The following is a 115343-nucleotide window of genomic DNA, read 5'->3' on the forward strand; positions in this document are numbered from 1 at the left end:
CTCCTATTGCTAACATAACAATAAGACCAACCGCTGACCAAATTGAATGACGTCCCCCTACCCAATCCCAAAATTCAAAAATTCGCGAAGAATCTATGCCAAACTCTGTCACTTTATCAACTGCACTTGAAACAGCAACAAAGTGCTTCCCAACTGCTTTTTCCTTTATATGAGAACTAATCCATTGACGTGCGACACGAGCATTTTCCATTGTTTCAGTTGTAGTAAAAGTTTTAGAAACAATAATAAACAGTGTCGTTTCGGGATTCAAATCAGCAAGAATATCAGCAATATGAGCACTATCTACATTAGAAACAAAGTGACAATATGGACCATTGTGATAAGGTTTTAAAGCACTGGTAACCATTGCAGGTCCAAGATCAGAACCTCCAATACCAATGTTTACTACATCCGTTATACTCTTACCACTGCTTCCTTTATAGCTTCCATTACGAACCGTTTCAGAAAAATTCTCCATATGAGCAAAAACAGCTTGAATATCTTGAACGACATCGCGTTTATTCAAAATGAAAACTTCATGAGCAGGTAAGCGCAAAGCAGTGTGGAGAACGGAACGATTTTCAGTCGCATTAATGAGCTCACCAGAAAACATTGCTTCACGCCTACCTAATACATCTACCACAACAGCTAAATTGTCTAAGAGATCTAATGTATTAAGTGTTACACCACATTTTGAAAAATCAAAAAGGAGATCATCAAGTTTTAAGGAAAAGTTGGTAAAACGTTGTTCATCTTTTGCAAAATGTTGACGAATATCACAGACTTTATCTCTCACAGCATGTTCTTTTAAAGCTTTTAAAACGCCCTCAAAGATCTTCTCATCGCGAATCATGAAATTATATCTCCTATGGTCGTCTGGTCGTCACCAATAGAATTTAAATATTTTAGGCTAGAAAACTGCTCCTTTATTGCAACTAATTCTTTTTGTCCATACACGAGATAAATCAATATAAAAATGAAAAGACTAAGATACTAAAGACGTCCTCTGTTTAAAGGACGTCTTCTTAGTAAAAGTTTTTAAAATCTATCAGCCATTTTGCTCAAAAATATCATTCAGCTTGGCTTAATTCTCTCGTTAAACGCGCTGCTACTTCTGATTTTGGTTTTATAAAACGCCCCAAGAAGAGATAAACAACTGGTGTTACATAAAGAGTACAAATCGTTGCCAATCCCAAACCACCAACGATAACCCAACCTAAAGCTATACGCGCTTCTGCACCAGCTCCTTTTGCTAAAATCAAGGGAATTCCCCCTAAAATAGCACAAATCATTGTCATACAAACTGGACGAAGACGAATATTAGCTGCTTCCTCTATGGCGTCACGCACACTTTTACCTTGATCACGCAGCTGATCTGCAAACTCAACAATCAAAATTCCATTTTTTGCCATAACACCAATCAACAAAATCAAACCAATTTGACTATAAATATTGAGGCTTACACCACTCAAAAGCATAGCAATTACTGCACAACCAAGCCCCAATGGCACGGTAGACATTATAATAAATCCAGAAATAAAACTTTCAAACTGTGCAGCTAAAACCAATAAAATGATTACAAAAGCAATTCCAAAAACAATCACTAAATTGGAAGATGTCTCGCCTAGCGTTGCAGCTTCTCCCAAAGGAATAATATAATTTTCCTCTGGTAATAAAGAAGAAGCAATTTCTTGCATAATCCGATAACCATTTCCTAATGCAACACCTGGAGCAAGATTTGTACTTATAACAACAGCACTCATGCGCTCTTCTCGCTTCAACTGAGGTATAGTAGCTTTTTCATGCATATCCGCAATAACTGACAAAGGAACATATCGCTTATCTTTGGTCTTTAAAGCAATATTTTCTAGATCAGCCGGATTATTGATAGGATTTTCACGTGATGTAAGCTTTACATCGTAGGAATGATTATCCACGTAAATGGAACCGATTTTTTTTCCATCCAACATCGCCTGCAAAGTATTACCTACATTGGTAATATCAATTCCCAAATTAGAAGCCTTTTCCCGATCAATTTCAATAAAAAACTGCGATTGCGTTGCATCAACAGTAAGTCTAGGACGAACGAAATGTTTATCAGCTCGCAGAGCATTCACAAGCTTGTCAGCTGTCGACTGTAATTCTGCATAATTATCCCCAAGGATTGCAAATTGTAATCCTTGTCCAGTTCCTCGAACTCCTAAAGAATTTCCTTGTGCAACGAATGTAAACACTGAAGAAAATTTTTGAACTTTTGCATTAATCTCTTTCACAATTTCATGTTGGCTACGCAAACGTTTTTCCCAAGATGAAAGCAATAAAATAAGGAAAGCCCTATTAGGTGAGCCACCAATTCCCGCAATAGAATAACTGTTAATAATTTCACCAGCATCGCGCAATGGTTGCAAACTCGCTTCAATTTGCTCTACTTGTTCATTTATATATTGTGCTGAAACTCCTTGCGGTCCATTAATAACCAATAAGACAGCTGCCCGATCTTCTTCTGGTGTTAACTCATGTTGCAATTTCATATAGCCTCCAGCACAAAGGCCTAAAAAAGTAAATGACGCAAAGACAACAAGCCAAGGATGCTCTAGACACCGATGTAAATTACGAGCATAACTTTCACTGAAATAAGTCCCTAATTTATTTAAAAAGATAAAATAACGCGTATTCTCTTCCTTATCTTCAGTGGGTTCTTTAAGAAAACGCGAAGCAAGCATAGGACAAAGTGTCAAAGCAACAACTGAAGAAAGCAAAACAGAAATCGCTAATACAAACCCGAATTCTCTAAAAAGCCTTCCAATTTGTCCAGGAAGAAAAGAAATAGGTATAAAAACGGCAACTAAAGTCAATGTTGTGGCTATAACCGCAAAAAACACCTCCTGCGTTCCTAAAACTGACGATGATAAAGAACCAAGTCCCATATTGCGTCGTCGAACAATATTTTCAAGAACAACAATTGCATCATCTACAACAAGACCAGTTGCCAAAACTAATCCTAAAAATGTCAAAATATTCAAAGAAAACCCTGCAAGGTAAATTGCTGCAATCGTCCCAACGAGAGCTACTGGAATAGATAAAGCAGGAATAAGTGTTATGCGAATATCTCGAAGAAAAAGAAAAATAACAACAATCACACTGAGCACCGCAATAACCAATGCAGCTTCAACTTCGTGAAGAGCGCTCTTAATAAAGATAGCATCATCACTAATAATATTTACCTGCACAGAAGAAGGTAGGATAGTTTTTAAATGATCAACAACTCCTCGAACGTCTTTAGAAATATCAATAGTATTAGATTGCGCTTTACGCACAATACCTAATCCAATTCCTGTTTCTCCGTTAATACGAAGAATAACCTTCTCAGTATCAGGCGACAAAGTAATGTTCGCAACATCACCAATATGCACATTAGGCTTTAACACAACCTGTTCAAAAGCTTCTGATGTTGTCAATCGAGCAGTAGCACGCACAATTAATGCTTCTTTAGAATTGCGCAGCGATCCTACAGGCACATCTATAGACATATCAGAAAGGACGCGTGCAACATCTGCTATAGTTAGCCCATAACTAGCGAGCTTGGCTTGATCAATATCAATCTGAAAAATTTTTACGCGCGCATTATCAACTTGCACATCACCAACACCATCGATAGCAGAAATCGAATCAACAATTTGATCGTCTACAACCGTTGTCAAATCATCAATACTCATTGTCGGTGAAGTCACTACCAAATACATAATAGCAGCAGCATTGGAATCTGCCTTAATAATCTGAGGAGGATCTGCATCTTTAGGTAAAGTATGCATAATACGAGAGATAGCATCACGAATATCAGAAGCAGCAACATTCAGATCAACACCAACATTAAATTTAATTTCCACACGAGAACGACCAAAAGAAGATGTTGAAGAAATAGTTTTAACACCTGAGACACGAGAAACAGCATCTTCTATGGTTTTTGTAATTTCACGATCAATTGTTTCCGCTGATGCACCGCTAAAATTCGTGACAACCGTTGTTACCGGCATATCTACATCTGGCAATTCACGTATATCAACGCCCATCCATGCAGCAAATCCAGCTATCATGATCATGGCATTTAAAACAAAAGTAAAAACTGATCTACGAATAAAAAGCGCTACAATACCGCCCTGCTCCGGCTTTTCCAAAAGCTGCTTTATTTCAGACTCTTGACTCATTATACATCCTGTCCATCAGCTGTCGATAATTTTTGTTGATGAACCTTTTGGTCATCAATAATAACCTTTCTACCTGGATAAAGCATTTGTACTCCCTGAATGACAACTTGATCCCCCTCCTCTAGAGGAGCTTTTACAAATACTTGATCTTCTTTATGTTGAATAATCGATACAGGAACGTACCCTACCTTACCATCTTTTACACGCCAAACAAAAGATCCCTTACTGCTCCATTGAATTGCAAGAGGGTCAATGGCAGGAAAAAAACCTTCAGAGAATCGAAATTTAATAGAAAAAGACGTACCAGACATAAGCATATCATCTTTGTTTTCAATTTCAATTTGGACATGAAATGTACGACTTTCTTCATCAATCTTATTATCAAGTGCATAAATATGACCTACGAAGGTTTTGTCTGGCTGTGCTACTAAATTTGCGGATACTTCATCCCCTTTACGCATACGTGATACATATCGTTCAGGCACCCATACATCAACTAAAACACGTTCCCTATTTTCAATACTACCTATTACAGTATTAAGAGAAACGGCATTTCCTACATCAATAGGCAAAATACCGACAATCCCATTGATTGGCGCACGGATTGTTCGCCGTTCGAGTGCTAAATCAGCATCGCGCAAAGCTAAATTCGCGTTTTCTAAATCCAAGCGTGCAGCAATTTCCTGAACCTCTGTTACTGTATTAGTAGCGCGCAATTTAAGAGTTCGTGAAAGCGCTAATTCACTATTGTCACGTTGCACCTTTGCTCTTGCAACCGCAATTTCTTCCTTCTTAGAATCAAGCTTTGCAATCAAATCTCCTATTTGCACTTTTTCTCCTGCAGACACATAAAGTTTATCAATAATACCTGCAGACCAAGGAGTTAGCTCTGCAGCAGCAATAGCTCGCCCACTGCCAATGACATTAAGTTGTTTATAAAAATTTTGAATTTTAACAGAATTAACGACAACATGCGCAGGAGGCATTTCCTTCGGCGCCTTTTGTGTTGCATGTGATACATTTTTTATTTTACCCACTGTAAGAGTAGATTGTTCTGAACCGTGTTTTGACCAAAGATAAGTAGCCACCAGAACGATAATTAAACACACCACTGGAATGATTTTTTTTAACAATCCCATACGTCTACCCTTGCTTCGTAATTAATATGCAATTTTTCTGAAATGCCCCTCAAAAGTAATATCCAAATCTTACACAGAAATAGGAATAATGTAGGCAGTATACTTTAAACTAATCCAAAATGTATTTTATTCAATACTATACACCAATTTAATTATACTTATTCTAACTATAATTTCGTAAATTAGAGTGTCAAGTGCTGTTATGTTGAATCATCATACGCGTTAACATAACAAAGAAGAAACCATCATGCTGAATACAACTAAAACCGTGATATATTGTATCCTTTTTAAAATGTAGAATGAACGAATAGATAAAATTTTTATTTTTACCAAGTTTCACTTGCAATTCTGCAATTAAAAGATTAGGAGACTTTTTAAGTTCTATACGATATAGTGAAAATGTGAGCACCCGTAGCTCAGCTGGATAGAGCACCAGACTACGAATCTGGGGGTCAGGAGTTCGAATCTCTTCGGGTGCGCCACGTTTTTTTTAAATTTGAGTAAGAGCTCTTTATTGTAATCCTATTGAGACTATAAATAAAACATTTCGTGTAGAGTTTAAGTAGCCTCTATATTTTTTGCGTTTTTTAAATAGCTTTAAGTTTCTCGCAAATCGCCCATCTGTTTTCTTGATTAAAGAGCTACAACTATAAATTCCTCTTTCCTTACTTTAGCGCTTCCTCTTGCGCAACATATAATCAACCTTTATGGTACTTCACCATATTTTCATATGCTATAAGTTTCATTGCCTGATTATAATATTAACCTAAGTATTAACAGAAACCAAGTTTAAAGAATCTTCTTATGCCTCAAACAGATATTGAAATTGCTCGCGCTACTCAAAAGCAACATATAACAGAGATTGCAAAAAAAATTGATATAGCAGATGAAAATCTCATTCCTTATGGACATGACAAAGCTAAAATTTCTTCTACGTACATAAAATCGCTCAGTAAAAATCCAAATGGTAAACTTATCCTCGTCACTGCTATCAACCCAACACCTGCTGGAGAAGGAAAAACAACAACAACAGTTGGACTGAATGATGCACTCAATCTTATTGGGAAAAAAACAATAGCCGCCTTAAGAGAACCATCTTTAGGACCTTGTTTTGGTATAAAAGGCGGTGCTGCAGGTGGTGGCTATGCTCAAGTCGTGCCAATGGATGATCTTAATTTGCATTTTACTGGCGATTTTCATGCTATTACAGCTGCTCATAATCTTCTTGCTGCAATGATAGATAATCATATTTATTGGGGAAACACTCTGAATATTGATCCACGCCGCATTGTTTGGAAGCGAGTCCTTGACATGAATGACCGCGTGCTACGTGATATCATCATTTCATTAGGTGGAATAACTAATGGTTTTCCACGTCAAACAGGTTTTGATATTACTGTTGCATCAGAAATTATGGCTATTTTTTGTCTTGCTGAAAATTTAGAAAATTTAACGCAAAGGCTAAAAAAAATTATTGTCGCCTATCGCTATGATAAAACACCCGTAACAGCTGCTGACCTTAAAGCAGAAGGTGCAATGACAGTGCTTCTCAAAGATGCAATGCAACCTAATCTTGTACAAACAATTGAAAACAACCCTGTTCTCGTCCACGGCGGGCCTTTTGCTAATATTGCCCATGGCTGCAATTCCGTTATCGCGACAAAGACTGCCTTAAAACTTGCAGATTATGTTGTTACAGAAGCAGGATTTGGAGCAGATCTTGGAGCAGAAAAATTTTTTAACATTAAATGTCGACAAGCAAACATTATACCAAATGCTACAGTAATTGTCGCAACAATTCGCGCACTAAAAATGAATGGTGGTGTGGACAAAAATAATCTGGAAGTAGAAAATATTACTGCTTTACAAAAGGGTGCAGCCAATCTTTTGCGGCATATCAAAAATATGAAACACTTTGGCATCCCTTGTATTGTTGCTATCAATCATTTTGATACCGATAGTGATTCTGAAATAAGCACATTGCAAGAAATAGTTGCAACGACTGGACACAAAGCCGTTCTTTGCAAACATTGGAAACAAGGAGGAAAAGGCGCTATAGAACTTGCACAGGAACTTATTACCCTAATTGAAGAAAAAGAAGATCATTTCAGAGTTCTGTACTCCAATGACCTTCCGCTTGTTCAAAAAATTAATTCTATTATAAAAAATTTATATGGTGGACGTGGAGCCATAATCGCAAATCATATTCTCAAGCAGCTTGAATGTTGGGAAAAAGAGGGGTACGGAACATATCCAATTTGTATGGCAAAAACACCCTATTCCTTTTCTTCTGATCCTAAAGAATATGGCGCTCCTGTTGACTTTGAAATTCCTGTACGAGAAGTCCGCCTCTTGGCTGGCGCAGGTTTTATTGTCGTCATTTGTGGAGATATCATGACCATGCCTGGCTTACCACACTATCCCATTGCTGAAAAAATTTACCTCGACAAAGATAATGAAATTCAAGGACTTTCATGAGATTATATCTGTAAACTCGATGATCAATTATAAAAATATAAAAAGCTATTTATGGCAAAAAAATAGAGTTTTTCAAAAGCAATATAGACAAGCACCTTATTTATGTGGTATGGGTTCTGAAGTGCGTGTCCTTTTGAACGTCTATTGAAAGGGGGCACATTTTCGTATATTATTTATGATACTGGAATAAAGCAGGATAAGCCGTGCAAGTACTCGTTCGTGATAACAATGTTGATCAAGCGCTGCGTGCGCTAAAGAAAAAGATGCAACGTGAAGGCATCTTCCGTGAAATGAAAATGCGCGGATATTATGAAAAGCCATCAGAGAAGCGTGCACGTGAAAAGGCTGAAGCTATTCGTCGTACACGTAAGCTTGCTCGTAAGCGTGCGCAGAGAGAGGGTCTTGTCAGCAACGGCAAGACTGCTGCTATAAGATAATGTGATTTTTGTGTTATCGTGCTTAAAGTAGAATGACAATAAGATTAAGCAAAGCATAAAAAATTTATCGGTATTGTGTATGGAGAGGTTTTTCTAGTGTACCTTTTTTCTTTTTAAGAGAGAAGGAGATAAGCCTCAAACAGATGTTTTGCTTTTTATTTTGCTAAACTCAACAGCAATATTTAGGAATAGTTTTGTTAAGAGTTGCTTACTTAATAAAAGTAAAAAAACTAACCAAAAAAATTTTAGCAACCGTTTCAAAAGTACCAGCAAAGTGGTTTGATTCAGAAATCAGCTCATATATTAAGAAGATTTGTGGAGGTATATTCTGCAGATTTAATTGTAATGATAGTAGTAGCAAGCTTAATATATTTTGAGGACAGTGAAAAGATGAAATAGCATATCTTTAAAGAGAGATTGCTGACTACGAGAATTGCAGAATCTCAAATTGATACGAAAATAAAAAGAGGTTTAAAAAGCTTTTAAAATAGGTATTTAAAAATTTTCTCGCACTTTCTATTAATGTCATCAATTCCAATCTGTACCTTGTAACGATTCATCTAAATAGGATGATTAACTTTTAATCTATAATGAAAAATTTGGCTCTAGATAATTTCAAATATGGTAAAGGTAAGAAGTTACTAGTGACACATACCACCATGCCCAATATACATTTTGGAATCAAAATTACACGATATTTCTTCTTTATATGATTGAAGCCTTTAGTTTTGTTAATACAAATTTCAATTTAAACACTTATCTTTGCATTACACATAAATAGATCTTGTAAGATCATTCTCGTTTATACTTCGCTTATTTAAAAATTTTTATCATGAAATTTGAGTAATACCATAAGCTATATTCTTTTCTATATCAGCTCCTGCTTCATAAAAATCTTAATAGGCACATTCTAAAAACACTGATTCTACAGATTCCCCCCAAACAGAATGGTAACGAGACAAAAGTTTATCAGCATCTGTTTGTCCCACTGCAATCATCTCTTCCAAGGGACTCAAAAAATTTGTTTCATCAAAACCATTCACATCACGCTGCCCGCGATTTTTTAAGCCTTTGCATGAGATAGCAACAGCCTGACGTGCTAATTCTAAAAGTATGGTCTGACGAAACGGTGTTCTTAATCCTTCTTTTGGAACACGTAGACACATATCCAAAACCTCTTCAAAACTCCAATCTTTTACAAAAGCCTCTGCCTCATTCAATGCTTCACTATCATAAAGAATTCCCACCCAAAAAGCCGGCAATGCACAGATGTGCTTCCAAGAACCGCCATCAGCACCTCTCATTTCTAAAAACTGCTTTAAACGTACTTCAGGAAACAACGTTGACAAATGATTAACCCAGTCTCCTATATTGGGCATTGAATTTGTAACTTTTCCTTTTAACGCTCCGTTCATAAATTGTCGAAAAGTGATATCTGTACAATCATAGTAACGACCGTCGCGCACAACGAAATACATTGGTACATCAAGTGCCCACTCAACGTAATCCAAAAAACCAAAATTCTCAGAAAATACAAAAGGAAGGATCCCAGTTCTCTGATTATCAGTATCGCGCCAAATTTGAGAACGCCAAGACAACAAGCCATTTGGGCGCTCCTCAGTAAAAGGAGAATTAGCAAATAAGGCTGTCGCAATGGCCTGCAACTTCATTGATACCTGCATCTTTCGCCGCATATCAGTTTCAGATGAAAAATCAAGATTAACCTGAATAGTTGATGTTCTATACATCATATTAAGGCCATTGCGACCAACTTTAGGCATATAGTTTGTCATGATTTGGTAACGTGATTTTGGCATTCGCGGAGTTTCCGCCAATGTCCACTTTGGACTAGCACCAATGCCAAGAAAACCAATTCCTAATGGCGCTGAAATTTTCTTCAGAAGAGCTAAATGTTCCATCAGCTCACAATAAGTATGCCCAACTGTTTTCAGTGGTGCACCAGACAATTCAAATTGTCCACCAGGTTCCAAAGAAATAGCACCTTGATCAGCTGTCCCTACAAGGCCAATAATATTTCCTTCATCTAAAATAGGCTTCCATCCTAAAGCTTCTTGCATTCCTTCTAAAAGTGCACGAATTCCCTTTGTGCCTTCATAGGGAACGGGACAAAAACCATCTATATAGAACGGAAATTTTTCATGTTCTGTACCAATGCGCCAATCATTTTCTGCTTTACAGCCTCCTTGAAAATAGCTAACCAAGGAATCTAAGTCATAAATTTCACTTTCATCAATTATATCAAGCGCCATAACCTATTTTATCCTATCCCTATTTCCATTATTTAAAGTGAATAATTTTACAAACTTCTCAATCAATTGACCAATTCCCCACGGTAACATTAAGAAGAGCCAAAGCAGTAACAGCTGCAGTATCAGCGCGTAAAATACGCGGACCTAATGATATCGGAATTACAAAAGGATGCTTTTTTAAAAAACTTCTCTCTTCTTCACTAAAACCACCTTCTGGTCCAATAAGAACACCTAGTACAGTAGCTTCATGTTTTTTAAAAAGAGGTAATGGATTATGCAATTTTTGCGCTTCATCACAAAAAAACAAAGGTTGCGTCTCATCCCAATATGCTAAAAACTCTGTTAAAGATACAGCAGGAGCGCACTTAGGTACAGACAAAATACCACACTGTTCAGAAGCTTCAACAACATTTGCTTCTATACGCGTCATATTAACACGAGTAACCTGCGTATGATGCGTTATAACAGGCTGCAAAACCGATACCCCCATTTCTACAGCTTTTTGCACCATGTAATCCAAACGTGCATTTTTAAGAGGGGCAAAACCGTAAATAAGATTTGAATGCGTCGTTTGCAACCTTTCTTGATGGATAAGTTGAGCCACAATAAATCTCTTCTTAACAGTGATAAGTCTAGCAAGCCATTCACCATCCTGTCCATTAAAAACTAAAATTTCGTCCCCTTCTTGCATGCGTAAAACGCGGATAAGATAGAAAACTTGAGAACCCTCTATCTTTATTTTTTCATTCAAAGCAAGTGGTTGTCGAATAAATAATCTTTTAAGCTTATAATTTATGCGCATAAAAATTGTGCCATAGTTAACTATAATTATCAAAAAAAATGAAAAACTACATATCTAGAGCTATAATGCGTAAAGAACTATAGAGTTTCTTTAGCTTTATGAAATAATAAGGAACAAATACAACACTGAATGATTCTACTTTCAGAGAATTTATAATAACATACCATTCGCTATTACGTTTAATAATTTACCGCATGATTTGAGGAAAATATGTCTGCGAAAAAAGCTACTGTTATTACTATCATTACTATACTAGCCTTTATTTTAATTACTGTAGGAATTGGTTTAGTTGGAGCAGATGGAACACGTACAGCTGCAGAAGATGGATATGGAATCTCCTCTCAAATTAATAAGTAAACACATGGTAGAATATCCTTAATATTTCTGCACAAGTACAACATTTTTCAGTAGTATTTGCAAATTTTATTAATAATAAAAACAAATATCAATCTGTATAAACATCTTTTTACCCGAAAATTTCCACGATCTTGCCTTGCTGAATTAAGAGAAAAGACAAAAGGTAAAGCAAGACTACTAACAAGACATTGAATATCTTTACATCAAGTTTTTGAACTGTTACTTTTTCGTAATTGTACCTGCAGTATAAGTTCATTCTTCTGACCTCGAGCAATAGCAGCTGCAATTTTCCCTGAATGGACAAATTTCAGTCCCCCTGTGCACATCAATGATTACAGGCTGTAGATAGAGCATTACCGTTTGTTTAAAAGAAATTGTTCATCCTTTATAAGCTTTGTATGCAGATTATTTAAATCATACCCTAATAGCTACCTGACGACATATTTAATACAAATTCGCCTTACATTTTTACAAAAATTTTCGACTAATAACGGGTAAGAATCCCTATTGTCATGCTCAAGTCAGCTTTTGTTTGTACAAAAGGAAAAATTTACAGAACCTCTGAAGTAGCTTGCGTATCAATAGAATCATCTGAAGCAGCGCATCCTTAATACGCACATTCTTACCATCTAGTGCAATTTGAGTGTTGCTTTGAATAGATCCACCAAAAATATTAACATGTCTAAGAGCAAAAATACCAGTCTATCTCTTATTTGTATCGCAGCAACTAAATTAATGAATGCAACATTACCAACTTTTGCTTGTGGCGCAAAAAACCGTACATCTTCCCCAATGCAATCAAAAATTGTCATATCAAAGAGTTCTACTTTCTCTTTAACTGAAGAAAGCACCAGTTCCAAAAGGTTAAAATCCAGATTATCAAATGCTAAAGATTCAAACGATTGGGACATGATCCTGAAAATCAAGCTCTAAAACTCCACACGCATTTGCTGTACTTATTATAAATATAAAATAATATTACTCATTTGAATACGCATTGGCTGCGCTAAAAAGAAACTCCCATACAATAGCATTTTTAATTGATAACCCAAAAACTGACCGCCCTCAATCCAAGTCAATGTTTTATGCAAACTTGAAGAACGCATTAATACCTTACCGTCAAAAAATAATATTCAGATAATTGTGCTTGTCCTGTAAAGGGTTATACTACCACGCACAGAATTGACGCTTGCCTTAATCCGGCTTTTTCCCCCTGCTAAAAGTAGCAACGCTTGATCTGCATCAATCGACCATTTTGTCAACTCTCCACGCCAATAAGCATCTGCACGAAATCGCGCTTCCTGCGTTAATTTTGGCCAATCTAAAGTCGCATTTAATTCTGTTATTTTCAGCTACACTGGAAATACTATAGTGATACACAAGTACGCCATTTTCAATAACAATCCGCCCAAAGGGTTGATTCAAAAAACATTCTATATCTGGATATTCAAGGTTATGTTTCATTATTTCACGAGCATTACGTATTGCTAGTCCTAGTGCACCTTGATGACTGCAAAAATTTATCAAAAAAATCAACTGCTGTTTTAATGGGCTTTTCTATAACAAATTGTGGACATACAATCCGTGTCTCTAAAAAAGAAATATGCCCTAAAAAAAGATCTTAAAAGAAAGATCAACTTCTATTGATTCAGCTTTTAACAGTGGTACAGTATGATTAATTCTTACTGTTAAAGTAACGCCGGAAAGAAACACTTTAGTATAAGGAAAAAGTTTCAACCATAGTGGATCACGCAATTGCACATTATAACCTGTCCACGCACTTAAATCCTGTGCTAAACGAAAACAAATCGTATCTGTCGATATGAATAAGGTAGAATAAAAATACAAACCCCAAACAAAAAAACAATTGTAACAAAAATCCCACTCAAAAATTTTACTATTCTAGCGTATACAATCTCTCTCTACACTATTTCGCACTTATAACAGAATAAAAGAAAATTTAAATTGTCATTAAACAATCCCTATAACACCAGAATATATATATCGAAATTTAATAACTTCATTATTCTTGTTCTTATCCAAAGTTTATTATAACAGCAATATTGCTGCTTCTTAAGAAAACAATTATCTTAAAATACTTCGAAAACTAATATACAAAACTATCAAACTACCCTTACCATTCTCATATTAATGTTGCTACATAGCTCTATTGTATTGTCAGCAAATGCTTTACAAAAACGGATAGCTCTACCGAAAGGATCTCTCTCATGAACAATATTATAGATGGAACAAAGCTTGCTGAAGAGGTCATTGTAAAGGTTAAGGCTGAAACAAAAAAGCTTTACGACCGCTACAATATACAACCTGGCATAGCTGTTATCATTGTCGGAGACGATCCCGCAAGCCAAATATATGTCGCATCAAAAAGTAAGAAAGCTGAAGAATGTGGTTTTTTTTCAATAAAGCATGCGATGCCCAAAGAAATACGAGAAGAAGAACTCCTTCAACTCATTGAAACATTAAATGCAGATCCAAAAATCCATGGTATTTTGGTGCAGCTTCCTCTACCTGCCCATATTAATACAAATCGCATAACACAAGCTATTGCTTTCCAAAAAGATGTTGATGGTTTTCATTATATCAATGTCGGAAAACTTGCAGCAAACGCTCTTGAAGACGCTATCATTCCCTGCACACCAGCTGGTGCTATGATGATGATTGAACAACAATGCGGACGAGATTTATCGAATCTTGATGCTGTCGTCGTCGGACGCTCTAATATTGTAGGAAAACCTATGGCAGCCCTTCTAACAGCCGCCAATGCTACCGTGACAATTGCTCATAGTCGTACTCGCGATCTCGATGATGTGTGTCGTAGCGCCGATATTTTAATAGTAGCAGTAGGTCATCCACAAATGATTAAAAAAGAGTGGGTTAAAAATGGTGCCATTGTTATTGATATTGGCATTAACCGCATTGCAGCACCAGAAAAAGGTATAGGAAAAACACGTCTTGTAGGTGATGTTGATTTTGAAAAAATAAAAGACAAAACCGCCGCTATTACTCCTGTTCCAGGAGGAGTTGGACCTATGACAATTGCCATGCTCATGGTTAATACACTAAAAGCCGCTGCTCGATCGCATAATCTGTCCATACCAAAATTCTAAAAACTTTATGCATTTTCATTGCACTCGCATCACTTTTAATTTTTTCACTTTATTCATAATTCATATTATAATAGCAAACGTTCTTTTATCTGCACGATGAACTGACTGACAAAAAACATGAAAGCTTTTGCGCTTAACGTTACCTTCATTATTTGAAAGGCTAATAATATGCTTATCTGCATGTTTAAATCTTATTACCTCTTTCAGAGGTATTAACTTCTCCACATGAACACTAAAACGATTTTTTTCACTCTTAATAATTCTATAATTATTATTTTTAGTAAAAATAGGATAATTCTCACATTGTTATCAATGCAAAGTTTTACTTGAATTGCATAAATATTAAAATTTTTACAAAAAATTATAACAACATCTTCGTGAAATAAACTCTTCCTGATCACCTCATGAATGATAAAATTCCATACCATCAATCATATGAAAATGATTTAATTAAAGAGTAAGCCGTTAGGATAAATCCGTGCTAAAGAGAACTTTCAACATGTGTAACATCATCATGTACTTCAATCATCTGATTTACATCGACTGTTCCATAAAATATACATGTCCCCTGCACATAGTAATGTAATTAGAAAAACGCTTTTAATTATAGCAAAATCTGCCGATCTATCTTATTTTTACGTAAGGATAATATAGTTCAGCTTGATTATTGGCTTTGTCCACCAATATGAGATACGCAAAAAAACCTTGAGAAACAATCCAATATTAGCTCATAATCTAAAAATCAAATAATTTTATTACAATCTATGAGATAGAATGCTGCATCAAACTATCATATGCTAAACTAACAAACTGTTATCACTGCAACCACTTCACACGAAAAAAGAATAGCTCTCTCTCCATTACACTGTCGTATTAACTGTGTAAGTAGTACAACGCTCCTTACTACAGAAGTAGCTTTTTCATTAACAAAAGAACGCTCTCAAAAGATTTATATGCCAGAAGCATATTATTAAAGAGTAATGCTATGTTTATCCTCACTCATTTTATGTCCGCGTTTCATCGCCCAAAGTAAGTTGGATATCCATTGCATCCGTGTCATGCTCTGCTTCATTTATTTCATTTTCTGCCGGCGACCAATAAATCTGAACAAGATGATGAGCATTGCGCAAAACCGCTCGGACAGGCATTGCCATTTCAGCTCCATCCTGACAAACCACTTCAAAACAATCGCGTTTCTGAAAACCTTCAAAATGAAGAACAATGAAACGAGATTGCACTATAACTGGCAAAGTTAACGTAAGCCTCGGTTCAAGAGCGCTCTTTGCGTAAATAGGCAAAACAAGTGCTTGTGTTTGAAGATCAAGTGCTTGTTTTAAACGATCAGAATTAGGAAAAAAGGAAGCGGTGCGTCCATCAATATCCATTCCCAAGACAATAACATCAAATGGTCTAGGCAAAGTACTTATACGATTAGCTGCTGAAAAAGCGGCAAGCTCAGCAGTAATTGCCTTATGATAAAGTCCTACAAAACGTGCTTTAGCCGCAAAATTTTGCAACAAATAGCGCCGCACGACATATTCATTTGAACGCTCATGATCAACAGGAACAAAGCGTTCATCAACCAAAGTGATAATGATATTTTTCCAATCAATATCCGCTTTTGATAAATAATGAAAAAACAGTTCTGATGTTTTACCACCAGAAACAGCTAAAACTGCTCGTTTATGCTCAAGAACAGATACACTAAGTTCTGCTGCGACTCGATCAGCCAATGCCAAAGCTAAGGCAGTAGGTGTTTCAAAATTTAAACGGTCTATATTCATTCCATGCATTATTATTGCTCTAAACTCAATTATTTCACATACGCTTGTCACATTTCATAAAAACAGTCGAAGCAGATGACTCCATCAATCAACGCTATGCCCATAAACGGAATGAGCCGCTTTATTGCTTTCCATCTTTTTAGAATTGGATCAATAAAACGCCAAATGATTTCAGCTTCGTCACAATGCATAAACAGTGTTTGATCTCCACAAATAAGGCTCATCAATAAGCATTCATAAGTATTCAGATACGCCTCTAAAACATAAACATAAGATGAATGTCCAATGGAATATGACGAAACCGCACACTTTCAAGGCATAAATCCTTAATCATAAACCATTATTTTGCGCTCTTATCAAGCTAGAGATTAATAACTCACCAACTAGAAAAAATTTTATCCGAATCTGTATCAAATATTATGAAGGGTAGTTTTAAAACTACAATCATTTCAAACATCTGTGTGAACATGTGTTTGCTCGTTCATAAGCAAAAAATCTCTTTACCCAATGCCAATTATCAATTTGAACTGTAAATGTTACAAATATCTCGCTCCCACTGATCTTTTTTTTTAAATCATCAAAAAAAGATTTCACAAGAACACTATTTTGAATATCAGCAATATATTAATCACACACAGTATATTGCCTTACATCAAATATATGAAAACGTTAAAAAACTCAAAATTTTTTAGTTTTCATTGCTTACAGCATGCACTATCTGTAAATGGCATTTCCGTGGTAACCAAATAAAACAATCGCACCATACAGTTTTCCATCATATCTCGTAGCACACCTGCATTATCATAATACTCTGCATCCTCCAATCCCAAAAACTCAACAACCATTATTTGACATGATTAATATGAAAAATTTAGAATTTATCAAAAACTCATGCAAATATATCATTGATGTTAAACTGCTATTTTTACACCAGTACTAATTGTTTTTTAATTATAATCCGTATTTGCTACGTTACCAAACCGCTTTGCACCAATCTCATAAATATCACCAAAAAGTAATGAACTAATTATTAGAGCAGACCGATACAAACAAAGCCATTCATTTTTTTCGTTTCAAACGATGCCCAATTAAAAACGATCCATCAAAGAAAACCAATGCATTGCTAAAAATAACAACGGATAACGCAAAAACCTTCTACTTGGAAAGGATGAAATCCTTAAATCCTGAAAACACTCAAAGCGCTCACGCTTTCCAGTGAGCCATTCAGCGTATAATTTTCCTATAAAAGGAGCAAGAATAACCCCATGCCCTGAATATCCACCACAATAAGTTATCCCTGGTGATAATTGACGCACATAAGGCATACGCTCAACCGTAATAGCAACTTCCGCACCCCAACGATGAGTTAACCTTATAGATTTGAGATGAGGATAAATTTCAGCAATCTGCCATCGTATTCGCTCATCTAAATTTGCAGGGTGCTGATTACCATAACTTTCTACTCCACCAAATAATAAACGATTATCAAGGCTTTTTCGAAAGTAACGAACCATAAAACGAGAATCATCTACCGATTCGCCTCCCAAAAGAATCGGACTATGCTCTGATAATGGCTCCGTTGCTCCAATATAAGAGTGGATAGAAACAATATTTTTTTCAACAAAATGTTGAAGTCCAAGCTTATAAGCATTAATTGCCAATAAAACATGCTCAGCTGTCACACTGCCTTGTTCTGTTATCACCGTATAATGGCCATCACCACGTTTTACCGTAATTACCCGTGTTTTTTCATAAAGTTTAGCGCTAACGTTTTTTGCTTGTTTAGCCAACCAAATAATCAGCTTTAAGGGATTGATATGACCAGTTTGCGCATCATAAATTCCACCATAGTAAAAAGATGAGCCAAGACGCTCAACTGTTTCATCTCTGTCCATAAAAGTAAGACCATGATAGCCATAACGTTGCATCGTTTCAATATGCTGTAGATAAGACATTATTTCACGTTTTTTATGTGTTACAGAAAGCTGCCCTACCATAAAATCGCTATCACAGTCAGGCATAGTACACCAAGATAGAATATCTTTTTTGGCTTCTTCAGCTAAATCAAATAGCGCTTTACTTCGTTCAAAACCATAGTTTTTTTCTAATGCTTCCACCCATTGCCGTTGACCTGTTCCCAATTGGCCACCATTGCGCCCTGAAGCACCATCACCAAAACGCGCAGCTTCAAACAAAACAACACGAACCCCAGCCTTAGCTAAATGATAAGCAGCTGAAAGCCCTGTAAATCCACCTCCAATAACAACCACATCGCACTGTACCTGTTCACAAAAAAATGGGTAAGAAGGGCGTTCTTCTAAAATATCTTCATACCAAGAAACACCTAGAGAAATCGAATTATGATCAACCATTGTTATAAAATTAAACGTTAAGTAGGAGATATTCACGCTCCCACGGGCTTATTACTTCCATAAAAATTTCAAACTCCTGTCGTTTAATTGCAGCATAAGTGCTTACAAACGCATCTCCTAAAATTTCCCGAATAGCTGTATCTTGTTCAAATAAGCTCACAGCCTCAATAAGACCCCTTGGTAACTCAATATTATTAGCATTCACATTATTCATTGTTGGTTCATCTGGCTCAAGCTTTTGCTGCAACCCAATGAGACCACAGGTCAAAGAAGCCGCAAAAGCTAAATAAGGATTCGCATCTGACGAAGGAAGCCTATTCTCAACATGCCTTCCCTGTGGAGCAGAACGTGGAACACGAAACGCTGTAGTACGATTATCATATCCCCATCGCAAATTAACAGGTGCTGAAATATTAGGCATAAGGCGTCGATAAGAATTTACATAGGGTGCAAGCATTACAAGCACCCCCGCCATATGTTTTTGTAATCCACCAATAAAATGGCGAAAACAGGCACTTTCCTCACCATTCTCCTGCGTAAAAATATTAGCGCCCGTTTTCTTATCAATAACTGATTGGTGAATATGCATGGCTGATCCTGGCTGCCCCTGAATAGGTTTAGCCATAAAAGTTGCATACATATTATGCTTAAATGCTGCTTCACGGATTGTTCGTTTAAACATAAAAGCTTGATCAGCTAATCCAATTGGATCACCATGATATAAATTGATTTCAAACTGACCAGCCCCTTCTTCATGAATGAGTGTATCAATTTTCAGTCCTTGTGCCTCCGAAAAATGATAAATATCATCAATCAAATCATCAAATTCATTCACACCAGCGATCGAATATCCTTGTCCTCCACCAATTGAACGTCCAGAACGACCAATTGGAGGAACTAAAGGGTAATCAGGATCAGGATTTTTTTCTACCAAATAAAATTCAATTTCTGGTGAAACAACTGGTTCTAACCCCATTTGCGCGTACAAATCAATCACTGTTCGTAAAACATTTCGTGGCGTATAATCCACAACTTCTCCATTTTGATACACAAGATCACAAATTACTTGTGCAGTAGGAGAATCTTCCCATGGAACAATACTTAAGGTAGAAAGATCAGGTTCAAGACGTAAATCGCCATCTGTTTTGGGATATTCAAAACCATGACCATCTTCAGGATAATCACCTGAAATTGTTGTCATAAAAACTGCTGAAGGCAATGCCAACGATGTCTCCGATATAAATTTTTTAGAAAGCACCATCTTGCCACGTGCAACACCCGCTTGATCAGGTGTAATACACTCGATATTTTCTATACCTCGGCTCGTAAGCCACTGAGAAACTTGCTCCCAACTATCTACACCACGTAAATTTTTTAGAAAACCACAAGCAGGCTTAGAAATTTTATTCTTCATTTATTTTCCATTTTTCCCAGTCCATAATACATCAACTCAAAAAAATAACCAAGCCTTGGCTTATTATGATATACTTCGTGCACGGCGAACGCCATCCAAAAGCTTTATCAACTTAATTTTTAAAGCCATATCACAGATCTATTAAAGTAAGATAACCCTGCAACTATTATGAGCCGCCTATCGTATAAAAAACAGAGAAAAACTGGTACGGTTGGTGGGATTTGAACCTACGACCTCTGGTGCCACAAACCAGCGCTCTAACCAACTGAGCTACAACCGCATAAAAATAAAGTTTTAATAACTGTTCACTATTTAGTCAACACTAACCCTCTTTCCTGCGTGAAATAAGGAAGATCAGAAAAATTTGCAAGCCTCTTTAAAAAAATCCTGCATTTTTTGTTAAAAAAGTAGCTTTATCACAAAGAAAGCGCCTGTTTTGCCCAGTGCTCAACACGGAAATCACGATAATTTTTTATAGTATCAACACCATCTTCCTGCATAAACTGCAAAATCTCTTTTAGAATCGTTACGACAAGATCAGGCCCCTCATAAACCATTCCACTATAAAGCTGAACCAAATCCGCACCAGCTTTAATCTTTTCCAAAGTTGTTTGTGCATTGTTTACTCCACCGACACCGATAATTGCGATCTTTTTACCTAATTTTTGACGCATTTTTGCAAGCACAATAGTGGAACGCTTAAATAGTGGACACCCAGAAAGTCCTCCCTCTTCTCCATTCAGTGTGCTATCCGTAAGGCCTTGACGTGAAAGAGTAGTATTTGAAACAATTAAACCATCAAAATCAGAAAGTTTTATCTCTTCAGCCACATCATCCAATTCTTTTTCTGATAAATCAGGCGCAATTTTTAAAAAAATTGGAATAGAAAATCCGTGCTTTTTCTTTTGTTCACTACGCGCTTGCGAAATCGCATTCATCAAAGAACGTAAACTGTCACGAGCCTGTAGATCGCGTAAACCTGGTGTATTAGGTGAAGAAATATTAACCGTAAAATAATCAGCAACATCATAAAAACAGGCAATACCAATAGTATAATCATCAATCTTATCGATTGCATCTTTATTAGCACCAATATTAACTCCTATAATGCCATGCCTTTTACAAGTGCTAAGCCTGTTATAAACAATTTGATGCCCATCATTATTAAAGCCCATTCTATTAATAATTGCCTCATCTTCTCTTAAGCGAAAAAGCCGTGGCTTTGGATTTCCAACCTGAGGTCTTGGCGTAACTGTACCAACCTCAGTAAAACCAAATCCTAAATGAAAAATAGAATCCGCAACCTCTGCATTTTTATCAAAGCCTGCAGCAAGACCAACAAAATTTTCAAACTTAAGTCCCGCAACTGTTACGCATAAGCGCTTATCAACGATTCTTTTATAATTGCTCAATCCACTTTTAAGCCCAACAATCGCTAAACGGTGCGCATGTTCTGGATCCAACATAAATAAAGCAGAACGACCAATACAACGAAAGAAACTCATCAATCTTTCTCCAAAACACAAAAATGATTTACCATATCTCACACAAACCATTTAACATACAAAGAGAGCCAATTATTCAAATAAGAATACATCTCTTTTTCTGCAAAAAGTTTATAACATAGCTACCATTCATGCTTACATTTATGAACACTAAACAAAAAAACTTTTACTCTTGAAAAAACTGGTTGCGCAATTATTTAAACATTAAAAACAGAAACACTCCGTACCTAAAAACAGCAGATAATCTATAAAATATATCTCCTCTGTTGGTATGTTATCATAAAAATCTTGAAATGATTCTATAAGCTAAACATAATTCCTTGCTCTTAATTTTTAAAAAGCAGCAATCTCAGTTTTTTATTAAAAATTTGTCACTCCACGCTTTATAGGATTCTTCCATATCGAATCCAAAATTAGAACTTTATAGCTTAAGCTCTTCAACATGCCAAATAATCTTGGAAAAGAACTTTGACACTTATAATATAGCGCTGCAAGAAAATAAAATGTCCCTTTCTTTTTGTGTCAGAAGCGATAGTTAGAGCTATCAGATATCGCATAATTCAACAGGGGAACAAAATGCTTAAAGAATTCAAAGAATTTGCCATAAAAGGCAATATGATTGATCTTGCTATCGGTGTGATTATAGGAAGCGCTTTTGGTAATTTGGTCAATTCTATTGTCAATGATATTTTTATGCCAATCATTGGTTTTATTACAGGTGGAATTGACTTTTCTAACATGTTTATTCAGCTTGCAGGTGAAAAACAAGCTACATTAAGTGCTGCAAAAGAAGCCGGCGCAACCATTAGCTACGGTCACTTTATAACTTTGCTTATAAATTTTCTCATTATTGCTTGGGTTCTTTTCTTATTTGTTAAAGGCATGAATAAAATACGTCGAAAACAAGAAGAAGAAGAAAAGCCACAAAAAATGTCTCTGGAAGAACAACTTTTATTAGAAATCAGAGACTTGTTGGCCGAAAAACAATAAATTTATGCGGAACCCTACTCATGGAATACAGGAAAGAACATTTCTACAGTTGTTCCATGATTAGGTCTTGAAAATAATAAAAACTCCCCCCCACTTTCTTCTACCATTGACTTACACATCGGCAACCCTAAGCCCGTTCCTACAAAAGCACTATCCCCCGATCTGCCATCTTTGCGCTTTACCTGACCATAAGGCTGCATAGCTTGCATAATCTCTTCATCATTCATCCCAATGCCATTATCACTTACGGAAATTTTTACGCGCCCTTTCTTTCCATAAGAAACGTGAATAATAATCTGTCCACCTGGTGGTGTAAAACGGATAGCATTAGAAAGAATATTCCATATAACTTGTCGAAATATCTGTTGCGGCACACAGATAAATGGCACATGCTCTGGTGCAAAAATGCGCATGATAATGCCATTATCGTTAGCCTGTGTTTCAAGAAACGACGTACTAGAGCGCAAACAAGATATTACATCAAATGTTTCAGTTGTTTCAACTGTAAGAGGCGTGATGATCTGATTATCTACACTAAAATGATTCGCTTTTGAGGACTCTAATAGTTGATTAACTAATGATAATATATGTTTTCCAGATGAGATAATATCGCGTAAATATCCACGATAACGCTCATTATCTATTGAGCCAAAGCGACCATCATTCATAATTTTTGCGAAGCCAATGAGAGCATTCAAAGGTGTCCGCATTTCATGAACAATTCCAATAACTTTATTCTCTTCTATCTTTTTATTTAAAGATAGAACTGCTTCTGTCGCATTGCGCAGTATAACAGCGTAATTGCATTGTTGTGCCAAAGGCACAATTGTCATAGAGACTGTTGTATTTTTATGATTTTTTGTTACTAAAACAGCTGTTTCACCATGATTTAAGACCTGTTTTTTTTTATTCGCACGAATCAATTTAAAATATTTTTTAACTAAAGGTTGGCTTTGCAAAGCAAATAATGATGATAATGGCTGTTTTAGTAATTCATTTATTTCATAGCCAGTTAATGCTAAAGCTGCACTACTGACCGCTTGAATGCAACCCTGTTCATCCAACCACAAAACGCCATCAAGAGCTGTATCCAATAATGATAGAACTGCTGCAGGTTCTTTTACGAGAGTCTGTTCTATGACATTTACAGAAAATGTCTGAAAAGATGATAATTGACCAGTCGTTTTTTCATCCAAAAGTTCAGGTTTTACAGGTGAATGCAGCTCGCCACGCAACCGTTCTGCAATCTCAAGAAAAGCTGAACGCTCTATCTCCGAAAGACCTGATATGCTTGTATCTGACTTTTCATCTCCTTGCTTTTGTACTTTTTGTTGCATTTTAAAAATACCAAAGCCACGAAACTCCTTAAGCTGGTGTTTTACATCAAAAACTGGCACAGCAGATAATTCAACATCAAGCCATTCTGAGCAGTTATCAATGGGCCATTGAACAGTCTGTTTGCTCCAAGGAGTAGCTGCTTCAATAAAGCCACCAAGCGTCAGATACCGTTCATCTCTAAATTTATTGGCAAGTTCATAGAAATTTGATCCTAAAATACAAGAAGATACAGGACCAACAATTTCAGCTAATTCTCTTGAAATATCATAAAATTTGCCATTTTTATCTATTTTCCAAGTAAAACGTCGTGGTAAAAGCTCTGGCATAAAACGAAAAGGCGTTTGTTCCTTATTTAAATCACCTGCTTTTAATGACGCGTAAAAAATTAAAAAACTCGCTGGTTTTACTTTTAAGCGAATAATGCCAACTTGTGTATTAAAACCTGCTATAGGCAAAATGGTTTTGACTGGTGTCCCATTATCAATTGTCTGCAGCAAAATTTTAATGGTTTCATCAACAACACAGCAATGAGGATTAGCTTCCAACACAGTTGCATGTTCATCAACTACCGCAACGGACATTGTTGCATTACCCAAACCAGCGATAAGAGAAATATCTTCTTTCAGCGATGCTTCAAGCAAAAACGCCTTACCTAAACCAACAATATCAACCGAAATAACGGAAAATTCAGCATGATGCTTTAAACCACTTAATGTAACAGAACTCGCGTATTGAGCAGCCTTTAAAATCTTGCGATGTACCATTCGATCAAAAAAAGACTGCTTTCCAACCATATCTGATACAGAAGAAAAACCAAAAAAATACGCCGCTGCCCCATTTGACCAAAGAATATCTTTACAATCAAAGGAAAGAATAAAAGCCATCTGTCTTCGCATGAAGGCTTGTTTAACTTCTTTACATTCTAGATAATCCAAAAATGCAAAAGACATCTTCCATCCTTCTTTGTATAATCTGTGTCACACACTAACAAATTTAATACAAGACATCGCTTCTGCTCTACTACCTCTATTCAATATTTTTAATATTTGACAATAAAAAAACAAGCATGGAATAATATTTAATTTCATAAAGTTTAAGCATTAATCTTTAAAATAACTGCCATTACACATCTATAAATTCATCTTGATTACTATGGTACTCATTAAGCAAAATTTCACGTTTACCAACATGGTTAGCAGCTCCGACAATACCTTTTTCTTCCATTTTTTCAACGATGGAAGCAGCTTTATTATAACCAATTGAAAGCCGACGCTGAATATAAGATGTAGAACACTTTCTATCACGCATAACAATCTTAACAGCCCGCAAATAAAGCTCATCACCATCCTCACTAGAACTTTCCGCTACAGAAATTTTAGCATCTGAATCAGAAATCTCCACATCTTTGTTATCCTCTTCACTATCTGTTACCGTTGCTAAATAATCAGGTTTTCCTTGTATTTTAAGATGTGCAACCACAGCTTCAACTTCTTCATCAGAAACAAAAGGTCCATGAACGCGCACAATACGCCCACCTCCTGCCATATGTAGCATATCTCCCTGACCCAAAAGTGTTTCAGCACCCTGTTCTCCTAAGATTGTACGACTATCAATTTTTGATGTTACCTGAAAAGAAATGCGGGTAGGAAAATTTGCTTTAATCGTGCCCGTAATGACATCAACAGAAGGACGTTGAGTTGCCATAATGAGATGAATGCCTGCAGCACGCGCCATTTGCGCTAATCGTTGTATAGCACTTTCAATTTCTTTACCAGCCACCATCATAAGGTCGGCCATTTCATCAACGATGATAACAATGTAAGGAAGTTGTGTCAGATCCATGGCTTCTTCATGATAAAGCATTTCTCCACTTTCCTTATCAAACCCAGACTGTACAGTGCACATGATTGTTTCACCTTTTTGCGCAGCAAGTGCTACTCTTGCATTAAAACCGTCAATATTACGCACACCTAACTTAGCCATTTTACGGTAACGTTCTTCCATTTCACGAACCGCCCATTTTAAAGCAGTTACAGCTTTCTTTGGGTCAGTCACAACAGGAGTTAAGAGATGTGGAATGCCATCATAAACAGAGAGTTCTAGCATTTTAGGATCAACCATAATCAAACGACACTGCTTTGGCGTCATTCGGTAAAGAATCGATAAAATCATTGTATTAATCGCAACAGATTTGCCCGATCCTGTTGTTCCTGCAACCAATAAATGAGGCATTTTAGCTAATTCTGCAATTACAGGTTTACCATTAATTCCTTTCCCCAAAGCTAAAGCTAATTTAAATTGGCTTTCGCGAAAAGCATTTGATTGGATTAATTCACGCAAATAAACTGTTTCTCGGACAGCATTTGGCAACTCAATCCCAATAACATTGCGCCCAGGAATCACCGCAACACGTGTAGAAATAGCAGACATAGAGCGGGCAATATCATCAGAAAGACCAATGACACGCGATGATTTTACTCCAGCTGCAGGTTCAAATTCATACATTGTCACCACAGGCCCTGGATGAACATGAATAATTTCCCCCTTAATTCCAAAATCTTCCAAGACGCTTTCTAAAAGCCCAGCGCCACGTTCTAACGTTTCTTGTGTAATAATCGTACCTTCGTGGAAAACAGGTTCCTGCAATAAATTAATCGAAGGAAATTCATAATTACTGTAATCTAAAGATTTTAAATTTTCTCCAAAAACAGAATCATAGTTGCTTGACAACGCACTAAAAGTACGCATCACTCTGCATTTTTCTTTCGGCATAGAAAGATCTTTGGAAATTTTTTCCGCATTTTTTGCTGTGCAATCGGCAGTGTTACTAAAAAGGCTGGTTATGGTAGTATTGTCTGCTAAATCATTTAATGTATGAGTAGAATTTTCAACAACAAGCTCAGAATTACGCGTTTGCGCCTCTTTAATAATATCGTCCTTTTTTGCATGCATTAAACTAGGCATTTGCTCAATAGAACGAATACCCTGTGCTAAAGTCTCTGATATAATTGAATCGTAAAATTTGGGAAAACGGTATTCAAGAACACGGTAAAGTGCAGTGATTGATTCATCAAAAACAGATGCAGTATTCAACACAACCTTATCGTTTGCCAAATCAACAAATGTTGCGCCTTTTTCTAAAGTTTTTGTGTCTGCCTGTTCTAGCATAAAGGGTCCGCACTCAAAAAATGCATCATCCGAAAGATAGAAAACAGGTTTTATTTTTTGTTCCACATTTTCTACTTTTAATTCATGTTTCCCTGCATCCTCTTTAATTGGACGACTAACAGCCTGTTGTGACAACTGTCCCAAAATTTTTGAATGACAAAACAATGTTTTATCCTCAACTAATTGAGTATTAACTTCCTTTTCAGTTAATTGAGAATTCATTGTTTTCTTATTACAATGCGTAATGTTGTTAAGCTTTTCTTGCTCTTGCTCTGTAAAAATTTGAAATTGTTTTGCAAAAGTTGGATCTGTCTCTATGCGACGGCGCAAAATCTCAACTTCTGGCGTTCGTGTAAAACGTACATTCTGTCCAAGGGTAAAAGCTTTTTTCCATACTTCTGGATAAGGAAATATCTCAGTAACCTTGGTCGATGAATTTTTTCTTGATGCATCTTCTGCACCCTCATCAGAAAAAGAAGATGTAGAAATAGATTTTGTTTTCGAATTAGACATGACACCCAACAAAATTAGAGCAATGAGAACAACCGCTTCTTAAAAAAAAAAGAATGCGCAGAAACTATAATATGAAGGTTAATAACTTTTTTCTTACGTCCACTTTTTTGCAAAAAAAGTTATGCTTCCGATAGCGCTCTTTTTCTATTCTTACCGCATAAGTTGCAAAATTTATGGTATCATATAGTTATATTTTACAGATTATAAAAAAGAATTCTCATTATCTCGTTTTCTTCCCGCTTATACAAATGATATCACTTCAATTTGATACTCTAAATTGCCATAAAACTGCTCTATTTCACCGCTTCTAAAAATTATCCTTGTTATTCTGTTAGAAACAGTTCAAATGGCATAAAAAAATTTAATAATTAAAGATAGGGAGTGCGGTGTGCTTGATAAGCGAAAATTTTATATAAATGGTCTATGGGATAATCCAAACACCCCGCGTGATCTTCATGTTATTAATCCATCAACCGAAAAGGCATGTGCCGTCATTAGTATTGGCAGCACAAAAGATGCAGATAAAGCAATTAACGCTGCTAAACAAGCCTTTGAAAATTGGAAAATGACCTCACCAAGTGAGCGCCTTAGCTTTGTTGAAAAAATTTTAGAGATTTATGAAAAACGCTCAGAAGATATGGCAAAGACCATTTCAATGGAAATGGGAGCACCTATTGATATGGCACGCAGTGCACAAACTGCCTCTGGTAGTTTCCATATTCGTGATTTTATCAAAGCCTTCAAAGAATTTTCGTTCCAAGAAACTTTAATAAAAGGAAATTGTCAAGCTATTCTTCACTATGATCCTATTGGTATCGTAGGATTAATTACTCCATGGAATTGGCCCATGAATCAAGTAACGCTTAAAGTTATTCCTGCTTTATTAGCTGGCTGTACTATGGTTTTAAAACCTTCTGAAATTGCTCCACTTTCTGCTATGCTCTTTGCTGAAATTTTAGATGAAGCCGCCCTTCCTGCTGGCGTTTTTAATTTAATCAATGGAGATGGCACTGGTGTGGGCTCTTACTTATCGGCTCATCCAGATCTGGAAATGATCAGCTTCACTGGATCAACGAGAGCAGGAAAAGATATCTCTAAAAATGCTAGCAGCACTTTAAAACGAGTCTGTTTAGAACTTGGAGGCAAAGGAGCCAATATCATCTTTGCAGATGCTGACGCAAATGCGATTCAACGTGGTGTGCATCATTGCTTTTATAATAGTGGACAATCCTGTAATGCGCCAACACGTATGCTTGTAGAACGATCCATTTATAACAAAGCCATAAAAATAGCTCAAAATATCGCTGAAAAAACAAGAGTTGGGCCAAACAATCAAGCAGGAAATCATATTGGTCCTGTAGTCTCAAAACAACAATACGATAAAATTCAAGCTCTTATCCAATCTGGGATTGATGAGGGAGCAGCTCTTGTCGCAGGTGGTACTGGTTTACCGATGGAAATGGAATGCGGTTATTATGTGCGTCCAACAGTCTTTGCTGACGTAAAACCTAGTATGCGAATCTTTCGAGAAGAAATATTTGGTCCGGTTCTCTCAATTCTTCCCTTTGACACAGAGGATGAAGCAGTAGCTTTGGCCAATAACACTGAATATGGCCTTTCAAATTATATACAATCGCAAGATAGAGATAAATGTCGTCGTATCGCTATGCGAGTACGGTCTGGTATGGTAGAAGTTAACGGGCACGACTTACCCAGTGGCAGTTACTTTGGAGGTATAAAATTTTCTGGACGTGCCCGTGAAGGTGGACAATGGGGAATTAAAGAGTTCTTAGATACAAAAGCCATTTCATACTGGTAAAAAATCGCATTGTAGGAACACATATTGACACAACGAATAACAGATGAGCATGCTCTTGGACAACGACTTGATCAGTGGCTTGCCAAACAATGCCACGATGAGCTATCACGCTCACGTTTACAAACTCTTATCCGTGAAGGATATCTTAAAATTGACGGCCAATTAATAAAAGAACCTAAAACAAAATTAAAACCAAATCAAATGATTGAACTGGTAATACCTGCCCTTCAGGATGCAAAACCTAAGGGTGAAGCCATTGCGTTGGATATTTTATTTGAAGATCATCATATCATTGTCATAAATAAACCAGCAGGTTTAGTTGTTCATCCTGGCAATGGTAATTGGACAGGCACACTAGTTAATGCTTTGATCTACCACTGTGGCGAAAGTTTGTCTGGTATTGGTGGCATTAAGCGCCCAGGTATCGTCCATCGTCTTGATAAAGATACGAGTGGAGTCATGGTTATCGCTAAAAATGACCTCGCTCATAAAAGTCTCAGTGCTCAATTTTTTGATCACGGACGCACTAGTGCATTAGATCGGCGTTATCATGCCATAATTTGGGGATCTCCTAACCGTAATGTTTTGACAATTGATGCACCTCTTGGCCGTTCTCCTCATAACCGAACCAAACAAGCTGTTGTTCATAGCCAAAATCCTCACGCTCGCCACGCTATTACACATTTTTCTTTACTTGAAAAATATGGAACCTGTTCAGATAAAACATCTTTTGCTAGCCTTTTGGAATGTCGTCTAGAAACAGGACGGACGCATCAAATCCGCGTTCATATGGCTCATATTGGACACCCCATCGTAGGAGATAGTGTTTATGGAAATGCTTTCAAAACAAAATCAAATATGCTTAACCCTCTAATTAAAAATGCAATTGATCAATTCAACCGGCAAGCACTCCACGCAGTTAGTCTTACCTTTGAGCATCCCATTACAGGTAAAATTATGTCTTTTTCTTCATCATTGCCTCAAGATATGATTGAACTTATTAATCATTTTAAAAAAAATTGAAACTTTTGGCTTTTTCATGATTTCATAATAAAATATCTCTTTTTGAACAAAATTATAAATTATAGTAACATGAGCATTATGAGGGATGTTAGAATATCTAGCGATAGAGTTTGCCGTATTAGGGGATTCGTGAAGAAGGAGGGTGCTATATGGCCCACATGAATTTGATATCAATAGCTACAGGTGACGGAGGATTAAATCATTACTTGGAGGAAATACACCGCCTCCCAATGCTTAAGCCAGAAGAAGAATATATGTTGGCTCGGCGTTATCGTGAACATAATGACCTAAAAGCTGCACACAAATTGGTTACTAGTCATTTACGTCTCGTGGCTAAAATTGCAATGGGGTATCGAGGCTATGGATTACCCATTGGAGAGGTTATTTCAGAAGGTAATATTGGACTTATGCAAGCTGTTAAGCGTTTCGAACCAGAACGTGGTTTTCGTCTTGCAACCTATGCAATGTGGTGGATTAAAGCTTCAATTCAAGAATACGTATTACGGTCTTGGAGTCTGGTAAAAATGGGGACAACTGCTAATCAAAAGCGCCTATTTTTCAATCTTCGCAAATTAAAAAGTAGACTTCAAGCATTTGATAGTGGTGATCTAAATGCAGAGCAAGTTAAAGAAATTGCGACACAATTGAATGTGACAGAAGATGAAGTTGTATCGATGAATCGTCGCCTTGGTGGTGATACTTCGCTTAATGCACCTCTTCGTTCAAAAGAAGGTGAAAATAGTGAGTTGCAGGATTGGTTGGTTGATAACTCTGATAATCAGGAACAAGTTTTAATTGAACAAGATGAATTGGAAAATCGCCGTTCCATGCTAACACATGCTATGGACAATCTGAATGAGCGCGAAAAGCGTATATTCAAAGCGCGCCGTTTAAGCGATGAGCCGCTAACACTAGAAGAGCTTTCAAGTGAATTCAATATCAGTCGGGAACGTGTGAGGCAAATTGAAATGCGTGCATTTGAAAAAGTTCAACATTCTGTAAAAACTTCTGCTCTTTCTCAAAGACAAATGCAACAAATCCAATAATGGCTGTACATTCTTATTTTTCTTGTAGCCAACATAAATCGGCTTTATGTTTTTGAACTGAGTTATTAGTTTCTTTATCATAATGGGGAGGTTATCTGTTTACTATTTTTACCTCCCTTATTATCAGTGCTTTTTTGATGGCCAAGAACTGTTAATTTATCCAGATTTGTGATCCATTGCCCAATAACTTCATTAAAAATAGCCTCACCTATTGGTCCTTTTGCAAAAGTTAATTCGTTTACACGTCCGTTTTTGTCAGTCAGGATTAAACGTATCCAATCTAGCTCCCTCATCATTTGTAAATTTTGGTTAAGGAATAGGTGATTTCCGCTTAATGCAACAAGAAAAAAATTATCATCAATCCTAGCGATAGTAGTTCTTTTTAAAGATTGTCCAATTGATTGTTCACTTGCCTTAAAAGTGAGTGCCTGAACACTGCTTATGGCTTGACCTGAAAATTTATCAGAAAGAATGAAAATAACGTCCATAATATACGCAGCAGGAAAAGACAAATCAGTATTACGACGTAAAATCAACCGTAATGATAACCCTTCATCTGGAATTGTTATATCACCTTGTATAGCTACTTTTTCTGGAGCATCCTTAACACCAGCATCCTTGATAAGCGACCACCGCGCACTACCTATTGCTATTTTTTCTGCATCATAGCTTGTGCGAGCTTGATAAAAAACAGCTTCACCCAGCTGTCCTGCTTCCTGCAAATTTGTAGTAGTCCCTGTTGCAATTCCTTCTTCATTCGAAGGATTTGCCATTTGGTCTGCACCAACATCCACTTCACTCCCATCTTCTAACAAGCGCTGCGTTAATTTTTTGTTAATTAAAAATGCCTTTGGTAACGCATTAGAAGCTTGAATATTTTTCTTTAATAACTGATGATCATTGGATACAAACACACGCCCACCGATGAAACAAATACCAATAATTAAGATGGAAAAACTGGCAAAAATCGTAACTCCTATTATAATACGCTTTTGTATTGATGACCGATTAGCTCGACGTAAAGCTTGAGAAAAAATATGTGAAACAACATGTGAATTATCTGCTTGCAGAGCAGAAGCTAAAGTAGAATCTTGTAACATATTTTTATTAACATGCTTAGAACGCAAATGAGTATCCATATTGATGGGCTCTGCATCTGGTATATTTGCCGCAGAAGACTCATAAAATATCTTATTTTCCTTTGAGCTTGAATTAGAGATTTCTTGTTTTTTTTCTGTCATCACAACTGAAACATCATTACGTTGTAGTAATACGGAATTTCTTGTACTTTCATCGCTTTTAGTAGCATCTATAGGCTTCCACCCAATACTTGAAAAAAGTGTTTCCTTTTCAATCGCTAAATATTCTTCTTCAATAGCCGTAATAGCATTTTGTAAAATCTGTCTTTGCTTATCTACCATCTCTTGTGGTATTGCAGCTGCTACAAATTGATGTTCTAGTGTTTCGATAGCTCGTGTATAGATTCGTTGGCGCGTTTGTGATGTGCCATCGCTTTGCGCGTTAATTGCTGTTTTTAAGATTCTAATGAAATCTACCATATTTCCATATAATCTTTTTTCAAACTTGAAAAAAAGCCCAGCTACAAAGCTAAAAGCATCTTTATTTCAGCTTTCCAGATTGATTATCATTATATTGATTAAACACTGTTTAATCTAAAGCGAATACGCAAAAGAAACAATGCTATTTTGTACTTTTTTACCACTCGTTCTTAAGTTTCTATCCCAAAAAAGACAAAACAACAACCAATGTTAAAATCTTAACATGATTATTAATCTGCAAAAGGATCAGTAATAAGAATAGTGTCTTTACGCTCAGGACTAGTAGATATTAAAGCCACTCGTGTACCAATCAATTTTTCAATATAGCGTATATATTTGACAGCTTGTGCTGGTAAATCTTTCCAACTTAACGCATGCGCCGTTGTTTCTTTCCAGCCTTTCAGTGTCTCATAAATTGGCTTTACACGAGCTTGAGCTCCCATAGAAGAGGGTAAATAGTCAATTTTTTTACCATCAAGTTCATAGCCAATACAAATTTTAATTTCATCTAAACCATCCAAAACATCAAGCTTTGTCAGTGCTATACCCTTAACACCGCAAATGACTACCATTTGACGTACTAAAACAGCATCAAACCAGCCACATCGACGCTTTCTACCAGTCACAACGCCAAATTCATTCCCACGCATTCCAAGAAATTCACCAATATCATTCATCTGTTCTGTCGGAAATGGTCCTTCTCCAACACGTGTTGTATAAGCTTTTGCAATGCCTAAAACATAATGAATTGCGTTAGACCCCACACCTGAACCAGTAGATGCTTGTCCAGAAATTGTGTTTGATGACGTCACATAAGGATAAGTACCAAAATCATTATCTAATAAAGCACCTTGTGCACCCTCAAAAAGAATGCGCTTCCCCATCCGATAATTTTCATCTAAAAGACGCCATGTACAATCCATAAAGGGTAAAATCTTGTTTGCCACTTGCATTAATTCATCATAAAGCGCTTGAGCATCAATTTCTACAACACCCATCCCGCGACGCAGAGCATTATGATGTCGCAAAAGCCGTTCAATCTTAACCATAAGTGTATCAGGTTCTGCCAAATCCATCACTCGGATAGAACGACGTCCAACCTTATCTTCGTAAGCTGGACCAATACCGCGCTTTGTCGTGCCAATTTTTAAACCCGAAAGACCACTTTCCCTAATTGCATCCAGATCGCGATGCAGAGAGAGAATCAAAGGAGCATTTTCAGCAACGCGCAAAACTTCAGGTGTAATCTTCACACCTTGGTCACATAATTTTTCTAATTCTACAACAAAATGATGAGGATCAATTACAACACCGTTACCAATAATTGATAACTTACCACGAACTAAACCAGAGGGTAAAAGCGATAATTTATAGCTAATCCCATCAATAACCAATGTATGACCTGCATTATGTCCACCCTGATACCTCACTACAATATCCGCCCGATCAGAGAGCCAATCGACAATTTTACCTTTACCTTCATCACCCCATTGCGTACCGACAACAACTACATTGGCCATAATTTTCTCCGTCGTATTTGGTAAAATAAATCAGCATACAAAAATAAACGCCTCCCTTATAACGAAACCTTAAAGCAAGTGCGACTCTTCATTTGAGCTTTTCCTAATCATCATGCTATAAAATTCCCAAGTTGCAAAATAATAAAAGAAAATAAAACTATGTGTTTTCATTTTAAATCAATCATTTATTTTACAAGAAAGTAAAAATTGAGAGCTTTTTATTATTTTATTATTGTTTTTTCCAATATATTACACACAATTAACTCAATCCTATGATCTTTTACGATCGTTCAATGTTTGAGAAATTATTTATTTGATAGAAAATACGAGGCACTATCATGACTTCTCATATTTTCTTTTTTTGTGAAAGATCATCTTATAATGATCTAACAATCAGTTAAAGCCGAGCTTTTTCAACCTGAAATGCCCATTCAAGCCACTTCGTTAAACATTCAAGATCAGAAGCCTCAATTGTTATGCCTGTCCAAATTCTAAAACCTAGAGGAGCATTTCGATACGAACCAATATCATAAGCAGCACCTACCTCATCAAGACGATCAACTATCGATTTTATAAAAGATTCCTGTCTCTCAATATCCAGAGCAGTAATAACCGGATCCACAATTATTAAACAAACAGATGTATGAGAACGTGTTTGCGGAACCTTTGCCAAATATTCTAACCAAGGTGTTTTACTCACAAAAGCATCGAGTACAGCAAAATTCTTCTCAACTCGCGCCATTAATGCTGGCAAACCACCCAGCGATTTTGCCCACTTTAATGCGTCGAGAAAATCTTCAACACACAACATAGAAGGTGTATTAATGGTCTCTCCCTTGAAAATATTTTCATTCAATTTACCATTTTTTGTCATACGGAAAATTTGAGGCATAGGCCAAATTGGAGTATAATTTTCAAGTCGCTCAACAGCACGAGAACCTAAAATCAATACACCATGTGCAGCCTCTCCTCCTAAAACTTTCTGCCATGAAAAAGTAACAACATCTAACTTTGAAAAGTCAAGATTTTGAGCAAAAGCTGCGGATGTTGCATCACAAATTGTTAATCCTGCCCGCTTATCTGGAATAAAATCTGCACTAGGAACACACACACCAGAAGTTGTTCCATTCCACGTAAAAACAACATCACGATCAAAGTCAATCTGTGTTAAATCTGGCAATTCACCATAGGGAGCTTTCAAACGACGTATATCAGGAAGCTTTAATTGCTCAACAACATCATCAGCCCAACCCGTTCCAAAGCTTTCCCATGCAACCATATCAACGCCACGTTCGCCTAATAAAGACCACAAAGACATCTCAACAGCACCAGTATCTGAAGCAGGAACAATACCTATACGGTGATCAGAAGGCACTTCAAGCACTTCACGGATTAAATCAATAACTTCAGCAAGTCTCTGTTTCGCTATTTTAGACCGATGCGAACGCCCAAATAGTGCCTTTTTTAAGATCCCAACGTTCCAACCTGGTCTTTTGCTACAAGGACCCGAAGAAAAATTAGGATTATTTGGAAGGTGATCTGGTCTTTTTAGCAGCATTATTATTCTTTTCTTTCAAATGATTGTCTTTCTTAAAGGGAAAATAGATTATGATGAAATAACAGTCTCTTTACTCAAAAATATTTTTCTTTTATTTCGTAGACTGAAAATGGGTAGAGTTTTTATAAAATACTTCAAGTAATCACATCTCTTGATTGATTCTAAAAAAAGAATTGCCAACATTATCCCTGCGATAAAAACAAGCATTTTGATAGTAATACACTAACGGATCACAATATAGCTATCAAGTTGATTTTATGAAAAAAGTAACTATAATACTGGGAATACAAGGATAAATTTATAAAAATTGATATAAAAATCGATTATTTTTCTTTTGGTGGCTAGACAGAGAAAATTTTAATGTTATAACCGCCACACGCTTCATGTGTTTATGAAGCATGCCCAGATAGCTCAGGTGGTAGAGCAGCGGACTGAAAATCCGCGTGTCCGTGGTTCGAGTCCGCGTCTGGGCACCATTCCCTTTTTAAATTAAGTACAACTTGTTGGTTTTATTTGTTTTTTAAAACGTAATGGATACACAAATAAAGATACAAGAATAGAATTTTCAAACTTGCTTTGACAGTGTATTGCAGATGAAATTTTTTTCAGAGTGTTCCTTGAAATATTTTACGTTTGAGAGTGTTTCTACTTCTAAAAAATTAAGCCCTTTAAAAATTTTTCTTTCTTAATCAGTATTATTAAGATGCAATACAAATTTGCTTTTCATATATTTTATAATCACATCATATTAATGGATATTATCCGCATTAAAGCTATTTCAGAATAATAATCATCGTTGAAAAATGCAGGAAAACCGATCTCAAATAGATTATCTATAGCTTCAAAAAAAATTGACAATACATTCCTACGAAAAGTTTATTTTAGCTAATTTTTGCTTAATTTGCCCTACTTTTTCTAAAGCTTTGCAAAATTGAAAGCAGCTGATATTTTTTTAGAAAATTTAAAACACTTACAGTTCTTTTACTAAAAATAGAAACCGTATTGTTCTTTCAATTAAAGGCAAGCTACTAAGCTCAAGTTAATGCACAACAAAAAAGCAAATTATCTTAGATAAATAAACCATTTTAATTTTTTTGTAAGATCACCAAATTATTCCGAAAACACCAAGAGAATTGATGATCCCATTATCATAATTACTGTTCCTAGTAAATCTTTGCTAATACATTAATTACTCTCACTATAAGCATATATAATTTATGCATATACACACGACTTTGCAATTTCATACCTTGAGAGTAAACCAAAATTCTTCCCCCCAACAAAACTTAAACATTCTTCAAAGCATAAAGTATATTTTTACTACAAAAATTATACTGAAGAACATTATAATATATTCTTCTCTTCTACCACTTGAACATACTTAAGAAAAAATTGTAAAAATATATTCCTAAATCATAATAAACTTTTTTTATTTTATCAAACACTAATTTTACATCTTTCCAAGATGCACTATGCTTAATTGTATATGACGATGAAACAACTTTATTCAATAAAGATTCATCATGATCATTAAAAAACAAAACTTCACTAAAACCAGTAGAATCAATAATAATAGATGCTGATCCTTTAATATCAGTGCACTCAGATGCTTTTACAATAGAAGAAAAACCAAAAATAATAGTGAAGATAATAAGAAAACATCTCATGTTCATAATTTCACCTATATAATTTATTTTATCTATTTAAATACATAGTGAAGTTAACATAATTTTGTTTATATGTACATAGTAATAATTATTATAAATCATAAAAATAACTTATTTATTAAAAATATATATTAAATATCATTTTTATTATTCATTCATATTGCATTCTGCAATTATATATGAATATATTACTAATGCGCTATAAATAAAAATATGATTATATTACAAATATTACTTTCTATTTTGACAAAAATCATAAATTTGCTTATAGAAAAATGACAATCCGTACAATTTGCATTCAAAATATCAAATAAATTTTCTGCTATATTTGCTATAATCTCATTAATAATAATTAATAAAACACATTACGCAATTTATAAATAATAGCTTTGCACTTTTAATATATCCTAATAATAATAATAATAATCTATATAAATTGTGTAATAATTATTTCTGAAACAATCATTTAAATAATACAATAAGCTTCTCTTATCTCTGCGTATTTTTCTAATTTAAAATGCAAACAAATAAGACAAAAAAACTCACTACATTGCTCTTTTTATCATCTAAATGAATCACGATACAAAAATTTCATTCAAAGTAAAAACTACTCTTTTTTTGACGAAATGAGAGGTATAGATTTTTTAACTGTAATAGCTACAGAAGATGCAACCAACACCTTTAAAAAATCTCCAATCATAAAACCTGATGAAATCATCAAAGCCTTCATTAAAGAGATTTTAGTAACATAAGCCATCCATGGCACTCCAAAAAAATAAACAACCCCAATACCACCTACAGTATTTATTACAACCAATATAATAAAATTTAGCCGCTTCCAAAACAACTCAACCATAAAACCAATAAAAAATGCAGCAACTGCAAAACCAATCAAATAACCACCCCCAGTTCTAAAAAAAGCTCCAATACCTCCATACCCACCAGCCAATAAAGGCAATCCAATAGCAACCATGGCAAGAAAAAGAACCGATGCTAAAGCTCCTCTTTTTGCTCCAAGTATAGAACCTGCTAACATAGGCCCCATGGACTGAGCCGTAATAGGAAGTCCAAGGAAAAAAGGAAAATAAATAGGTGGAAAAAGGCCTAAAACTGCATAAATAGCTGCAAATAAAGCAATATAAGTTAAATCTTTTGTGTTCATTGAATTATTTTTCCCCATAAATATTTTATTACTAATTACACTTTATCATCAGTGCCACTATCATAAGAGCGCGCATCTAAAGCTTCAGCAACTTCTGAAGCCATTTTGATAGTTCGTATAATTAAAGGCATTGCAATAGCAAAAACATTGGTATCAAAGCCGCGTGCTTGCTGTGCTTCACGCACTTCGTTAAATTTTTCACTCACAACTGGAATGAACCTAATCGCCATAGATAAAACCATACTAAATTTTGATGGATTTATACCAAAACATTGAAATGGTTTAAGACTAGCTTCAATTGAATTGATCATATCTGAAACTTTGGTTGTAAAAGAAATAAGTGATGCTAAAAAAATGAGGACGATAAGACGTAATACAACCTCAAAACCTACAAGCCAATGATTAACAATAACTTGGAAAACGAATATGAGCACTAAAAACAAGCCCATTGATTTAAACTGTTTTAAAATAATTTTAAAAGGAATCTTTGCAATTTTATATAATAAAATCAAAAACAGTAAAAATAGTAAAAATATAGGTATAGATGAAAACATAAATGCAGCGGTTGCACATATAGTGAGAAACACCAACTTAATCTCTGGTCTCAGTCTATGGATAAATGTATTCTGAGGGAAATATAAACCGATCAAGACATTCTCCTCACATATTCCTTTATCGCAACAGAAGGTACATCATCAACAACTATTTCCCCCTTATCAAAAACTAGCACTCTATCAAATTTTTCGAGGAACTCCAAATCATGTGATACAACAATTGCTGTTTGTGATAACTCTTCTATAACTTGTGCAATACGACACTTGTTTCTCAGATCAAGTAATGTGGTTGGTTCATCAAAAATAATATAATCTGGTTTCATTGCCACCACACTTGAAATAGCAATTAATTGCTTTTGCCCACCACTTAATAAATGAACTGCATGGTTTTTAAATGCTTGAAGATCATAGCGTTGTAAAATTTCGTCTACACGCTCTTTAATTTCATTTTTACTCAGTTTTAAATTTTTGAGACCAAAAGATAAATCTTCTTCCACTAAAGGCAAAACAATTTGATTATCAGGATTTTGAAAAACAAATCCTATTTTACGCTTTACTGCCTTTGCATCATGCTTTGTATCGAGTCCATCTACACTCACAAAACCATCAGATGGTAATTGCAACCCATTGATAAGGCGGACAAATGTGCTTTTCCCAGAACCATTCGCACCAATAACCGCAATCCGTCTTTCAGTAAGCCGTATAGTAATGTTTTTTAGAACACACAAATCACCAAAGAGTTGTGTTACTTTATCAAATTGTATGATACCCAAAGCTTGTTCCAATCAATCTCTTTTCTTTATGCACTCCCTTTTACCGATACAGCTTAAGCCTATAACCCAAGAACAAGAGCAAACACCATATAGGCATAATAACCACTACCAAACTCATATCAGGCATCTGAGCAGGAATATATGATTCAATAAAAGACGTCCTTATTCCTATAATATTAAAAAATTGAGTCATTAATCCATTTTGCCCAAAGCCACTAACAAACATAATGCAAAATAATAAAACAAGAAAGCAAAGGCAAAGATAATTAGCATAAGGATATAAACTGAAAGCATAAATAAATGACTCTTTTCTATTTTTATGTGCTTTTCGAAATTTTAAATGAACAATAACAATAATAGCCCAAGTAATAATTGCTGCTGCGGTTGCAAGAGCCATGATACGCATAAAACTCTTATCAGGCACAAGAGCATTAACGACGATGATTATCCCAGTACAAATCGATGAAAAAAGAGTAGCAACATAAGGAACACGAGCATTACTCAGTTTACCAAAAATATGCGGTGCATTTTTTTGTATAGCTAAACTATAAAGCATACGACTGTTAGAATAAATACTACTGTTGTAAACTGAAATAGCAGCCATAATGACCACAAAATTTAAAATATGGCCTGCTACAGGAATTCCTATGGTTTCAAAAATTGTAACGAAAGGACTGCCATTTTTCCCGATCATATTCCATGGACTTATCATCATAATAATGCTAATAGAACCAATATAAAAAATTATAGTCCTCCACATAACTTTACGAATAGCAGTTGGAATTGTTTTTTGTGGATTTGATGTTTCTCCAGCAGCAACGCCAATAAGCTCTGTTCCACCGAAAGAAAACATAACCACACAAGTAGCGAAAACAAATCCCGTTGCACCATAAGGAAAAAAACCTCCATAATTCCAGAGACTCTGAATGCTCGCTTGATGATCACCCATTCCAGTGACAATGAGGAAAATTCCCAAAATGATCATACCAACAACGGCAGAAACTTTAATCAAAGCTAAACCAAATTCAAATTCTCCGTAAAAACGAACATTAACCAAATTTATCAAGGTAACAAATGCAAAAACAAGGAAAGATGATTTCCAATGGTCAATTAAAACCCAATGATCAAGATAAAAGCCGATAACTGTAAGTTCCGTCATACCAACGAGAATATAAAGAAACCAATAATTCCAACCCGTTATGAAACCAGCCAAACATCCCCAATATTTATAGGCAAAGAAACTAAAGGCACCTGATGTTGGCTCTTCTGCTGACATTTCACCAAGCATTCGCATGATGAAATAAATAATAAGCCCCCCCAAAAGATAAGCTAAAATAGTTGAAGGACCAGCTAATTGTATAGATTCAATTGATCCATAAAAAAGACCTGTTCCAATAACACCCCCAAAAGCAATCATTTGAACATGACGATTTTGAAGACTACGCTTCAATTCATTGTGCTTTTCCTCAAACATCATTCCTCATTATTCTCATTAGATTCACGTTCAATCTTCATCGGGGAAAACCAACAATAACTTTATGTATTTTTTTAAAAATTATAAAAACGAATGTAAGCTTATTTTTTTGCCATAATGCAACTACTTATTCTTTTATACGTTACGCGAACATTCCTTTTAAATGGCGAAAAAGATATGTTCCGTCCTTTATTTAAATTAATGGCTTTCATTTTTATCACACTGACGATTATAGTATTAGTCATCGATGGCTCCCACACTGTAAGCACATCACACTGGATGATAACACCCTTCAATGAAATATTAGCAAACTTTCTGAAAATGGATATTTATGGACTCAACCAATCTATAAGTAATATTCTACCAATTTTCCTGTCTTCAATTTGCATCACTCTAATTTCTTTACCAGCATGGTTTATCTTTGGCACTTTAGCAATAATGTTTTGTATCTTGAATTACAAAAAGCAAAAACCTTTTCATAGAATCTCGTTTACAAAAGGAAAATACACTTGATATTGAAAAATTCTTCTAAAATTTACTGCACACGCATAACTGATATATCTTAAAAGATTTCATTTTATTAGGGGAACTTTAAATCATTTCGCTAATAAGTGCAGGCTAAAAATGTTTTATCAGTTTATTATAAACATATACATTATCTCATTAAGATATTAAATTTTTTAAATATACCATCCAAACCTTTTTCCGTCGATCAGTCATAACAAGAGAATAGTTCTTCAATTCTAGGAGTTTTTTTGGTAAGCTGGCTTCATTTTTACTTCTATAAATCAATTTATCCAGCGTGTTTTTTTACTCCATTTTAAATAGAAAACATATCTCATTCTATCTTAATCATCCCCACCTTACCTCCATATTATGGAAACTGATAGTACTTTTCCTTCCATAAATAGCTTAAAAAACTTCTCTCTTTCCCATAAAAGCTGCAGCCATCTTTACCTATACTAGGACACCTTAATACATTTACTATCCCCAAAGTGCGCTCTATATCATTTATAAAATCAAGTACTCTCATTAAATTAAAAAAGCATTTATCAACACATTACAACATAAAGATCAAAAATAACTGTTTTGATTCCCATTCTACGCGTCGTTTTTCTCATTTCAAACAACTAACGCATCTTATAAACGGTTGAGTAAGATGCACACTTGCTTTTGTATGTTCTTTTGGCTATTACCCTACAATCAACTTTTGTCCGATTAATGATTAATGTATAATTTATGCCGCATTAGCTCAGTTGGTAGAGCACATCATTCGTAATGATGGGGTCGCTGGTTCGAATCCGGCATGCGGCACCACTTTATTTTGAATAATAAATGTATTTGTTTTTACTCTTTATTTAATCCACCTAACAGTCCCCCTTTTATCACGCGATCAAAATGCATGTGTTTGGAAAATTTGTTACGTAGAAATCTGGAAGGTATTCTCCTCAAGAATCTTAAAACAGACAGTGATTTTTGAGCAGATCAAATCAGTAAAGATTCTCCATAGATAGCAATTTGACGTATTTTTACTACAAAAATAAAAAGAGTATAACAGTGGACGAATATCACAGAAAATTTGCAACGAGCGCGTTTAGAATTATGGCTTTTCTGTTACTGGCTATGATACTTATCGGAGCAAGAAATATTCGCGCTATAAGTCAGTAAAGTTCCTACGAATCCTATAGATAAATATAGGATAAATTATCAGCAATTATAAAAAATGATATGCGCTGAGAGAACATGAAAAGAAGCTGATTCAAGCAAAATGGTTAGCAGAAACTCGAAACTATAACGAGCAATTCCTTATTTTTAACTTTGCGAACGACTGCCACATATTTGTTGTTATGTGCAAATACATGGGTGATATGTTGCTAGTGATATGGGAGAAACGTTGCGTAAAGAGTTTTGTTGGAAAGAAAAAGATTTTAATTGGACAATAAACGCAATGCACTCAGAGCCAAAGATGTTCGGACGCATGTAGAAAAATTTCTAAAATCTCCACCTACCTTCAATAAGACAAGTAGACTGCTAAAATAAAACATGACGATATAGCGCACGCACCTAAAAAGGTTCTACATGCAGCCGAGATGTGCAGTGATCTTAAAACAGTGTACTACATGATGTTCCCAGACAAAAGGACACTCGCAATTAGTTGCATTCATCCTTAAGTGAAGAGGCTGAGCGAAAAGCTGGTACCTAATCTCATCCTGTGAGTAAGGTATTTGATGAATTTGTCTTCTTGAAAGGAACAGCCAAAAAACTATTTTTGGCTATAATACGAACTCTCAAAATCTTCAAATCTCATGCAAAGATAATAATTTTGAGAGTTCTTATTTTGAAATTTTTTTGAAAAACTCTTCACTCAGAATTGCTCCTTATTTCTCTTGAGTTGATCTCTCTCATTTTATAATGAAGCATCTCTTTGAATTATGCTCACCTACTAATTTCCTAGAAATCACCTAAGGCAATAAAAATTAAAAAAATCAGTGAACCTCAATTGCTAGACTCTCCCTTCATGAGAAATGATTGTAAAATATCACCATACCCAAAATAACATAACAAATATTTAGCATTCTATTTTATTATTCATATTCTATTTATCAGATAAGACTCTCTTTGGATCTACTCCATATTTATTATCCATATGCTTTCCATTTTTGAAGAGAAGATAAAGAGACAAAGCAATTCTAGAACATATCACCAACATCAAAAAAAGATCAAAAAAGACGCTCGTCATTAGGTAAGCTAAGGATTCGTTCATCTCCTCCGTGGGATCCCCTATAAACCCCATTGCTAACCAAGGTACATAAATAGGAACCAGCCAAAAACCTGAATGACCTAAATCGTGCAATCGTCTTGTTGAAACAGAAAGCTCTGGTATCAGTAATACATGATAAATCACATGCAACAAAACTATGAAACCAACATTTGGTTCAGGAAGTATAAACGCAAATATTTTATGCTGTTTTGCGAAAAACCAGATAGGTGATGCAATAATACGCGATGTGAGCAAAATCCAAGCATACTCAGCACGTGTTGCACGTTCTCTCCAGTTAAATGAACGTTTTAGCCCATGATAAACCCATCTAAATCCATTGTACCACTTCAATTCTTGCACCTTACTCTCCTATATTTCCACAACCTATCTATCACCCTCTTTCAAACATCTTTTAAATTTAACAATAAAGAAGATATCTCTTAGATACCAAGCTTTAATGGAATTTTTTTGTCCACATGCTCCTCTTTTATATCTAATTTAGGAAAATTTTTCATAATCTTACAGGTTTCTAAACTTACCGTGATAATCTGTAGAAATGGTTTGAGTGAATAACATGCATTGCCCATAACCTCAACAGCCCAATCATTCACATTATGCAGAATCCCAGTTTTATTGTTCCTCCAATTCAATTTGACAGCTTGACGCGTTTCATAACTAATTCTAAAGTAGATCTTCCAGAGACAACGTACTCGTAGGCTTCCTTAGGGATATTCCAATTGTGATCTTATCATTGTAAATGAGAATGCTTTTACTGTAGGCACTCTCCCTATTTTCTGGATCATTTTTCTTAGCAAATTGCATTTTACCAACATGAAAATCTTCACCATGCCCACAGATAACCTTGTGATCTGTTAGCTCCAAATCTTCTAAGCAGCTCATAACCTTGACTCTGTATAAAGAGGTACAGTTTCATAATTTAGATGAAGTACTGCGCTAGATCGCTCCTCACCTGAATAAAAGCAGTAAAATCAGCAAAACTTCTTTACACGTGGAATCCGTAGCAACTGTTTGCTTAAGTTATCAGCATAACACTCCCGATACTCTTCACTATACAATAATCCATAAATGTAATAAAAGATATCTTCCTTTTATCTTCTCTCTTGGATAAGCTACTTGAAAATAAGCCAAAGCCTGATTGGTAATTGCATCTTTTCATTGAGATTGTGCAACATTATCTGATCCTAATGACAATTGCCCTGAAAAATCTACCTTTTTAACGGAAAACAATTTCCAGATGAATCAAATGGATAACCAAAAATTGTATCTACAATTAACGACGAAAATTTTTCTCTTTTATCATTTCTCACAACGATAATAACCAAATTTTCACACTGTTCATTAAAGAATACTTTAGGCATTTGATATTGGCTATTATTAAAGTTTTTATCAAAATACAGCATATTTTTTGCAAACGGACGATAAGACGATAAATAGACTTTCTTTCTTTGATGTCGTATTGATGTCATTTCCCCTTCAAAAAGCTCTTCTTCAATTTAGTATCCCAATTAATTTTTGTTTTGTCTAAGCTTACATATTTATCGAATGTTTTTTCGGTAATAAGGATATTGTTTTGCTGTATTCTTTCCAATTCTGCGTTATAGAAATCTCTCATCCTTTTCATATTTTCACGCAGTTTCTCTCTAAAGAAATTATAACACCATGCGTCTCTATTCGTTTTAATACCCTGTGAATAATCCTTTCCCAATCCTTGATATCCGCTATACTGCCAAACTCAGTGATCTTATCCAATTTTGCTTCTTTTGCTTCACGTGAAAGCTCATCACCAATATCTTGAAATATATTTTTTCACGCTCTTGAGCTTCTGGATTTTTTACAAGAATAGAAATTGCAATAGGGACTTTATTTAATTGACCGACAATGCCTTTGCCTTCCTTATCACCCCCTTCTTTCGAAAAATTATTAACCCTAATATTCCTTCCCTCGTAAATGAAAATATAGAGGCTACTAAAGTTTTCCTTAAAGCATGCTCTCACATCATCCATGGACTTTGCATCAATAAAGCTCGCATTTGTGACAAAACTAATCACACCACAATCTTTGATACGATCCGATGCTCACCGCAAAGCATGAACATAAGAATCGTATAAACTATTTGATGCATTTCTTGAAATAGATCTCTTCAGATAAGTCTCTCTAATTCGTTGACCCAACCTGAGATATTTTATATTTTTATTCCCATCATTTTCACCATTTTGGCCAATAGAATAAGGAGGATTGCCTATAATAATGTGATCGGAAGTTTGGATTGTTTTATCCTTCGTTCACTATTTTCCTTTAACACACCATCAAAACAATCCTTATCTTCAAACATCTAAAATGTATCAATGAGACAAATATTATCAAAAGGTGTGTAGTAGAGCCTTCAAACTTCTTTCATCTCTATACTTATCCTTCCCTTTGAGAAGATCATGATAGACTGTTTCAATATTAATTGCAGCGATAATAGTATGCCAATAGAATGATCTCATTAGCGTGAATTTCATGTTTATATTTTTGGGGTAGCTGCTCCTCAGGAATAATCTTACTCTGGAAGAGGCGTGTAATAAATATCCCTGTCCCAACAAAAGGATCTATAATATGAACATTATCATTGGCTATATCGCTATTAAATTCAGTCTTGAGAATATGTTCAACAGAATGAAGAATGAAATCAAACACCAGAACTGGTGTATAAGCAATACCCAAATGCTTAACTGTTTTCTCAAAGGCTTTTTTAAAGAAGTTGTCATATATCTTCCTGATAAAATCCTGCTTCTTAGCAGCATTCGCGTTTCCTCCGATATCGTCTTTAACTCTTGCATAAAATTTTTGAAGTCTATCACATTCTTTCTCGAATCCGCGCTTATTCAAATCTTCAAGAATATCTTGCATCGATTGGGAAATTGTATTTTTCTGGACAAAATCATATTCTCCACACAAAGCTTCAAAGATTGGTTCCATAATGAGATGTTGTATCAACATCTCAATCACATCATCTGGATCAATACTATCGTTGATATTCTTCTGTAAGGCATTAACAAAATCATTAAAGACTTTGTTTGCTTCAATATTTTCTTCTTTTTCAAGAATAGCTTTGATGCAGCTGATAAGTGTTGTAGAAATTTTAGCAACATCAGTGATCCAGTCTTTCCAGAAGACTTTAGATTTGAATTTTTTCACTGATGCGACTCAGAAAGCTCGTGAAAACCCCACTTTTCATGACAAGTAGTTATCCATCAATAGAATCAATATTTAACGATTGCTTATTTTTATCATCAAAATCAGCTAAGAGACCATATTAAAGCCAATAATTCCTATCTTTAGATAAACATATCTGTTTTATAGTTATGCAAACTCTATAGAAATGTTGATACGTGAAAAGCTATTATAAAACTTAAAAAAATAATTGCTTAACGACATATGGAGTACAGTATTCTTTACAAATTTGTATTATTATAAAGGGTACCAAATAAAGCAATTCTGCAATAAAAACCAATTTGGTATTTGGCAAATTATAGAATCAGCAATAGTAGTGTGGTATAATAAAATTATACCACACTACTATAACACATGAAAACATCCGACTGCACCCAGATATATTAACCAACTTTAAAAGATCCCCCAAGGATGCTGTGTGGATATACATCCATCATGAATCAGTAGCATTTATATTTGCTAAGCTATCACGTGTAATTTCTTTAATTGCGCGCGCACCCGTTAACGTCATAGCTACCCGCATTTCATTAGCAAAAAGATCAAGGACGTGCGTAACACCCTTTTCACCCGCTGCTGCAAGTGCATAAACAAAAGCACGACCAATCATAACGACATCCGCACCTTGCGCTATCATGCGTACAACATCAAGACCAGAACGAACACCAGAATCAACCAAAATAGTCAAATCATCCTTTACAGCATCTGCAATCGCTGGCAAAGCTCGCATAGTTGACAAGGCACCATCAAGCTGACGCCCACCATGATTGGAAACAACAATACCATCAGCACCAAATCGCACCGCTTCTCGCGCATCTTGTGGATCAAGAATACCTTTCAGGATCATTTTTCCTTTCCAAAAATCTCGAATCCATTGTAAATCTGACCAACCAATTGATGGATCAAAATTTGCACCAAGCCAACCAATATAATCTTCTAATGCAATCTTCTTTTTAAGATAGGTAGAAACGTTTCCAAGATCATGTGGACGCCCCATAATACCAACATCCCAAGCCCAATGTGGATGCATAACGGCCTGTAAAACACGGCGGATCCCAGCATAAGGCCCAGACATACCTGAATGAGCATCACGATAACGTGCACCAGGAACTGGCATATCAACAGTAAAAACTAATGTACGTAAACCAGCTTCCCAAGATCGTTCCAAAACATTACGCATAAATCCACGATCCTTAAGAACATAAAGCTGAAACCAAAATGCGTTTCCAACCTCTGCATGCACTTCTTCAATGGGACAAACTGAAACTGAAGATAATGTGAAGGGAATGCCCTTCGATACTGCAGCACGTGCAGCTTGTACCTCGCCACGACGTGCATACATACCTGTCAACCCAACAGGTGCAAGCACAATTGGCATATTAAGCGTTTTGTCAAAAAGCTTGATGGAAAGATCAACTTCACCGACTTGTTTAAGAATTCTTTGACGCAATGCAATTGTTTGAAGATCTGTACAATTATGTCGTAATGTCTCTTCAGCGTAAGCCCCACCATCAATATAGTGAAAAAGAAAAGGAGGAAGCCGACGCTTTGCTGCTTTGCGGTAATCCAACGCTGAGGAAATAATCATAATAACACCATTGTTTCTAAATGAAAGGTGAAAACACACCAAAAAACCAATAATCCCCAACCCGCATATCCTCTATCAGATGTCCTAATAGAGAATTTCATTCAGTAATTACAGGTGACAGAGATTGCAACAAAAAAAGCTGATAACACACAGATACACGACAGATACGTGCTTCCCCCACGAACCACAATCAATAATAACATGTAAATTCACACGTTACTAACATATGTCCAAGGATTAAAGTTACATTACTTTATAACGAATACCCTCTGAAACGCACTGCTGTAGTCATTTTCTTCAGTTTTAAAGCAATAACCTCTTGCAAAGAGGCCTCAACAATTTGAAGATCTGGCCAATTATTAATTATATACCACGACTCCCCCTATAAATATTAAAAAAACCATTAATCAAAGCAATCAAACTCTAATAAAATCCAATCGAACTCGTTGAATGCGTAGTAATCTTCTTATAATGGTAGATAAAATCCTGCAGACTTCCACACTAACTAAAATTTCTCGGAACGACCCTCACAATTGAGTTAGGGCATTAAAACAAAATTTAAATGCTAGAACGTATTCAACAGAATAAAATAATTTAAATAAAACCATAAAAATGACATTTTATATGAGAGAAAATGCATAATATTGTCATTTAAATTGCTAAAAATAGAACCAATGATGGCGAATAATCTTGCATATTCAATTAAAAAAATTGATAATATCTCATACTTTATGAAAAACTAAAGTTTTCAATAAAGAGATTTTTTGCACACAGCTTTATCAAAAGCTATTTTTTCAAACTTATTTAAAATGCTTAGACAACTTTAGTCCCTGCGCTTGATAATGTGATCCAACATCATGTCCATAAAGTGCTAATGGTCGACTAAGCATGTGTTCATATATTAAACGACCAATAATTTGACCATGTTCCAAAATAAAGGGAACTTCATGATTGCGGACTTCCAAAACCGCTTTTGCTCCCTTTCTTCCCGATTCTATATGCCCAAATCCTGGATCAAAAAAGCCTGCATAATGTACCCTAAATTCACCAACTAAAGGATCAAAAGGCACCATTTCAGCTGCATAAAGTGGAGGAATATGGATAGCTTCTCGCGAAACTAAAATATAAAATTCATCAGGATCAAGAATCAGCTCACTTTGACCATTGTAGTAAAGAGGTTCCCAAAAATCTAAAACATGCGCAGCAGCACGTTTGTCAATATCGATAACACTAGTATGACGTTTACCACGATAACCAATAAGCCCATTTTCATTTTCTTTCAAATTAATAGAGAGTCCAATACCACCATTGCTAATATTAGGAAAATCATCCGATACTAACGTTTCATCCTGATGCAAAGCATGCAACTCATTTTCATTTAAGTAACTTTTCCCCTTTCGAAACCGAAGTTGAGATAAGCGCGAACCAGTACGTACAAAAATTGGAAATGTACGTGGGCTAATTTCAAGATAAAGTGGACCATGGTAACCTGTACAAATTTTATCAAATTCCTGAGCATTATCTGTAATCACACGCGTAAAAACATCTAACCGTCCTGTAGAACTTTTGGGATTAGCAACCGCAGACAAAATCTTTGGTAAAGCCAAACTCTCTAAAAGAGGAACGATATACACACAGCCCGTTTCTAAAACTGCCCCATTCTGCAAATCAAATTCATGCAATTTTAATCGCTCAATCTTATCCAAAACCTTTGCATTAGCTCCTGGCATAAAGGATGCACGTATACGATAGGCTTTATTTCCTAAACGGATATCTATACTTGCGGGTTGTATTTGAGCTGCATCAAATGGCCAAAGAGCCGTAAGAACGTCATTATCAATTAAAGCTCGTATATCACTATCAGCCAAAATTCCGCTTATACGCGTCATATTGTCTTGTCTCCCATCTTTACTGTGCTTCTTTTTTGACTCAGATGATTGACTGGTGTAAGTATCTTGGGCAAGAAAATTGTTCTCCTTGACTTTATTGATCAATTTACTACCACAATCAATGAATGCTACAGATAATAAAACAGCCTTTGATATAACAATTTTTGTACAATGAATATAACTTTTTGAATTTCAGATCTCTTACGTTCTCTTATTCTTGAATGTTGAATAAATAATGTTATCATGACATTAACGCTTTTATAAAATCCGTAGAAATCTTTATTAGAATTTATTATGATCATACGCCATCTTAGCGAAAATATTATTAACCAAATCGCGGCTGGAGAAGTTATTGAACGCCCAGCAAGTGTTGTCAAAGAACTTGTTGAAAACGCTATTGATGCTGGAGCAACCCGAATCGAAATTGTCACAGCAAACGGCGGAAAAAACTTTATCAAGGTAAGCGATAATGGTTGTGGAATTCCTGTAGATCAATTGATTTTAGCGGTTTCTCGCCATTGTACATCAAAAATTACTGATGATGTGCATAATATTTGTTTCCTCGGGTTTAGAGGAGAGGCTTTACCCTCTATTGGTTCTGTTGCAAAACTTAAATTAATTTCACGAACGCAGAATGCTGACAACGCTGCTGAAATTTCCGTTACAGCAGGACGATGTGTTGGACCCAAACCAGCCGCTGCTAATCTTGGCACTATAGTTGAAGTTCGTGATCTCTTCTTTGTCACTCCAGCGCGATTAAAATTTATGAAAACAGATCGTGCTGAAGCAAGTGCCATCACCGATATGATTAAACGAATTGCTATTGCATTTCCACATATCCGCTTTTCTCTTTCTGGTCCAGACCGAGTTTCCATAGAATTACCTGCTACGGAAAATAATACTCAAGGACAATTACAACGTATCACACAGATTATGGGAAAAGAATTTGCTTCCAACAGCATCACACTTAATGCTGAACGTGAAGCAGTTCGCTTGACTGGCTTTGCCTGTTTGCCATCTTTCAGTCGTAGCAATAGCCTTCATCAGTTTGCTTATGTTAATGGGCGTCCAGTGCGCGATAAACTTCTCTGTGGAGCAATCCGAGGAGCTTATGCCGATGTCATGGCTCGAGATCGTCACCCTGTATCCATTCTTTTCATTGATCTCCCCCCCGCCGATGTAGATGTTAATGTGCATCCAGCTAAAGCCGATGTACGATTCCGAGATCCAGGATTAATTCGTGGTTTAATTGTTGGAGCAATTCATGAGGCATTACATCAAGTTGGTGTTCGTCCCATTTCAACAAACTCTGAAGCAATGCTTGCTGCGTTTCAAACATCACAGCCATTGAAAAATTTTAAAAATACCCATCAGTCTTTTTCTTACACTCCACACAATCACCACCTTGCTTCAACATCAGTGCTACACAAACCATTCGATGCTACGAATCTTATTGATTTAGGAGAAAACCCCACCCCTCCTATAGAGTACTTAGATACACCAAGTGGTGATGTATGTACTACAAGCACTATGCCCTCACAAGAAGAATTACGTTATCCACTAGGAGCTGCCAGAGCGCAAATCCATAAAAATTACATTATTGCTCAAACTCAAGACAGTTTAATAATTGTTGATCAGCATGCTGCTCACGAAAGACTCATTTATGAGTCACTCAAAAATGCGCTTTACTCCAAACCACTTCCCTCACAATTATTGCTTATCCCTGAAATCGTTGAACTCTCCGAAGAAGATGCAACGCATCTTTTAACGCACAAAGATGCTTTGCAGAAATTTGGTTTAGGAATAGAATCATTTGGACCTGGAGCAATTGTTGTACGAGAAACACCTTCTATGTTAGGAGAAATTAACGTAAAAGCCCTCATTAAGGATCTGGCAGATGAAGCAGCAGAGTATGATACTACAGACAATTTAAAAGCAATGCTTGATTATGTGGCAGCAACTATGGCCTGTCATGGCTCAATAAGATCAGGGCGGCTTTTGCGTCCCGAAGAAATGAATGCACTCTTACGACAAATAGAAGCAACACCAAACACTGGTACATGCAACCACGGCCGTCCTACTTACATCGAACTCAAGTTAATTGATATAGAACGGCTTTTTGGCAGAAAATAAGCTCTTAGTTTATTGTTCTGGTAGAAAAAATTTTTTAATTTACTCTCGACTTTATAAAGTATCTTATGGCATTCTGCTTTAATCATTTCTCACGTAAATAAGAAGGGGGTTATGAATGATGTTTTCCAATGATGAACGTGAAGCAAAAATTCATTATTCCAATAGTGAATATAAAATCATAGAATATGGAACCTATACTCTTTGTGCTGTTAGTGGACAAAGAATTCCTATAAATGATCTGAAATATTGGAACCATCTCCGCCAAGAGGCATATGCTAATTGTGAAATTTCCTATCATCGCGAACTTGAATGCAATCAACATCTCAGTCAATTGTTAAAAACGCAAAAAAAATAATCAATTAAAGGTTATAAAGTCCAGACCTTGCCTTCAAAATAGCAAATTAAAGGGTATTTTTTCGCTTCGCAAAACGGGCTATAACTTCCTCAAGGATCATACTGCAAAAATTTTTTTGAGCAAAATCAACTTTAACATCAAATACAATAAGTTTCTTTAAGTTTTTTTGTATAGAACTTGCCTGTATACGTGTATAATCTTTAGCAGTTGTAGCCAGCCATAAATTTTGTGTTTTAGCCTTTTGCGCAAGATTTTTTAAATCTCTGTCAGTAAAAAAGTAGTGGTCAGGATAAGAATAAGTTTGCACAATATGGCCAGATAATTCTTTAATCGATTTGAAAAATTTATTTGGATTGCCAATACCTGCAAATGCTAAAAATAACTTTCCTGCAACCTTATCAGACACTAATGGTTTAAAATGAGCGTGATGCAAAGGCTTTCCAGTACCGATCAAAAGAGAATGAACTTTATCATCATTTTCCAAATGGCCAATCAACAACACACTGTCCATTAAAGAAAACTGTGTTTTTAGCGGTGCACGCAAAGGCCCTGCTGGAAAAACAGCTCCATTGCCAAAATTACGCATTGCATCCACAATAAGCAGTGCATAATCCATGTAAAGATAGCGACTCTGAAATCCGTCATCCATTAAAATAAGATCACATCCTTCCTCCTTAAGCCGTTGTGCAGCCGCATAACGATCAGGCGATATCGCAACAAAAGCATGTTGTGCAAGCAAAAGCGCTTCATCTCCAACAGAGCGCGCATTATCACATTCCTTATTTACAAGATGTACTCTCTGAACTGTTCCACCATAACCACGTGACACGACACCCGGAACTAAACCAAGCTCTTTCGCCACTTGAGCAAAAGCAATAACAACAGGCGTTTTACCAGCGCCACCTAATGTAAAATTTCCAATGCATAAAACTGGAAGATCAATAACAGGAGACTGCTTGGCCATAACGCAACGTGCAAAATAACCATACCCCCAAGAAACTGGTTTTAATAGAAAATGTAAAAAGCTTTTATCTTTCCACCAAAAATGGGGAGCTCTAATATACATACCTATCCCGATGCTGACTTAAACTTGTCTGTATTACAAGAGGCTGTAAAAATGGATCAAGAACTTTTAATGTGCGATCGAGCGCACCTGTCATACCTGTTGCAACTTCATAGGCAGTCTTAACCATTTCTTGCCGTAATGCTTCATTTGTTAAAAGCCTATACACCTGAATAGCAAGCTGATCTTTATCTTGAACCATATATGCTGCATCACGAATTAGAAATTGTTCAAACATCTTTTGAAAATTTGAAATATGAGGACCCACCAAAATAGCGGAACCAAGAAAAGCTAACTCCAATGGATTATGTCCACCATACCCACATAGCGACTTTCCAATGAAAGTAACTTTCGATAGACGAAGAAAAAGTCCCATTTCCCCAATTGTATCTCCCCAAAAAATATCTGTATTGGCATCTGGAATAGCATTATTGCTTCGGCAAATAAAATGCAAATTCTCATTGCTATATCTTCTAATGAGATCTTTTGAACGTTCAGGATGACGAGGAACAATAATTGTCAACAAATCTGGCAAATAATTTTTAAGAATTTTATGAACTTCAAGAACTATCGTCTCTTCTCCTTCATGGGTTGAAACGGCTGCCCAAACTGGACGATCGCCAATAGCATTGCGATAATGTGCAAGCAATGCTTGATCTTCAACCAAAGAAACATCTGCCTTAAGATTGCCAGAAAACGCAACAGATTTTACTCCAAGCGTATGATAATAAGCCACATCTTTTTCATTTTGACCAATAGCCATGTCAATATGCTTAAAAATATGTTTGGCAAGAACGCGTCGTTTTTGCCAAGCTTTAAAAGAACGTTCGGACATATGAGCATTAATCAAAATCTGTGGAATACGCATTTTAGCAAGTTCTTTAATACGTAAAGGCCAAATTTCCGATTCACAAATTAATGCTAAATCAGGACTCCAATGACCAATAAAACGACGCACAGCTAAATCTAAATCTAATGGGGCATATTGATGAATTAATCGATCACCAAAGAGCTTTTTTACCAGAGAAGCAGATGTTACAGTACAAGTTGTTAATAATATATTGATTTTCAATGATAAAATATAATTAATAAGTGGAACGAGAGCAAGCGTTTCTCCAACACTTGCCGCGTGCAACCAGATTAATGGACTTTGAGGACGTGTTTTGTGGCTTTTACCTAAACGCTCTTTTTTGCGACCCCAATCTTCTTTTCCATGAATAGCACGAAAAAATAAATAAAAAGGTATCATAGGACGTAAACAAAAACCAACCATCCGATAGAGGAAAAGAGCCGCACGTGCCTTTAGTTCTATCATTTACTCACCCCATTTATCTATCATTTACCTATTTTTGAACGCCTGTAAGCTTTTTTATTAAATGATTCATTATCTCTGTTATTGCATCTGTTTTTCTTTTAGCAAAAGCACCCTCCGCATTTTAGAAAACAAAAAGCGCTTCATTTATGAAAAAAATTGAATATCCAACAGAAACGAAATTGCAGTTATACTTTACATTTTTCAAAGAATCTTCTCCCGTGAAAATACATGTATCAAAATGTGATAGAGTAAGTAATTTTAGCTAATAAAGTAATTACTTTTCCAATTTTACATGCCTTTTCACGTCACATATCCACAATCATAACCATCTTTTTTAGATTTAAGTATATTTTGAACATTAATCATGTGTCTGTATGACTTCTATTAACACGATGCATTTTCCTTCATCTGCTCAAAAAATGCATGAATTTAAGCATAATCTTTTTGCAAGCTGCACATTTATGTCTGGGGTAGAAAAATGAAAAAATGCAACAATAATTTCTGCATTTTAAAAAGAAGAAAAAGTAATACATCGACCATCCAAAAAATTATAATAAATGGATTATAAGTATCTTATGTCTTTGCAATACCGTGTAAACTTTTTTAACAGTGAATTCATCTAACAAGCAAACACAAACCCTTCCCCCAATACACCACAAAAAAACTGTATAAACCGCGTTTTCTATAAATGAATGCCAATTTTCTTTTCAAAAAGGCTTGAAAACAAGTACTATGCTTCTTTTCTTGAACTATTTGACATTCTTATACAAAATTCAATCTCACTGCACGCGCACAACCTAAGAAAATAATGATATCAAATTCAGGTTTTATTATACATCGCCCGTTTCAGAATCAAAAAACCGATACAAGTCTACAATGTAATAGCGTTGTAATGCATTATCTACACTGCTCTGCGCTTTTGCTTGCCATGCTTCTTGAGCTGATTGATAATCTGGAAAAATACCAACCACATCTAAATTAGCAGGATTCTTAAATTGATTACTGCTAAGATTTTTTAATTCTCCACCAAATACCAAATGCAAGTATTGTTTTTTATCGTTGGCTTCAGCCATGTGTGTCCTCCATATATTAAAGAACTTTAGCGTGTTTCTATGTGATTAAACTAACTTTGCTTGACGAACAATATCTATCATATTTTGACAGCAATTATTTTTTCCAGCAATTAAAAAACCATATTGATAAGGTTTAATTCCGTAAAATATAGAAGGGGTATCAAGTGATAAAAAACACCCCCCACATTCCTGTAAAATGAGATCAGCAGCAGCAATATCCCACTCATGACAATTCGGACGAACCAACACAATATCTATCTCTCCTTGAGCAACAAGAACAAGACGATAAGCAAGGGAGGGAATATGGTGGTAAAAACTAACCTGATTGCAAAAATCATATGGCAATCTTTGAGCAACCGATCTATCAAGCGAAATTTTATATTTGTGATTACTCTGAGATGCCAAAAGAGGGAGTTTTACACCATTTAATGTCGCTCCTTTACCAGCAACAGCGGCATAAACCTCTCCTTGAGCTGGACACTGCAAAACACCTGCGATAGGGCGTCCATTCTCAATAATAGCGATCGAAATACACCAATAGGAACTACCAGAAAGAAAACCACGCGTTCCATCAATAGGATCAACAACAAAATAGCGTTCATAGACTTGTTGTTTACGATTATCTTGCGTTTCTTCTGAAATCCATCCATAATTCGGACGCGCTTCAAGAAGTTTTTTCTTCAAAAAGCAATCAACTGCAAAATCTGCTTCACTGACTGGTGAGTTGCCATCTTTTATCCAAACATCTAACGCACATCCAAAATACTTCATCGCTATTCCCCCCGCCTCTCTACAAACATCGAGCAAAAGGTTTAGATCAGAAGAATGATGCGTGTTATTTTCCTGCAAGAGTCATCCCTTCAATTAATAATGTCGGAGCAGCAGTACCATAACGCCGATCAATATCACTTGCAGGTGTTAAATGCGCTAGCATATGGAGTAAATCAGAACCTAGTGTGACTTCACTCACTGGATAAGCAATTTCACCGTTTTCAATCCAAAAACCAGATGCACCTCGACTATATTGCCCCGTAACAAAATCAATACCATGCCCAAATAATTCTGTAACATAAAAACCATTCCACACATTTTTTATCAAATCTTGGGGCGATATTAAACTTGGTTCAATAGCAAAATTAGTACTCGCTGGTTGAACTAATGACGCCGAACGTACACCATGACCATTGGTTTTAAGACCCAATTCACGCGCTGAAGATGATGAAAGAAGCCAGTTTTTTAAAACACCATTTTCAATAATATTCAATGCTTGCCCCTCGACTCCCTCTCCATCAAAGGGACGAGAAGAATTTCCACGCAAGAGCAAAGGCTGATCTGTCACATTAACATCAGATTTCATCACTGCTTTGCCAAAAAAATCTTGTAAAAGACTCGTTTTTCGCGTGACTGATGCTCCATTTACCATAGATGCGATATGCCCTGCAATCCCACGAGCCGTACGCGGATCAAAAACAACATTAACAACCCCGGTATCTGCACGCACTGCCCCTAAACGTCGAACCGCACCTACCCCTGCATTTCTGCCCACAGTTTCTGCTGCTTCCAAATCAGAAAAATGTAAAGCAGTTGTATAATCATAATCCCGCTCCATCATTGTTCCTTCACCAGCAAGTGCACTACAAGAGCGTGAAAAATAACTGGAGCGATAGGCTCCACAAAAACCATCACTAGTTACAAGAACAAACCCACTACGGCCGTAAGCTGTCGCAGCACCACCAGAATTGCTTACCCCTTTAACATTAAGAGCTGCTTCTTCCATTTTCAAAGCATCTTCTGTTAAAAAATGACTATCTGGAATAAAATTATCAAAAAGATCAAGATCTTTAGGATCAGTAACCAAACACTCTTTATCCGCCAGACCTTCAAATAAACTATCGGGAGAAACTTTAGCCATCGCAACAGCACGTTCCGCTAACTCTTGTGAACAAGCCGCTAAATTAGCAGAAACACTTGCTACTTTTTTGCCAACAAAAACCCTTAATGTAAAATCATCACTCTCAGAAGCTTCTGTAGATTCGATTTTTCCAAAACGAACTGATACATGGAGAGAACGTGAACGCACAATAACAGCATCAGCAGCATCTGCTCCAGAACGCTTCGCCGCTTCAACTAACGAAGCAGATTTATCAATCTGGTTTTTGTCGTCGGCCATTATAGACTCCCTCAAATATTGATTATTTATATTAGTAAGCAATTTAGAAAATTTATATAAAAATATAACTCTTATATACTCATCTATAAAAATCACGCACCATCAATGCGCCCTTTTTCTTTAAAAAAAACGAAAAATTTCTCTCTTCGCATCTTTCTGAAAAGATGTAATATGCTATAGTTCTTTATAATTTAGTCTCTCCAATCCACTTCAGCAATTCCACAAACAAAATCCACATTTAACAATTGAATAAATAGAAAAGCTTGCAATAACGTTCAACTTTCATTTTAAAAACGTTCAACTTTCATTTTAAATTTTCAAATATTCCGATAACCAAAAGATAACCTGACCTTCATATTTCTCGATCACTCAGTGCTCAATCAATTTTCGTGTTACCTTTCCTATAGTATCCTTAATCTCTACACAAATGTAAGATAATACCCCCTCACTATAGCTCTTTCTTTGCATCTATTAGTTCTTTTGTAAACTAGCAACAAAGAATATATATTTTTACAATTGACATGATCTAATTCAAAATACTATTATTGATTTTATTTCCGCACATTTTTGCATAATCAATCAACAATTATCAAAACCTTTAACTGGAATAGAGACGGCTGTCGCATTAACGAAGCAACCTATCATCCATAAAAGAAATGCAATGAAAGAAGTTTCACAGAGTAATTACTTTATCAAGTAAAAATGATATCTTTTTCAAGATCAAACCCATAATCGCAATTTATAAAAACGTATTACTGTGTCACCATAAAATCGCTCATCGTCTATATAAAATGGATCAGGTAAATGAATAACTGCATCTTTCTTTTCTTCAAGTATAAAAAGTGTATCAGCTTTTGCCCATCCTCCTTTCAAGGCTGCTATAAAAGCACGCTCACCTAAACAATGGCCATAGGGAGGATCAGCACAGATAACATCAAATGGGAGCATTGTCCCAATATTTCCAAGTTTTGTCGCATCCCGACGCAAAATTCGTCCAGCCAACTGCAATTCAAAGGCTTCAATATTTTTTTGAATCAGTCCACGTCCTTCAACAGAATTTTCAACAAAAACAGCAGATTTTGCACCACGCGAAAGCGCTTCAATACCTAAAGCACCAGTACCAGCAAAAAGATCAAGAATACGTTTATTATCCCAAAATCGCTCTTCTCGACTAGCAAAAATATTAAAAAGGTTTTCGCGCGTACGATCACTGGTTGGACGAATTGACTGACCAACAGGAGAAAATAAAACACGCCCCGCAAATTTACCGCCGATAATCCGCACGCGATCCTCCAAGCAGCTTCGATGTTTTTGCATAACCTTTATAAAATTTAGATTTTTTTATGGTGCTATCAGATGATTTTATTCTTCGCTTTTGTTCAAACAAACGCTCATTATGACTATCTTTAATAATTTTTCTCGCTTTTCCAAAAAGACGATCCTTTTTGCCAGCAATATGCGCATCATCATAAGATGTCTTACTACGTTTTTGATCAAAATTAACGCTCTTATTTTTCTGTAACTGGATTTCTGATGATTTGCCTTTATGAAAAGACTTCTTATCAAATGAAGTGTTCTTACAATCATGCAGATTACTCTCGCTGTAGGAAGACTTTTTGCGCGCACCCTGTGGACGCGCACCAGGAGCCATCCAAACATTAGAACGACGAGAGCGAGGCAAAAAGCGCTCTCTTTTTTCATCTTCATCCTTATTCTTACTCACAAGTTTTTTATCAAGCTTTGTGCTCAATCGTGCTTGACCGTGCTCAATATACCCCTTACGCGACTTACGCTGTGTGCTTTTCCCACTTGAAAAAATCCAGCCATCATTAGCAACGGTACGATCTTTATTACTTCGTTTTTCTGCGACAACCGTAGAATTTGAAAATGGCTTAAGAATAGGGGCATCAAAATCTGCATTAGCTTGCATGATTAAACGTTCACCCAATTGATCACGCAGTGCTCGACCTTTTAACTCACGAACCGCTCCTTCTTCTAAGTCAGAGAGCTGAAACGGACCATAAGATACACGAATTAAACGATTAACCGATAATCCTAATGCGCCAAGAACATTCTTTATTTCACGATTTTTTCCTTCACGTAAAGCTACAGAAAGCCATATATTTGTCCCTTGTTCACGTTCAATTGACGCTTCAATCGAACCATAAAAAATACCTTTAATCGCCATGCCATTTTTAAGATTATCAAGCGCACTCTGCTTTACTTTTCCATGAGCACGAACCCGATATTTACGTACCCACCCCGTTAGAGGAAGCTCTAATACACGTGCTAAACCGCCATCATTGGTTAGCAGCAAAAGCCCTTCCGTATTAATGTCAAGCCTTCCAACAGAAAGAACACGAGGCATTCCTTTTGGCAAATTGCTAAATACTGTCGGTCTACCTTCAGGATCACGGTTAGTGGTGACAAGCCCCGCTGGCTTGTGATAAAGCCACAACCGTGTTCGCTCTATTGGAGACAAGGGCTTGCCATCAACTTTAATAATATCAGAGCGAGTAACGTTAAAAGCAGGTGTTGTCACAACAACACCGTTAACAACAATACGACCAGCAACAATCATCATTTCTGCGTCACGACGTGATGCAACACCAGCACGCGCTAATCTTTTAGCAATCCGCTCACTTTCACTGTTTTCATTCATTTGCTTTTCACACCAATTTCTTACAATATGTTCAGCAAATTATTCACATGTACCATACCGTTATTCTAGAAAGGGAATTAACATAATCATTTATCATTTTCTATCCTTTAGCAGTAATAATATACTTGTTTACTTGCAAATTGATTTTAACATTTTTAAAAAGCAATGATGTCTCTTCATTGTAAAAGGGTAATAAGTTTTATTCACTTCACGACATGCCTCTAGAAAGAGAAGCCTTTTGACTCTCTATGCTTTAATAAAAAGGACACTATAACTTTGACCCCCATGGAAATAGCTCTGTTAGAAGCACAATGGACAAGCAAAAAGGATGAAGTCCCCGTAGGAGCCGTTATCATACGTGAAAAAAAAATTATCGCACGTACTGGTAACTATATAAAAGCCGCATATGATCCTACAGGACATGCAGAAATACGTGCGATCCGTATAGCTTGCCAAACACTCCAGAGCGAAAGGCTTCCTGATTGCGATCTTTATGTAACGCTCGAACCTTGCGCTATGTGTGCTGCAGCCATTTCATTTGCACGTATACGACGTCTCTATTATGCGACAAGCGACCCAAAAGGTGGTGCCATCGAGCATGGCCCACGCCTTTATCAGCATTCAACCTGTCATCACAAACCTGAAATTTATTCTGGTTTTAAGGAGAAAGAAGCTGCTCAACTACTTAAAAAGTTTTTTGCACAAAAACGACGTTAAAAACAACCCCTCTTTTTACCAAGAACACACCTACCTTTTAATAATATTATACTTTTTAAAAAGACAACTAATCCTTTTTATCAGAGGCTTTTCGCAATATTTCTTCTTTTATGCTCTTTTTTAACACCTCATTTTTGCCCTTTCACCCTATAAGCGCTAATCTTTATCAGTTTATAATAACTTAAAAGCAGCTAAATAAGATATAAAGTAAATACTCTACGCTTGCGTTTATTCTCTCTGACCACATAAATGCTCTTATCATTGCTTCGCATTTAATTGTAAAGAATCTCTTAAATAAAAACTAACAGGCTAATTAACCGATGATACTTTCTTTGAGATAACAGAACCCCTGCTATCGCTATAATACTGCCTTGATGCTGTTCCAGTAGAAAAACCAGACTGTATTATATCTTTTCCTTTTTGAGGCAGTGGTAAAGTTATGTGCGAACTTACTTTAGGAAACACAAGTTGTGGACGAGGCGCTGTCATCAATTGAGAGCGGCTTTTTTTAGGCTTTAGCGAAATAGACTCGGCAATATCTCCTAAAAACCGCACAGACACAATCCGCCCTGTACCATAAGTAGGTGCAGACAAACTACATCCTGTTAAAACAAAACATACACTCAAAATACTTATTGAAAATATTCTTAATTCGCGCTTTTCCACTGCTAATCCATTTTCTAAAATATATGGCTGATTGATATTCCCGCAATTTATTGAAAACCAGCCCCACACATAAAATTACCCCTCCCAGAGACAAAGCAATGGGGGCTTACCGGTACTACAAAAAGCTATATTTATCAATGACAGAATTCAAATAATAGCAAATATACTTTACAATTCTGCATTTTCCCCCAATAATTTAAGATTTTTAAATTTTACCGAGAATGTGTAATTCTCGTAATGCAGCCGCATCACGAGCAGATACATCAGGATAATCTAGATCGCTACCAACATCTTGTGTATAACGCCATGATCGGGCACACTTTGTACCTGAAGCTTTACCAGAATACACACCAACACCCTCAACATCGCTTAGAGCAAAAGCATCCAAAGGCACTACATCCTGAATAATTGTTAAAGCACTAGTGATACAAATTTCCGCCATATCCAAATTTCCTAATGCCTCCAATAAATCTGGATTAGAAATAAAAACAGTAGGCTCAGCTTCCAAAGACGATCCAATATGCTTGTTTGCTCGCTCAAGCTCTAAAGCACCTGTCACAACTTTACGAACCTGCCGAATTTTTTTCCAACGTTCAGCCAAAGATTCGTTCTGCCATTCTTCTCTCATAGGACGAAACTGCTCCAAATGCACTGAATGACTTTCTGGATAACGCTCTAACCAAGCCTCTTCCATTGTAAAAGGCAACATTGGAGCAAGCCATGTCACCATTCGCTCAAAAATTTCACGAATAATTTGCAAAGCAGCTTTACGTTTTTTTGATGAAGGTGCATCACAATAGAGAGAATCTTTACGGATATCAAAATAAAATGCCGATAACTCAGTAATTGAAAAATCGAGTAACGCACGCATAATCTTTTTAAAATCAAAATCATCATAGGCTCGATTAATCAACTTATCTAGTTCAAAAAGCCGATGCAATATAAACTTTTCAAGATCTGGCAATGCGCAATAAGATATCTCTTCTCCTTCATCATGCGCTAAAGTTCCCAGCATCCAGCGAATCGCATTACGCAATTTACGATACGAATCTACATTTGTTTGAAGAATCTTTTTACCTAAACGCTGATCTTCCCAATAATCAGTCGTCATAACCCAAAGACGAAAAATATCCGCACCAAATACCTTAATAACCTCTTGCGGAACAACTGTGTTTCCTAAAGATTTAGACATTTTCTTGCCATTCTCATCTAAGGTAAAACCGTGTGTAACCACCGTCTTATAAGGTGAATGAGCGCGCGTACCACAACTTTCTAAAAGGGAAGACTGAAACCATCCACGATGTTGATCAGATCCTTCAAAATAAACATCAGCAGGCCATTGCAAGTCATCCCGATCTTCTAATACAAAACTATGACTTGCACCAGAATCAAACCAAACATCAAGAATATCATAAACCTGCACCCAAGGTTCATGTGCACGTTTTCCTAAAAAGCGCTCACGCGCTCCTTCAGCAAACCATGCATCTGCACCCTCTGCTTCAAAGGCTTGTAAAATACGCTCATTTACATGCTCATCTTTTAAAATGACACCGTCTTCATTTGCAAAAATACAAATTGGAACACCCCAAGCACGTTGGCGAGAAAGAACCCAATCAGGACGATCTGCTATCATAGAAGCCAAACGGTTTTGACCAGAAGAAGGCACAAAGCGCGTCGCCGAAACAGCATCCAAAGCCCGACTGCGTAAAGTCGAGCCATCTCCAAGATCTTTATCCATTGAAATAAACCATTGTGGCGTATTGCGGAAAATAACTGGTTTTTTTGATCGCCAACTGTGAGGATAAGAATGTTTTAAACGGCCACGTGCAAATAATCGATCCAATTTAATTAAAGTATTAATAACTTCTTTATTGGCATCGCCCATTTTCCCATTATCATCAATAACACGCGCTGCTCCCCCTTCACGGTCAGGACCAAACCCAGGAACATCTTTCGTATAAAAACCAGCATCATCAACGGGAAACGGTATAGAAGAATCAATACCTGCCTGCTCTAATATAGATTTATAAGCAATCCAAATTTCAAAATCTTCACGTCCATGGCTAGGTGCAGTATGAACAAAACCTGTACCAGCACTCTCTGTTACGTGCGAACCATCAAGCATTGCAACCTTATAATTATAACCTCCAGCCAAACCTTTTAATGGATGGGAAAGAATAAGAGTTTTTAACTCATCAGCAGAAACGGCACGCAAGCGTTTTAAAACAAGTTTTGCTTTTTCCGCACAGCTTATAGCTAAAGCATCAGCAAAAAGAAACTTTTCTCCAACTTGAGGACCAAAATCATTTTCCACACTTTCAACTTCGTAAACACCGTATGAAATCTGCGAAGAATAACTAACTGCACGATTACTAGGAATTGTCCATGGAGTCGTTGTCCAAATTACCACATGAGCATCATCTAAATCACGAGAACTTGCTTCAAAAACAGGAAACTTAACCCATATTACTTCTGATTCATGATCATGATATTCAATCTCTGCTTCAGCCAAAGCTGTACGCTCAACTACAGACCACATCACAGGTTTTGAACCACGATACATTTGATCTGACATAGCAAATTTTATCAATTCACGAGCAATGCGTGCTTCTGCATGAAAAGCCATTGTAGTATAAGGATTGTTAAAATCTCCGACAACGCCTAAGCGTTTAAACTCTTCACTTTGAACAGTTATCCAATGTTGCGCAAAATCACGACACTCTTGACGAAATTCGTTAAGGGGAACATCATCCTTATTCTTTCCTTGTGCACGATATTTTTCTTCAATTTTCCACTCAATTGGAAGTCCATGACAGTCCCAACCAGGAACATAGTTTGCATTAAAACCACGCATTTGAAACGAACGAACAATCACATCCTTTAAAACTTTGTTTAAAGCATGCCCGACATGAATATTACCATTTGCATAAGGCGGACCATCGTGAAGAATGTAAAGTGGACGGTTTTTTGCTTGCTGACGCAATTTAGCATAAAGTCCCATATCTTCCCATCTCGACAACAATTCAAGTTCTTTTTGTGGCAAACCTGCACGCATAGGAAAATTTGTTTGCGGTAAATAAAGAGTTTTTGAATAATCTATTGTTTCATTTTTCACAGTCATTGTGAAATATTCCCATTCACTTTTACGATTTCATTTTTCGTATAACTTCCCCGAACCCTGCAACTTTAGTTTTTATCTATGGGAAAAATCTAACCAATCTTCGGATTAAACAGCGATCAAGAAAATATATTATTATGTTCCATGGGCTTTATCATGAAACTATTAAGAAAGGAAATACCAAATTGATCTTCTCGGAAAGAAAAGACCCCGTCAAAGACGGAGTCCATTAATAATTCAGGTTTGCTAAAAATTAAAACTTGTAAGCTACACCAACATGAAAACCATTGGTTTTATAGTTAATTTCAAGTTTTTCTTTTGCAAACTTCTTTTTACCAAAGTCTGAATAGCGATATTCCGCACGCAACAAAATATTATCAGTCACTGCAAATTCGACACCACCACCAACAGTATAACCAATCATCATCTCTGTTTCATCAGCGAAGTCTTTAGAAGAAACCTCTTCTCCATCCCGCTTTTTTAATGATACAGTGTCTTGAAGCTGTGTATAAGCAACACCACCAGCAACATAAGGCATAATGCGATCAGCAGCAAAACCGATACGCACCCGCGTAGCACCAGACCACTTTTCTTTAAAAGTATGGCTTATAGATTCAATTCCTTCTTGGTCAGAACCAAAAGCAGAAGCTATTTTCTTAATTTGCTCTACGTCATATGCACTAGCATTTTTTCCATCTACAGTTCTTGAACCTTGCGCACTGCCTCCAGTCCCATGAGATACACTACCGTGCGGATTACCCACATGTCCAGATCCATTCTGTACACTATGCGGATTAGCATTAGATCCATGAGATTCACCACTACCTGGATGAACACCACCACTATGCTTAACCCCGTTAGCCATACCGTGGTGATACCCATAAGGTACCACGGCATTCTCCTTGCCAGCAGCTTGTGATACTGCAGGATTTGCTTGTAGTTGGGTTGATGCTGCTGCTACTGGTTTTGCTGCTGCTACTGGTTTTGCTGCTGCAGGAGCTGCAGGAGTTTGTGCTGCAGGAGCTGGTGCTGCAGGAGCTGCAGGAGCTGTAGCAGATTTCGTCGTTGTTGTAGTGGTTGCAGCTGCTCCGGACGCCGATCTGCGCGATCTTCTAACCGCACTTTCTATTGCATCATCAGGCGCCCCTATAATAACTGTCTTTGTGTGTTTTTTTCCAGACCAAATAAAATCTGTATCGATACCAACAACGAAGCTATCTCCAAGATCAATATTAGAACCCGCATAAACTCCACCAACAAAGCCTGAAAGTTTAGGTGACAAATCTTTACTCAGCAACGTAGTTTTGTCTCCTTCAAAAATGTTTACATCGGTTTTACTTGAAAAACCGCCCGCTTGGCCACCAAAATAAAAACCTGTCCACGTAAAATCAGGCGCAACAATAGGTGACGAAGCAACAGTTGGCGACGTTGGCTGACGAAAAACTGCCACATCAGCGGCTTGCGCTACAGAAGCTGAAATTAAAGCAAAAATAGATGATGTTATTAAACGTTTTGTATTCATTAATTGTCTCCAAATATCCATAAAGAGGTTTTTTATAAGACATCTTATTTAAAATATCTGTAGCAAAAATGACACAATCACAAAAAAATAAAGGCTCCGTCTCTGACGGAGCCTTTTAATAATTTAATTTCGCTCTATTTTACTTTTCTTAAAAGTTTTGCTTAAAATTTGTAAGCTAAACCAATACGAAAATCATTGGTCTTATAAAAAACTTCTTCAAGATTTTTTGCGAACTTTGCTTTACCAAAATCTGAGTGACGATATTCTGCACGTAAGATAACATTATCAGCCATTGCAAAATCAACACCAGCACCAAGAGTATAACCAACCATCATCTTAGTACTATCAAATATTTTGCCAGAAATTGTTGTAGGGTCACTACTCCTGGTATTTACTATTGGTAATAGATCATCTGGCTTTTGAGCACTTGAATTTTCCCCTAGCGTTTGAGCGCCTACATCTCCCTCTGGATTTTTCTCTGGATCTTTCTCTGGAAGCGCACTTTCTGTTGATTTATTTACTGAAATTGTATTAACGCCTTGCGCCTGCGCATAAGCAATACCACCACCAATATATAGCATAACACGATCAGCAATCTCAAAACCAAGACGTAACCGTGTAGCACCAGACCATTTTTCTTTAAAAGTAAAATCATCTGTTGCATTATTGCCAACTACAAACAGTTTTTCGATCGATGGAGACAATTTAATGCCAGCTTTTTTAAAATCTGCTTTAATAGCATCAGCACCATTTTCGCTAAGTTTTATGGAACTGATTCTTTTTGTATCTTCTCGATTAGTCCAGACTGCATCTGTTTCAATCCCAAAAACGAGATCATCTCCAAGATCCATATTGTAACCTGCATAAACACCACCTATAAAACTCGAAAGTTTAGGTGCTGTACCTTTTTCAGCCATAACAGCTTGTGTTATCGCATCATTTATCTTAACATCACTAGAAAACTTACCAACTTGACCACCAAGATAGAAACCTGTCCAAGAGAACTCAGGAATAAAGGTAACATCAGCAGCTTGCGCTACAGAAGTTGAAATCAAAGCGATAACAGAAGATATCATTAAATATTTTGTATTCATAAATTTTCCCCTTTAACTTATGCGTGCACTTTTACATAAACTATAAAAAACTGCTGTAAAAGTGATACAACCCTAAAGGTAAAGACTCCGTTAAAAACGGAGTCTCTCGATAATTTTATTTTTACTATATTTGAACTTTGCTAAAATTAAAATTTGTAAGCTACACCAACACGAAAATCATTTGTTTTGTAAACAGCCTCATATGCATCTTTTTCAAATTTCATTTTACCAAAGTCTGAGTAACGGTATTCTGCGCGCAAAATAATATTATCAACCACCGCGAAATCAACACCAGCACCAAGAGTATAACCAACCATTGTCTTTGTCTGATCATACACTATACCAGAAGCTTTTTGAGGAGGTGCTACTGCTATCCCTTTTGGTCCTTTCATTTCCGTTACTGTAATCTCATTGATACCTTGCACCTTTGCATAAGCGATACCACCAGAAACATAAGGCATCATACGATCAACGACTGTAAAACCAAGACGCATCCGTGTAGCACCAGACCACTTTTCTTTAAAAGTAAAATCATCATCTTTCTCACTACGATCTTTAATTGCGCCGCGCAAGTTATATCCGTTAATGCCCGCAGCTGAAAAATCCCTTCTAAGACTAGATGCAGCAACTGCATCAAGTTCAATATCTGTAGCGATACGTTTTGTATCTTTTTGATCTGCCCAAACCGCATCAGTTTCAACACCTAAAATAAGACCATTTCCAAGATCAACGTTCGAACCAGCATAAATACCAGCCATGAAACCTGAAAGCTTAGGTGTTATACCTTTATCGAGAACATCTGCTGCTTCTGATGGCTTTATCGTAAGGTTACTAGAGAGATTTCCAACTTGACCTCCGAGATAAAAACCTGTCCAAGAGAACGCAGAAGTAAACGCAACAATTGCTGCCGGATCTTCTTCAGACGCCATAATATCAGAAGCCTGCACTGCAGAAGCCGAAGCTAAAGCGATAATAGAAGTTGTCATTAAACATCTTATATTCATAAATTTTGCTCCTAATTAATTTATGTACAAATATTATACGGCTACTAAAAAAAAAATCTGTAGCAAAAACAACACAGTTATAAAAATAAAGGCTCTACTGAAAACAAAGCCTCTTGAAAATTTTATTTTTACCAAATTAGAATTTATATGCTACTCCAACATGAAAACCATTAGTTTTGTGAGTGGCTTTGTATTTACCATCTACGAATTTCTTTTTACCAAAATCAGAATAACGGTATTCTGCACGCACAATAACATTATCGATCACAGAAAAATCAATACCACCACCAAGAGTATAACCAACCAACCACTTTGTTTCATTGAACTGGCGACCTGAGGCAACTATTTGATCTATATCTTTCTTTTCTGTTACCGATATCGATTCAATGCCTTGAATCTGCGTATAAGCGATACCACCAGCAATATATGGCAAAACACGATTAGCAGCAAAACCGATGCGTATTCGCGTAGCTCCAGCCCACTTTTCTTTAAAAGTAAAACTGTTAACTTTTTTATTGTTAGGTTTTATTATCTCTTCCTCTACCTTGGCTTCAACTTTGTCCAGTCTCTCCACCATAAGAGGAGGCATTTGATCTCCAACAATTTTTTCTGCTTTCACCGTTTCAATATCACTTTTATTAACCCAAGCAATATCTGTATCAACACCTAAAATAAGACCATTGCCAAGATCAATATTGGAACCTGCATAAACACCACCAACAAAGCCAGACAATTTAGGAAAAAAATCTTTACCAAAAAGAGTACCGCTTTCTTTATCAGCGACATTCATGTTCGTCTTCCCCAAAATACCACCAATCTGACCACCAAGGTAAAAACCTGTCCAAGAAAAAGTGGGGGGGACGATAATGATTGGTGTAGTTGGTGTAACTGCCGTATATGTTGAATATGCGGAAACAGGCTGATGGTGTATGGTAACATCTGCTGCTCGTGCCGCAGAAACTGAAAATATAGTAAGAGTAGAGGCTGTTATTAACCATTTCATATTCATAATTTATCTCCATAGCTAGATATTTGAACATGCAGCCTCATATAGAGCCACAACTATGGATGTCTGTAAAAAATAATATAAAAAATAGAAGCTCTGTCTTTGACAGAGCTTCTTAAAAAATTTTATTTTTAATCTAGCCTTCGCTAAAATTAAAACTTGTAAGCTATACCAACGCGGAAATCATTGGTTCTGTAATTAGCTTCATATACATCGCTTGCAAATTTCATTTTACCAAAATCCGAGTAACGGTATTCTGCGCGCAAAATAACATTATCAACCATTGCAAAATCAACGCCAGCACCAAGAGTATAACCAACCATTGTCTTTGTCTGATCATACACTGTACCAGACACTTTTTTACCTTTATCAGCTGCTATTACTGTAACCTTGTCAGTACCTTGCACCTCTGCATAAGCAATACCACCAGCAACATAAGGCATCACACGATCAGCGACGGCAAAACCAAGGCGTACCCGTGTAGCACCAGACCACTTTTCTTTAAAAGTAAAATCATCATCTCTGTGGCTACCAGAAACAACGACTGTTGATATATCATCTTTACCGGAAACATCAGTAGCCTTACCAAAATCCTCCACAAGGATTGCAGCCGTATCATCAAGTGCAACACCTGCAGAGATTTGTTTTGCATCTTCCCGATTAGCCCAAACTAAATCTGTTTCAACACCCAAAACAAAACCATTTCCAAGATCAACATTGGAACCTGCATAAATACCAGCCATGAAACCTGAAAATTCAGGTGTTCTTGCATCAGAAAGATCTTTGTTTCCTTTTAATGACTTTATCTTAAGATCACTAGAAAGATTGCCAATTTGACCACCAAGATAAAAACCTGTCCAAGAAAATGCAGGGCTAAAAGTAACAACTGCCGCTGGTTCTTCTTTAGATACCATAATATCAGCAGCTTGCACTGCGGAAGCTGAAACCAAAGCGATAACAGAAGTTGTCATTAAACATTTTATATTCATAATTTGCTCCTAGATTAATTTATGTGCGAGTATTATACGGCTACGCAAAAAAAATCTGTAGTAAAAATGATACATACACAAAAAAAAGGTTATGTTTAAAATGTAACCTCTTATCAATTTAATTTTTCTATACATTAAAACATGCTAATTATATTTATGTATAAATCATTGACTTGATTTAAACTCAAATTTATCTTTTATGTGTCTCTTGTTGCCGAGATTTAAGTAACTATATTTTGTACGCACAATAACATTACTCTATGGTAATTAAATCATAAAAAAGAGCTTTGCCAAAGACAAAGCTCCTTAATAATTTATAGATCTATAATGCATTAAAATTTGTAAGCTACACCAACGCGAAAATCATTGGTTTTGTAAGTAGCTTCATATATATTCTTTGCGAGTTTCTTTTTACCAAAATCTGAGTAACGATATTCTGCACGCACAATAACATTATCAGTCACAGAAAAATCAATACCACCACCAAGTGTATAACCAACCAACCACTTTGTTTCATCAGACAGGTCACCAGAAGCGATGACTTGATCTGTATCCTTTCCTTTTACATATATCGATGTAACATCGTGAATTTGTGTGTATGCAATACCACCAGCAATATAAGGCAAAATACGATCAGCAGCAAAACCGATGCGCACTCGCGTAGCACCAGCCCATTTTGCCTTAAAAGTGAAATCATTAAATTGTTTATCACCAACTTTGATGTCATCTTTTATATCAATTTTAGCATCTTCCAATATCTGAATAAGTTGATCTTTATGATCTTCTTCATCAATTTTTTGTGCTGAGATTGTCTTAGTGTCACTTTTATCAGCCCAAACAATATCTGTGTCAACACCCAAAACAAGACCATTGCCGAGATCAACATTGGAACCTGCATAAAAACCGCCCACAAAACCAGAAAATTTAGGTAAAGAATCCTTATTAATAGGAATTTTATTTTCTTGCTCTAAAAAATCCATTTTCATTTTACTTGAAAGATTGCCAACCTGACCACCAAAATAAAAACCTGCCCAAGAAAAAGCGGGGGAAACAATAACTGGTGTAATTGTTGTAGGCTCATGGCGAATCATAACATCCGCTGCCTGCACTACAGAAACCGAAGCTAAAACAAAAGCAGAGGCTGTTATTAACCATTTCATATTCATAATTTATCTCCATAGCTGATATTTGAACACGCAGCCTCATATAGAGCCACAACTACGGATGTCTGTAGTAAAAATAACACACTTATTAAAAACAAAGCCTATTAAGAAAATTCGATCCACAATCTATGCCGAAATCACCACCCCATCATCAAATCAAACTCTCTTAATACAAAATTATACGAAGCCTGCGCAATAACACTCACGTGCAGATAACTCCCTCTTATTGCAAAAGGCAATTATCAAACAGATTACCCAACCTCAAAATAACCATAATACAACATCTTACACACTGTCTCTCATTCACTAAAAGCTCACCGGACTTCGTGAAGAAGACTTGGTTATTCTACCCTTTTTAGCCGAAATCTGGTCCCCTACTTCCTTTAGATGAGTATGATACAAGTACCAACCTAGCAATCTCTTTCTTGTTATTGTTAACATAAGAATTCATTCGAAAAGCTTCACTAAAAAAACTGCTAAACTATTGAACAAAAAAGTAAAATTTAAAAAACCATGGAAGAAACTTTTTCTAACTTTTGAGCAACTATATATGCGAACTTTTCTCAGAAGCAGAAACCGAAGAAAAAACTGCAATATAAGCTATAATAAAACACTTCGTACACATAGGCTTCCCTCCATGTTTATATCCATAATGGATTTACATAACGGATCCTCTTCTAATTTCTTATAAGAAAACAACAATAATTTATAAATAAAAAAAACGCCCCAAAAATGCAATGCACAACCTCCTATAAAATTAAACCACACGAATGTTTTCTCTTTACCAATATAACCCCCTCAAGCATATATACAAAACCCTCACGGCAGCATCATTGCCCATATTTTTCTGCCACCACTTCCCTATAAAAATATTTATTTTTTCTTGTTGTATATAAAAAAAATTACAACACAAAAAAGCATATATTCAGAAATGCATTTTCATTATGTTATCTTCAAATTAAACAGCGCCTACTACATAAGAATTATACGATAAAACGCTATCATTAAAAAATAGACAAAGAAACAAAAAACACCCATCCCATATATAAATGGACAGGCATCTTGTTTTTTGCATCAACAATTTTTCTACCATTCGATTAAAAGCGATTTTTAAAACTCAGCTGTGCGCGAAAATATCAACTTCTGGCCACCCCAAAAGATCAAGTTTTGCTCTCATCGGCAAAAATTGAAAACATGCCTTCGCAACATTTTCCCGCTCTTCACGTTTTAAGCGTTCTTCAAGCACATCTTTTAAACGGTGCAAATATAAAACATCTGATGCCGCATATTCAATTTGCGCACGCGATAAAGTTTCCGCAGCCCAATCAGAAGATTGTTGCTGTTTAGAAATATTTACATTCAACAATTCGCTACAAATTTCCTTCAACCCATGACGATCCGTGTAAGTACGAGTAAGTTTTGAGGCAATCTTTGTGCAAAAAACAACATCTGGCATAACGCCAAATGTATGCGCTAAAATAGCAAGATCAAAACGCCCAAAATGAAATATTTTAGTGATTGCCTTATCTTCAAGTAATTTAACCAAATTGGGAGCACTCTTTTGCCCTTTAGCAATCTGCACAATGTCAGCAGTACCATCTCCAGAAGAAAGCTGTACAACACATAAACGATCACGGTGCGGTTGTAACCCTAAAGTTTCTGTATCAATCGCAACAGAATCGATTTTATAATTGTCCAAGTTTGGTAAATCACCTTGATGAACACGAATATCTGTCATCTATCCTCCTATTTTTGCTAAAGTTGCAAGTATATGAGCCCAAGACCGCTGCCCCTTATGAAACGATTTTAAATTGTATTTTTCATTAGGCGAATGAATACGATCATCATCCAGTGCAAATCCAACCAAAACCGTTTCCATACCAAGAATTGACTGAAAGTTTCCAACAACCGGAATCGAACCACCCATAGCAGTTAGTAAAGCTGGATTGCTCCATTCTTGTGATAAAGCATCTTTCGCTGCCTTGATAAAAGGTGAATCATAGGGAAGTTGAATCGCTGGAGAAGCACCATGCTCCTTAAATACAACTGTACAGTCAGCAGGAATAAAACTTTGCACATAATCACGAAAAGTTTGACGTATTTTCTCTGGATCTTGTTTATGCACTAAGCGAAAAGAAACTTTTGCACTTGCTTTAGAAGCAATAACTGTTTTGAATCCCTCGCCTTCATAGCCGCCACTGATGCCATTAATTTCTGCGGTAGGACGAGCCCATATTTGTTCTAAAATACTCCGCCCCTTTTCACCAGCAGGAATGGAAAGACCGACAGGATCCAAAAATGTCTCAGCGTTACAATTAAGCTCATTCCACGACTGCAAAATATGCGGTGGTGTTTCTTCCACACCATCATAAAATCCAGGAAGAGTCACTCGACCATTTTCATCATGAAGTCCAGCTAAAACCTTAGCTAAAATACGAATAGGATTGGCTGCTGGTCCTCCAAAAGAACCAGAATGTAAATCACAACTAGCTGCTATAACAGTGATCTCTTCTCCCAAAATACCCCGAAGACCAACAGCAATTGATGGTGTATTTGCATCCCACATTGCTGTATCGCAAACTAAAGCACAATCAGCCTTTAATTCATCAATATTTTCTTTTAAAAAAGGAATTAAAGAGGAAGATCCACTTTCTTCTTCTCCTTCAAACAAAACAGTAACTTTAACAGGGAGCTGTCCAGTTTCCTTTTTAAAGGCACGACATGCTTCAATAAAAGTCATAAGTTGGCCTTTATCATCTGAAGCACCACGCGCACAAATAACCTTTTCTCCCCCTCGTTCTTTTAAAGAAGGTTCAAACGGATCATCTTCCCACAAATTCAGTGGATCAACAGGCTGAACATCGTAATGTCCATAAAAAAGCACATGTAAACAATTTTCTGAAGCACCTGGGTGATGCCCAACAACCATTGGGTGGCCAAGCGTGTCACGACGCGAAGCATTAAAACCAATACTTTTTAAATCTTCCACTAACCAATCCGCGGTTTTGCGACAGATATCCTTATAGGAAGGATCTGTAGAAATTGACTGGAAACGTAAAAGAGAAAAAAGGCGCTCAAGACTCTTTTCTATATTCTCATCAAGATGTGTCAGTACTTTACTCAGCATAAAACCCTCTCAAGCCTTGTACAATTGCAAGTGTGACTTTAAGCTTCTTCTTAAATTTTTCAAGCCACCTTATTCACTTTTGACATTGTGGACAGTAAAAACTTGAACGTCCTGACTGTAAAATACGCACTATAGACATCCCACATTGCAAACATTCTTTCCCCTCGCGACCATAAACTGAAAACGTGTGCTGGAAATAACCAAGTGAGCCATCGACATGCATATAATCACGTAAAGAAGATCCACCAGATAAAATTGCTTCAGAAATTACGTTTCGTATATTTTGTGCTAAAGAATCTGCAAGTTCACGTGCACGAGTAGTTTTTAGTGCCAATGTAAATGCACCACGCTGGGGAGATAAGCGACTACGCCAAAGCGCTTCACAAACATAAATATTTCCAAGACCCGCAACAATAGACTGATCCAGCAAAGCGCCTTTGAGAGATTGTTTTTTATTCATAAAAGACTTTTGTAAATAATGACCAGAAAACGCATTACTTATAGGCTCAAGACCTAACTTCCTTAAAAGCGGATGTTCATAAAGCCTACCTGTGTCCACTAAAAGCATAAATCCAAAACGACGAGAATCATTATAAGTGAGACGATAAACTTTGCCGTTCTTTGCCTGAACATCCATTATAAAGTGATCATGCACAACAAATTTTTCTGCAAGAGAACATTCTTTTCCTAAAACTCTATCTTCTATACGCCAAGATCCTGACATTCCTAAATGACTTAAAATCGTTTCATCTTGTGAAAGATAAAACAACAAATATTTCGCGCGCCGACCAAGCTCTAGAATCATCCTCCCCACAAGCCGTTCAGAAAACGCTTCTGGAAAAGGAAACCGCAAATTTTGACGATTAAGTGTAACTGATAATATCTTTGCGCCCGTTAAAACCGGATCAAGCCCACAACGAACCGTTTCTACTTCAGGAAGCTCTGGCATCCATTTTTCCAATGATTAAGCATTTACAAAAAAATATTAAGCCCATTCACCTTTGCGAAATATAGGAATTTTTGTGCCATCCTGCGTAATGCCATCTATATCAATTTCACCTGACCCAATCATCCAGTCAATATGGATCATACTTTTATTACCACCACGTGCCACAATCTCTTCTGCTGTTAGGGATGCACCGCCTAGAAAGCACTTAGAATAACATTGCCCTAAAGCAATATGACATGCGGCATTTTCGTCAAATAATGTATTATAAAAAAGAAGATTGCTCTTAGAAATCGGTGACGAATGCGGAACAAGAGCAACTTCGCCTAATCGACTTGCTCCCTCATCGCTTTGCAAAACCTTTTGCAAAACTTTATCCCCCTTCAAAGCACGTGCATCAACAACACGTCCCGCTTCAAAACGCATCTCAATATTATCAATGAGTGCTCCTTGATAGGAAAGTGGCTTCGTCGAACGAACAAAACCTTCAACCTTATAAGCATGAGGAGTCGTGAACACTTCTTCTGTTGGAATATTAGGATTACAGACAACACCATTTTGAGCCACTGATGCACCACCGTGCCATTCATGGTCATCTGCCAAACCAACCGTTAAATCGGTACTCGGCCCCGTAAAATGCAAAGCAGAAAAACGCTGTTCGTTAAGCCAAGATGACCTTTGCTTTAAAATTGCATTATGCGCGTTCCATATACGCACTGGTTCATCTTCTGTGACACGTGAAGCCGCAAAAATTGCATCGGCTAACTTCTTAATTGCTTCATTAAGCGGCAAAGAAGGAAACACCGCTTTAGCCCATCCTGCGGTTGGATATGCAACTATCGACCAGTTCATAGCAAAATTAGATACTTCTTTAAGCGCAGGCTGATACGCTATCGAAGTAGCCTTATTTAAACGCGCAATCTTATTTAAATCTTGGTTAGAAAGCAAAAAAGGATCATCACCAGTAATTGCTAAGCGTGCAGCACCATTTCTAAAAGCCTTTGCCATTCCTTCATAAAACCAAGAAGGCGCATAATCAAAACTTGCATCATGTGCATTTTCAAAGCGCATAAGCGACAATACATCATCACTAAAAAATGGTGTAACCACACCAGCGCCTGCCTTATAAGCATGATATGCAATGCGCCGAACAAAAGGTAAAGCGACAACTGGAGCAGTCAAAATAAGATGTTGCCCCTCTTGCAAATTAAGCCCTATTCTTACAGCAACTTCTGCAAGACGATTAAGCATTTCAGGTGAAATTTCCTCATAAATGTCAAGGCACATTACCAATACCCTTTCCTTGATTATGAAAGAATTACCGGTTTCTGTACCGTTCTTCCAACATCGCAACAACTGCATTTAACTGATCAGATGAAGGCATAGCATATGCCACAACTGATTTTGTTTCTTTTTTCTGATTTGTGCGATCAGGTGCAAATGTGGGGATAGGAACCTTATCAAGTCGCACAACAATAAGAGGCTTGGTACGCGCCTTATTCGTCTGCGCTACATTTATTGCAAGAGATGTATTTTGTTTTGCCTCTACCTTTATTCCACTACTTGCTAAGTCTACATCCATAAAACTCGGCGCATTGCCAGCGCGTTCTTGAGCAAAAGCAAAAGCGACATCATAAGGGCGATTATTAGCAGGAACTTGACGCGAACCATCACGCGCACGCCTTTCATAAAAAGCATTGCCTCCTGCAACATGAACATAATGCATGTTTTTATAAGGGAAAGTGTAGCCAACAGTATGAAAAAACATAGCATCTTTAACTTTCTTATCCCGTTCGCCGCGTAAAACAGCATCAGCAGCCTCTTTAACACGTGCAACAGATGCTGGTTCAGTCATAGGACGCGTCAAAACACCGGGAGCAAACTGCTTGTGTTGACCAACAACACCACAAATCGTCTTTGGATATGCACTTGAATTAACACGATTCATAACAACCGTCCCAACCGCAATCATTCCTTCACGACTTGTACGGTTTGATTCAAAATACATTGCCCGCATAAGACATTGACGCTCAGTCAGTGGATAAACTACGGCTTTTGCTTTCTTGTTGTCATTTACTTTTCTAAAACTCAAGTGATTTAAGGTACATCCCCCAGTAATTAATGATGCTAGGCAGAAAATCATAAAAATAGTAAAACGATCTTTTTTCATTTTATGCAACACATTTCCATGTCTTTTAAAGATTCAAACAAGATGTCATAAAAGACATTTATGTGAAAAGAAAATAAAAAATTCTTAATTAATGTCATAAAATATACAAAATTTCTGTACGATTTTAAGAATCACTTAATATAACCTCTAAAAATACCATCAAAATTTAAGATAGTCTCCGCTTTAACACACAACATGAGACTACACCATTTATTTTAATATCAAGAGATTAAAAACTAAAACCATCACGCTAATATTAAAGTTACAGATAAGAATATTCCCTTCAGCACAAATTTTAATAAAATGATCAAAAAGAAGCTCTTCCTTTGGTTAAAACGTAGATAATAATATCACCCTATATTCAAACATACCAAATCAAAAACTTAAAAATTTGTAATACTAAATTTTAAAAATCTTTTTTACTTCTTTATCATCATCCATAACATATACGTACATCACATCTCTTCTTTGGTTATACTGAAAAAAGTTCGCAATATCTCCTGTCACCAATAAAAATCATTTTTATATATCAAATACTTAATCCTTAATCTATTTTTTTCTTATCCCAACCTTGTATGTAAGATCATCGCGAGGACGATCAGCAGACATATGACAACCTGTTATGATATAATGCAGTGTTTCAGCAATATTGGTAACATGATCACCAATACGTTCAATATTTTTTACACAAAAGAGCAAATGCGTACAAACCGTTACATTGTGCACATCTTCTGCCATATAAGCCAAAAGTTCCCGAAAAAGAGCAGTATAAAGAGTATCAATTTTATCATCACGTTCACGTACGGCATCAACATGTTCCAATAAGCGACTTGTATAAGCATTCAAGACATCTCTCAGCTGATTGAGTGCCAAAGCTGTAATCGTTTCTAGTCTACAGTAAAAGGCTGCGGGTTGACGAGCCTCTGAAATAGCAACCATACGCTTAGCAATATTTTTGGCCATGTCTCCAATCCGCTCAAGATCAGCAGATATGCGAATAGCACCAACAATTTCACGCAAATCAACAGCCATCGGTTGACGCTTACAAATAATCGTAATTGCCTTTTCATCAATGTCACGTTCTGCTTCATCCAAAAATAAATCATCAGCAATAACTGTAGTAGCAAGCTGAAGATCATTATGTACAATTGACACAACAGAACGTTGAACCATTTTTTCAGCGTGTCCCCCCATTTGCATAATCTTTGATTCTAAATATTTTAATTCTGCGTCATAAGAACGGACAGTATGGTTCATAGACATACCTTACACTCCTCAATTCATTTATCCAAAACGCCCTGTAATATAATCTTGTGTACGCTGCTCTCTTGGTGAAGTGAACATCATTTCAGTTTTACCAACTTCTACCAAGTGTCCCAAATGAAACATCGCTGTATATTGAGAAACACGTGCGGCTTGTTGCATCGAATGTGTCACAATAACAATTGTATACTTTTTCCGTAACTCATCGATAAGTTCTTCAATACGTGCTGTTGCAATTGGATCAAGTGCTGAACAGGGCTCATCCATTAAAATAACCTCAGGACTAACTGCAATAGCACGCGCAATACACAAACGTTGCTGCTGCCCTCCTGATAAACTTGTTCCTGCATCATGAAGACGATCTTTTACTTCTTCAAATAACCCTGCTTGCCTTAAACTTTTTTCTACTACATCATGCAATTCTGCACGCGATTTAACTAAACCATGAATTCGTGGCCCATAAGCAACATTCTCAAAAATAGATTTTGGAAAAGGACTTGGCTTTTGAAAAACCATACCAACTCGCGCGCGTAATTCTACAACATCAATACGCGAATCATAAATATCTTTCCCATCCAAAGTAATAAAACCTGTTATTTTAGCACCTTCAATCGTATCATTCATACGGTTAAAACAACGCAAAAAAGTCGACTTTCCGCAACCTGAAGGACCGATTAAAGCAGTAACTTGATGCTCAGGGATGTCAAGAGTAATGCCATGGAGCGCTTTTTTCTCTCCATAAAAAACTTTCACATCCTGACCACGCATTTTAACTTTCATTACAGAATTTACCTTATTTTAGAGCACAAATTTTATCGAAGTTATTAACGCCGTTCAAATCGTCGGCGTAAAAAAACGGCAATAATGTTCATGATAATAAGAAAAATCATCAATACGATAATAGCACCCGATGTCTTTTCAACAAAAGCGCGCTCTACTTCACCCGCCCACATAAAAATTTGAACCGGCAAAGCTGTTGCTGGATCCATTGGCGTAACGGGAATATTTGCAACAAAAGCAACCATTCCAATCAAAAGTAAAGGTGCAGTTTCACCCAATGCCTGAGCCACACCAATAATCGTGCCAGTTATAATGCCAGGTGTGGCTAAAGGAACAACATGATGAAAAACTGCTTGTGTTTTCGACGCTCCCAATCCTAAAGCCGCTGCGCGAATAGAAGAAGGAACAGCCCGCAAAGCAGAACGCGTCGCAATAATGATTGTTGGTAGTGTCATAAGAGCTAAAACAAGTCCACCAACAAGAGACGCTGAACGCGGTAAGCCAAAAAAATTAACAAAAACAGCAAGCCCTAAAAGACCAAAAACAATTGAAGGAACAGCTGCAAGGTTATTGATATTAACTTCAATAAAATCGGTAAACTTATTTTTAGGTGCATATTCTTCAAGATAAAGAGCCGTTGCCACCCCTATTGGTAGCGAAACCATTAAAACGATAGCTATCATATAAAAAGAGCCAATTATAGCAACACCTAATCCCGCAACCTCAGCGCGACTTGAAGCACCAAATGTAAAAAAATTAAAATTAAATGTTTTATAAAGCGCACCATCATGAGCCAAACGTCTTATCCATTCTACCTGACGATCAGAAACTTTACGGTTTTTCTCTGCAACACGCAAATCAATCTGCCCTTTATAAGCAGAATCAATGTCTGCTGAAGCTAGGATTGTAATTTTCTGCGTTGTTCCAATAAGTTTTGGATTCTTCATCACCATTTCACGCAATTGAACACGCACACTGCTTGAAAACATACGATTAATTTCACGCATTAAAGCTCGGTCATTTTTATCCAAATCAAATTTTTTTGCCAAAGCATTACGCACAAGAACCGGATAATTCGCCGTTATTAATATCTTTGGATCTATTTCACGTTGACCATTTGGATCGATAACCTTTTCATCCAAATAAACCGATAACGTTATTTTGCTTTGAAAAAAAGCTGTATAACCCTGACTGATGACAGACCATAAAAGAGCAAATAAAAAGAAAAAACCAATAAAAATAGCAATTAAACCATATGCTCGGAAACGACGTTCAGCCCGATGTCTACGTTTGAGACTAACATTGCAACGATGCGAAAAAAAAGCCTCACTCATTCATATTGTTCCCTATATTTCCGCACAATATAAAGTGCAAAAATATTCATAAAAAAAGTTATAATAAAAAGAGTCATTCCCAAAGCAAAAGCAACAAGAGTTTGTGGAGAATTAAACTCAAAATCACCCGTCAATTGATTAACAATCTTAACTGTCATTGTAGTCATTGCATCAAACGGATTAAAAGTTAAATTTGCCGAAACACCTGCCGCCAAAACCACAATCATTGTCTCCCCAATTGCGCGTGATGCTGTCAACAAAATTGCTCCTATAATCCCTGGAAGCGCTGCTGGTATCACAACTTTTTTAATCGTTTCAGATTGCGTTGCTCCTAAACCATAAGATCCTTCACGCAAAAAATATGGAACAGCCGTGATAACATCATCTGACAAAGAAGAAACGAAAGGGATCAACATAATTCCCATCACAAATCCAGCAGTCAAAACACTTTGAGCCATAATAAAACCAACACCACCAGAGAGAAAAACAGAGAGATCATGTAAAAATGGCCCGATAATCTTTAAGGCAAAAAAACCATAAACAATAGTTGGAATACCAGCAAGAATTTCCAACAAAGGCTTGACAATCGACCGCAATCGAAACGAAGCATATTCAGCCATATAAAGAGCTGAAAATAATCCTATTGGAACAGCAAAAAGCATTGCTATAAGCGCAATATAAAGCGTTCCAGCAAGCAACGGTATTAAACCAAATTGCCCCACTTCATTTCCTGAACCACTGACCGAAAAACGTGGATCCCAAACCGTTCCAAAAAAGAAATTTGAAAAGGATACTGACTGAAAAAAATTCATCGTCTGAAAAAACAGAGAAAATGCAATTCCCACTGTCGTTAAAATTGCAATGATAGATGCACCAATCAATCCAGTAACAATAAAACACTCAACTTTATTGCGTGCACGCCGATGTGGAGAAACTTGCATAATTCCCAAAATAAAACCAACGAGGGAAATTATAAAAAACAAGCCATAACCGATAGATTGCAGCTTTTCAGAAGAGGAATACCATAATTGTGCTATCCTTAACACATCATTAGGTGCCTCTTTTGGCAAAACAACCCCTTTCGTCAACAATTGCGCTTGCACTTCACTATATGATGCATTAGCAAGATTTTCCTGAAAATGATGAATATTTTTGGATAGACTACGGATAATCTCCAAAATAAGATCAGAGTTAATAACCTCTGCCACGCGCGTACTATACGCTTTTACCTCTCGTGCAGCACTATGCTCTAAGTAAACTGTGCTCCCACTATCCCAAAAAATTAAAAAAATAAAAGCTGGGACAACAGCCATCAAAAATGTCCACCAGCCATAATAATACGCACGAGAGTGCATCTTACACTGTGCGTATTCAAGATAACGAGCTCGTATATAAGAAACGCAAAAGCCAATAAAACCAAAAATCAACAATAGAAAAACAACAAAAGAAATGCGCATATCATCTTTCAGTTTTTATAAACACGCAGCACAATAAACTCCTATACTGCAAATTCAGAAAATTATTTCAAAATCATCTGCTACCAGTAGAAAAAGCAGAACGTTGCGTCTGCCGTTCCTTTTCAGAAGCAATAATTAAACCATATTCAGCCAATGGGCCATTTGAGCCAATCATTTGATCAGAAATAAAAAAGTCAACATATTCTCGCAAACCTAGAACGATATCTAAATGCGCTTTTTTAACATAGAAATAAAGTGGACGAGAAACTGGATATTTACCAATAGAAATTGTTTCAACGTTTGGTGAAAAACCATTGATATCTGCAACCTTTAACCTATCAGCATTATTTTCGTAAAAAGACAAACTAAAGACACCAATCCCTGTTTTATTAGAAGTCAAACGAGCAAAAGTTTCAGAGTAATCACCATCAATATCAACAACCTTTCCATCTTTACGTACAGCAACACAAGCATCACGAATCTCCTTGTTGTTCATACCTAAAGATTTCATTACCTCAACTGCGCCACTATCTCGACAGCCTGCAACGAGCAATTTTTCATCAAAAATTTCACGCGTCCCATGCTTTTCTCCAGGAATATAAGCTGCTATCACCCAATCAGGCAAAGCATTATTAACTTCATTCCATTTCGAAATTTTATTTGGTTGTAATTTTCCATTCACAACAACCTGAGCAGCCAGTGCTCTATAAATATCTACTGTTCGCAGCTTCCAATCAGGACCACTTATATCTGTCGCAAAAACAATGCCATCATATCCGATGCGTATTTCTTCAATATCTTTTACACCAGCATTAAAACAAGACTGTAATTCACTTGGCTTCATTGCCCGTGAAGTATTAACGATATCAATTGTATTTTCTCCAATACCACGGCAAAAATCCTTAATACCAGCACCTGAACCACCCGATTCAATAATTGGAACCTTAAAATTAGGATAAATTTCTCCAAATATTTCAGCCACAATTTTTTGATAAGGTAACACCGTTGATGAACCCGCAATTCGAATTTGATCGCGTGCGTTGCTAGCGTTCACCGATAATACAATCGCAAAAACCAGTCCCCCTCCAATTGATAACAATCTGCTCATCCATAGACTCCTTAAAATATGAAGTAAAATCTCTCATTAACATCATATGGTTGCCTAAATTTAATTCACCTTTTCAATGTGATAAATATAAAAGAATAGCATGCATGCTTTTTTAACAAAACTATGTTTTGGTTTTCTTTTTCAACAAACTTAACTTGAACGTTTTAGTTCAACGATATCCCAAAAAAGATTAGCAATATCCGCACCACCAAAACTTTTAATTTCACGAATTCCAGTAGGAGATGTAACATTAATTTCTGTCATATAATCTCCAATCACATCAATTCCTACAAAAAGAAGACCGCGCTCCCGCAAAGCTGGACCGATGCGCTCACAAATCTCATAATCACGTTTTGTTAAATCAACGTTTTCTGCATGGCCTCCAACATGCATATTAGAGCGAACATCCATTTTTGCTGCAATCCTATTAATCGCTCCCACAGGCTTACCATCAAGTAAAATGATACGTTTATCCCCTTTTCGCACATCATCCAAATAGCGCTGGACAATAAAAGGTTCATGATAAATTCGTGCAAACATTTCTAAAAGTGATGCTAAATTGCGATCATCTTGTTTTAAATGAAAGACACCTGCTCCCCCATTTCCGTAAAGTGGTTTAATAATAATATCGCCAAATTTATCTCTAAAGGATTTTATTTCTTCCATGTCTTTCGTAATTAATGTTTCTGGCATCAAATCAGAAAACTCAGTAACAAAAATTTTTTCTGGACTATTGCGCACCCATGCTGGATCATTCACAATCAGTGTCTTAGGATGAATGCGCTCTAACAAATGAGTCGTGGTAATATAATTTAGATCAAAGGGGGGGTCTTGGCGTAAAAGAACCACATCCATATCCATCAACCCCATGCACACAGGTTCCCCTAATTGATAATGATGTCCTTCTTCATCCTGTACCGTCAGTGGCTCTAACCATGCAATCACACAGCTATTGCGCATCGATAAGCGGTCTGGAGTATAATGAAAAAGAGAGTGTCCACGTTCTTGCGCTGCTAAAGCAAGCGCAAACGTAGTATCTCCCTGAATCCGAACTGTTGAAATATGATCCATCTGAATAGCAATTTTCATGAACAAAACCTCTCTGTAACTAAAAGCGGACTGGTCTATGCACCATAAATTTAGTAATAATAAAGGGACTATGACAAGAGAAAGCCTATGATACAAGAAGTTGATAAAAAATTAAGCAACGAGGAAATCGAACGCTACGCACGCCACATTATTTTGCCTGAAATTGGTGGCATAGGGCAACAAAAGCTTAAGGCTGCACGCGTTCTTGTCATTGGTGCAGGAGGTCTTGGTGCTCCTGTCTTAATCTATTTAGCTGCTGCAGGCGTTGGTACCCTTGGAATTGTTGATGACGACGTTGTCTCACACTCCAATTTACAGCGCCAAGTTATCCATAAAACAAACACAATTAACCAATGCAAAACTGACAGCGCTAAAGCTACTATAGAAGCAATAAATCCCCATGTTTCGGTTGAAAAACACAATCTACGCTTGGATAAAAGTAATGTGGATAAACTATTAAATGCCTACCATATTATTGTTGATGGAAGTGATAATTTTGCCACACACTATCTGCTTGCTGATCATGCAGCTCAATGTGCAAAGCCTTTAATAAGCGGCGCTGTAGAACGTTTCAATGGATCATTAACAGTGCTCATGCCGTATAAAGACAATAACCCTCACTATCGTGATTTATTCCCAAACCCGCCAGCTCCTGATATTATTCCAACATGTGCTGAAGCTGGAATCATTGGTGTTTTACCCGGAGTAATTGGAACACTACAAGCAATGGAAGCCATTAAACTTATTACAAATATCGGCGAACCTTTAGTAGGGAAAATCCTCCTCTATAATGGGTTATCAGCGCAATTTAATATAATTGCCTATAAACGACCAGATTCTAGCGCAAATGCAGCAGCTATCAGAGCCTGTGTAGAAAATTTTTAAGCTGCAAAATATGATCAACACAACCATATTTAGCCATTTCTTCATTACGTATAACAATCACTTCATGCGCTAATGCTTTAACAATCTTCAAATCATGGCTAATAAATAGATAACCTAAATGTCTTTCGCGAGTCAAAAACGTCTCGCGCTGCCTCACCAATAAATGTTAATAATGATAATATAACAGCAATAACAACAAACCCTGTAATACAAATCCAAGGAACATTCAGGTTTATGATTGCTTGCCGCATCAATTCACCTAAAGAAATATAACCAAGGGGAAGACTAAAGCCTAAATAATCAAATAATGTAAGCAATGAAACCCCTGATGTTAGTAAAAATGGCATATAAGTTAGAACAGCAACCATCGCATTTGGTAATAAGTTCCGTATCATTACAGTTCTATTAGGAACTCCTAAAGCACGTGCAGCTAACATAAGTAAAATTGCGTGCACAATAAAAATTCTGCCCGCACAACACAAACCAATGTTATCCATTAAAAAAGAAGCATAACTCCCTGCATCCCCCAAAAATCCTGTGCTAAAACCGCAACCATGATAATAGCTAAATAAAGTGAAGGTACAAAAGACCATATTTCAATCAGATACTGAAAAATTAAACCAATCCAACTACCAAAATATCCCTGAACAGTCCCTACTGCAACATCAATGATAGTTGAAACGATCATTAAAAGAATATTAAAAATTCTCGATACTTGAAAACCATATAAAGCTCGCGCAAAGATATCACGCGTTAGATCGTCCGTTCCAAACCAGCTCCACCGGCTCATTGAACATTCTGGATTAGCACTTCCCCACGCATAATTAACACAACGCTCTTCTTTTACTTTGAAACCCAAAAGGAGGGCTAATACCACAATTTTTTACCTCCGACCGTATTATAAGAATAACGCACTAGCGACCATAAATAATGCTCAACCATGTAATTTCATTTTGAATAAAAGAAGCATGAAAGTCTGCTACAACTAAATTTCTACCCAATCTCTCATCAGAATAGTCAAAAAAACAGCTTCTCTTTATAAGAAGCAATAATTAGGCGATCATTTGCAATAAATCCTGCTGAAAATGAACAAAAACATAAAAATAAAAAGACCATAGTGACCACTAACTGCGCCTATTTTGCTTAAAATTGCGCAAACGGCACGCGGCACGCATTTAATGGAGAAAAAAGCTCTCTCTTTGCAACTTAGAACTGTGCGAGCTTATTACATCTTCCTTCTTTCCTTCTCGCATCATAAATTTTTTTATCAAAATCAATCCGTGGATCGACTAGCATATAGACGATATCAGAAATGAGACTAACAATTAAACCAATTAGAAAAAAATATTAAAGAGAAGCAAAGACGACAGGATAATCACAATTAACAATAGAAGTATAACTTAAACGCTCCATACTATTTAACGAATAGGGCAGCTCAATCAATAAAGATCTACTAAAAAATGATGCCATAAAAGTTGCAGGAAAACCCGCAATCACAATTTAAATTGCGTTGCATAAACATGCCCATAAAGAACCAAACGTTTACTTATCCCTTTAAGCGCGCGCTGTGATAATATACTGCTAACGAATTTTTCTAAAAACAATTTTTTGTTAGCAAAATCGCTATAGCAAAAACAGAAATGACCATTGCCGTTAGCGGAAGAACCAAATGATAAGTGTAATTTAATATTTTCCCATTCAAAAGACAATTGATCAAAATTATCAGATTTTAAATGACTTAGTGGAAATCAATTTAAAAAAGATCTTCCAGTAAAAAAACTATTAAAAAGATACAAAAAAGAAAACTTGGAATGGCATGACCGATGATGATAAAAGTGCTTGTTCATACACCAAAAGCCTCTCTCTTTAAGAGCGTTATAAATTCCTAACGGAATAGAAATAACATAGGAAACCAACAAGTTCCAAAATCCAAGCGAAAAAGAAACGAGTCAAGCACTTTTAATAAGCTCAATAACTGAACGCCCTTGTGTGTCAGCGTCCCAAAAATCAAATTGCAAATAAACGACACAGTATTATGAAATAATGCTCTAAAGGCGGCTTATCAAACTCGAATTGTCTTTCAAGTTTTGCAATAAATTCTGGATCTATCCTTAACCGCCGCGATATTTGAAAACTCCAGAAGAAGATGATCCAACATTAACACCGTCTAAAACAACATTAGAAGAAAGATCAAGATCACTCCTGCCACCTCTACTTGTTCAGCATCACCGCCACACCTTGTAACTGAGCAATAATATTTTTAATAAGCCCACCTAGCATAAATTGAATAACGATAAACGTCACCGTTAGATACCAATCAATATCAGTATAATAAGTAAAAAATGCTATAAAATATAGGCTGCCATTTTTATTTTTACCTTTCGATACGATTGCACCGAATTAATTTTAAATAATGTATCAGTAATAATCTTTCTGATAAATCTATAACGATTTTTTGATAAATTCACGAAATCTAAATTGCAAACAAAAAGCAGCTACACTCCTTCTAAAATAAGCATTTCTGGCGTAGCTTAATCCGACACGTCTCCTTTATTACCTACTGGCAAAGAAACAGGCTGATCAGATAAACTCCGTAAATAAAGCAAAAGATCAGCACGGTCTTGGTCATTTTTGATTCCACGAAAAGACATAATTGTTCCTGGAAAAGCTTCACGTGGTGATTGCAAATAACGATCTAAAGTTACAAAATCCCATTTTTTATCAGAATTTGCGCGCAATACCCGTGAATAAGCAAAATCTGTTGCACCCGCTAAAGGACGATTAACTATCTCCCAAAGTGATGGACCAACACGGCCAGATCCTTTATATTCAGAGGAAGTATGGCATATGGCACACTGACGAAAAATTTTGCGCCCATTTTCAAGATTACCTTGTTGAAGACGATCATTTAATGACAGAGAAGCTTTAGGCGTTTGCTGTTTTTCCTTGAACGCACCATTTTCGGTAATCTTATAAGCATGCTGAATCACTGCAGAATTATCGTAAACCTCATCGCGGATAATGGAAATTCCCATCCATATAATCAGCAAGAATAAACAAGCACAAGAAAAACAGGCGACGATTAAACGATTCATAAAAATTCAAACGTTCATACTTTTTACTGCTTTTAGTTTAAGCTTTTTTTCTATAATACACAATATCATAAATGCATCACACATAACATTTGGAATTTTACGATGGTTATTGAACCGATTATTTTCATTCCTGCTAGAATAGGCTCGACCCGTTTACCTCAAAAAGCTTTGGCTGATATCGCTGGAAAACCAATGATTGTTCATGTTGCTGAACAAGCCAAAAAAGCTGCTATAGGACGTACTATCGTTGCAACAGATCATAATGATATCGTCAAAGCCGTTACAGCTCATGGACATGAATGTATCATAACACATAACGACCATAAATCTGGATCTGATCGTATTTATGAAGCTTTAACCAATATTGATCCTGAGCGGCAATATAACACTATTTTGAATGTACAAGGTGATCTGCCAACAATAACCCCCAATGAAATCATCAGCGCTTTGCAACCTTTAGAAAATAACTTAACGGATATTGCAACTTTGGGTACAAAAATTGTTGAAGAAGATGAAAAAACAGATCCGAATATCGTAAAAATTATTGGTACACCACTCTCTCAAAATCGTCTTCGTGCCCTTTATTTTACCCGTGCAACAGCACCTTATGGAAATGGTTCTCTTTACCATCATATTGGAATATATGCCTATCGACGAGAAGCACTTGAACGATTTATAGCTCTCAAACCTTCTACGCTTGAGCAACGTGAAAAACTTGAACAATTGCGTGCACTAGAACATAACATGCGTATTGATGTAGAAATAATCGATACAATTCCTCTAGGGGTAGATACGCAACGTGACCTTGATAAAGTGCGTAAGATTTTAACATGAAGATGACTGAAAAAACCAATAAAATCTCCTTTCAAGGAGAATACGGTGCTAATTCTCATATTGCTTGCTCCAATATGTTTCCCGATATGGAAGCTGTGCCTTCTGCGACTTTTGAAGATGCACTCAATTTAGTGGAAAGTGAGCAAGCTGATCTTGCTATGATTCCGATTGAAAACACTCTTGCTGGTCGTGTTGCAGATATTCATCATCTTTTGCCGCAATCATCACTCTATATTATTGGAGAATATTTTTTACCTATTCATTTTCAATTAATAGTTTTACCTAGTGTTACATATGGAGAAATCGAAACCGTCCACAGCCATGTTCATGCCCTTGCACAATGCCGTAAAATCATTCAGAATAATAACTGGAAACCTGTCGTTTCTGCCGATACGGCTGGAGCTGCAAAATTTATTAAAAAAAGCGCTAAACGTTCACAAGCAGCTTTAGCACCTCTTCTTGCAGCAGAAATTTATGGACTTGATGTTCTTGAAAAAAATGTTGAGGATAGTCCTCATAACATTACTCGTTTTGTCATTCTTTCACGCTCCCAACAGCACGTACCAAAACCTCAAAATGGCGAAAAAATCATTACGAGTCTTCTTTTTCGGGTGCGCAATGTACCAGCAGCTCTTTATAAAGCTATGGGAGGTTTTGCCACAAATGGTATCAATATGACAAAGTTAGAAAGCTATCAAATTGGTGGAAACTTCAATGCAACACAATTTTTCGTTGATATCGAAGGGCATCCTGAAGATCCTATGATGCAACTCGCCTTGGAAGAACTATCTTTCTTTTCTGCTGAATTTCGCATTATCGGCATATATCCTGCTAAAAAAGATCGAACACTGCATGTATAAAACAACTAAATCGTACAGTTTTTCTTTGACATCGAAGAAAAACTTGAAGAATCCCCATGGTGCAATTTACTTTAGAAAAGCTGTCTTTTTGCTAAACTCTTTTTTATAAGGACACTGAAAAAATAAGTGACAACTTTTCACAACAAAATGCTAAATTTTCTGATAACATTCTTTCATCATAACAAATACCAATTCAATCAGCACAAGAAATAAAATAAAAAAATTAAATGATACAAAAACAAAAATAAGCGTTTCTTTAGCTATCCATCACTTAATAAACAGAAAAGAAGCTCCTTGAAGATATGTAAATGAGCTTTCGTGGCAATTTATTTCAAAGGGAAATGGTAAAATTTTTAAATGAGAACAAAAAATAATTTAAGCTACCATTAAAGTAAATCAAAACAACGACGTATTCAAATCTTTCACTTTCAAGCACTTTTAAAAATGGTTTTATAAAGCGAGAAAATTCATTTTAGCCTTCTATTTTTGAGATAAACTCAATCTTCTATATTTATAAAAACTGATTTATGATTAATTATATTTAGGATAAAGGAAAAAATATAATGAAAAAAATCTTCACTCAAGGATTATTAGCTGCAAATATTCTGGCTTGCTCCAATGCTGCATTTGCCGGATTTGGTGAAAAAAAATGGAATTTTACACCGAATGAAAGAATTACGATTAGTGCATCCGATTTAATACATCAGGGCGTTGAATATTCTTGTAAGACATTTAAGCCCAAGAAATCTTCTTTTACTTTATCCTACTCTTCTCCTTCTGACTTAGATAAATTAAGAATTGTTGCTGATGATGAAAAGAAAATAACACATAATAAAAAAAAGAAAATCTTTACACTTAAAAATATAAAATCCCTCGATATAAGCTTTCCTTCGTCGGGAAATTATATCTTCAAAAATATTACTAAGAAAAAAGTTATTGGTATAGATTGTGATACAGGGGATTATGATTGATAATACTTCCAAGAATACCTAATTTTCGAATAAACTTATCCAACTGCTTAGATAAGCTTTTTTCAAAATCGGGGATGATAGACTCTCAAAGCCGGCTTTTTTGTGAAGTCTAATTTTTATACTTGTACAGCATCGTCTATAAATCACAATACATAAACAAAAAGGAACAAAATTTGCTTTAGGCCTATAAGTACGTTCCATATTTTACTCAATATAGGCAGCAACATTGAACAACAAATTGACCCGTTAACAGTAAAATAAATGCCACAATATATATGAAAAATCCTAATCTCATTTTTTAGTCATGCTAAAATCTACGACTGCGTTCAGAGCACACCCACTTAAGCTTACTCAAAGAGAAACTAATTTCTTTTCTTTGTAACTGTTAAGGAATTCATCCCCCATTTAAAGCAATATAATGTAGATTACACCGCGCTATTCAGCACCAGTATTTTCTCCCAATTTTTCAATTTCAGCTAATTAAATAAACTTTTATGCTTCATCTCTTTACTTTTTGCTACTGCAAATCTTATATAATTTATTGAGCAACTTTAGAAAAGTAAACGTTCCTTCCCAAAAAACTAAAAAACTTTAGCCAATTAGCGTCTCCTTAATATTGAATAAAACAGACGCTTTGTTCATACAAAATAAATATGCAATGAACTCCTGTCCTGTTTATCATCCATAGAACAAGAATTAAACTCAAAGGAAAAATTCTTTATCGTTCTTACTATATTTTTCGTTTCTTAGCTTGATTTTTCATTTTAAATCGACAATATGAATTTGGGAGGTTGGTGGTGGACGAACAGCTCGCCAATCGGGTCAGATCTGGAAAGAAGCAGCCCCAACGAGTTTTTGTACGGGTCATCATGCCAGCCTCCTATTTTTGGAGTATGCATTATATTTCTGCTACTTTCTGTATAGCGCTTTTCAATCTTCAAGATGACATTTTGCGAATAGCAAACAAAAGACTGTGCACCTTCTCTAGGCAAGTGATTTCATTCTATTAAAAATAAATTTATTGAGAAAAAATCCTTTTATATTTAAAGTGCAATATTAACCTGCGCTCTCGTATTATCAAGATATATTCAAAAAGCTTCAAAATTGGAATCATTGATGAAAAATATGCCAGTAGAAACGACTTATCGTGTTCTTGCTCGCAAATACCGTCCTCAAAATTTTTCTGACCTTATTGGTCAAGAAGCAATGGTGCGTACTCTTACTAATGCTTTTAAAACAGGACGCATTGCACATGCATGGATGCTTACAGGGATTCGCGGAGTGGGAAAAACCACAACAGCACGGATTTTGGCACGTGCGCTTAATTATAAAACAAAAGATGTTGATCAGCCAACTACCGCATTAGAGATACTTGGTGAACATTGCGCACAAATTATTGAAGGACACCATCTCGATGTTATAGAGATGGATGCGGCTTCACACACAGGCATTGATGATATTCGTGAAATTATTGAACAAATACGCTACCGTCCCGTTTCTGCACGCTACAAGGTTTATATTATTGATGAAGTGCACATGCTTTCAACACAGGCATTTAACGGCTTACTAAAAACACTTGAAGAGCCACCATCGCATGTAAAATTTATTTTTGCCACGACAGAAATTCGTAAAGTTCCCATTACAATTCTTTCACGTTGTCAGCGTTTTGACCTACGGCGTATTGAAACAGCAATTTTAGTTGCTCATTTACGCAAAATTGCTAAACATGAAAATATAGAGGTAGAAGACCAAGCACTTTCCATGATTGCCCGTGCCGCAGCAGGTTCTGCCCGCGATGCATTATCAATTTTTGATCAAGCGATTTCTCATAGCAACAATGGAAACGTCAGTGCTACTGCAGTGCGCACAATGCTAGGATTGGCTGATCAAGCACGCATTATTGATCTTTTTGAGTTCATTATGAAGGGGGACATTGTAAGTGCACTGCATGAATTTCGCAGTCAATATGATGCAGGTGCTAATCCTCTTGCTATATTAACAGAATTAGCCGATTTTAATCATCTTGTTACACGTTTACGTTTCACACCAGAAATAGCACAAAACTTCTCACTTACTGAAGATGAACGTTTAAGAAGCTTAAATTTTTCACAAAAACTTTCCATTCCTATTTTATCCCGAAACTGGCAAATGTTACTTAAAGGTTTGCAAGAAACCAGCCAAACAACTCGCCCGCTTCAAGCAGCTGAAATGTTATTGATTCGTCTTGCTCACGCTGCCGATCTACCAACTCTTGACGAAGCCCTAAAAAATCTCACGCAAGACAAAACACCTCCTACAGTCATTTCAAATTCTTCTCATACAAAATTTACAAATGCAAATAATACGGCAATAGTAGAAGCAAAATATACCCATTCTTCCCCTAATGATTTGAGCGCATTACAAAACCAACTAGATTTTAAAATATCCCTGAAAAATCAATTAGGTCGTGCTTTAGAACCAGAAGATTCATCGAAAATTCAAATTCCAGAAAGCACAAATTCTTCTGGGGTAACAAAAGTGTTTGAAAACTCTGAGCTTATTGGTCTTTCTGAAAAAAACGCAAATTCATTGCATCTCTCTGCACATACAGACGAAAAGATCATCAAACAAGAAACCACAGTTATTAATTCTTTGCATGATATTCTTAAATTAGCTGAACAGCATAATGATGACACTGTCAAAATATTTTTTAAAGAATATGTTCACCTTGTTTCTCTTGAACCAGAGCATATTACTTTGAGACTGCCTGAAGGCACTAAACGTTCACTTGTTCGTGACGTAGAAAAAATGCTGTCTCAATGGACAAAAAAACGCTGGGCTATATCCTTAGTGGACGAAGGTGGAGAACCAACCTTAAAAGAAAAAAGTGAAGCAGCAAAAAAAATGCTTTTTTCTAAGGCGCAGGCTGATCCGAATATCGAGAAAATTCTTCACTATTTTCCGGAATCTAAAATTGTTAATGTTCGTTTAAGTAAGCAAGAAAACGATCTTGATTTATCCAACAATGCCCTTAAAAATAAGAGCAATATCAAACACGAATAAGGATCCCTACTCTAATGCAAAATATAATGAACCTGATGAAAAACACCAAAGAAATGCAAAAAAAAATGCAGGAAATTCAACGAGAAATCGCTAGTTTGGAGGTAACTGGTGTTGCTGGCGGCGGACTCGTCAATATTACCTTAAATGGCCAAAATATTATGACAGTAATCAAAATTGATCCTTCATTACTCAATCCTGAAGAAGCTGAAATTCTTGAAGACTTGATTACAGCAGCCTATAATGAAGCTAGGACGAAACTTGAAATGGCCATAGCAGAAAGAACACAACGAATAACAGCAGGACTCTCACTCCCAGGTATAAGACCCTTGTTCTAATGAATCAAATTTCATTTAATCCTCTGGAGCAATAAATAGTATGGCAAAGTACATTGCAGGACCTGAAATTGAGCGTCTCATTCAACTTTTGGCGCGGATACCAGGTCTTGGTCCACGTTCAGCACGCCGTGCTGCACTCCATCTCATAAAAAAAAAGGAAGCATTATTAGAACCTTTAGGAGCGGCAATACAAGCTGCAACAGAGAAAGTTTGCATTTGTTCTGTTTGTGGAAATGTAGACACAACTAATCCTTGTTCAATTTGCACAGATCCTCGTCGTGACAATACAACAATTATTGTCGTTGAAGATATTGCTGATCTTTGGGCACTTGAACGTGCAAAAACTCTCGCGGCACGTTATCATGTATTGGGTGGACGATTATCTCCATTAGATGGAATTGGTCCTGATGAACTCAATATTGCTTCCTTAGTACAACGTGTTTTAATGGATCAAGTTACAGAAATTATTCTAGCCGTTAATGCTACCGTTGAAGGACAAACAACAGCCCACTATATCACTGACCAACTTTCTGATTTTTCAGTTAAAATTACTCGTCTTGCTCATGGAGTGCCAGTAGGAGGTGAATTAGACTATCTTGATGATGGAACCTTGGCTGCAGCCTTACAAGCAAGAACTAATCTTTAAAACTATCCTTGCTTAATTATTAGCCTTTTTACTTATTATTTCCTTTAAATTATAAAAAATATTTAAAATGCTCAATAAAAAAATCTCTTTCCTGCATGATTTTTATCCTGGCATCTTAATATGTCTGCTTATATCTGCCTTAGCTTATGGGTTAGAAACCATAGAAAAACTGTTTTTTTCAGAAAAATGGCTCGAAAGCCTTGTTTTAGCAATCTTATTGGGCTCTATTATCCGTAGTTGTTTTACTTTACCAATATATTTTCAAAAAGGTATAGCATTTTGCACAAAAATACCTCTTGAAATTGCTATTGTTCTTTTAGGAGCAAGTATTAGCATCAAAGCAATTCTCTCAATAAGCTTGAATTTACTTGGTTGTATCGTATTTTTTATATTTATCACTATTCTTATCAGTTTTGCCATCTGCCGACTTCTGGGACTTTCTGCAAATTTAGCAATACTGGTTGCTTGTGGTAATGCCATTTGCGGCAATTCAGCAATTGTCGCAACCGCGCCCATCATCAATGCCAAGCATGAAGATGTAGCCGCGTCAATTGCTTTTACTGCTCTTTTAGGGGTTTTGATTATTTTATTTCTACCCTTTTTACATCCACTTTTGAATTTATCCTTTAGCCAATATGGTGTACTTGCAGGCATGGTTGTTTATGCTGTACCACAAGTTTTAGCAGTAACAGCGCCTGTATCTTTTGTGAGCGTTCAAATTGCAACAATTGTCAAATTGGTGCGTATTTTAATGTTGGCTCCTGTTATTTTTACGCTGTCCATAATTTATCACCGACAAACACAAACGCATTTGCGTCTACACACTCTTGTTCCATGGTTTATTACTGGTTTTATTATTATGATGTTTATCCGCTCAAGCGGAGTTATTACTGCAATGGCTATCACTCCCATCAAATTTATTACTCAGTTATTCACTGTCATTTCAATGGCTGCATTAGGGTTAGGAGTTGATATCCATTCATTAAAAAAGGCAGGATTTCGCGTTATTTTTGCCTCAATCTGCTCTATTATCACTCTCGGTGTTTGTAGCTTTATTATGATTAAATTAATTGATCTACATCATATAACATTTTGAATATTCTGAAATGTTTTTATTTTTTGAAAATAATTCTCACACAATCCAGAGATTTGCCAATATTACATTATCCCCTTCAGTGAACTAAATTAAAATTGTATATATTTCTTTATCGTTCTGTATGAAAAGCATTTTTACTGTAATACTAAAAAAATTTCTCAATTATTTGTTGAATTTGTTTTTAAAACACTCATTGACTTTTATCTAAATAGAATGACATGAGTCTATCATCTCTCAAAAAGCTATGCTACTTTTTCATTTTCTATGAGAAAAGCCTATTTTTACAATAGGATAACAAAATACGTCATTATTGGAGAAAAAATGTATATGATCTTATGATTTACCTTTTCCCAATTACTGTTACTCAACATGTGTTGCAACAAAACACAATGAGAATTAAGTCAACATCAATCATACCTTATAAAATAATATGCGTTTTTGTAAAAAATTCTGTCACAGTTCAATATATTCATCTTTTTTCCTTGTGTAGACGATAAATACAACATGCAGAAAAAATATCGAATATTGGCTACTTATAGCAAAATATTTCAAAAAAATAACGCTATTTATTAACTCTAAAATCTTTATCTAAATACTGTAAAATACATCAGCAAAATAAAATTACAGCCGATAATATGTCCTCATCTTCCTTTTATTGCATCAGTTTTAATCTTACTGTCATATTCTTTTTGTTGTGCTTTCATCAAACATCTGCAAATATCGTGCTGATTTTATTCTGGAAGAATCAAATGTTTAAGTGGACTTACAGAAAAAATGTTGCTACCAAGGCTATCTGGAATAAATTTGAGCAACATGATAAAATATTTTATCATAATTTTGCTGATACGGAACTTAAATGATCAAATTAAGCGGTAACTTTATTCAAGCGTCACTGCGCAAATAAAGCCAGTCAACAGGTTTTTAATTAATTTTATGCTAAGTTGTGTTGAACCACACCATGCTTTTTCTGATATCAGTCAACACTTCCTTTAACAAAATTTGATTTTCCAAAGGAGGAACGTCAGTATATGCATGCCATTTACAATCATAGCTTAAGTAGCTTTCACCGATATTTGACCCTATGATCAAAAATAGAATAATGTGCTAAAAGATTCAAAAATCGTAGAATAATAATAATTATCAGGAAAACAACAGCTCCTTTCCAACCTTATGATCATAAAATTATTCCACATAACATTTATGAATGATATTATGTTATGTTATAAAACCAAGCATCTAAACAAAAACTAAAAAACACCATAAGCCTTTTGTTCATTATATCACTCAATTAAGATACCTTTATGCTCATTCTTGCCATAGACACTGCTTCAATTTATTGCGCTGTTGCACTTGTTCGCCACAAATCTGTTATTGCCCATCTTAGCAAACACATGAATAAAGGACATGCTGAAAAACTCATTGAGCATATTACGCAAGTAACTGCCCAAGCCAATATTACTCTTAGTCAAATTGACCGCATTGCCGTCAATATTGGACCTGGGTCGTTTACTGGTGTACGTATAGGTGTTGCAACAACAAGAGCTTTAGCCCTAGCATTAAAAATACCAGCTGTTGGAATAAGCGCACTTGAAGCATTCGCTGCACAGGTAATCGACAAAAATACCACATCAGCAATCGCTGTTGTCATGGATGCTGGTAGAAACATGTTTTATCATCAAAATTTTAGTGAAAATCTCACACCTTTGGGGATCCCTGGATTAAAAACAATTGAAAATATCATTGAGGATTTACCACAAAAAGCCACGCTAACTGGTTCAGCAGCTAACATCATTGCGCTACACATTAAAAAAAATAAAGTAAATAAAAAAATTGTCCTAGATCCAATCTTATACGAAGCAGCTGATATTGTAAACTATGCCCACCTTGCTGCAGATAAACAACCTCAAGATTCACCGCGTCCACTTTATCTGCGCAATGCAGATGCAAAACAACAAACTGATTTTGCCTTACCAAGAAAAAAATAATGGCCAAACTTTCATTGATAAACAAACGTTTTGGAGTTTTTCCACTACAAGCAGATGATAGCGATTTTCTTTATCAAATTCATCAGCAATGTTTTATACCTGCTTGGGGAAAAAAAGCGTTTGATAATTTCTTAAAAGATCGTTCTATCTTTGGATACAAAGTCTATCTCATTGACCAACCTGATAATGTTTTAGGCTTTTGCCTATGCCGTCTCATTCTTGATGAAGCAGAAATAATCACGATTGCGGTTCTTCCTCATTGCCGACGACAAGGAATTGGCCGCTTGCTGATCGATAGTGTACTTCATCATCTTCACCGAAAATGCGCCATAAAATTATTCCTAGAAGTAGACGAAACCAATCTTTCTGCGTTAAAACTTTATCAACGTTTTGAATTTCAGAAAATTGCAAAACGTCCTGCCTACTATCAATCAAAGAACAATCGCATAGATGCAATCGTTATGCAAAAAACTTTTAAGCAAACAGATTGAGATTTATGTAAAAAAAGTTTAAACACATATTATGAAACAAGAAAATCCTAAAAATCTATCTCCTGCTGCTCCTAAAAAGGTTTTTATCAAAACCTATGGATGTCAGATGAATGTTTATGACAGTCAGCGGATGACTGATAGCTTAAGTTCACAGGGTTATATCACTACACAAACACCAGATGACGCTGATCTTATTCTTGTTAATACCTGTCATATTCGCGAAAAAGCAGCAGAAAAACTCTATTCTGATCTTGGTCGCTTGCGGGTGATGAGTCAAGAACGGACACCTGACAAACCTTTAATGATCGGTGTAACGGGTTGTGTTGCACAGGCTGAGGGAAGTGAAATTTTACGTCGTGCACCAACGGTTGATCTTGTCATTGGCCCGCAAATGTATCACCGCTTACCGGATTTATTAAAACAAGCCAAACAGGGGAAAAAAATTGTCGAAACAAATTATGCTGTTGAAGACAAATTTGCTCACTTACCGCCTCATAATAAACGTGCTGTAAGAAAACGTGGCGTCAGTGCATTTTTAACCGTACAGGAGGGTTGTGATAAATTTTGTACTTTTTGTGTTGTGCCTTACACACGGGGTGCCGAAATATCGCGACCTGTCGAACAAATTACCGAAGAAGCACGCCAACTTATTGAAGCTGGTGTCAAAGAAATCACACTTCTTGGACAAAACGTGAATAGTTGGCATGGACAAAGTGCTAATGGAAAAACTTGGCGTCTTGGTGACCTTCTTCATCATCTTGCCAAACTGGATGGTTTAAAGCGTCTGCGTTATACAACTAGTCACCCGCGTGATATGGATGACAGTCTTATTGCTGCACACCGAGATCTTGACATATTAATGCCTTATTTGCATCTTCCTGTTCAATCGGGTTCGGATCGCATTTTAAAAGCAATGAATCGCCAACACAAAAGCATTCACTATCTTGATATCATAGAAAAAATTCGTACAGCACGACCTGATATTGCTTTTTCAGGTGATTTTATTGTAGGATTTCCAGGAGAAACAGATGAAGATTTTGAGGAAACTATCAAACTTATAAAACAAGTGCAATACAGCTCAGCGTACTCTTTCAAATATTCACCTCGACCTGGAACAGTTGGCGCAATAATGAAAAATCATGTTGATGAAGCTGTAAAGGATGCTCGACTTCAGCGTTTGCAAGTTCTTCTCCTTGAACAGCAGCATGCGTTCTTGCGCTCAAAAATTGGACAAACAACTGATGTTCTCATTGAAAAAGCAGGTCGTCACTCTGGACAAATGATAGGTCGATCCCCTTGGCTTTTACCTGTTGTATTGGATACAGAAGCATCTACAGGCACCGTAATGGCTATTCATATTAAAAATGCGAGCTCAAACAGTTTTGTCGGTGAAGCAGCAAATGTATAAACACATTCTTTATACCTTATTCAAAATAGATTTTAGAGAACTATTTTATTTCTGCAAAAAGTGATCATATTTAAAGTTATACCCTATGAGAAATAAGCTGTTTTTTTATAAAGATTATCCCAAAAAATATACAATACTTTTTAAACGTAGGAGAGTGGGTTGAGGGCTTTAACCGAAAAAGTAAAGCGCGTTAAAGAAAGAATAAATATTTGCCCTGAAAATGCTGATATCTTAAAAAAAGCAAGTGCATCGGATGTTAATCATATTGTTTTAATTTTTGAAAACAATAAATATGCAAAAACTGTATTTGGTAAATTTGACGAAAATCTTGCTTGTATTGAAAAAAAGCTCGGGCTTCATATTCATCCGCGCGGCAATGAGATTTCAATCCGTGGAGAAATTGCTGCCACAAAGCAAGCACAATATGTATTACAGCAGCTTTACAAACTCGCTAAAACACATCAAGAGCTCACTTTATCGGATACAGAAGGAGTGATTGCCATGGCAAATTTGCTACAAGAACAGCAAGAGTCTCCAGCAACAACGAAATCTGTAAAGAAGCATACATTAGCACGGTTAAGTACGCATAAAAAAATAATCTACGCTCGAACTTCAACACAAGATTCTTATATACGCGCAATGGAACGTAGTGAACTTGTTTTTGGTGTAGGACCAGCAGGAACAGGCAAAACATATCTTGCCGTTGCCCATGCAGCAATGCTTTTAGAACGTGGTATTATTGATCGCATTATTCTTTCACGTCCTGCTGTTGAGGCTGGAGAACATCTTGGTTTTCTTCCTGGAGATCTTAAAGAAAAAGTTGATCCGTATTTACGACCGCTTTATGATGCACTCTATGATATGATGCCAACCGAAAAAGTGGAACGTATTTTAGCTTCTGGCGCCATGGAAATTGCTCCCCTTGCTTTTATGCGTGGACGAACACTTGCTCATGCAGCTGTCATTCTTGATGAAGCGCAAAACACCACACCCATGCAGATGAAAATGTTTCTTACACGTCTTGGAGAAGGAACACGAATGATCATAACTGGCGATGTAAGTCAAATTGATTTGCCTGCAGGACAAAAATCAGGTTTAATCGAAGCAATGCGTATTCTCTCAAATGTAGAAAATATTGTAATCATTCGTTTCGGTGAACAAGATGTTGTACGCCATCCTCTTGTTGCCGCGATTGTCCGCGCTTATGATAATGATTTTATTATACAAAATAAAAAATGCCACTCTCATAAGCTTCATCAAAAAAATGAATTCTATTCGTCATGATTACCATTGATATAACTATTGAAAGCTCTGGGTGGTGTGATAAACGAGTGCTTTATGATATCGCTGAAAAAGCATTAACAACTACAATGCACCATTTATCACTAGAGAATATTGTAAGCGAAATTAGCCTGCTTTTTACGGACGACAAACATATGGCACAAATCAATGCACGGTGGCGCAATAAAAACGAACCCACTAATGTGCTATCTTTTCCTGCTTTTCCTCTTAAAATTGGAGATTCCCCTCAACTCATGCTCGGTGATATCATTATTGCGCGAGAAACGGTTTTGCTTGAAGCAATAAAAGAGAAGAAATCCTTTCAGGATCACTTGACGCATATGATTGTACATGGTGTTCTTCACCTTCTTGGCTATGATCATGAAACAAACGATGAAGCCTACCAAATGGAGAAGCTTGAGAGAGAAATCCTTCAAAAGCTCTCCATAAAAGATCCCTATACTGAATTGTCTTAAAATAATAAAACTTAACTTTTTAAATCAATACTATAACCACACAATTTAAAATAGTTTATGCATCTGTTATAAAAAGGAAAATTTAAAAGATTTTAAAACCATGATAGACAAAGTTAACGCACAAAAAAGCAATCAAACATCTTCTAATATTGAAGATCCCCCTTCTCAACGGACAGGTTCTACGGAAAAAAACTCCTTAATAAATAATTTATTTTCGTTCTTACGTGGCCGCAATTATACATCATTGCGCGATAATCTTGCAGTTGCACTTTCTGCTGATAACGAAAAAAATACATCTTTCTTCTCACCAGAAGAACGTATCATGCTTCATAATATCTTACGTTTGCGCGAAGCGCGCGTTGATGATGTTATGATTCCACGTTCTGAAATTGAAGCATTAGAAATAAATACTTCTCTTGGAGAAGCTCTTAAATGTTTTGCAAGAATTGGTCATTCTCGCATACCTGTTTATGCTGAAACCCTAGATGATCCGCGGGGAATGATCCATATCCGTGATATCCTTAATTATATGACTCACTTTATTACTAAATTGGCTCAAACTGATCAAACATCCGATTTTCTTCAGTTAAATTATGCAGATTTGCGTACACCAATTGGTGAACTGGATCTCATTCGAACAGTTCTCTTTGTTCCAAGTTCTATGATGGCAAACAAATTATTAACACGTATGCAAGCTACACGAACACAAATGGCTTTGGTTATTGATGAACATGGTGGCACAGATGGTCTAGTTTCTATGGAAGATATTGTCGAATTAGTCGTTGGGGATATCGAAGATGAACATGATGATGTCGACAACGCTATCATAAAAGAACCTAATAATAGATGGCTTGTTGATGCAAGAACTGAACTAGAAGATGTAGAAAAAGCTCTTGGTTCTAATTTTATCGTAGCAAAATACGGTGATGAAGTTGATACTATTGGTGGTTTAATTGTTTCTATTCTTGACCGCATTCCTGCAAAAGGTGAAGTTATTGACGCTGTACCAGGTTATCGCTTTCGTATTTTAGAAGCTGATAAACGCCGAATTAAACGATTGCGCATTTTTCGTATCTCAGAAAGTGAAAATTTTAAATAAAATGTCATTTTTAAAAAATAGCCAAATGTTTTTAAACAGATTCACGCTTTTTTTACTTTCTGTTACTGGCTGGAAGCGGCAAATGCTTATATTTTTATGTGGTGCATTAACATCTTTTGCACTTCCGCCTTTTTATTTGACACCTATTTGCTTTTTTACTTTTCCCGTTTTTATCGTTTTGCTTGACAAAATAAATATCATTCAAAACAATAAAAAGTGCCTTCTAATTTATGCTTTAAGTTGCGGAATTTTTGGCTTTAGTTATTTTATTTGTAGTCTTTGGTGGCTAAGCAGTGCTTTACTGATAGAGCCAGCTACTTTTAGTTGGGCGGTGCCATTTGCTATTTTTGGTCCTCCTATTTATCTTTCCCTTTACTGGTTTTTTGCTGGTTTCATTGTTGGTTTGTTATGGACAAAGGGGATAGCGCGCTTCTTTGTCTTGGCCTTCGCGTTAGGACTGGCAGAATGGTTGCGTGCTATCTTGTTTACGGGATTTCCATGGAATTCTCTTGGTTATACAGCTATGCCCACTCCGATGCTCATGCAATCAGATGCAATTGTAGGGCTTTATGGGATGAATGTTCTTGCTGTCTTAACCTACAGCTTTCCTACTGTTTTATTAACGGATGAAAAAAAGAAATTGGCACTTTTTCTTTGTTTGTTGCTTATATTAATCCATAGTGGTTTTGGATTTTACCGTCTCAATACCGCATCTGCCACAACTGATTATCAAAAAAGCGGTTATTGGGTACGCATTGTTCAACCTTCTATTCAACAAAACGAAAAATTAGATAATACGACATCAGAAAAGATATTGGCAGCTCATATAAAGCTAAGCACAACACCAACAGCTGATCAAAAGCCAGAACCCGATTTTATCGTATGGCCTGAAGCATCCATCCCTTACATTCTCAATGATTCATCTGCTCTTACAACACACATCGCTTCTTTTCTTAAACCTAAGCAATGGGTCATTGTTGGAGCTGTGCGAACTAGTAATGATGCCCCTCATTCTAAAACGCGGTATTTTAATACAATGGTAGTTATTAACGCAAAGGGTGATATTTTAAACACTTCTGATAAACTTCATCTGGTTCCTTTTGGTGAATATCTTCCTTATAAAAATTTGTTCAGTAAAGTTGGATTGCATGCTCTTGCTGATAATGTTGGTGGATACAGTACTGCTAATGCACGCAAAACTGTCATGATGCCAAATGGATTTTCTTATCTTCCCCTTATTTGTTATGAAGCAATATTTCCTAATGAAATGACTTTTAAAGGTCATCCTCCTCAAACAATCATTAATGTTACAAATGATGCATGGTTTGGTATAACCCCTGGTCCATATCAACATCTTCAACAAGCACAACTACGTACAGTTGAACTGGGAATCCCTCTTATACGAGCAGCTAATAATGGAATATCCGCTGTCATTGATTCTTATGGACGAATCGTTATAGCTCTTGAGCAAGATGCTGTTGGCATTATTGATTCACCGATTCCATCATCAATTGCCCTTGTATGGAGCAATGAATATAGAATAATATCTACTTTTATCTTATTCATTCTTATGCTATTGTGTCGCGTTGGTTTTGGTTCTACAAAACAGCCTCGATGATCGAGTGCCCATGTGCGGTGCTATATTATGTGTGCCAATAACGTTGGGAAAAGATGTTACACATTATTTTAATTGTATGATAAACTAACCTCATGTGAATCTGATGTTAGTTTGGAAATAAAGCGCTGGAAATAAAGAGTTGCAATATGACCGAGACTAAAAAAAGACCTGATCCTATAGATATTTACGTAGGAACTCGTATTCGTTTGCGTCGTAATATTTTAGGACTTACTCAAGAAAAATTGGGAGAAAAACTGGGCATTACTTTCCAGCAGATTCAAAAATACGAAAAAGGTACAAACCGTATTGGGGCAAGCCGCCTTCAAGCAATCGCAGAAATTATGGATGTGCCTGTTTCTTACTTCTTTGATAAGGGCATTGCTACCCAGCATGTAGAAGGTTTTGCTGAAAGCGATAACAATTTTATGGACTTTTGTTCTAGTAATGAAGGAATCCAACTTATGCGAGCTTTCACGAATATATCTGATGCCAAAGTCCGTCGAAAAATCATTGATTTGGCAAAAGCACTTTCTGAAGAAGAAGATTTGGCAGATAAGCTATAAAATAAAAACATATCCTTTCTTTCTATTATCTTACAAATAAGCATTGACGATTTGCCGTGGTATTGGCAAATAGGAGCGGCTTTAATAGACGATTAATAAAGTGTTGATTTTCTTTTTTGAAGGAGCTCCTATGCCGCATCAAGATTATCTTTTTACAAGTGAATCAGTATCGGAAGGACATCCTGACAAAATTTGCGATCGTATTTCCGATGAAGTCGTTGATATGATCTACAAAGAATCTCAAAGAACTGGTACTGATCCATGGTTAGTACGTGTTGCTTGTGAAACTTTAGTCAGTGTAAATCGTGTTGTTATTGCTGGTGAAGTACGAGTTCCTGATACACTCCTTAAAAGAGATAAAAATGGAAAATTTGTTTATGATGAAACTGGTTTTCCACTCATTGATCCTGCTCGTTTTCGTGCAGTAGCACGCCATGCTATTCGTGCAATAGGCTATGAGCAAGCAGGTTTCCATTGGAAGACCGTTAAAATTGACGTTTTGTTGCGCCCACAATCAGCGGACATTGCACAAGGAGTTGATAATGCTATAGATCGGCATGGCGAAGAAGGAGCAGGTGATCAGGGCATCATGTTTGGATATGCTTGCCGTGAAACACCAGATCTTATGCCTGCTCCAATTTATTATGCGCATAAAATTCTAAAGCTTCTAGCAGAAGCGCGTCACAAAAAAGAAGGCGAAACTGGAAAATTAGGACCAGATGCTAAAAGCCAAATAACAATACGTTATAAAAATGGAAAACCTGTAGAGGTAACATCCATTGTTCTTTCAACACAGCATTTGGATGAAAACTGGAGTTCCCATAAAGTACGCACAGTAGTTGAACCTTATATTCGTCACGCTTTACATGATATTCCCATTTCTGATCAATGCAGTTGGTACATTAATCCAACCGGAAAATTTGTCATCGGTGGTCCTAAAAGTGATGCAGGGCTGACAGGACGCAAAATTATCGTTGACACTTATGGGGGTGCAGCACCTCATGGTGGAGGAGCATTTTCAGGAAAAGATACCACAAAAGTCGACCGCTCTGCGGCTTACGCTGCACGCTATCTAGCTAAAAATATTGTTGCAGCTGATTTAGCTGAGCGATGCACTATTCAACTATCTTATGCGATTGGCGTTGCACAACCTTTATCCATTTATCTTAATCTCCATGGAACAGGAAAAGTTGATGAAAGTATCCTTGAAGCTACAATCCGCAAAATAATTGATCTTTCACCAACAGGCATTCGAAAACATCTTGGTCTTAACAAACCCATTTATGCAAAAACAGCCGCTTACGGTCACTTTGGACGCAAGCCAAAGAGTGATGGTTCATTTTCATGGGAAAAAACTGATCTCATTCAAAAACTTCAAACAATGATTAAAGCTCCATGATGGACTATAACACACGTATGAATGAAGCCTTTTTTGGTCGCCGACAAGGAAAACGGCTACGAAACAACCAGCGTACGCGTATAAAAATGCTTCTTCCAATTCTTAACATCGATTTAGATACACCAACACCTTCAGATCTAAAATCTTTATTTTCGAGTAAAGTAAGAGAAGTCCGTCTTGAAATTGGCTTTGGTGGAGGTGAACACTTGCTCCATGAAATGGAACATTTCCCACAAACTGGTTTTATCGGTGTAGAACCTTTCATCAATGGTATGGCAAAAATGTTAATGTCGATTGAAAAACATCAACAACATCAAAATCATCTTCGCCTTTATAATGATGATGCTACACGCCTCCTTGATTGGTTACCAAATGCCTCACTTGATGGAATAGATCTTTTTTATCCTGATCCATGGCCTAAAAAAAAGCATTGGAAACGACGTTTCATCAATATAAAAAATCTTAATCGTTTTGCTCGCGTTCTTAAAACAGGTAAAAAATTTCGCTTTGCCAGCGATATAGATAGCTACACAAACTGGACTCTATACCATTGTACACATCATCACAGTTTTGAGTGGAAAGCAGAAAGCCCTGAAGATTGGAAAAACCCTTATTCTTTATGGCTAGGCACCCGTTATGAAGCAAAAGCTTTACGTGAAGGACGAATACCTACCTATCTCACTTTTATTAAAAAATAAATGATAGAATGCTTTACATTATAAACAACTTGAAAAATTTTAAATTTAAGAGTATCAATAAGTGAATTCTTAGTCTTATGATGAAGAGTGGGTCATTTGGGTCCGCTCTTTTTTAATATCATGAAGCTGATAAAACCAGCTTCAATAAAGTATATAAGCGGAACTGAAAGAATGAACAACATTGACGAGCCGCGTCTATTTGAAGAGAATGGTATAGAGGCACAAGTTGCTGCTCTTATCGCACCAGTGCTTAAGCCTTTAGGCTTTCGTTTAGTTCGCATCCAGCTCCTTAGTCTAAATGGCCTAACGCTTCAGATTATGGCTGAGCGTGCTGATGGTTCTATGACAATAGACGATTGCGAAACTATCAGTCGAACTTTATCTCCTCTCCTTGATGTACAAAATGTTATTGAACGCAAATATCATTTAGAAATATCATCCCCTGGGATTGATCGTCCGTTGGTAAGGAAATCTGATTTTTTTCATTGGCAAGGACACATTGCAAAAGTTGAAACAAAAATAGCAATTGATGGACGCCGAAAATTTCGTGGAACACTCATGAATACCACGAAAGATGATTTTACCTTAAACATTGATAAAGCTGCCTCTGGAGAGACCATAGATATCTCCATTCCTTTTGATGATGTCATCGATGCGCATTTAGTTCTTACAGATGAACTTATTCGCGATTCATTGAAAAAAAATAAAGATTTAAGTCAGCAACTAATTTCTGATGATAGTCCTAACGTCTAAAAATAGGCATCAAATTATAACAATTAATATCGCTGGGATCCAACCCCATCGTTGTGGTACAAAGAAGGAGAAAATCGATGGCTATAAGCGCTAACAGGCTTGAAATTCTGCAAATTGCAGATGCTGTTGCACGTGAAAAGTCGATTGACCGTGAAATTGTTATTTCTGCGATGGCTGATGCTATTCAGAAAGCAGCGCGTTCTCGTTATGGTCAAGAAACCAATATCCGTGCTGAGATCAATTCCAAAACAGGTGAAATTAAATTACAGCGTTTGCTTAAAATTGTTGATATCGTTGAAGATTATACAACTGAAATCTCTTTATCTGATGCGCTTAAGCGCCAAACAGATGCAAAAATTGGTGATTTTTTGCCTGATCTTTTACCTCCCATGGATTTTGGACGCATAGCAGCACAATCGGCAAAACAGGTTATTGTACAAAAAGTACGTGATGCAGAACGTGACCAGCAATACGAAGAATTTAAAAATAAAATTGGTGAAATTATTTCTGGCACAGTAAAACGCGTAGAATACGGCAATGTTATAGTTGATTTAGGGCGCGGTGAAGCTATCGTGCGACGTGATGAACTTATTCCACGAGAATCTTTTCGCTATGGAGATCGTATTCGTGCTTTTGTTAGTGATGTGCATCGTGAATCACGCGGTCCGCAGATTTTTCTTTCACGCACACACCCTCAATTTATGGTAAAGCTTTTTACAATGGAAGTACCAGAAATTTATGATGGTATTATAGAAATTAAATCTGTTTCTCGCGATCCAGGTTCACGTGCTAAAATTGCCGTTGTCTCACGTGATGGTTCAATTGATCCTGTTGGAGCATGTGTTGGAATGCGCGGAAGTCGCGTTCAGGCTGTTGTTGCAGAATTACAAGGTGAAAAAATTGATATTATTCCTTGGTCACCTGATGCTGCAACATTTATAGTCAATGCGTTGCAGCCCGCCGAAGTTTCCAAAGTCGTCCTTGATGAAGATGCAGAACGTATTGAAGTAGTTGTGCCTGATGACCAGCTTAGTCTTGCTATTGGTCGACGTGGACAAAATGTTCGTCTAGCTTCGCAATTAACAGGATGGAATATTGATATCTTAACAGAACAAGAAGAATCTGAAAACCGTCAAAAAGAATTTACTGAACGCAGCAAACTGTTTATGGAATCTTTAGATGTTGATGAAATGATCGGACAAGTTATAGCATCAGAAGGCTTCTCCTCCATTGAAGAAGTTGCTTATATTGACATTGAGGAAATCGCTTCCATTGATGGTTTTGATCGTGAAACTGCTGTAGAAATCCAAAGTCGTGCACGCGAATTCCTAGATCGCAAAGAAAAAGAACTTGATGAAAAACGCAAACAACTCGGTGTCTCTGACGAATTGCGAACGCTTCCTGGAATGACAAGTGCTATGTTGGTTGCTATTGGCGAAGATGGTGTGAAAACAATGGAAGATTTTGCAGGTTATGCAGTCGACGATTTAGCGGGCTGGAGAGAACGCAAAGAAGGCCAAACGCAAAATTTTTCTGGTATACTCACCCCATTTGATATTACACGTGCAGATGCAGAGGCTATGGTCTTAGCCGCACGTGTACAAGCAGGCTGGATAGACCAAGCTGACCTTGTTACAGAAAATTCTGCAGAAAATGAAAAAATAGATAATTTGAATGTGGATACATTTTAAATGAGTGAGCGGACCTGTATTGTGACAAGAAAAAATGCTTCAGCAAAAACGCTGATCCGTTTTGTTATTGGTCCCAATAATCAAATTGTCCCTGACCTTAAATCTAATTTACCTGGACGTGGCGTATGGGTCTCTGCCCACCACTCTATCATTGAGAAAGCAATAAAACAAAAAGCTTTTAGCAAAAGTTTAAAAACAGATGTTGAAGTTGCGTCAAATCTTGCGCATATTGTAGATGCACTTTTGCTAAATGCTGCCCTTGGAAGCCTTTCCATGATGCGAAAAGCAGGTGCCGTTGTCACAGGAGCAACAAAAGTTGATGCAGCTATCCGTTCTGGCCAAGTCATTCTTGTACTTCATGCCAAGGAAGCTACAGAAGATGGAAAACGAAAAATTTCACAAGCCATTCATGCAATACAACAACAAATGAGTTGGAATATAGAAACTATATCTTTATTTACAAATAATGAAATGAAAGTGGCTTTTGGAACTAATCCTGTGATGCATGTAGCCTTACTAAATATAAAGGCTGCAGAGGGGTTTCTCAAAGCGATACACAAACTGATCGCTTATCGTGATGACAAGCACAGTAAGCTTGGTGAAATGACTGCGCAAGCCGTGAAGGAAAGACAATGAGTGAAAATAATAATGACAAAATAACAGTCAAGAGAACGCTTACTTTAAAACGTTCAGTCCTAGAAACTAGCACAGTCAAACAAAACTTTAGTCATGGCCGCACAAAGGCTGTAGTTGTCGAAACTAAGCGGCGCAAAATTACGCGGCCTGATGAAAAAACTGAAACACCACAGCCAATTACGAAACCACATGTAGCAACCCAGCGTTCCAAACCAAAATTTGAAGAAGCAGCTCCAAATGAGCCTGTAGCAAAAAATAATCTTTCATCAGCCGAAATGAAGGCAAGACTTCGAGCGTTAGAAGAAGCACACATCCAAGAAAAAATAATACGTGAACAAGCTGAAGAACAAGAAAGACAGGCTAAAGAGCGTGAAGCAAGTTTGCAGCGAGCAGCTGAAGAGGAAAAAGTAAAACAGGAAAATGAGAATCCCGTGATAGAAACTCAACCCACATCTCCTGTTTTACCCGTAACAGAAACGGTAGATATCCCTGTAAAGCCTAAACCTGTAGCTCCTAAAAATACAAATGCGATTGAAAAACGCAAAGATGATGATGATAAAGATGATGACAGACACAGTAGACGTTCTAACTCTTCTAAGTCAGAGGTGCGTACGCCAAAAGTTATAAAAGGAGCAGATGAAAGACGTCGTGGGAAGCTTACTCTTAATAGCGCACTGGATGAAGAAGGCAGTGCGCGTGGGCGCTCAATGGCTGCAATGCGCCGCAGACAGGAAAAGTTTAAACGTGCACAAAACCAAGAACCACGAGAAAAAATTTCTCGCGAAGTGATTCTACCTGAAACCATTACCATTCAAGAACTTGCACAACGTATGACTGAGCGCTCCGTTGATGTAATTAAATTTTTGATGAAGCAGGGACAAATGATGAAACCTGGCGATATTATTGATGCAGATGTTGCTGAACTTATTGCCGTTGAATTTGGTCATACTGTTAAGCGTGTATTAGAATCTGACGTAGAAGAAGGCATCTTTAATATTATTGATAATCCTAGTAAAATGCAGCCACGTCCACCAGTTGTAACAATTATGGGTCATGTTGATCATGGAAAAACGTCTCTTCTCGATGCTATTCGAAAAGCCAATGTTGCGTCTGGTGAAACAGGAGGTATTACGCAGCATATTGGTGCTTATCAAGTAGAACAAAATGGTCAAAAAATTACCTTTATCGATACACCTGGGCACGCTGCCTTTACAGCTATGCGCGCTCGTGGAGCCCGCGTTACGGATATTGCTGTTCTGGTTGTAGCCGCTGATGATAGTGTTATGCCGCAAACAATTGAATCCATTAATCACGCCAAAGCTGCTGGTGTTCCCATTATTGTTGCTATCAACAAAATTGATAAACCTGCTGCTGATGCGCAGAAAGTGCGGACAGAACTTCTACATCATGAAGTGTTTGTTGAAAGCATGGGCGGAGAAACTTTGGAAGTTGAAGTTTCGGCTAAAACAGGTCAAAATCTTGATAAACTTCTTGAAGCTATTCTTCTTCAAGCTGAAATTCTTGACCTGAGAGCAGATCCAAAAAGAACAGCAGAAGGTGTTGTCATTGAGGCTAAACTAGATCGGGGTCGCGGATCTGTTGCAACAGTTCTTGTTCAAAAAGGTACATTGCATCCTTCTGATATTATTGTTGCTGGTGATGAATGGGGGCGTGTGCGCGCCTTGATTGATGATCATGGTCGTCACATCAAAGAAGCTGTTCCTTCTACACCAATTGAAATTTTGGGTATGCAAGGAACACCACAAGCTGGTGACCGTTTTGCTGTTGTTACTCATGAAGCAAAAGCACGAGAAATTTCTGAGTATCGTCAACGATTAGCACGTGATAAAGCTGTCGCTCGGCAAACTGGTTCTCGTGGTTCCCTTGAACAAATGATGAGCAAGTTACAAACCACTGGCGTTAAAGAATTTCCTCTTATTATTAAAGGAGATGTGCAAGGATCGATTGAAGCAATTGCTTCAGCATTAGAAAAGCTAGGAAATGATGAAGTACAGGCACGCATTGTACATTCTGGTGCTGGAGGTATCACTGAAAGTGATATTTCACTTGCTGAGGCTTCCAATTCTGCTGTGATTGGCTTTAATGTTCGAGCAAATAAACAAGCACATGCTTCAGCCAAAACACAAGGAATTGAAATTCGTTATTATAACATCATTTATGATCTTGTTGATGATATAAAAGCAGCCATGTCAGGGTTGCTTTCTCCAGAAAAACGTGAAACTTTCCTTGGCAATGCTGAAATTTTGGAAGTCTTCAACATTACAAAAATCGGAAAAGTTGCTGGATGTCGCGTTACAGAAGGTAAGATAGAACGAGGAGCTGGTGTTCGCCTTATTCGTGATAATATTGTTATTCATGAAGGAAAGCTTAAAACGCTTAAGCGCTTTAAAGATGAAGTCGATGAAGTACAAAGTGGTCAAGAATGTGGAATAGCATTCGAAAATTATGAAGACATGCGCGCAGGAGACATCATTGAAACCTTCCGCGTCGAACATATTAATCGCACATTGTAAAATAGCCTAATAGCTTTTCTCTTTTGTAAAATGAGCAAAGTTATTGGACTTTACATGCAATTCTTCCGTTCTTTTTACACATTCAGTGTAAAAAGA

The 115343-nt window shown here is 36.5% G+C and carries 91 protein-coding genes, 4 tRNA genes, 1 other RNA gene and 2 pseudogenes (1 of these 98 only partly in view); 38 read left to right on the top strand and 60 right to left on the bottom strand.

Going from position 1 to position 115343, the window contains the following annotated elements; genetic code table 11:
- The 3 genes from pgi to V4B18_RS00395 all read right to left on the bottom strand — a co-directional run.
- Positions 1-853, bottom strand: partial view of a glucose-6-phosphate isomerase gene (gene pgi, locus V4B18_RS00385; protein WP_455475896.1) — the 5' portion only. The gene continues 812 nt to the left of window position 1, outside the view; only the first 853 of its 1665 coding nucleotides appear in the window; its start codon is at positions 851-853; its stop codon lies off the left edge, out of view.
- A gap of 217 nt (positions 854-1070) precedes the next feature.
- Positions 1071-4205, bottom strand: coding sequence for an efflux RND transporter permease subunit (locus V4B18_RS00390; RefSeq protein ID WP_455475897.1), 3135 nt, complete (start codon positions 4203-4205; stop codon positions 1071-1073).
- The gene (locus V4B18_RS00395; RefSeq protein ID WP_455475898.1) at positions 4205-5344 is read right to left on the bottom strand and encodes an efflux RND transporter periplasmic adaptor subunit; all 1140 of its coding nucleotides are present in this window, start codon (positions 5342-5344) and stop codon (positions 4205-4207) included. Before V4B18_RS00395 ends, V4B18_RS00390 begins: the two co-directional genes overlap by 1 nt.
- Positions 5345-5749: 405 nt before the next feature.
- Between V4B18_RS00395 and V4B18_RS00400 the strand changes: the two genes are divergently transcribed.
- The 3 genes from V4B18_RS00400 (at position 5750) to rpsU (ending at position 8259) form a co-directional block, all read left to right on the top strand.
- Positions 5750-5826: transfer RNA gene (locus tag V4B18_RS00400), tRNA-Arg, on the top strand.
- Between the two features lie 322 nt (positions 5827-6148).
- Positions 6149-7822, top strand: coding sequence for a formate--tetrahydrofolate ligase (locus V4B18_RS00405; protein ID WP_455475899.1), 1674 nt, complete (start codon positions 6149-6151; stop codon positions 7820-7822).
- Between the two features lie 203 nt (positions 7823-8025).
- On the top strand, positions 8026-8259 hold the full coding sequence (gene rpsU / locus V4B18_RS00410) for a 30S ribosomal protein S21 (protein ID WP_455475900.1): 234 nt from the start codon (positions 8026-8028) through the stop codon (positions 8257-8259).
- 896 nt (positions 8260-9155) lie between these two features.
- Here the strand turns inward: rpsU and V4B18_RS00415 are convergent.
- Positions 9156-10529 carry a glutamate--cysteine ligase gene (locus V4B18_RS00415; RefSeq protein WP_455475901.1) on the bottom strand — a complete coding sequence of 458 codons (1374 nt, stop codon included), beginning with the start codon at positions 10527-10529 and terminating at the stop codon, positions 9156-9158.
- 58 nt (positions 10530-10587) lie between these two features.
- Positions 10588-11331 carry a 16S rRNA (uracil(1498)-N(3))-methyltransferase gene (locus V4B18_RS00420; protein WP_455475902.1) on the bottom strand — a complete coding sequence of 248 codons (744 nt, stop codon included), beginning with the start codon at positions 11329-11331 and terminating at the stop codon, positions 10588-10590.
- 210 nt (positions 11332-11541) lie between these two features.
- On the opposite strand from V4B18_RS00420, the gene V4B18_RS00425 reads away from it, so the two are divergent.
- Positions 11542-11688 carry a hypothetical protein gene (locus V4B18_RS00425; protein WP_455475903.1) on the top strand — a complete coding sequence of 49 codons (147 nt, stop codon included), beginning with the start codon at positions 11542-11544 and terminating at the stop codon, positions 11686-11688.
- A 47-nt stretch (positions 11689-11735) separates the two neighbouring features.
- Here the strand turns inward: V4B18_RS00425 and V4B18_RS00430 are convergent.
- Positions 11736-13604 (bottom strand): annotated as a pseudogene (locus V4B18_RS00430) (AsmA family protein).
- Positions 13605-13916: 312 nt separating this feature from the next.
- On the opposite strand from V4B18_RS00430, the gene folD reads away from it, so the two are divergent.
- Positions 13917-14816 (top strand): bifunctional methylenetetrahydrofolate dehydrogenase/methenyltetrahydrofolate cyclohydrolase FolD, encoded by a 900-nt coding sequence (folD, locus tag V4B18_RS00435; RefSeq protein WP_455475904.1) that lies wholly within the window; start codon positions 13917-13919, stop codon positions 14814-14816.
- Between the two features lie 1004 nt (positions 14817-15820).
- Here the strand turns inward: folD and pgl are convergent.
- From pgl to V4B18_RS00470, 7 genes are all read right to left on the bottom strand, one after another.
- Positions 15821-16609 carry a 6-phosphogluconolactonase gene (gene pgl, locus V4B18_RS00440; RefSeq protein WP_455475905.1) on the bottom strand — a complete coding sequence of 263 codons (789 nt, stop codon included), beginning with the start codon at positions 16607-16609 and terminating at the stop codon, positions 15821-15823.
- A gap of 38 nt (positions 16610-16647) precedes the next feature.
- A complete protein-coding gene (locus tag V4B18_RS00445) occupies positions 16648-16887 on the bottom strand; it encodes a hypothetical protein (RefSeq protein ID WP_455476570.1) in 240 nt (79 codons plus the stop codon).
- Between the two features lie 408 nt (positions 16888-17295).
- Positions 17296-17445 (bottom strand): hypothetical protein, encoded by a 150-nt coding sequence (locus V4B18_RS00450; protein WP_455475906.1) that lies wholly within the window; start codon positions 17443-17445, stop codon positions 17296-17298.
- Positions 17446-17688: 243 nt separating this feature from the next.
- On the bottom strand, positions 17689-18972 hold the full coding sequence (locus V4B18_RS00455) for an NAD(P)/FAD-dependent oxidoreductase (RefSeq protein ID WP_455476571.1): 1284 nt from the start codon (positions 18970-18972) through the stop codon (positions 17689-17691).
- A 10-nt stretch (positions 18973-18982) separates the two neighbouring features.
- On the bottom strand, positions 18983-20386 hold the full coding sequence (locus tag V4B18_RS00460; protein WP_455475907.1) for a glutamine synthetase family protein: 1404 nt from the start codon (positions 20384-20386) through the stop codon (positions 18983-18985).
- Positions 20387-20589: 203 nt separating this feature from the next.
- Positions 20590-20666 (bottom strand) — tRNA-His (locus V4B18_RS00465).
- A 136-nt stretch (positions 20667-20802) separates the two neighbouring features.
- A complete protein-coding gene (locus V4B18_RS00470) occupies positions 20803-21891 on the bottom strand; it encodes a quinone-dependent dihydroorotate dehydrogenase (protein WP_455475908.1) in 1089 nt (362 codons plus the stop codon).
- Between the two features lie 576 nt (positions 21892-22467).
- Between V4B18_RS00470 and mscL the strand changes: the two genes are divergently transcribed.
- Positions 22468-22881 carry a large conductance mechanosensitive channel protein MscL gene (gene mscL, locus V4B18_RS00475; protein WP_455475909.1) on the top strand — a complete coding sequence of 138 codons (414 nt, stop codon included), beginning with the start codon at positions 22468-22470 and terminating at the stop codon, positions 22879-22881.
- A 14-nt stretch (positions 22882-22895) separates the two neighbouring features.
- Here mscL and V4B18_RS00480 read toward each other — a convergent pair whose 3' ends face one another.
- Entirely contained in the window at positions 22896-25169 is a 2274-nt protein-coding gene (locus V4B18_RS00480) for an ATP-binding protein (RefSeq protein ID WP_455475910.1), read from the bottom strand.
- A 172-nt stretch (positions 25170-25341) separates the two neighbouring features.
- Positions 25342-27900, bottom strand: coding sequence for a DNA translocase FtsK (locus V4B18_RS00485; RefSeq protein WP_455475911.1), 2559 nt, complete (start codon positions 27898-27900; stop codon positions 25342-25344).
- 388 nt (positions 27901-28288) lie between these two features.
- On the opposite strand from V4B18_RS00485, the gene V4B18_RS00490 reads away from it, so the two are divergent.
- The 3 genes from V4B18_RS00490 to rpoH all read left to right on the top strand — a co-directional run bounded on the left by V4B18_RS00490 (position 28289) and on the right by rpoH (position 31788).
- Entirely contained in the window at positions 28289-29719 is a 1431-nt protein-coding gene (locus tag V4B18_RS00490; RefSeq protein ID WP_455475912.1) for an aldehyde dehydrogenase family protein, read from the top strand.
- A gap of 21 nt (positions 29720-29740) precedes the next feature.
- Complete coding sequence (locus tag V4B18_RS00495) at positions 29741-30742, top strand: RluA family pseudouridine synthase (RefSeq protein ID WP_455476572.1); 1002 nt, start codon at positions 29741-29743, stop codon at positions 30740-30742.
- 149 nt (positions 30743-30891) lie between these two features.
- Positions 30892-31788, top strand: coding sequence for an RNA polymerase sigma factor RpoH (gene rpoH, locus V4B18_RS00500; protein ID WP_455475913.1), 897 nt, complete (start codon positions 30892-30894; stop codon positions 31786-31788).
- A gap of 77 nt (positions 31789-31865) precedes the next feature.
- Here the strand turns inward: rpoH and V4B18_RS00505 are convergent, their stop codons facing one another.
- From V4B18_RS00505 to V4B18_RS00515, 3 genes are all read right to left on the bottom strand, one after another.
- Positions 31866-33347 carry a hypothetical protein gene (locus V4B18_RS00505; RefSeq protein WP_455475914.1) on the bottom strand — a complete coding sequence of 494 codons (1482 nt, stop codon included), beginning with the start codon at positions 33345-33347 and terminating at the stop codon, positions 31866-31868.
- Between the two features lie 230 nt (positions 33348-33577).
- Entirely contained in the window at positions 33578-34867 is a 1290-nt protein-coding gene (locus V4B18_RS00510) for an adenylosuccinate synthase (protein ID WP_455475915.1), read from the bottom strand.
- Positions 34868-35264: 397 nt separating this feature from the next.
- Positions 35265-36425, bottom strand: a complete 1161-nt coding sequence (locus tag V4B18_RS00515) for a phosphoserine transaminase (RefSeq protein WP_455475916.1) — start codon at positions 36423-36425, stop codon at positions 35265-35267.
- Positions 36426-36825: 400 nt separating this feature from the next.
- On the opposite strand from V4B18_RS00515, the gene V4B18_RS00520 reads away from it, so the two are divergent.
- Positions 36826-36901 (top strand) — tRNA-Phe (locus tag V4B18_RS00520).
- A gap of 888 nt (positions 36902-37789) precedes the next feature.
- Here V4B18_RS00520 and V4B18_RS00525 read toward each other — a convergent pair.
- The 5 genes from V4B18_RS00525 to V4B18_RS00545 all read right to left on the bottom strand — a co-directional run bounded on the left by V4B18_RS00525 (position 37790) and on the right by V4B18_RS00545 (position 42058).
- Positions 37790-38098 (bottom strand): hypothetical protein, encoded by a 309-nt coding sequence (locus tag V4B18_RS00525; protein WP_455475917.1) that lies wholly within the window; start codon positions 38096-38098, stop codon positions 37790-37792.
- Between the two features lie 601 nt (positions 38099-38699).
- On the bottom strand, positions 38700-39254 hold the full coding sequence (locus tag V4B18_RS00530) for a biotin transporter BioY (protein WP_455475918.1): 555 nt from the start codon (positions 39252-39254) through the stop codon (positions 38700-38702).
- Positions 39255-39289: 35 nt separating this feature from the next.
- Positions 39290-39904 (bottom strand): energy-coupling factor transporter transmembrane component T family protein, encoded by a 615-nt coding sequence (locus tag V4B18_RS00535; protein WP_455475919.1) that lies wholly within the window; start codon positions 39902-39904, stop codon positions 39290-39292.
- Positions 39901-40581: an energy-coupling factor ABC transporter ATP-binding protein gene (locus V4B18_RS00540; RefSeq protein ID WP_455476573.1), complete on the bottom strand. Its 681-nt coding sequence runs from the start codon at positions 40579-40581 to the stop codon at positions 39901-39903. Before V4B18_RS00540 ends, V4B18_RS00535 begins: the two co-directional genes overlap by 4 nt.
- A gap of 40 nt (positions 40582-40621) precedes the next feature.
- A complete protein-coding gene (locus tag V4B18_RS00545; protein WP_455475920.1) occupies positions 40622-42058 on the bottom strand; it encodes an amino acid permease in 1437 nt (478 codons plus the stop codon).
- Between the two features lie 174 nt (positions 42059-42232).
- Between V4B18_RS00545 and V4B18_RS00550 the strand changes: the two genes are divergently transcribed.
- Both V4B18_RS00550 and V4B18_RS00555 read left to right on the top strand, forming a co-directional pair.
- Complete coding sequence (locus tag V4B18_RS00550) at positions 42233-42568, top strand: hypothetical protein (protein WP_455475921.1); 336 nt, start codon at positions 42233-42235, stop codon at positions 42566-42568.
- Positions 42569-43296: 728 nt separating this feature from the next.
- Positions 43297-43372, top strand: a tRNA-Thr gene (locus tag V4B18_RS00555).
- A gap of 1279 nt (positions 43373-44651) precedes the next feature.
- Here V4B18_RS00555 and V4B18_RS00560 read toward each other — a convergent pair.
- The 8 genes and pseudogenes from V4B18_RS00560 to V4B18_RS00595 form a co-directional block, all read right to left on the bottom strand.
- Positions 44652-45176, bottom strand: a complete 525-nt coding sequence (locus tag V4B18_RS00560; RefSeq protein WP_455475922.1) for a DUF805 domain-containing protein — start codon at positions 45174-45176, stop codon at positions 44652-44654.
- A 321-nt stretch (positions 45177-45497) separates the two neighbouring features.
- On the bottom strand, positions 45498-45716 hold the full coding sequence (locus tag V4B18_RS00565) for a hypothetical protein (protein WP_455475923.1): 219 nt from the start codon (positions 45714-45716) through the stop codon (positions 45498-45500).
- 89 nt (positions 45717-45805) lie between these two features.
- Positions 45806-46303, bottom strand: a pseudogene (locus tag V4B18_RS00570) (type ISP restriction/modification enzyme).
- The gene (locus V4B18_RS00575; RefSeq protein ID WP_455475924.1) at positions 46300-46542 is read right to left on the bottom strand and encodes a type ISP restriction/modification enzyme; all 243 of its coding nucleotides are present in this window, start codon (positions 46540-46542) and stop codon (positions 46300-46302) included. The pseudogene V4B18_RS00570 and the gene V4B18_RS00575 overlap by 4 nt, the downstream one beginning before the upstream one ends.
- Positions 46543-46555: 13 nt before the next feature.
- Positions 46556-46840, bottom strand: a complete 285-nt coding sequence (locus tag V4B18_RS00580) for a hypothetical protein (RefSeq protein ID WP_455475925.1) — start codon at positions 46838-46840, stop codon at positions 46556-46558.
- A gap of 445 nt (positions 46841-47285) precedes the next feature.
- The gene (locus tag V4B18_RS00585) at positions 47286-48017 is read right to left on the bottom strand and encodes a hypothetical protein (RefSeq protein WP_455475926.1); all 732 of its coding nucleotides are present in this window, start codon (positions 48015-48017) and stop codon (positions 47286-47288) included.
- A 469-nt stretch (positions 48018-48486) separates the two neighbouring features.
- Complete coding sequence (lldD, locus tag V4B18_RS00590) at positions 48487-49638, bottom strand: FMN-dependent L-lactate dehydrogenase LldD (RefSeq protein WP_455475927.1); 1152 nt, start codon at positions 49636-49638, stop codon at positions 48487-48489.
- Between the two features lie 800 nt (positions 49639-50438).
- Positions 50439-51527, bottom strand: coding sequence for a 2'-deoxycytidine 5'-triphosphate deaminase (locus tag V4B18_RS00595; protein WP_455475928.1), 1089 nt, complete (start codon positions 51525-51527; stop codon positions 50439-50441).
- A gap of 294 nt (positions 51528-51821) precedes the next feature.
- On the opposite strand from V4B18_RS00595, the gene mutL reads away from it, so the two are divergent.
- Both mutL and V4B18_RS00605 read left to right on the top strand, forming a co-directional pair.
- Positions 51822-53660 carry a DNA mismatch repair endonuclease MutL gene (mutL, locus tag V4B18_RS00600; protein ID WP_455475929.1) on the top strand — a complete coding sequence of 613 codons (1839 nt, stop codon included), beginning with the start codon at positions 51822-51824 and terminating at the stop codon, positions 53658-53660.
- A gap of 118 nt (positions 53661-53778) precedes the next feature.
- Positions 53779-54015, top strand: a complete 237-nt coding sequence (locus tag V4B18_RS00605) for a DUF2093 domain-containing protein (protein ID WP_455476574.1) — start codon at positions 53779-53781, stop codon at positions 54013-54015.
- A 46-nt stretch (positions 54016-54061) separates the two neighbouring features.
- Here V4B18_RS00605 and lpxK read toward each other — a convergent pair whose 3' ends face one another.
- From lpxK to V4B18_RS00640, 7 genes are all read right to left on the bottom strand, one after another.
- A complete protein-coding gene (gene lpxK / locus V4B18_RS00610; protein ID WP_455475930.1) occupies positions 54062-55081 on the bottom strand; it encodes a tetraacyldisaccharide 4'-kinase in 1020 nt (339 codons plus the stop codon).
- A complete protein-coding gene (gene waaA / locus V4B18_RS00615) occupies positions 55071-56393 on the bottom strand; it encodes a lipid IV(A) 3-deoxy-D-manno-octulosonic acid transferase (RefSeq protein ID WP_455475931.1) in 1323 nt (440 codons plus the stop codon). The genes lpxK and waaA overlap by 11 nt, the downstream gene beginning before the upstream one ends.
- Positions 56394-57223: 830 nt before the next feature.
- The gene (locus V4B18_RS00620) at positions 57224-57466 is read right to left on the bottom strand and encodes a DUF4170 domain-containing protein (RefSeq protein WP_455475932.1); all 243 of its coding nucleotides are present in this window, start codon (positions 57464-57466) and stop codon (positions 57224-57226) included.
- 45 nt (positions 57467-57511) lie between these two features.
- Entirely contained in the window at positions 57512-58315 is an 804-nt protein-coding gene (locus tag V4B18_RS00625; protein ID WP_455475933.1) for a 3'(2'),5'-bisphosphate nucleotidase CysQ, read from the bottom strand.
- Positions 58302-59636 (bottom strand): TldD/PmbA family protein, encoded by a 1335-nt coding sequence (locus V4B18_RS00630; RefSeq protein ID WP_455475934.1) that lies wholly within the window; start codon positions 59634-59636, stop codon positions 58302-58304. Before V4B18_RS00630 ends, V4B18_RS00625 begins: the two co-directional genes overlap by 14 nt.
- A 720-nt stretch (positions 59637-60356) precedes the next feature.
- Positions 60357-60920: a 16S rRNA (guanine(966)-N(2))-methyltransferase RsmD gene (gene rsmD, locus V4B18_RS00635; protein ID WP_455475935.1), complete on the bottom strand. Its 564-nt coding sequence runs from the start codon at positions 60918-60920 to the stop codon at positions 60357-60359.
- Entirely contained in the window at positions 60901-62298 is a 1398-nt protein-coding gene (locus V4B18_RS00640) for a pseudouridine synthase (RefSeq protein ID WP_455475936.1), read from the bottom strand. The genes rsmD and V4B18_RS00640 overlap by 20 nt, the downstream gene beginning before the upstream one ends.
- A 270-nt stretch (positions 62299-62568) precedes the next feature.
- Between V4B18_RS00640 and V4B18_RS00645 the strand changes: the two genes are divergently transcribed.
- On the top strand, positions 62569-63015 hold the full coding sequence (locus tag V4B18_RS00645; RefSeq protein ID WP_455476575.1) for a nucleoside deaminase: 447 nt from the start codon (positions 62569-62571) through the stop codon (positions 63013-63015).
- A gap of 309 nt (positions 63016-63324) precedes the next feature.
- On the opposite strand, the gene V4B18_RS00650 is transcribed toward V4B18_RS00645, so the two are convergent.
- From V4B18_RS00650 to gshB, 19 genes are all read right to left on the bottom strand, one after another.
- The gene (locus V4B18_RS00650; RefSeq protein ID WP_455475937.1) at positions 63325-63750 is read right to left on the bottom strand and encodes a hypothetical protein; all 426 of its coding nucleotides are present in this window, start codon (positions 63748-63750) and stop codon (positions 63325-63327) included.
- Between the two features lie 136 nt (positions 63751-63886).
- Positions 63887-66802, bottom strand: a complete 2916-nt coding sequence (ileS, locus tag V4B18_RS00655) for an isoleucine--tRNA ligase (RefSeq protein ID WP_455475938.1) — start codon at positions 66800-66802, stop codon at positions 63887-63889.
- Positions 66803-67052: 250 nt separating this feature from the next.
- Positions 67053-68321 (bottom strand): outer membrane protein, encoded by a 1269-nt coding sequence (locus V4B18_RS00660; protein WP_455475939.1) that lies wholly within the window; start codon positions 68319-68321, stop codon positions 67053-67055.
- Positions 68322-68482: 161 nt separating this feature from the next.
- Entirely contained in the window at positions 68483-69415 is a 933-nt protein-coding gene (locus tag V4B18_RS00665) for an outer membrane protein (protein WP_455475940.1), read from the bottom strand.
- A gap of 146 nt (positions 69416-69561) precedes the next feature.
- Positions 69562-70419, bottom strand: a complete 858-nt coding sequence (locus V4B18_RS00670; protein WP_455475941.1) for an outer membrane protein — start codon at positions 70417-70419, stop codon at positions 69562-69564.
- 136 nt (positions 70420-70555) lie between these two features.
- Entirely contained in the window at positions 70556-71428 is an 873-nt protein-coding gene (locus V4B18_RS00675) for an outer membrane protein (RefSeq protein ID WP_455475942.1), read from the bottom strand.
- A gap of 149 nt (positions 71429-71577) precedes the next feature.
- Complete coding sequence (locus tag V4B18_RS00680; protein ID WP_455475943.1) at positions 71578-72414, bottom strand: outer membrane protein; 837 nt, start codon at positions 72412-72414, stop codon at positions 71578-71580.
- A gap of 332 nt (positions 72415-72746) precedes the next feature.
- The gene (locus V4B18_RS00685; RefSeq protein ID WP_455475944.1) at positions 72747-73580 is read right to left on the bottom strand and encodes an outer membrane protein; all 834 of its coding nucleotides are present in this window, start codon (positions 73578-73580) and stop codon (positions 72747-72749) included.
- Between the two features lie 1114 nt (positions 73581-74694).
- Entirely contained in the window at positions 74695-75315 is a 621-nt protein-coding gene (locus V4B18_RS00690; protein ID WP_455475945.1) for a ribonuclease D, read from the bottom strand.
- A complete protein-coding gene (locus V4B18_RS00695) occupies positions 75316-76704 on the bottom strand; it encodes a dipeptidase (protein ID WP_455475946.1) in 1389 nt (462 codons plus the stop codon).
- A 73-nt stretch (positions 76705-76777) separates the two neighbouring features.
- Positions 76778-77653 carry a bifunctional DNA-formamidopyrimidine glycosylase/DNA-(apurinic or apyrimidinic site) lyase gene (gene mutM / locus V4B18_RS00700; protein WP_455475947.1) on the bottom strand — a complete coding sequence of 292 codons (876 nt, stop codon included), beginning with the start codon at positions 77651-77653 and terminating at the stop codon, positions 76778-76780.
- Positions 77654-77689: 36 nt separating this feature from the next.
- Positions 77690-78937, bottom strand: a complete 1248-nt coding sequence (locus tag V4B18_RS00705) for an aminopeptidase (protein WP_455475948.1) — start codon at positions 78935-78937, stop codon at positions 77690-77692.
- Positions 78938-78968: 31 nt separating this feature from the next.
- Entirely contained in the window at positions 78969-79820 is an 852-nt protein-coding gene (locus tag V4B18_RS00710) for a cell wall hydrolase (protein ID WP_455475949.1), read from the bottom strand.
- A 549-nt stretch (positions 79821-80369) separates the two neighbouring features.
- Positions 80370-81083, bottom strand: a complete 714-nt coding sequence (gene phoU, locus V4B18_RS00715; protein ID WP_455475950.1) for a phosphate signaling complex protein PhoU — start codon at positions 81081-81083, stop codon at positions 80370-80372.
- A 21-nt stretch (positions 81084-81104) separates the two neighbouring features.
- Positions 81105-81863: a phosphate ABC transporter ATP-binding protein PstB gene (gene pstB, locus V4B18_RS00720; RefSeq protein WP_455475951.1), complete on the bottom strand. Its 759-nt coding sequence runs from the start codon at positions 81861-81863 to the stop codon at positions 81105-81107.
- Positions 81864-81907: 44 nt separating this feature from the next.
- Positions 81908-83197: a phosphate ABC transporter permease PstA gene (gene pstA / locus V4B18_RS00725; RefSeq protein ID WP_455475952.1), complete on the bottom strand. Its 1290-nt coding sequence runs from the start codon at positions 83195-83197 to the stop codon at positions 81908-81910.
- Positions 83194-84654: a phosphate ABC transporter permease subunit PstC gene (pstC, locus tag V4B18_RS00730; protein ID WP_455475953.1), complete on the bottom strand. Its 1461-nt coding sequence runs from the start codon at positions 84652-84654 to the stop codon at positions 83194-83196. Before pstC ends, pstA begins: the two co-directional genes overlap by 4 nt.
- Before the next feature lie 73 nt (positions 84655-84727).
- The gene (locus tag V4B18_RS00735) at positions 84728-85762 is read right to left on the bottom strand and encodes a PstS family phosphate ABC transporter substrate-binding protein (RefSeq protein WP_455475954.1); all 1035 of its coding nucleotides are present in this window, start codon (positions 85760-85762) and stop codon (positions 84728-84730) included.
- Between the two features lie 150 nt (positions 85763-85912).
- A complete protein-coding gene (gene gshB / locus V4B18_RS00740; protein ID WP_455475955.1) occupies positions 85913-86851 on the bottom strand; it encodes a glutathione synthase in 939 nt (312 codons plus the stop codon).
- A gap of 87 nt (positions 86852-86938) precedes the next feature.
- Here gshB and V4B18_RS00745 point away from each other — a divergent pair, with 87 nt between their 5' ends.
- Positions 86939-87736 carry a molybdopterin-synthase adenylyltransferase MoeB gene (locus tag V4B18_RS00745; protein ID WP_455475956.1) on the top strand — a complete coding sequence of 266 codons (798 nt, stop codon included), beginning with the start codon at positions 86939-86941 and terminating at the stop codon, positions 87734-87736.
- 98 nt (positions 87737-87834) lie between these two features.
- On the opposite strand, the gene V4B18_RS00750 is transcribed toward V4B18_RS00745, so the two are convergent.
- The 3 genes from V4B18_RS00750 to V4B18_RS00760 form a co-directional block, all read right to left on the bottom strand.
- The gene (locus V4B18_RS00750) at positions 87835-88191 is read right to left on the bottom strand and encodes an ABC transporter permease subunit (protein WP_455475957.1); all 357 of its coding nucleotides are present in this window, start codon (positions 88189-88191) and stop codon (positions 87835-87837) included.
- A 41-nt stretch (positions 88192-88232) separates the two neighbouring features.
- Entirely contained in the window at positions 88233-88613 is a 381-nt protein-coding gene (locus V4B18_RS00755) for a hypothetical protein (protein WP_455475958.1), read from the bottom strand.
- A gap of 1654 nt (positions 88614-90267) precedes the next feature.
- Entirely contained in the window at positions 90268-90831 is a 564-nt protein-coding gene (locus tag V4B18_RS00760) for a c-type cytochrome (protein WP_455475959.1), read from the bottom strand.
- A 102-nt stretch (positions 90832-90933) separates the two neighbouring features.
- On the opposite strand from V4B18_RS00760, the gene V4B18_RS00765 reads away from it, so the two are divergent.
- From V4B18_RS00765 to infB, 22 genes are all read left to right on the top strand, one after another.
- Positions 90934-91665, top strand: coding sequence for a 3-deoxy-manno-octulosonate cytidylyltransferase (locus V4B18_RS00765; RefSeq protein WP_455475960.1), 732 nt, complete (start codon positions 90934-90936; stop codon positions 91663-91665).
- Positions 91662-92525 carry a prephenate dehydratase gene (locus tag V4B18_RS00770; protein WP_455475961.1) on the top strand — a complete coding sequence of 288 codons (864 nt, stop codon included), beginning with the start codon at positions 91662-91664 and terminating at the stop codon, positions 92523-92525. The genes V4B18_RS00765 and V4B18_RS00770 overlap by 4 nt, the downstream gene beginning before the upstream one ends.
- 563 nt (positions 92526-93088) lie before the next feature.
- Positions 93089-93496, top strand: a complete 408-nt coding sequence (locus V4B18_RS00775) for a hypothetical protein (RefSeq protein WP_455475962.1) — start codon at positions 93089-93091, stop codon at positions 93494-93496.
- Between the two features lie 786 nt (positions 93497-94282).
- Positions 94283-94380: signal recognition particle sRNA small type (gene ffs, locus V4B18_RS00780), an RNA gene on the top strand.
- A 232-nt stretch (positions 94381-94612) separates the two neighbouring features.
- On the top strand, positions 94613-96538 hold the full coding sequence (locus V4B18_RS00785) for a DNA polymerase III subunit gamma/tau (protein ID WP_455475963.1): 1926 nt from the start codon (positions 94613-94615) through the stop codon (positions 96536-96538).
- A gap of 14 nt (positions 96539-96552) precedes the next feature.
- Positions 96553-96873 (top strand): YbaB/EbfC family nucleoid-associated protein, encoded by a 321-nt coding sequence (locus V4B18_RS00790; RefSeq protein ID WP_455475964.1) that lies wholly within the window; start codon positions 96553-96555, stop codon positions 96871-96873.
- 40 nt (positions 96874-96913) lie between these two features.
- The gene (recR, locus tag V4B18_RS00795; RefSeq protein ID WP_455475965.1) at positions 96914-97519 is read left to right on the top strand and encodes a recombination mediator RecR; all 606 of its coding nucleotides are present in this window, start codon (positions 96914-96916) and stop codon (positions 97517-97519) included.
- A gap of 67 nt (positions 97520-97586) precedes the next feature.
- On the top strand, positions 97587-98615 hold the full coding sequence (locus tag V4B18_RS00800; RefSeq protein WP_455475966.1) for a YeiH family protein: 1029 nt from the start codon (positions 97587-97589) through the stop codon (positions 98613-98615).
- A 1301-nt stretch (positions 98616-99916) separates the two neighbouring features.
- Positions 99917-100600 (top strand): tRNA (adenosine(37)-N6)-threonylcarbamoyltransferase complex dimerization subunit type 1 TsaB, encoded by a 684-nt coding sequence (gene tsaB, locus V4B18_RS00805; protein ID WP_455475967.1) that lies wholly within the window; start codon positions 99917-99919, stop codon positions 100598-100600.
- Positions 100600-101091, top strand: coding sequence for a ribosomal protein S18-alanine N-acetyltransferase (rimI, locus tag V4B18_RS00810; protein ID WP_455475968.1), 492 nt, complete (start codon positions 100600-100602; stop codon positions 101089-101091). The genes tsaB and rimI overlap by 1 nt, the downstream gene beginning before the upstream one ends.
- A 31-nt stretch (positions 101092-101122) precedes the next feature.
- Positions 101123-102499: a tRNA (N6-isopentenyl adenosine(37)-C2)-methylthiotransferase MiaB gene (miaB, locus tag V4B18_RS00815; RefSeq protein ID WP_455475969.1), complete on the top strand. Its 1377-nt coding sequence runs from the start codon at positions 101123-101125 to the stop codon at positions 102497-102499.
- A 159-nt stretch (positions 102500-102658) separates the two neighbouring features.
- Positions 102659-103783 carry a PhoH family protein gene (locus V4B18_RS00820; RefSeq protein ID WP_455475970.1) on the top strand — a complete coding sequence of 375 codons (1125 nt, stop codon included), beginning with the start codon at positions 102659-102661 and terminating at the stop codon, positions 103781-103783.
- Positions 103780-104256 carry an rRNA maturation RNase YbeY gene (ybeY, locus tag V4B18_RS00825; protein WP_455475971.1) on the top strand — a complete coding sequence of 159 codons (477 nt, stop codon included), beginning with the start codon at positions 103780-103782 and terminating at the stop codon, positions 104254-104256. The genes V4B18_RS00820 and ybeY overlap by 4 nt, the downstream gene beginning before the upstream one ends.
- 100 nt (positions 104257-104356) lie before the next feature.
- Positions 104357-105355, top strand: coding sequence for a hemolysin family protein (locus V4B18_RS00830; RefSeq protein ID WP_455475972.1), 999 nt, complete (start codon positions 104357-104359; stop codon positions 105353-105355).
- A gap of 1 nt (position 105356) precedes the next feature.
- Complete coding sequence (gene lnt / locus V4B18_RS00835; protein ID WP_455475973.1) at positions 105357-106973, top strand: apolipoprotein N-acyltransferase; 1617 nt, start codon at positions 105357-105359, stop codon at positions 106971-106973.
- Between the two features lie 146 nt (positions 106974-107119).
- Positions 107120-107536: a helix-turn-helix domain-containing protein gene (locus V4B18_RS00840; RefSeq protein WP_455475974.1), complete on the top strand. Its 417-nt coding sequence runs from the start codon at positions 107120-107122 to the stop codon at positions 107534-107536.
- Between the two features lie 130 nt (positions 107537-107666).
- Positions 107667-108935 (top strand): methionine adenosyltransferase, encoded by a 1269-nt coding sequence (gene metK, locus V4B18_RS00845; RefSeq protein ID WP_455475975.1) that lies wholly within the window; start codon positions 107667-107669, stop codon positions 108933-108935.
- Positions 108932-109633: a tRNA (guanine(46)-N(7))-methyltransferase TrmB gene (locus V4B18_RS00850; RefSeq protein WP_455475976.1), complete on the top strand. Its 702-nt coding sequence runs from the start codon at positions 108932-108934 to the stop codon at positions 109631-109633. The genes metK and V4B18_RS00850 overlap by 4 nt, the downstream gene beginning before the upstream one ends.
- A gap of 120 nt (positions 109634-109753) precedes the next feature.
- Positions 109754-110386, top strand: a complete 633-nt coding sequence (gene rimP / locus V4B18_RS00855) for a ribosome maturation factor RimP (RefSeq protein WP_455476491.1) — start codon at positions 109754-109756, stop codon at positions 110384-110386.
- A 77-nt stretch (positions 110387-110463) separates the two neighbouring features.
- Positions 110464-112077, top strand: a complete 1614-nt coding sequence (gene nusA, locus V4B18_RS00860; protein ID WP_455475977.1) for a transcription termination factor NusA — start codon at positions 110464-110466, stop codon at positions 112075-112077.
- Complete coding sequence (locus V4B18_RS00865) at positions 112078-112713, top strand: RNA-binding protein (RefSeq protein WP_455475978.1); 636 nt, start codon at positions 112078-112080, stop codon at positions 112711-112713.
- Complete coding sequence (gene infB, locus V4B18_RS00870) at positions 112710-115247, top strand: translation initiation factor IF-2 (RefSeq protein ID WP_455475979.1); 2538 nt, start codon at positions 112710-112712, stop codon at positions 115245-115247. Before V4B18_RS00865 ends, infB begins: the two co-directional genes overlap by 4 nt.
- Positions 115248-115343 lie beyond the last annotated feature (96 nt).

This window comes from Bartonella sp. B17 (assembly GCF_053795755.1).

What these genes read in the sequence shown, in the direction of transcription:
- V4B18_RS00390 (WP_455475897.1), bottom strand. Translation starts at nt 4,205, where the DNA reads ATGAGTCAAGAGTCTGAAATAAAGCAGCTTTTGGAAAAGCCGGAGCAG.
- V4B18_RS00395 (WP_455475898.1), bottom strand. Translation starts at nt 5,344, where the DNA reads ATGGGATTGTTAAAAAAAATCATTCCAGTGGTGTGTTTAATTATCGTT.
- V4B18_RS00405 (WP_455475899.1), top strand. Translation starts at nt 6,149, where the DNA reads ATGCCTCAAACAGATATTGAAATTGCTCGCGCTACTCAAAAGCAACAT.
- V4B18_RS00415 (WP_455475901.1), bottom strand. Translation starts at nt 10,529, where the DNA reads ATGGCGCTTGATATAATTGATGAAAGTGAAATTTATGACTTAGATTCC.
- V4B18_RS00420 (WP_455475902.1), bottom strand. Translation starts at nt 11,331, where the DNA reads ATGCGCATAAATTATAAGCTTAAAAGATTATTTATTCGACAACCACTT.
- V4B18_RS00425 (WP_455475903.1), top strand. Translation starts at nt 11,542, where the DNA reads ATGTCTGCGAAAAAAGCTACTGTTATTACTATCATTACTATACTAGCC.
- folD (WP_455475904.1), top strand. Translation starts at nt 13,917, where the DNA reads ATGAACAATATTATAGATGGAACAAAGCTTGCTGAAGAGGTCATTGTA.
- pgl (WP_455475905.1), bottom strand. Translation starts at nt 16,609, where the DNA reads ATGCATGGAATGAATATAGACCGTTTAAATTTTGAAACACCTACTGCC.
- V4B18_RS00450 (WP_455475906.1), bottom strand. Translation starts at nt 17,445, where the DNA reads ATGGTTGTTGAGTTTTTGGGATTGGAGGATGCAGAGTATTATGATAAT.
- V4B18_RS00455 (WP_455476571.1), bottom strand. Translation starts at nt 18,972, where the DNA reads ATGGTTGATCATAATTCGATTTCTCTAGGTGTTTCTTGGTATGAAGAT.
- V4B18_RS00460 (WP_455475907.1), bottom strand. Translation starts at nt 20,386, where the DNA reads ATGAAGAATAAAATTTCTAAGCCTGCTTGTGGTTTTCTAAAAAATTTA.
- V4B18_RS00470 (WP_455475908.1), bottom strand. Translation starts at nt 21,891, where the DNA reads ATGAGTTTCTTTCGTTGTATTGGTCGTTCTGCTTTATTTATGTTGGAT.
- mscL (WP_455475909.1), top strand. Translation starts at nt 22,468, where the DNA reads ATGCTTAAAGAATTCAAAGAATTTGCCATAAAAGGCAATATGATTGAT.
- V4B18_RS00480 (WP_455475910.1), bottom strand. Translation starts at nt 25,169, where the DNA reads ATGTCTTTTGCATTTTTGGATTATCTAGAATGTAAAGAAGTTAAACAA.
- V4B18_RS00485 (WP_455475911.1), bottom strand. Translation starts at nt 27,900, where the DNA reads ATGTCTAATTCGAAAACAAAATCTATTTCTACATCTTCTTTTTCTGAT.
- rpoH (WP_455475913.1), top strand. Translation starts at nt 30,892, where the DNA reads ATGGCCCACATGAATTTGATATCAATAGCTACAGGTGACGGAGGATTA.
- V4B18_RS00505 (WP_455475914.1), bottom strand. Translation starts at nt 33,347, where the DNA reads ATGGTAGATTTCATTAGAATCTTAAAAACAGCAATTAACGCGCAAAGC.
- V4B18_RS00510 (WP_455475915.1), bottom strand. Translation starts at nt 34,867, where the DNA reads ATGGCCAATGTAGTTGTTGTCGGTACGCAATGGGGTGATGAAGGTAAA.
- V4B18_RS00515 (WP_455475916.1), bottom strand. Translation starts at nt 36,425, where the DNA reads ATGCTGCTAAAAAGACCAGATCACCTTCCAAATAATCCTAATTTTTCT.
- V4B18_RS00525 (WP_455475917.1), bottom strand. Translation starts at nt 38,098, where the DNA reads ATGAACATGAGATGTTTTCTTATTATCTTCACTATTATTTTTGGTTTT.
- V4B18_RS00530 (WP_455475918.1), bottom strand. Translation starts at nt 39,254, where the DNA reads ATGAACACAAAAGATTTAACTTATATTGCTTTATTTGCAGCTATTTAT.
- V4B18_RS00545 (WP_455475920.1), bottom strand. Translation starts at nt 42,058, where the DNA reads ATGATGTTTGAGGAAAAGCACAATGAATTGAAGCGTAGTCTTCAAAAT.
- V4B18_RS00550 (WP_455475921.1), top strand. Translation starts at nt 42,233, where the DNA reads ATGTTCCGTCCTTTATTTAAATTAATGGCTTTCATTTTTATCACACTG.
- V4B18_RS00565 (WP_455475923.1), bottom strand. Translation starts at nt 45,716, where the DNA reads ATGAGCTGCTTAGAAGATTTGGAGCTAACAGATCACAAGGTTATCTGT.
- V4B18_RS00580 (WP_455475925.1), bottom strand. Translation starts at nt 46,840, where the DNA reads ATGGATGATGTGAGAGCATGCTTTAAGGAAAACTTTAGTAGCCTCTAT.
- lldD (WP_455475927.1), bottom strand. Translation starts at nt 49,638, where the DNA reads ATGATTATTTCCTCAGCGTTGGATTACCGCAAAGCAGCAAAGCGTCGG.
- V4B18_RS00595 (WP_455475928.1), bottom strand. Translation starts at nt 51,527, where the DNA reads ATGACGCGTATAAGCGGAATTTTGGCTGATAGTGATATACGAGCTTTA.
- mutL (WP_455475929.1), top strand. Translation starts at nt 51,822, where the DNA reads ATGATCATACGCCATCTTAGCGAAAATATTATTAACCAAATCGCGGCT.
- V4B18_RS00605 (WP_455476574.1), top strand. Translation starts at nt 53,779, where the DNA reads ATGTTTTCCAATGATGAACGTGAAGCAAAAATTCATTATTCCAATAGT.
- lpxK (WP_455475930.1), bottom strand. Translation starts at nt 55,081, where the DNA reads ATGTATATTAGAGCTCCCCATTTTTGGTGGAAAGATAAAAGCTTTTTA.
- waaA (WP_455475931.1), bottom strand. Translation starts at nt 56,393, where the DNA reads ATGATAGAACTAAAGGCACGTGCGGCTCTTTTCCTCTATCGGATGGTT.
- V4B18_RS00620 (WP_455475932.1), bottom strand. Translation starts at nt 57,466, where the DNA reads ATGGCTGAAGCCAACGATAAAAAACAATACTTGCATTTGGTATTTGGT.
- V4B18_RS00630 (WP_455475934.1), bottom strand. Translation starts at nt 59,636, where the DNA reads ATGGCCGACGACAAAAACCAGATTGATAAATCTGCTTCGTTAGTTGAA.
- V4B18_RS00640 (WP_455475936.1), bottom strand. Translation starts at nt 62,298, where the DNA reads ATGAATGAAAACAGTGAAAGTGAGCGGATTGCTAAAAGATTAGCGCGT.
- ileS (WP_455475938.1), bottom strand. Translation starts at nt 66,802, where the DNA reads ATGACTGTGAAAAATGAAACAATAGATTATTCAAAAACTCTTTATTTA.
- V4B18_RS00660 (WP_455475939.1), bottom strand. Translation starts at nt 68,321, where the DNA reads ATGAATACAAAACGTTTAATAACATCATCTATTTTTGCTTTAATTTCA.
- V4B18_RS00665 (WP_455475940.1), bottom strand. Translation starts at nt 69,415, where the DNA reads ATGAATACAAAATATTTAATGATATCTTCTGTTATCGCTTTGATTTCA.
- V4B18_RS00670 (WP_455475941.1), bottom strand. Translation starts at nt 70,419, where the DNA reads ATGAATATAAGATGTTTAATGACAACTTCTATTATCGCTTTAGCTTCG.
- V4B18_RS00675 (WP_455475942.1), bottom strand. Translation starts at nt 71,428, where the DNA reads ATGAATATGAAATGGTTAATAACAGCCTCTACTCTTACTATATTTTCA.
- V4B18_RS00680 (WP_455475943.1), bottom strand. Translation starts at nt 72,414, where the DNA reads ATGAATATAAAATGTTTAATGACAACTTCTGTTATCGCTTTGGTTTCA.
- V4B18_RS00685 (WP_455475944.1), bottom strand. Translation starts at nt 73,580, where the DNA reads ATGAATATGAAATGGTTAATAACAGCCTCTGCTTTTGTTTTAGCTTCG.
- V4B18_RS00690 (WP_455475945.1), bottom strand. Translation starts at nt 75,315, where the DNA reads ATGACAGATATTCGTGTTCATCAAGGTGATTTACCAAACTTGGACAAT.
- V4B18_RS00695 (WP_455475946.1), bottom strand. Translation starts at nt 76,704, where the DNA reads ATGCTGAGTAAAGTACTGACACATCTTGATGAGAATATAGAAAAGAGT.
- mutM (WP_455475947.1), bottom strand. Translation starts at nt 77,653, where the DNA reads ATGCCAGAGCTTCCTGAAGTAGAAACGGTTCGTTGTGGGCTTGATCCG.
- V4B18_RS00705 (WP_455475948.1), bottom strand. Translation starts at nt 78,937, where the DNA reads ATGTGCCTTGACATTTATGAGGAAATTTCACCTGAAATGCTTAATCGT.
- V4B18_RS00710 (WP_455475949.1), bottom strand. Translation starts at nt 79,820, where the DNA reads ATGAAAAAAGATCGTTTTACTATTTTTATGATTTTCTGCCTAGCATCA.
- phoU (WP_455475950.1), bottom strand. Translation starts at nt 81,083, where the DNA reads ATGTCTATGAACCATACTGTCCGTTCTTATGACGCAGAATTAAAATAT.
- pstB (WP_455475951.1), bottom strand. Translation starts at nt 81,863, where the DNA reads ATGAAAGTTAAAATGCGTGGTCAGGATGTGAAAGTTTTTTATGGAGAG.
- pstA (WP_455475952.1), bottom strand. Translation starts at nt 83,197, where the DNA reads ATGAGTGAGGCTTTTTTTTCGCATCGTTGCAATGTTAGTCTCAAACGT.
- pstC (WP_455475953.1), bottom strand. Translation starts at nt 84,654, where the DNA reads ATGCGCATTTCTTTTGTTGTTTTTCTATTGTTGATTTTTGGTTTTATT.
- V4B18_RS00735 (WP_455475954.1), bottom strand. Translation starts at nt 85,762, where the DNA reads ATGAGCAGATTGTTATCAATTGGAGGGGGACTGGTTTTTGCGATTGTA.
- gshB (WP_455475955.1), bottom strand. Translation starts at nt 86,851, where the DNA reads ATGAAAATTGCTATTCAGATGGATCATATTTCAACAGTTCGGATTCAG.
- V4B18_RS00745 (WP_455475956.1), top strand. Translation starts at nt 86,939, where the DNA reads ATGATACAAGAAGTTGATAAAAAATTAAGCAACGAGGAAATCGAACGC.
- V4B18_RS00760 (WP_455475959.1), bottom strand. Translation starts at nt 90,831, where the DNA reads ATGAATCGTTTAATCGTCGCCTGTTTTTCTTGTGCTTGTTTATTCTTG.
- V4B18_RS00765 (WP_455475960.1), top strand. Translation starts at nt 90,934, where the DNA reads ATGGTTATTGAACCGATTATTTTCATTCCTGCTAGAATAGGCTCGACC.
- V4B18_RS00770 (WP_455475961.1), top strand. Translation starts at nt 91,662, where the DNA reads ATGAAGATGACTGAAAAAACCAATAAAATCTCCTTTCAAGGAGAATAC.
- V4B18_RS00775 (WP_455475962.1), top strand. Translation starts at nt 93,089, where the DNA reads ATGAAAAAAATCTTCACTCAAGGATTATTAGCTGCAAATATTCTGGCT.
- V4B18_RS00785 (WP_455475963.1), top strand. Translation starts at nt 94,613, where the DNA reads ATGAAAAATATGCCAGTAGAAACGACTTATCGTGTTCTTGCTCGCAAA.
- V4B18_RS00790 (WP_455475964.1), top strand. Translation starts at nt 96,553, where the DNA reads ATGCAAAATATAATGAACCTGATGAAAAACACCAAAGAAATGCAAAAA.
- recR (WP_455475965.1), top strand. Translation starts at nt 96,914, where the DNA reads ATGGCAAAGTACATTGCAGGACCTGAAATTGAGCGTCTCATTCAACTT.
- V4B18_RS00800 (WP_455475966.1), top strand. Translation starts at nt 97,587, where the DNA reads ATGCTCAATAAAAAAATCTCTTTCCTGCATGATTTTTATCCTGGCATC.
- tsaB (WP_455475967.1), top strand. Translation starts at nt 99,917, where the DNA reads ATGCTCATTCTTGCCATAGACACTGCTTCAATTTATTGCGCTGTTGCA.
- rimI (WP_455475968.1), top strand. Translation starts at nt 100,600, where the DNA reads ATGGCCAAACTTTCATTGATAAACAAACGTTTTGGAGTTTTTCCACTA.
- miaB (WP_455475969.1), top strand. Translation starts at nt 101,123, where the DNA reads ATGAAACAAGAAAATCCTAAAAATCTATCTCCTGCTGCTCCTAAAAAG.
- ybeY (WP_455475971.1), top strand. Translation starts at nt 103,780, where the DNA reads ATGATTACCATTGATATAACTATTGAAAGCTCTGGGTGGTGTGATAAA.
- V4B18_RS00830 (WP_455475972.1), top strand. Translation starts at nt 104,357, where the DNA reads ATGATAGACAAAGTTAACGCACAAAAAAGCAATCAAACATCTTCTAAT.
- lnt (WP_455475973.1), top strand. Translation starts at nt 105,357, where the DNA reads ATGTCATTTTTAAAAAATAGCCAAATGTTTTTAAACAGATTCACGCTT.
- V4B18_RS00840 (WP_455475974.1), top strand. Translation starts at nt 107,120, where the DNA reads ATGACCGAGACTAAAAAAAGACCTGATCCTATAGATATTTACGTAGGA.
- metK (WP_455475975.1), top strand. Translation starts at nt 107,667, where the DNA reads ATGCCGCATCAAGATTATCTTTTTACAAGTGAATCAGTATCGGAAGGA.
- V4B18_RS00850 (WP_455475976.1), top strand. Translation starts at nt 108,932, where the DNA reads ATGATGGACTATAACACACGTATGAATGAAGCCTTTTTTGGTCGCCGA.
- rimP (WP_455476491.1), top strand. Translation starts at nt 109,754, where the DNA reads ATGAAGCTGATAAAACCAGCTTCAATAAAGTATATAAGCGGAACTGAA.
- nusA (WP_455475977.1), top strand. Translation starts at nt 110,464, where the DNA reads ATGGCTATAAGCGCTAACAGGCTTGAAATTCTGCAAATTGCAGATGCT.
- V4B18_RS00865 (WP_455475978.1), top strand. Translation starts at nt 112,078, where the DNA reads ATGAGTGAGCGGACCTGTATTGTGACAAGAAAAAATGCTTCAGCAAAA.
- infB (WP_455475979.1), top strand. Translation starts at nt 112,710, where the DNA reads ATGAGTGAAAATAATAATGACAAAATAACAGTCAAGAGAACGCTTACT.